The sequence below is a fragment of the Chitinolyticbacter albus genome (genome assembly GCF_024437655.1).
In the GTDB taxonomy this organism is placed as follows: domain Bacteria; phylum Pseudomonadota; class Gammaproteobacteria; order Burkholderiales; family Chitinibacteraceae; genus Chitinolyticbacter; species Chitinolyticbacter albus.
In genome coordinates this window covers 1-111240 of the sequence record NZ_JANBVF010000006.1, presented here as the reverse complement: position 1 = coordinate 111240, position 111240 = coordinate 1, and the positions used below count along the sequence as shown (strand labels likewise).

At 64.3% G+C, this 111240-nt stretch carries 111 protein-coding genes (1 of these 111 only partly in view); 53 read left to right on the top strand and 58 right to left on the bottom strand.

Annotated features, from left to right (window positions below; translation table 11 throughout):
• The 8 genes from NLI84_RS05080 to NLI84_RS05045 all read right to left on the bottom strand — a co-directional run.
• A protein-coding gene (locus NLI84_RS05080) for an Ig-like domain-containing protein (protein ID WP_255988624.1) crosses the window boundary here: on the bottom strand, positions 1 to 7318 show its 5' portion. Its footprint begins 587 nt before the window's first position; 7318 of the gene's 7905 nt are visible here — the first part of the coding sequence; it begins with the start codon at positions 7316 to 7318; its stop codon lies beyond the left edge, outside the window.
• Positions 7319 to 7413: 95 nt separating this feature from the next.
• Complete coding sequence (locus NLI84_RS05075; RefSeq protein ID WP_255988623.1) at positions 7414 to 8028, bottom strand: phage tail protein; 615 nt, start codon at positions 8026 to 8028, stop codon at positions 7414 to 7416.
• A 67-nt stretch (positions 8029 to 8095) separates the two neighbouring features.
• Complete coding sequence (locus NLI84_RS05070) at positions 8096 to 8416, bottom strand: DUF6916 family protein (RefSeq protein ID WP_255988621.1); 321 nt, start codon at positions 8414 to 8416, stop codon at positions 8096 to 8098.
• Entirely contained in the window at positions 8413 to 8922 is a 510-nt protein-coding gene (locus NLI84_RS05065) for a GNAT family N-acetyltransferase (RefSeq protein ID WP_255988620.1), read from the bottom strand. Before NLI84_RS05065 ends, NLI84_RS05070 begins: the two co-directional genes overlap by 4 nt.
• A gap of 182 nt (positions 8923 to 9104) precedes the next feature.
• Complete coding sequence (locus NLI84_RS05060; protein WP_255988618.1) at positions 9105 to 10145, bottom strand: HD-GYP domain-containing protein; 1041 nt, start codon at positions 10143 to 10145, stop codon at positions 9105 to 9107.
• Between the two features lie 354 nt (positions 10146 to 10499).
• The gene (locus NLI84_RS05055; RefSeq protein WP_255988617.1) at positions 10500 to 10823 is read right to left on the bottom strand and encodes a rhodanese-like domain-containing protein; all 324 of its coding nucleotides are present in this window, start codon (positions 10821 to 10823) and stop codon (positions 10500 to 10502) included.
• 189 nt (positions 10824 to 11012) lie between these two features.
• On the bottom strand, positions 11013 to 12581 hold the full coding sequence (locus NLI84_RS05050) for an NAD(P)-binding protein (protein WP_255988616.1): 1569 nt from the start codon (positions 12579 to 12581) through the stop codon (positions 11013 to 11015).
• Positions 12581 to 14089 (bottom strand): polyamine aminopropyltransferase, encoded by a 1509-nt coding sequence (locus tag NLI84_RS05045; protein WP_255988615.1) that lies wholly within the window; start codon positions 14087 to 14089, stop codon positions 12581 to 12583. The genes NLI84_RS05050 and NLI84_RS05045 overlap by 1 nt, the downstream gene beginning before the upstream one ends.
• Positions 14090 to 14166: 77 nt before the next feature.
• Here NLI84_RS05045 and NLI84_RS05040 point away from each other — a divergent pair, with 77 nt between their 5' ends.
• From NLI84_RS05040 to speD, 5 genes are read left to right on the top strand one after another with little or no spacing between them, the layout of a single operon-like run.
• Positions 14167 to 14553: a DUF350 domain-containing protein gene (locus NLI84_RS05040; protein ID WP_255988613.1), complete on the top strand. Its 387-nt coding sequence runs from the start codon at positions 14167 to 14169 to the stop codon at positions 14551 to 14553.
• Positions 14554 to 14589: 36 nt separating this feature from the next.
• Complete coding sequence (locus tag NLI84_RS05035; RefSeq protein WP_255988610.1) at positions 14590 to 15636, top strand: SPFH domain-containing protein; 1047 nt, start codon at positions 14590 to 14592, stop codon at positions 15634 to 15636.
• Complete coding sequence (locus NLI84_RS05030) at positions 15636 to 17099, top strand: DUF4178 domain-containing protein (protein WP_255988609.1); 1464 nt, start codon at positions 15636 to 15638, stop codon at positions 17097 to 17099. Before NLI84_RS05035 ends, NLI84_RS05030 begins: the two co-directional genes overlap by 1 nt.
• On the top strand, positions 17099 to 17257 hold the full coding sequence (locus NLI84_RS05025) for a hypothetical protein (RefSeq protein ID WP_255988608.1): 159 nt from the start codon (positions 17099 to 17101) through the stop codon (positions 17255 to 17257). Before NLI84_RS05030 ends, NLI84_RS05025 begins: the two co-directional genes overlap by 1 nt.
• On the top strand, positions 17257 to 17589 hold the full coding sequence (gene speD / locus NLI84_RS05020) for an adenosylmethionine decarboxylase (RefSeq protein ID WP_284699826.1): 333 nt from the start codon (positions 17257 to 17259) through the stop codon (positions 17587 to 17589). Before NLI84_RS05025 ends, speD begins: the two co-directional genes overlap by 1 nt.
• Here speD and NLI84_RS05015 read toward each other — a convergent pair.
• Both NLI84_RS05015 and metK read right to left on the bottom strand, forming a co-directional pair.
• On the bottom strand, positions 17586 to 18563 hold the full coding sequence (locus NLI84_RS05015; RefSeq protein WP_255988606.1) for a hypothetical protein: 978 nt from the start codon (positions 18561 to 18563) through the stop codon (positions 17586 to 17588). The genes speD and NLI84_RS05015 overlap by 4 nt on opposite strands.
• A 102-nt stretch (positions 18564 to 18665) precedes the next feature.
• Positions 18666 to 19832: a methionine adenosyltransferase gene (gene metK, locus NLI84_RS05010; RefSeq protein WP_255988604.1), complete on the bottom strand. Its 1167-nt coding sequence runs from the start codon at positions 19830 to 19832 to the stop codon at positions 18666 to 18668.
• Between the two features lie 81 nt (positions 19833 to 19913).
• Between metK and NLI84_RS05005 the strand changes: the two genes are divergently transcribed.
• From NLI84_RS05005 to NLI84_RS04995, 3 genes are all read left to right on the top strand, one after another.
• Complete coding sequence (locus NLI84_RS05005; RefSeq protein WP_255988602.1) at positions 19914 to 20780, top strand: lysophospholipid acyltransferase family protein; 867 nt, start codon at positions 19914 to 19916, stop codon at positions 20778 to 20780.
• A complete protein-coding gene (locus NLI84_RS05000) occupies positions 20777 to 21673 on the top strand; it encodes an LpxL/LpxP family acyltransferase (protein ID WP_255988601.1) in 897 nt (298 codons plus the stop codon). The genes NLI84_RS05005 and NLI84_RS05000 overlap by 4 nt, the downstream gene beginning before the upstream one ends.
• A 90-nt stretch (positions 21674 to 21763) precedes the next feature.
• Positions 21764 to 22888, top strand: a complete 1125-nt coding sequence (locus NLI84_RS04995) for a patatin-like phospholipase family protein (protein WP_255988600.1) — start codon at positions 21764 to 21766, stop codon at positions 22886 to 22888.
• On the opposite strand, the gene NLI84_RS04990 is transcribed toward NLI84_RS04995, so the two are convergent.
• The 8 genes from NLI84_RS04990 to gshA form a co-directional block, all read right to left on the bottom strand.
• On the bottom strand, positions 22813 to 23973 hold the full coding sequence (locus NLI84_RS04990; RefSeq protein ID WP_255988598.1) for a tetratricopeptide repeat protein: 1161 nt from the start codon (positions 23971 to 23973) through the stop codon (positions 22813 to 22815). The two genes, NLI84_RS04995 and NLI84_RS04990, sit on opposite strands and share 76 nt — an antisense overlap.
• On the bottom strand, positions 23966 to 25600 hold the full coding sequence (locus tag NLI84_RS04985) for a GGDEF domain-containing protein (RefSeq protein ID WP_255988597.1): 1635 nt from the start codon (positions 25598 to 25600) through the stop codon (positions 23966 to 23968). The genes NLI84_RS04990 and NLI84_RS04985 overlap by 8 nt, the downstream gene beginning before the upstream one ends.
• A 10-nt stretch (positions 25601 to 25610) precedes the next feature.
• Complete coding sequence (ptsP, locus tag NLI84_RS04980; RefSeq protein WP_255988595.1) at positions 25611 to 27335, bottom strand: phosphoenolpyruvate--protein phosphotransferase; 1725 nt, start codon at positions 27333 to 27335, stop codon at positions 25611 to 25613.
• 63 nt (positions 27336 to 27398) lie between these two features.
• Positions 27399 to 27671: an HPr family phosphocarrier protein gene (locus tag NLI84_RS04975; RefSeq protein WP_255988594.1), complete on the bottom strand. Its 273-nt coding sequence runs from the start codon at positions 27669 to 27671 to the stop codon at positions 27399 to 27401.
• 30 nt (positions 27672 to 27701) lie between these two features.
• Positions 27702 to 28097, bottom strand: coding sequence for a PTS sugar transporter subunit IIA (locus tag NLI84_RS04970; RefSeq protein ID WP_255988592.1), 396 nt, complete (start codon positions 28095 to 28097; stop codon positions 27702 to 27704).
• A gap of 88 nt (positions 28098 to 28185) precedes the next feature.
• Positions 28186 to 29283, bottom strand: coding sequence for an FAD:protein FMN transferase (locus tag NLI84_RS04965; RefSeq protein WP_255988590.1), 1098 nt, complete (start codon positions 29281 to 29283; stop codon positions 28186 to 28188).
• 32 nt (positions 29284 to 29315) lie between these two features.
• Positions 29316 to 30281, bottom strand: coding sequence for a glutathione synthase (gshB, locus tag NLI84_RS04960; protein WP_255988589.1), 966 nt, complete (start codon positions 30279 to 30281; stop codon positions 29316 to 29318).
• Positions 30282 to 30328: 47 nt separating this feature from the next.
• Entirely contained in the window at positions 30329 to 31627 is a 1299-nt protein-coding gene (gshA, locus tag NLI84_RS04955) for a glutamate--cysteine ligase (protein ID WP_255988588.1), read from the bottom strand.
• A gap of 156 nt (positions 31628 to 31783) precedes the next feature.
• Between gshA and NLI84_RS04950 the strand changes: the two genes are divergently transcribed.
• Complete coding sequence (locus NLI84_RS04950) at positions 31784 to 32326, top strand: hemerythrin domain-containing protein (RefSeq protein ID WP_255988587.1); 543 nt, start codon at positions 31784 to 31786, stop codon at positions 32324 to 32326.
• Here the strand turns inward: NLI84_RS04950 and NLI84_RS04945 are convergent.
• Together NLI84_RS04945 and asd (NLI84_RS04940) are read right to left on the bottom strand one after the other, a co-directional pair.
• The gene (locus NLI84_RS04945) at positions 32310 to 32702 is read right to left on the bottom strand and encodes a hypothetical protein (protein WP_255988586.1); all 393 of its coding nucleotides are present in this window, start codon (positions 32700 to 32702) and stop codon (positions 32310 to 32312) included. The genes NLI84_RS04950 and NLI84_RS04945 overlap by 17 nt on opposite strands.
• A gap of 58 nt (positions 32703 to 32760) precedes the next feature.
• Positions 32761 to 33867 carry an aspartate-semialdehyde dehydrogenase gene (gene asd / locus NLI84_RS04940; protein WP_255988585.1) on the bottom strand — a complete coding sequence of 369 codons (1107 nt, stop codon included), beginning with the start codon at positions 33865 to 33867 and terminating at the stop codon, positions 32761 to 32763.
• Positions 33868 to 34043: 176 nt separating this feature from the next.
• On the opposite strand from asd (NLI84_RS04940), the gene NLI84_RS04935 reads away from it, so the two are divergent.
• The 4 genes from NLI84_RS04935 (at position 34044) to NLI84_RS04920 (ending at position 36872) form a co-directional block, all read left to right on the top strand.
• Positions 34044 to 34448, top strand: coding sequence for a hypothetical protein (locus NLI84_RS04935; RefSeq protein ID WP_255988583.1), 405 nt, complete (start codon positions 34044 to 34046; stop codon positions 34446 to 34448).
• A 61-nt stretch (positions 34449 to 34509) separates the two neighbouring features.
• Positions 34510 to 34962 (top strand): D-aminoacyl-tRNA deacylase, encoded by a 453-nt coding sequence (gene dtd / locus NLI84_RS04930; RefSeq protein WP_255988581.1) that lies wholly within the window; start codon positions 34510 to 34512, stop codon positions 34960 to 34962.
• Positions 34963 to 35241: 279 nt separating this feature from the next.
• Positions 35242 to 35544, top strand: coding sequence for a hypothetical protein (locus NLI84_RS04925; protein ID WP_255988580.1), 303 nt, complete (start codon positions 35242 to 35244; stop codon positions 35542 to 35544).
• Positions 35511 to 36872: an MATE family efflux transporter gene (locus tag NLI84_RS04920; RefSeq protein WP_255988578.1), complete on the top strand. Its 1362-nt coding sequence runs from the start codon at positions 35511 to 35513 to the stop codon at positions 36870 to 36872. Before NLI84_RS04925 ends, NLI84_RS04920 begins: the two co-directional genes overlap by 34 nt.
• A gap of 10 nt (positions 36873 to 36882) precedes the next feature.
• Here the strand turns inward: NLI84_RS04920 and NLI84_RS04915 are convergent, their stop codons facing one another.
• From NLI84_RS04915 to NLI84_RS04855, 13 genes are all read right to left on the bottom strand, one after another.
• On the bottom strand, positions 36883 to 37485 hold the full coding sequence (locus tag NLI84_RS04915; protein ID WP_255988577.1) for a flavin prenyltransferase UbiX: 603 nt from the start codon (positions 37483 to 37485) through the stop codon (positions 36883 to 36885).
• The gene (locus NLI84_RS04910; protein WP_255988576.1) at positions 37482 to 37949 is read right to left on the bottom strand and encodes a Gx transporter family protein; all 468 of its coding nucleotides are present in this window, start codon (positions 37947 to 37949) and stop codon (positions 37482 to 37484) included. Before NLI84_RS04910 ends, NLI84_RS04915 begins: the two co-directional genes overlap by 4 nt.
• Before the next feature lie 28 nt (positions 37950 to 37977).
• Positions 37978 to 38337 (bottom strand): NusG domain II-containing protein, encoded by a 360-nt coding sequence (locus tag NLI84_RS04905; RefSeq protein ID WP_255988575.1) that lies wholly within the window; start codon positions 38335 to 38337, stop codon positions 37978 to 37980.
• Positions 38334 to 39200 carry an RNase adapter RapZ gene (rapZ, locus tag NLI84_RS04900; RefSeq protein WP_255988573.1) on the bottom strand — a complete coding sequence of 289 codons (867 nt, stop codon included), beginning with the start codon at positions 39198 to 39200 and terminating at the stop codon, positions 38334 to 38336. The genes NLI84_RS04905 and rapZ overlap by 4 nt, the downstream gene beginning before the upstream one ends.
• Positions 39197 to 40141, bottom strand: coding sequence for an HPr(Ser) kinase/phosphatase (gene hprK / locus NLI84_RS04895; protein ID WP_255988572.1), 945 nt, complete (start codon positions 40139 to 40141; stop codon positions 39197 to 39199). Before hprK ends, rapZ begins: the two co-directional genes overlap by 4 nt.
• Positions 40142 to 40147: 6 nt before the next feature.
• On the bottom strand, positions 40148 to 40612 hold the full coding sequence (ptsN, locus tag NLI84_RS04890; RefSeq protein ID WP_255988571.1) for a PTS IIA-like nitrogen regulatory protein PtsN: 465 nt from the start codon (positions 40610 to 40612) through the stop codon (positions 40148 to 40150).
• 158 nt (positions 40613 to 40770) lie between these two features.
• Positions 40771 to 41100, bottom strand: a complete 330-nt coding sequence (gene hpf / locus NLI84_RS04885) for a ribosome hibernation-promoting factor, HPF/YfiA family (RefSeq protein WP_255988570.1) — start codon at positions 41098 to 41100, stop codon at positions 40771 to 40773.
• Between the two features lie 59 nt (positions 41101 to 41159).
• Positions 41160 to 42563 (bottom strand): RNA polymerase factor sigma-54, encoded by a 1404-nt coding sequence (locus NLI84_RS04880; protein ID WP_255988568.1) that lies wholly within the window; start codon positions 42561 to 42563, stop codon positions 41160 to 41162.
• Between the two features lie 9 nt (positions 42564 to 42572).
• The gene (gene lptB, locus NLI84_RS04875; protein WP_255988567.1) at positions 42573 to 43301 is read right to left on the bottom strand and encodes an LPS export ABC transporter ATP-binding protein; all 729 of its coding nucleotides are present in this window, start codon (positions 43299 to 43301) and stop codon (positions 42573 to 42575) included.
• The gene (gene lptA, locus NLI84_RS04870) at positions 43298 to 43810 is read right to left on the bottom strand and encodes a lipopolysaccharide transport periplasmic protein LptA (protein ID WP_255988566.1); all 513 of its coding nucleotides are present in this window, start codon (positions 43808 to 43810) and stop codon (positions 43298 to 43300) included. Before lptA ends, lptB begins: the two co-directional genes overlap by 4 nt.
• On the bottom strand, positions 43791 to 44360 hold the full coding sequence (lptC, locus tag NLI84_RS04865) for an LPS export ABC transporter periplasmic protein LptC (protein WP_255988565.1): 570 nt from the start codon (positions 44358 to 44360) through the stop codon (positions 43791 to 43793). The genes lptA and lptC overlap by 20 nt, the downstream gene beginning before the upstream one ends.
• Positions 44361 to 44366: 6 nt before the next feature.
• Positions 44367 to 44882, bottom strand: coding sequence for a 3-deoxy-manno-octulosonate-8-phosphatase KdsC (gene kdsC / locus NLI84_RS04860; protein WP_255988564.1), 516 nt, complete (start codon positions 44880 to 44882; stop codon positions 44367 to 44369).
• A 16-nt stretch (positions 44883 to 44898) separates the two neighbouring features.
• Positions 44899 to 45888: a KpsF/GutQ family sugar-phosphate isomerase gene (locus NLI84_RS04855; RefSeq protein WP_255988563.1), complete on the bottom strand. Its 990-nt coding sequence runs from the start codon at positions 45886 to 45888 to the stop codon at positions 44899 to 44901.
• 134 nt (positions 45889 to 46022) lie between these two features.
• Here NLI84_RS04855 and NLI84_RS04850 point away from each other — a divergent pair, with 134 nt between their 5' ends.
• A complete protein-coding gene (locus NLI84_RS04850; RefSeq protein ID WP_308445818.1) occupies positions 46023 to 47987 on the top strand; it encodes a monovalent cation:proton antiporter family protein in 1965 nt (654 codons plus the stop codon).
• A gap of 112 nt (positions 47988 to 48099) precedes the next feature.
• Here NLI84_RS04850 and NLI84_RS04845 read toward each other — a convergent pair whose 3' ends face one another.
• Positions 48100 to 49257: a Do family serine endopeptidase gene (locus NLI84_RS04845; RefSeq protein WP_255988562.1), complete on the bottom strand. Its 1158-nt coding sequence runs from the start codon at positions 49255 to 49257 to the stop codon at positions 48100 to 48102.
• Positions 49258 to 49272: 15 nt separating this feature from the next.
• Between NLI84_RS04845 and NLI84_RS04840 the strand changes: the two genes are divergently transcribed.
• From NLI84_RS04840 to NLI84_RS04810, 7 genes are all read left to right on the top strand, one after another.
• Entirely contained in the window at positions 49273 to 50028 is a 756-nt protein-coding gene (locus NLI84_RS04840; protein ID WP_255988561.1) for a Nif3-like dinuclear metal center hexameric protein, read from the top strand.
• Positions 50025 to 50534, top strand: a complete 510-nt coding sequence (locus NLI84_RS04835; RefSeq protein ID WP_255988560.1) for a hypothetical protein — start codon at positions 50025 to 50027, stop codon at positions 50532 to 50534. Before NLI84_RS04840 ends, NLI84_RS04835 begins: the two co-directional genes overlap by 4 nt.
• 96 nt (positions 50535 to 50630) lie before the next feature.
• Entirely contained in the window at positions 50631 to 51221 is a 591-nt protein-coding gene (petA, locus tag NLI84_RS04830) for a ubiquinol-cytochrome c reductase iron-sulfur subunit (protein WP_255988559.1), read from the top strand.
• A 10-nt stretch (positions 51222 to 51231) separates the two neighbouring features.
• Complete coding sequence (locus tag NLI84_RS04825; protein WP_255988557.1) at positions 51232 to 52584, top strand: cytochrome b; 1353 nt, start codon at positions 51232 to 51234, stop codon at positions 52582 to 52584.
• 10 nt (positions 52585 to 52594) lie between these two features.
• Positions 52595 to 53374, top strand: a complete 780-nt coding sequence (locus tag NLI84_RS04820; RefSeq protein ID WP_255988556.1) for a cytochrome c1 — start codon at positions 52595 to 52597, stop codon at positions 53372 to 53374.
• Positions 53375 to 53550: 176 nt separating this feature from the next.
• A complete protein-coding gene (locus NLI84_RS04815) occupies positions 53551 to 54156 on the top strand; it encodes a glutathione S-transferase N-terminal domain-containing protein (protein WP_148717189.1) in 606 nt (201 codons plus the stop codon).
• A 69-nt stretch (positions 54157 to 54225) separates the two neighbouring features.
• Positions 54226 to 54657, top strand: coding sequence for a ClpXP protease specificity-enhancing factor (locus NLI84_RS04810; RefSeq protein ID WP_255988552.1), 432 nt, complete (start codon positions 54226 to 54228; stop codon positions 54655 to 54657).
• A 59-nt stretch (positions 54658 to 54716) separates the two neighbouring features.
• Here the strand turns inward: NLI84_RS04810 and NLI84_RS04805 are convergent, their stop codons facing one another.
• From NLI84_RS04805 to purM, 4 genes are all read right to left on the bottom strand, one after another.
• Positions 54717 to 55979: an RsmB/NOP family class I SAM-dependent RNA methyltransferase gene (locus tag NLI84_RS04805; protein ID WP_255988551.1), complete on the bottom strand. Its 1263-nt coding sequence runs from the start codon at positions 55977 to 55979 to the stop codon at positions 54717 to 54719.
• A 12-nt stretch (positions 55980 to 55991) separates the two neighbouring features.
• Entirely contained in the window at positions 55992 to 57131 is a 1140-nt protein-coding gene (locus NLI84_RS04800; protein ID WP_255988550.1) for a DUF3108 domain-containing protein, read from the bottom strand.
• A 6-nt stretch (positions 57132 to 57137) separates the two neighbouring features.
• Positions 57138 to 57740 (bottom strand): phosphoribosylglycinamide formyltransferase, encoded by a 603-nt coding sequence (gene purN / locus NLI84_RS04795; RefSeq protein ID WP_255988549.1) that lies wholly within the window; start codon positions 57738 to 57740, stop codon positions 57138 to 57140.
• Positions 57741 to 57834: 94 nt separating this feature from the next.
• Positions 57835 to 58872 (bottom strand): phosphoribosylformylglycinamidine cyclo-ligase, encoded by a 1038-nt coding sequence (gene purM / locus NLI84_RS04790; protein ID WP_255988548.1) that lies wholly within the window; start codon positions 58870 to 58872, stop codon positions 57835 to 57837.
• Positions 58873 to 59035: 163 nt separating this feature from the next.
• On the opposite strand from purM, the gene hda reads away from it, so the two are divergent.
• From hda to NLI84_RS04755, 7 genes are all read left to right on the top strand, one after another.
• On the top strand, positions 59036 to 59701 hold the full coding sequence (gene hda, locus NLI84_RS04785; RefSeq protein ID WP_255988547.1) for a DnaA regulatory inactivator Hda: 666 nt from the start codon (positions 59036 to 59038) through the stop codon (positions 59699 to 59701).
• Positions 59702 to 59842: 141 nt separating this feature from the next.
• A complete protein-coding gene (gene argA / locus NLI84_RS04780; protein WP_255988546.1) occupies positions 59843 to 61159 on the top strand; it encodes an amino-acid N-acetyltransferase in 1317 nt (438 codons plus the stop codon).
• A 151-nt stretch (positions 61160 to 61310) separates the two neighbouring features.
• Entirely contained in the window at positions 61311 to 64136 is a 2826-nt protein-coding gene (locus NLI84_RS04775; protein WP_255988545.1) for an EAL domain-containing protein, read from the top strand.
• Positions 64137 to 64148: 12 nt separating this feature from the next.
• A complete protein-coding gene (locus NLI84_RS04770; RefSeq protein WP_255988544.1) occupies positions 64149 to 64565 on the top strand; it encodes a CoA-binding protein in 417 nt (138 codons plus the stop codon).
• A 116-nt stretch (positions 64566 to 64681) separates the two neighbouring features.
• On the top strand, positions 64682 to 65512 hold the full coding sequence (dapF, locus tag NLI84_RS04765) for a diaminopimelate epimerase (RefSeq protein WP_255988543.1): 831 nt from the start codon (positions 64682 to 64684) through the stop codon (positions 65510 to 65512).
• Between the two features lie 20 nt (positions 65513 to 65532).
• Entirely contained in the window at positions 65533 to 66234 is a 702-nt protein-coding gene (locus NLI84_RS04760) for a DUF484 family protein (RefSeq protein ID WP_255988542.1), read from the top strand.
• 1 nt (position 66235) lies between these two features.
• Positions 66236 to 67123, top strand: a complete 888-nt coding sequence (locus NLI84_RS04755; RefSeq protein WP_255988541.1) for a tyrosine recombinase XerC — start codon at positions 66236 to 66238, stop codon at positions 67121 to 67123.
• 6 nt (positions 67124 to 67129) lie between these two features.
• On the opposite strand, the gene NLI84_RS04750 is transcribed toward NLI84_RS04755, so the two are convergent.
• From NLI84_RS04750 to NLI84_RS04740, 3 genes are all read right to left on the bottom strand, one after another.
• Complete coding sequence (locus NLI84_RS04750) at positions 67130 to 68344, bottom strand: MFS transporter (protein WP_255988540.1); 1215 nt, start codon at positions 68342 to 68344, stop codon at positions 67130 to 67132.
• Positions 68345 to 68429: 85 nt separating this feature from the next.
• Positions 68430 to 70013, bottom strand: coding sequence for a cyclic-di-GMP receptor FimW-related protein (locus NLI84_RS04745; protein WP_255988539.1), 1584 nt, complete (start codon positions 70011 to 70013; stop codon positions 68430 to 68432).
• The gene (locus NLI84_RS04740; protein WP_255988538.1) at positions 69952 to 71295 is read right to left on the bottom strand and encodes an adenosylmethionine--8-amino-7-oxononanoate transaminase; all 1344 of its coding nucleotides are present in this window, start codon (positions 71293 to 71295) and stop codon (positions 69952 to 69954) included. The genes NLI84_RS04745 and NLI84_RS04740 overlap by 62 nt, the downstream gene beginning before the upstream one ends.
• Positions 71296 to 71533: 238 nt before the next feature.
• On the opposite strand from NLI84_RS04740, the gene NLI84_RS04735 reads away from it, so the two are divergent.
• From NLI84_RS04735 to NLI84_RS04710, 6 genes are all read left to right on the top strand, one after another.
• Positions 71534 to 72556: a threonine aldolase family protein gene (locus NLI84_RS04735; RefSeq protein WP_255988537.1), complete on the top strand. Its 1023-nt coding sequence runs from the start codon at positions 71534 to 71536 to the stop codon at positions 72554 to 72556.
• A gap of 67 nt (positions 72557 to 72623) precedes the next feature.
• Complete coding sequence (locus NLI84_RS04730) at positions 72624 to 72893, top strand: GlsB/YeaQ/YmgE family stress response membrane protein (protein WP_255988536.1); 270 nt, start codon at positions 72624 to 72626, stop codon at positions 72891 to 72893.
• 75 nt (positions 72894 to 72968) lie between these two features.
• Complete coding sequence (locus tag NLI84_RS04725) at positions 72969 to 73340, top strand: hypothetical protein (RefSeq protein WP_255988534.1); 372 nt, start codon at positions 72969 to 72971, stop codon at positions 73338 to 73340.
• 9 nt (positions 73341 to 73349) lie between these two features.
• Positions 73350 to 74702 carry a tRNA (N6-isopentenyl adenosine(37)-C2)-methylthiotransferase MiaB gene (miaB, locus tag NLI84_RS04720; protein WP_255988532.1) on the top strand — a complete coding sequence of 451 codons (1353 nt, stop codon included), beginning with the start codon at positions 73350 to 73352 and terminating at the stop codon, positions 74700 to 74702.
• An 8-nt stretch (positions 74703 to 74710) separates the two neighbouring features.
• Positions 74711 to 75349 (top strand): UPF0149 family protein, encoded by a 639-nt coding sequence (locus tag NLI84_RS04715; protein WP_255988531.1) that lies wholly within the window; start codon positions 74711 to 74713, stop codon positions 75347 to 75349.
• A gap of 5 nt (positions 75350 to 75354) precedes the next feature.
• Entirely contained in the window at positions 75355 to 76647 is a 1293-nt protein-coding gene (locus NLI84_RS04710) for a glycoside hydrolase family 3 N-terminal domain-containing protein (RefSeq protein WP_255988529.1), read from the top strand.
• Between the two features lie 21 nt (positions 76648 to 76668).
• On the opposite strand, the gene NLI84_RS04705 is transcribed toward NLI84_RS04710, so the two are convergent.
• The gene (locus NLI84_RS04705; protein WP_255988527.1) at positions 76669 to 78318 is read right to left on the bottom strand and encodes a SulP family inorganic anion transporter; all 1650 of its coding nucleotides are present in this window, start codon (positions 78316 to 78318) and stop codon (positions 76669 to 76671) included.
• Between the two features lie 94 nt (positions 78319 to 78412).
• Complete coding sequence (locus tag NLI84_RS04700; RefSeq protein ID WP_255988525.1) at positions 78413 to 79645, bottom strand: phosphoglycerate kinase; 1233 nt, start codon at positions 79643 to 79645, stop codon at positions 78413 to 78415.
• A gap of 157 nt (positions 79646 to 79802) precedes the next feature.
• On the opposite strand from NLI84_RS04700, the gene NLI84_RS04695 reads away from it, so the two are divergent.
• Genes NLI84_RS04695 through lnt form a run of 6 tightly spaced genes read left to right on the top strand, consistent with a single transcriptional unit; the run spans position 79803 to position 85735 of the window.
• Complete coding sequence (locus tag NLI84_RS04695; protein ID WP_255988523.1) at positions 79803 to 80996, top strand: hypothetical protein; 1194 nt, start codon at positions 79803 to 79805, stop codon at positions 80994 to 80996.
• A 26-nt stretch (positions 80997 to 81022) separates the two neighbouring features.
• The gene (locus tag NLI84_RS04690) at positions 81023 to 82039 is read left to right on the top strand and encodes a PhoH family protein (protein ID WP_373316898.1); all 1017 of its coding nucleotides are present in this window, start codon (positions 81023 to 81025) and stop codon (positions 82037 to 82039) included.
• Entirely contained in the window at positions 82036 to 82917 is an 882-nt protein-coding gene (locus tag NLI84_RS04685; protein WP_255988520.1) for a hypothetical protein, read from the top strand. The genes NLI84_RS04690 and NLI84_RS04685 overlap by 4 nt, the downstream gene beginning before the upstream one ends.
• Positions 82914 to 83387 carry an rRNA maturation RNase YbeY gene (gene ybeY, locus NLI84_RS04680; protein WP_255988518.1) on the top strand — a complete coding sequence of 158 codons (474 nt, stop codon included), beginning with the start codon at positions 82914 to 82916 and terminating at the stop codon, positions 83385 to 83387. Before NLI84_RS04685 ends, ybeY begins: the two co-directional genes overlap by 4 nt.
• 9 nt (positions 83388 to 83396) lie before the next feature.
• Positions 83397 to 84242 (top strand): CorC family transporter, encoded by an 846-nt coding sequence (locus tag NLI84_RS04675; protein ID WP_255988517.1) that lies wholly within the window; start codon positions 83397 to 83399, stop codon positions 84240 to 84242.
• Entirely contained in the window at positions 84239 to 85735 is a 1497-nt protein-coding gene (gene lnt / locus NLI84_RS04670; protein WP_255988515.1) for an apolipoprotein N-acyltransferase, read from the top strand. Before NLI84_RS04675 ends, lnt begins: the two co-directional genes overlap by 4 nt.
• On the opposite strand, the gene NLI84_RS04665 is transcribed toward lnt, so the two are convergent.
• From NLI84_RS04665 to NLI84_RS04650, 4 genes are read right to left on the bottom strand one after another with little or no spacing between them, the layout of a single operon-like run.
• On the bottom strand, positions 85640 to 86215 hold the full coding sequence (locus NLI84_RS04665) for an RDD family protein (RefSeq protein ID WP_255988513.1): 576 nt from the start codon (positions 86213 to 86215) through the stop codon (positions 85640 to 85642). The two genes, lnt and NLI84_RS04665, sit on opposite strands and share 96 nt — an antisense overlap.
• Positions 86212 to 86601, bottom strand: coding sequence for a DUF3106 domain-containing protein (locus tag NLI84_RS04660; RefSeq protein WP_255988512.1), 390 nt, complete (start codon positions 86599 to 86601; stop codon positions 86212 to 86214). Before NLI84_RS04660 ends, NLI84_RS04665 begins: the two co-directional genes overlap by 4 nt.
• Entirely contained in the window at positions 86580 to 86936 is a 357-nt protein-coding gene (locus tag NLI84_RS04655; RefSeq protein ID WP_255988511.1) for a DUF3619 family protein, read from the bottom strand. The genes NLI84_RS04660 and NLI84_RS04655 overlap by 22 nt, the downstream gene beginning before the upstream one ends.
• Positions 86929 to 87525 carry an RNA polymerase sigma factor gene (locus NLI84_RS04650; RefSeq protein WP_255988510.1) on the bottom strand — a complete coding sequence of 199 codons (597 nt, stop codon included), beginning with the start codon at positions 87523 to 87525 and terminating at the stop codon, positions 86929 to 86931. The genes NLI84_RS04655 and NLI84_RS04650 overlap by 8 nt, the downstream gene beginning before the upstream one ends.
• Positions 87526 to 88064: 539 nt before the next feature.
• Between NLI84_RS04650 and ilvB the strand changes: the two genes are divergently transcribed.
• The 3 genes from ilvB (at position 88065) to ilvC (ending at position 91453) form a co-directional block, all read left to right on the top strand.
• The gene (ilvB, locus tag NLI84_RS04645) at positions 88065 to 89834 is read left to right on the top strand and encodes a biosynthetic-type acetolactate synthase large subunit (RefSeq protein WP_255988509.1); all 1770 of its coding nucleotides are present in this window, start codon (positions 88065 to 88067) and stop codon (positions 89832 to 89834) included.
• Positions 89835 to 89847: 13 nt separating this feature from the next.
• Positions 89848 to 90339, top strand: coding sequence for an acetolactate synthase small subunit (gene ilvN, locus NLI84_RS04640; protein WP_255988503.1), 492 nt, complete (start codon positions 89848 to 89850; stop codon positions 90337 to 90339).
• A 97-nt stretch (positions 90340 to 90436) separates the two neighbouring features.
• Positions 90437 to 91453 carry a ketol-acid reductoisomerase gene (gene ilvC / locus NLI84_RS04635; RefSeq protein WP_255988865.1) on the top strand — a complete coding sequence of 339 codons (1017 nt, stop codon included), beginning with the start codon at positions 90437 to 90439 and terminating at the stop codon, positions 91451 to 91453.
• A 209-nt stretch (positions 91454 to 91662) separates the two neighbouring features.
• Here the strand turns inward: ilvC and NLI84_RS04630 are convergent, their stop codons facing one another.
• Positions 91663 to 92577: a LysR family transcriptional regulator gene (locus tag NLI84_RS04630; RefSeq protein WP_255988502.1), complete on the bottom strand. Its 915-nt coding sequence runs from the start codon at positions 92575 to 92577 to the stop codon at positions 91663 to 91665.
• Positions 92578 to 92687: 110 nt separating this feature from the next.
• Between NLI84_RS04630 and NLI84_RS04625 the strand changes: the two genes are divergently transcribed.
• From NLI84_RS04625 to NLI84_RS04615, 3 genes are read left to right on the top strand one after another with little or no spacing between them, the layout of a single operon-like run.
• A complete protein-coding gene (locus tag NLI84_RS04625) occupies positions 92688 to 93902 on the top strand; it encodes an argininosuccinate synthase-related protein (RefSeq protein WP_255988501.1) in 1215 nt (404 codons plus the stop codon).
• Positions 93899 to 94639 (top strand): 2OG-Fe dioxygenase family protein, encoded by a 741-nt coding sequence (locus tag NLI84_RS04620; RefSeq protein WP_255988500.1) that lies wholly within the window; start codon positions 93899 to 93901, stop codon positions 94637 to 94639. The genes NLI84_RS04625 and NLI84_RS04620 overlap by 4 nt, the downstream gene beginning before the upstream one ends.
• A 13-nt stretch (positions 94640 to 94652) precedes the next feature.
• Positions 94653 to 95564, top strand: coding sequence for a DMT family transporter (locus tag NLI84_RS04615; protein WP_255988499.1), 912 nt, complete (start codon positions 94653 to 94655; stop codon positions 95562 to 95564).
• A gap of 79 nt (positions 95565 to 95643) precedes the next feature.
• Here the strand turns inward: NLI84_RS04615 and NLI84_RS04610 are convergent, their stop codons facing one another.
• The 3 genes from NLI84_RS04610 to NLI84_RS04600 all read right to left on the bottom strand — a co-directional run bounded on the left by NLI84_RS04610 (position 95644) and on the right by NLI84_RS04600 (position 98806).
• The gene (locus NLI84_RS04610) at positions 95644 to 96978 is read right to left on the bottom strand and encodes a trypsin-like peptidase domain-containing protein (protein WP_255988497.1); all 1335 of its coding nucleotides are present in this window, start codon (positions 96976 to 96978) and stop codon (positions 95644 to 95646) included.
• Positions 96979 to 97156: 178 nt separating this feature from the next.
• Positions 97157 to 98149 carry a hypothetical protein gene (locus NLI84_RS04605; RefSeq protein WP_255988495.1) on the bottom strand — a complete coding sequence of 331 codons (993 nt, stop codon included), beginning with the start codon at positions 98147 to 98149 and terminating at the stop codon, positions 97157 to 97159.
• 216 nt (positions 98150 to 98365) lie between these two features.
• Positions 98366 to 98806: a hypothetical protein gene (locus NLI84_RS04600; RefSeq protein WP_255988494.1), complete on the bottom strand. Its 441-nt coding sequence runs from the start codon at positions 98804 to 98806 to the stop codon at positions 98366 to 98368.
• A gap of 533 nt (positions 98807 to 99339) precedes the next feature.
• On the opposite strand from NLI84_RS04600, the gene NLI84_RS04595 reads away from it, so the two are divergent.
• The 3 genes from NLI84_RS04595 (at position 99340) to NLI84_RS04585 (ending at position 100081) form a co-directional block, all read left to right on the top strand.
• Positions 99340 to 99582 (top strand): BufA1 family periplasmic bufferin-type metallophore, encoded by a 243-nt coding sequence (locus NLI84_RS04595; protein WP_255988493.1) that lies wholly within the window; start codon positions 99340 to 99342, stop codon positions 99580 to 99582.
• A gap of 90 nt (positions 99583 to 99672) precedes the next feature.
• A complete protein-coding gene (locus tag NLI84_RS04590) occupies positions 99673 to 99900 on the top strand; it encodes a hypothetical protein (RefSeq protein WP_255988491.1) in 228 nt (75 codons plus the stop codon).
• On the top strand, positions 99890 to 100081 hold the full coding sequence (locus NLI84_RS04585; RefSeq protein WP_255988490.1) for an anti-sigma factor family protein: 192 nt from the start codon (positions 99890 to 99892) through the stop codon (positions 100079 to 100081). Before NLI84_RS04590 ends, NLI84_RS04585 begins: the two co-directional genes overlap by 11 nt.
• A 7-nt stretch (positions 100082 to 100088) precedes the next feature.
• Here the strand turns inward: NLI84_RS04585 and asd (NLI84_RS04580) are convergent, their stop codons facing one another.
• Positions 100089 to 100934 carry an archaetidylserine decarboxylase gene (asd, locus tag NLI84_RS04580; protein ID WP_373316885.1) on the bottom strand — a complete coding sequence of 282 codons (846 nt, stop codon included), beginning with the start codon at positions 100932 to 100934 and terminating at the stop codon, positions 100089 to 100091.
• 146 nt (positions 100935 to 101080) lie between these two features.
• Here asd (NLI84_RS04580) and pssA point away from each other — a divergent pair, with 146 nt between their 5' ends.
• A complete protein-coding gene (gene pssA, locus NLI84_RS04575) occupies positions 101081 to 101839 on the top strand; it encodes a CDP-diacylglycerol--serine O-phosphatidyltransferase (protein WP_255988487.1) in 759 nt (252 codons plus the stop codon).
• A 133-nt stretch (positions 101840 to 101972) separates the two neighbouring features.
• Positions 101973 to 103769 carry a 2-isopropylmalate synthase gene (locus tag NLI84_RS04570; RefSeq protein WP_255988485.1) on the top strand — a complete coding sequence of 599 codons (1797 nt, stop codon included), beginning with the start codon at positions 101973 to 101975 and terminating at the stop codon, positions 103767 to 103769.
• A gap of 421 nt (positions 103770 to 104190) precedes the next feature.
• On the opposite strand, the gene ppk2 is transcribed toward NLI84_RS04570, so the two are convergent.
• The 3 genes from ppk2 to wrbA form a co-directional block, all read right to left on the bottom strand.
• The gene (gene ppk2 / locus NLI84_RS04565) at positions 104191 to 105009 is read right to left on the bottom strand and encodes a polyphosphate kinase 2 (protein ID WP_255988484.1); all 819 of its coding nucleotides are present in this window, start codon (positions 105007 to 105009) and stop codon (positions 104191 to 104193) included.
• Between the two features lie 370 nt (positions 105010 to 105379).
• Positions 105380 to 105757, bottom strand: a complete 378-nt coding sequence (locus tag NLI84_RS04560; protein WP_255988482.1) for a DUF2069 domain-containing protein — start codon at positions 105755 to 105757, stop codon at positions 105380 to 105382.
• The gene (gene wrbA, locus NLI84_RS04555; RefSeq protein WP_255988480.1) at positions 105754 to 106353 is read right to left on the bottom strand and encodes an NAD(P)H:quinone oxidoreductase; all 600 of its coding nucleotides are present in this window, start codon (positions 106351 to 106353) and stop codon (positions 105754 to 105756) included. Before wrbA ends, NLI84_RS04560 begins: the two co-directional genes overlap by 4 nt.
• A gap of 89 nt (positions 106354 to 106442) precedes the next feature.
• Between wrbA and NLI84_RS04550 the strand changes: the two genes are divergently transcribed.
• Positions 106443 to 107681 carry a YihY family inner membrane protein gene (locus NLI84_RS04550; RefSeq protein WP_255988479.1) on the top strand — a complete coding sequence of 413 codons (1239 nt, stop codon included), beginning with the start codon at positions 106443 to 106445 and terminating at the stop codon, positions 107679 to 107681.
• A gap of 27 nt (positions 107682 to 107708) precedes the next feature.
• Here NLI84_RS04550 and NLI84_RS04545 read toward each other — a convergent pair whose 3' ends face one another.
• The 3 genes from NLI84_RS04545 to NLI84_RS04535 are packed head-to-tail and all read right to left on the bottom strand — an operon-like array spanning position 107709 to position 109606.
• Entirely contained in the window at positions 107709 to 107990 is a 282-nt protein-coding gene (locus NLI84_RS04545) for a hypothetical protein (RefSeq protein ID WP_255988477.1), read from the bottom strand.
• 16 nt (positions 107991 to 108006) lie between these two features.
• A complete protein-coding gene (gene aroB / locus NLI84_RS04540) occupies positions 108007 to 109089 on the bottom strand; it encodes a 3-dehydroquinate synthase (RefSeq protein ID WP_255988475.1) in 1083 nt (360 codons plus the stop codon).
• A complete protein-coding gene (locus tag NLI84_RS04535; RefSeq protein ID WP_255988474.1) occupies positions 109076 to 109606 on the bottom strand; it encodes a shikimate kinase in 531 nt (176 codons plus the stop codon). Before NLI84_RS04535 ends, aroB begins: the two co-directional genes overlap by 14 nt.
• A 689-nt stretch (positions 109607 to 110295) precedes the next feature.
• On the opposite strand from NLI84_RS04535, the gene NLI84_RS04530 reads away from it, so the two are divergent.
• On the top strand, positions 110296 to 111240 hold a 945-nt coding region (locus tag NLI84_RS04530), incomplete at its 3' end, for a carbohydrate-binding protein (RefSeq protein WP_255988470.1).

Here is a 111240-nt window from a genome sequence, read left to right as displayed (position 1 = left end):
GCGGGTCGGTACTGAACGGATTGCCGAGGACGGCGAGGCCACCCATCATGCCGCCGGTCGGGTTGAGCGTGGTGGGTACATCGAATAACACGCCCGCATCCGTCGGTGCCAGGGTGATGGGGGGCGCCGACGGGGAAACGAACACCGGCGGGATCGGCGTCGGCACCGGGGCCGGAACCCGCACCGGTGGCGGCACGAACGGCGCGGCGGTCTCGATGATGACCCCGCTGGTATTCACCCCGGGCAGGTTCGGATCCATCGCGTTGCCCGCGGCATCGCGCAAGGTTGCGCCGTTGGCGTCCAGGCGGGTCACGGCGATGCCATCGCTATCGCGCTGCCCGCTTTGCACCGTGTACTGGAAGACCAGGGTGTCGCTATTGGAGCCGGAGACATAGTTGGCGTAGGCGACGCTGCCGCCGACATCGAGTACCAGCCGCGGCGTGCCGCCCGCGACCGATGTCGTTTCAGAGGTGTGCACCGTGAAGGTGAGCACACCACCGCTGCCGTAGCTGCCGTAGGCGGGGGCCGTCAGGTCGAGAACGACCGGGGCAGTGTTATCGACCGCGTAGCGCTGGCCGGCGAACCCGCCGCCAATCGCATTGCCGGCAAGATCGCCTATGCCAGTCCCGCTGGGGTTGAGGTCGATGCCCAGCGTGCCGTCGCCGACGATGGCACCGACCGTGACCGTGTAGGTTCGCGCCCCGACCTGCACCACCGAAGTGATGCTGCCGCTGGCGCTGCCGGTGATCGCCAGCGCGAAGTCGGCGGCATCCACTCCGCTGACGTCTTCGTTGAAGGTGACGGTGAAGCGCACGCTGTCCGCGCCGGTCGGTGTCGCGTCCACGCGCGTGATGCCGCTGGCGGCAGGCGGCGTATTGTCGATCACGACGCCCTGGGTATCGCCGATTGCGTTCAGCGCGAGGTTCATCGTGTTGCCGACGGTGTCTTGCAAAGTTCCGCCGTTGGCGGACAGTCCGACCACATGGATGCCGTCGGCGTCGTTATCCGCAGGCAGCACCGTGTACTGGAACACCAGCGTGCTGCTGCCGGAGCCGGCCACATAGTTGGCGTATGCCGTGCTTCCACCGATGTCGAGCGCCAATCGCGGCGTACCACCTGCGGTATTGACCAAGACGGCTTCGGAGGCATTGACGACAAAGCTCAGCACATCGCCGGCGTTGTACGGCGCGCCGGCTGGCACCGACACGCTGCTGACGAGGGGGGCGAGGGTATCCACGCGCACATTGCTGGTGTTGCTGACGCCGTTCAGCGTCGTGACAGCATCATTGCCGATGCCATCCTTGAGCATGCCGCCGTTGGGCTCGATGCTGCCGCCCACGCCGATGCCGTTGTTGTCGTCCTGGCCGCTGGTGATGGTGAGGCGGAACACCAGCGCACTGGTGCCGGAGCCCGACAGATAGCTGGCGTAGGCGGTGCCGCCGGTGTCGAGCGTGATGGCAATGCGCGGCGTGCCGCCGCTGGTGTCGACAGTGACGACGTCGTCGAAGTTGACGGTGAAGTCGAGGTTCTGGCCGGCGACATAGCTGCCGTTGGCTGGTACCGACACCGAAGCGATGGTTGGTGGCTGGGTGTCGAGCGCGTAGTTGTTGGAGTCGGTGCTCCCGGTGCCGCTATTGCCGGCCCCATCCTGCACGCCGGTGTTGTCCAGCGTGATCAAATTGCTGGCGTCGGTGACGTTGGCCGTCGGCGTCAGCGTGGCGGTCCAGGTAATTCCGCCATCGGATGAGGACAGGCCGCTGAGCATGCCGTTGGCCACGGTGAAATCGGCGGTGGTCAGTCCGGTGACGGCCTCGCTGAAGGTGACGGAGACGGTGGTGGTTTCGCCGGCGACCAGCGCGGTATCGGTCACCACCACGGTGGCAGTGGGGCGCAGCGTATCGACCGCGTAGTTGTTGGAGTCAGTCGATCCGGTGCCGGCATTGCCGGCCAGATCCTGCAGCCCGGTGTTGTTCAGCGTGATCAGGTTGCTGCTGCCTGCCACGTTGATCGAGGGCGTGAGGGTGGCGGTCCAGGTGATGCCGCCGTCGGACGAGGCCAGAGTGCCGAGCGTGCCATTGGCGACGGTGAAGTCGGCGGCGGTCAGGCCGGTGATGGCCTCGCTGAAGGTGATGGTGACGGTGGTGGTTTCGCCGGCCGCCAGGGCGGTATCGGCTACGCTGATCGTGGCGGTGGGCCGTTGCGTATCGACGGCGTAGTTGTTGGAATCAGTGCTGCCGGCACCCGCATTACCGGCCGCATCCAGCACCCCGGCGTTGTTCAGCGTGATCAGGTTGCTGGCATCGGCGATGCCGACCGTCGGCGTCAAGGTCGTGGTCCAGGTGATGCCGCCGTCGGCGCTCGATAGCCCGCTGAGGGCGCCGCTGGCCACGGTGAAATCGCCCGCGGTGAGGCCAGTGACGGCTTCGTTGAAGGTGATGGTGACGGTGGTGGTTTCGCCCACGCTCAAGGCCGTATCGGTGACCACGATGCTGGCCGTCGGACGCACGCCGTCGATGACCAGCGCCTTGTTGGCGCCCAGCGAACCGGCAGCGCCCGGGGAGGCGAGCGTCAGCACGGCATCGATATTGGTGCCGTCACGGATGGTGCCGCCGTTGAGGGCCAGCGCCAAGGTCGAAACATAATCGAGGTCCGACGAGCTATCGCCCGCCTGGACGGTGTAGCTGAACGTCAGCGTGTTCGTACCCGAGCCGGACACGTAATCGAGCGTACGGTCCGTCGTGCCGGTTTCCAGCTGCAGTGTAGGGGTGCCGGTGACGAACACCGTGGTATCGAACGCGACCGTGATCGTGACGACATCGCCGATCTTGTAGGTGCCATTGGCGGTGCTGGACGATACGCCGGTCACGATCGGCGCCGTGGGCGCGGTCAGGGTGAAATCGTTGCCGTTGCCGCCGATATAGCTGGCGGTCAATTCGGTGGCGTTGCCGCCGGCAGCGAACTCGCTGCCCTCGCTGATGCCGCTGAAAGAGCCGGTCACGCCATCGGCGGCGTCGTTGACGATAATGGCGTAGCTGTCGCCACTGCCCGGCGCGTAGCCATGGGTGACCGACAGCGTCGCGCCCGAAACATCAACGGCACCGTTTACCACGACCTGGTCGTAGCCGGTACCTGCCGTTGCGCCATTGATCTCGATGGCGAGCGTGCTGCCCGATGCCATGGTCAGGTCGCCGTCGATGGTCAGGGTGCCGGCGCTGTTGCCCGGGGCGAGCGTGCCGCCGCTGTTGATGGTGACGTTGCTGGCTATGTTGCCACTCCCGCCCAGCGTGGCGCCGGCTGCTGTGGTGACGCCCGTCGTTGCGGTCAGGGCGCCGTTGACCAGTAGGCTGCCGGCATTGACGTTGGTGGCGCCGGTATAGGCGCTGCTGCCGCTCAGCGTCAGCGCCGAGGCACCTGTCTTGGTCAGGCCACCCGGGCCGCTGATGGCGCTGGAGATCGTGGTGTTGGCGCTGGTCGAGACGGTGGCATTGCCGCTGAGCGCCATTGCGTTGTCGACCGTGGTCGCGCCGGTGATGAGCAGCGTCGCTCCCGTCGCCAGCGTTACAGTTCCGGTACCCAGATTGCTGTCGGCGGCGATGCTGAGCGTGCCGGCGTTGACGGTGGTGCCGGTGTGGCCATTGGTACCGGTGAGCGTCAGCGTCGAGGCGCCGGCCTTGGTCAGGCTATTGGTGCCGCTGATATTGCCGGACAGCACGACGTTGGCCGTGTTGGTGACAGTGGCGTTACCGGACAGCACAATCGCGTTGTCTATGGTCCCGGCACCGGTGATAGCCAGGTTGGTGCCGCTACCCAGCGTCACAGTACCGGCGCCGAGGTTGCTGTCGCCGGCAATGCTCAAGGAGCCGGCGCTGACGGTGGTGCCGCCGCCATAGCTATTGGTGCCGGAGAGCGTGAGCGTGGATGCGCCGGTCTTGGTGAGGTCGCCAGTGCCGTCGATGGCACCCGACAGGGTCGCGGTGGTGCTCGCGCTGACGGTGGAGCTGGCGGCGAGCGTGATGGCGTTGTCGATATTGGTTGCGCCGCTAATGGCCAGCGTGCCGCCGTTGAGGATCAGTGTGCCGCTGCCCAGGTTGGCGTCGTCAGCCACTCTGAGCGTGCCCACCGACACGGTGGTGCTGCCGGTATAGGTGTTGTTGTTCGATAGCGTGAACGTGCCGCTGCCTGCCTTGATGATCCCGCTGCTGTTGGTCGAGGAAATCACCCCGGCAAAATTGGTACTGGTGTTGTTGCTGCCTGTCGTCAGCGTGGCACTCAAGACCACATTCCCGGCGCCGGTCAGCGAGCCTATGGTTTCTGCGCCCGATAGCGTCAGCGTTGCGCCACCGGCGACGGTCACGGCGCTGCTGTTGTCGATCGCCGCGCCACCGGACACGGTGATGCCACCCGCAGAGAGCGTGGTCGCGCCGCTATAGGTGTTGGTGCCGGAGAGCGACAGCGTACCGCTGCCCGTCTTGGTGAGTCCGCCGCTGCCATTGATGCCGCCGCTGAAGGTGGTGCTGGTGTTGTTGCCACCGGCTGTCAGGGTGTTGGTGCCCAATGCAACTACACCCGCGCCCGCCAGCGAACCGATGGTTTCGGATGCGACCACATCCAGCGTGGCGCCGGAGGATACGGTAACTGCACTGCTGTCGTTCAGCGCCGTGCCGCCATTCAAGAGCAGGGTGCCGGCCGAGACCGTGGTGCTGCCGCCATAGGTATTGGTGCCCTCCAGCGTCAGCGTGCCGAGGCCCTGCTTGACGAGGGCGCCGGTACCGGAAATCACGCCGAATACGCTGGTACTGGTGTCGTTGCCACCGGCGGTCAGGGTAAAGCTGCCAAGGTTGATGCTGGCGGTTGCCAGATTGCTGGCCAGGCTGCCTATGGTCTGGTCGGACAGCAGGGTCAGGATGCCGTTGCCGTTGACGATGACCGCGGTATTGTTGGCAATGGCGTTGTCACCGTCGGCGAGCAGCCGACCGAAATTGATCACGCGAACCTGTCCGCTCAAACCGGTGTTGTTGCCGGTGAGGGTGAAGGTGTTGGTGTTGCCGCTTGACTGGTTGATGGTCAGCCCGCCCGCACCGGTGAGGTTGCCAGCAAAGGTACTGGTCGCTGCGTTACCCACCGTCAGCGTCTGGCTGCTATCCACCGTGACGTTGCCCGCGCCGGTCAGGGAGCCGATTTCCTCGCTGCCCGCTACCGTCAGCCCTGCGCCCGACGAAACCGACACGGCGTTGCTGTTGTTCAGCGCGCTGCCACCAGTCAGCGCCAGCGTACCGGCAAAGACCGACGTGGCGCCGGTGTAGCCATTGGCACCGGACAGAGTGAGGCTGCCCGCTCCGCTCTTGGTCAAGCCACCAGCGCCTGCCAGCGTCGTCGCGATCGTGGCGCTGTCGCCGCTGCCGTTGACCACGTCGAGGGTGAAGCCGGATCCTATGGTCAGCGTGCCGCCGGATAGCATCACGCCGCTGGCGGCATCGAGATTCAGAGTCAGGTTCTCGCCCAGCGCGCCGGCCGTCGTCGTCGATACCGTCTGGCCTGCCAGGCTGGAGTCGAGCACGATGGTCTGGCTGCCGGTGGCGTCCGCCGCCGCGATCGCGATGGCTTCACTGAAGCTCACGCCATTGCTGACGTTGATTGTGGTGGTGTCGGTGGTGTTGGTGACGTAAATGGTATCGCTGGTCACCGTCACGTTGGCTGAGGTGGCGGTACCGCCATCGCCATCTGCCAGCGTAAAGCTCACCGTGGCATCACCGCCTGGCGTGTCGCTGCGATAGGTAATCCGCTGGGCGACGTTATCCACCAATGCACTGGTGGCCGTTGTACCGCTGCTGGTAAACGTAATGGTCAAAACACCGTTGGTGTTTGTATAAGTAGCGAAGGTTAGCCCGCCGGATTGCAGATTGCCGCTGGTCGTTCCGGTAACGGTAAACAAAGCGCTTGATGTGTTAAAGCCGAAAACATCGGAAGTCACTGCCGTGCCGGAGCGTTGTATGGTCAGGGTGGCGTCCTGCCAATTGCCATTGCCGCTGTTCAGCGCATCCAGTTCAGCGTCCGCCAGATTGGCATTGCCGCCAGAGTCCAGACTCACGGTGCTGCCAACGCCCGCCCAGGCGACGCTATCGCTGTTGAGGTTGGAGGTAGTGGGGGTGAGATTGGGCGGATTGGTATCGCCAGCAAAACTGTCGATATTGGTGTTGAAGAAATCGTTCGAGGTGATACGCACCTCATCGACGGCAATGCCGCCAAAATTCAATGTGCTACCAGTGCCGGTGATGACGGTTTGCGCGCTGCCTACCTGGACGCCGTTGTTATATCCGGCAACCGTGACGGTTTCGCCAGCGGTGTTGTTGATGAAAATACTGGTGAATGTGAAGTCCGCGCCGTCGGTACGGGCAATGGTGAATCGTTCGGTATTGCCAAGATTAAACGCGGTGGATTGGAGATTGATGGACGCAGAGTTTGCGGCACCGTTCGCGGATTCCCAAACCGTGTCGCCACCATCTCCCTGCGCCGTGAAGGTGTAGGTATAGGACACACCACCGAGGCTGCGGGTGAAGCTGGCGGCTGTTCCGGTGTTGGTAGAAAAATCATCATTGAATGCGGCCAGCAATCCGGAGTAAGAACCGATATTCAGCGTGGCCGTTTCAATACTCCCTTGCGTAGCCTCAAGGGCCCAGTCTCCGCCTAGACGGGCAGCACCGGTAGCGTCATTGGATGCGGCTACATCAGCGCCCGTTGCGCTAGCCAGCGATTGTATGAAATCAACGCCAGCTCCATCCGTGCCCACCTGGCAGCCGTACAACAGGATATCGCCGTCTGCGGAAAGCGCACTGCCTATGTCGGTGAGTAGGCCGCTATTGGCGGTGAGCCCGGTGCCGTCAATCCATTGCCCGCCCAATTGAATCTTCCCGGCGTCGCCATGGCTCAGGATATGAATGGCGTTGATATTGCTACGGCCGGCCAGCGTGTCGGCGATCAGCTGCAAGCCGTTTTGCCCTGGCTGGATCAGCACGACCTCGACGCCCGGGGCGATGCCGTCGATCAGGCTTTGCGCGTCGCGCACCGACGCATCGACAAAGACAATTTCCTGCCGCTGGCTGTGCGGGGCCTCGGCAGGCGCGGCGGGGGGCGACAGCAGTGCGTGCAGGTCCGGGGCATCCGCAGCGCCATCCGTTACCGGCGCGGCGGGCTCGGCGTGATGGGCCGTGTCGACCGCCGTGGCGAGCGCTGCAGCGTCAAACATGATGCGCTGCTCCAGCGCACGCATCATGGGGCGTGCTGCGGCTGGATTCGATTGCTTGGGGGTCGGCTTTTTCATGTGAGGCTCCTGGCACTGCCGGGATGGCGCCGGCCTCGCGAGGGCGAGGCCGATCAGCCATTCCTGTTCAAGCTGAATCTGAATTCATCCAGTACTTAATTTCGTGAAGGAAACACGCCTTCCGTCGCGATCACGAAATTGGTCCCCAGGAAGGGGGTGCGCAGCGGGATGGGCTGGCTGCCACCTGTTGCTGCCAGGGTCGGGGCGCTGGGAGTGATCTGGCCGGTGAGGGTGGCATCGAATGGCGCCAGGGTGGTATCGGCGGGGGTGGTGGCATACAGCGTGCCGGCCCGCCCGCCTGCTGCAATCGGGCCCAGTACCGTGGTGTTGCCCGGTGCCGCCTGGGTGGTGCCAGTGGTGGCAGCTGGCACGCTGATCTGTCCGGTCAGGCTGGCGCTGAACGGCGCGGCTTGGGCTATGTGGGTATGCGCGGGCATTTGCGCCACCGTCAGCGTCGTGCTTTCAACCCCGGCGGCTTCGCCTTGGGTTATCGGTGTCAGGCCGGGACCTTGGCCCATGCCTACCGGGCTGCGTCCGCGATAGTCGGGCAGGCCGAAGGTGGTCTGGCCGTTGCCACCGTACATGGTGCCCAGCAGCGAAAACAGGGCGCTGTTCTGCGCGATGGACATCTGCTGTCCGGCGCACTGGGCGTAACCGCGCGGTGCGAAATTGAAGCCGACCATTTTGATCTCGCCGAGAAAGGGTTCCATCCTGTTGCTCCTTCGTTATGGTGCCGGCGTAGCCGGCGGGTTATGCGGTGGTCCGCAGAGCTGGGTATCAGGGGAGAGCGGGGGCGGGTGTTCTGACGTGAAACACCGCTTGCAGCAAGCGCAAACCGTCGTCATCCGGGCCGATCGGAGTGAGCATCACCCACCACGACGTTGCATTCGGGCTGTGTAGCGTATAGGTGTGCTGCGGCAGGTCGACGCCGGCAGGCTGGCGAAACACCGCGTCGTAGCAGTGAAAGCGCGGGTTCATGGCACGGCCCTGGTTGACTTCGATCAGCGCCACGTCGATGCCAGGGTGGCCTTCCCAGCTGATGTGCCAGGTCTGGCCCAGTGCTTGCGCCAGTTCTTCGTGGCTGGGGATGGCGCTCATGCGATGGATTCCAGGATGGCGGGTCGATGCATTTGCAGGTAGATCGGATGCCGGTCGGTGACGGCGAAGCCGAAGCGTTCGTACAGGCGGCGTGCCGGGTTGTCCTGCTCCACATAGAGGCGGATGGCCTTTCCAGCACAATCGGCTTCCCGGATGAGCCGGGACAACAGCAGACTGCCAATGCCGCGCCCCCGCCAGGCAGGTAGCAGCGACAGATCCATCAGGTTGTAGGTACTCGGGCCACGAAACACGTACTGCCGACCGATAGGCTCGTGATGGTGGCGCAGCACCGCAAACTCGGCCTCCCGGTAGTGTTCCTGGTAGTGCTGATGCTGCGCGTGAAATTGCTGCGCGATGAACTCGGTCTGTTGTTGTGCGCTCCAGCCGGTGACAGCCATCTCGTCGCTGCGGGTCGAGGCATACAGCGTGAACAAAAAGGTTTGATCCGCAGTGGTGGCCGGGGCGAAGTGCAGCGCAGCCGGATCGGTGAACAGGGCGTGAGGCATGATCAGTCAGAGGGTTCAACGCGGAACGCAAGCCTAGATGATAGTTGCATAGAATGCTTACGCAAGGATCACCTAGGTATCGATTGCGCTGATGCCGGGGGCGATGCTTGGCGAAATGCGAGGTGAAGGGGGCGGAGTGCGGTGCGATTCGGGTGCCTCTGTAAGCACTGCGACCTGCCCGGTCACATCGGCCAGAGCCTTCCCAGTTGTGCCAGTTGTTGCGTGGATACCTTGGCCGCGACGTTCTTGAGTACGCGTTGACCCGGCTCGCTGGTGTCAATGCGCTCGCTCTGGTCGAGCGAGGCTACCAGTGGTGCCTGGTTGTCCTCGGTCTGCGCGATGACCACGGCGGTCAGTTCCGATTCGAGCGCGACGAAACTGCCGGCGGGATACAGGCCGAGTATCTTCACCAGGTGCGCAATGGTCGTGGTGTCAAAACTGCTGTTGGCATTGCTGAGCAGCCCGGCCAGCGCGCTGCGTAAAGGCACGCCCTGGCGGTAGCTGCGTGGCAACAGCTTGGCCATGGTGATGTCCAGCAGATGCAGCAATTGAGCCAACGGGTCGATGGCCTCGTACGGCAGGCCAAAGGGGTAGCCACGCCCGTTGCTCTGCTCGTGATGCGTCAATATCACCAGGTGCAGACGCGCATCCTGGATGCCGGATTCGCGCAGTAGGGCGGAGCTGACGATGGGATGGATATGCAGCTCTTGGCGTTGCAGCGTGGAAAGCGGGGCATCTTGCTGTGCGAGCTCGTTCTGCAGGCTGGCCGCGCCCAGGTTCATCGCCAAGGCCGCAAGGCCCAGCAGACGTTGTTCATCGGCGGGCAGCGCAAGGGCGTCGGCAATCAGGCAGGCCAGCAGCGCCGTGCCGACGGCATGATGCGCGGCATGATCTCGTCTGGGGCACAGCAGGATGGCGGCGATGGCGCCATCCGCCGAGCATTGCGCCAGCGCCTGTGTTCGTGCCAGCAGCGTATCGAGGAACACCGCGGCCAGCGTGCCTGGCGAGAGTTCGGCCAGGAGGCTGCATTGCCGCGTCAGCGCCGCCAGTTCGATCAGCGTGTAGGGGGCGGGGTCGGGCAGCTCGGGGATCGTATTGCGCTGCCGGGCGTCTGCCAGTTGCTGGCGGTACCTCGGCTCCAGCCGGAAGTCGGTTGGGCCTTCCTGGCGCAACCGGTTCTGGACGAATAGCTTTTCGGAAAGCTTGAGCTTGTCCACCGCCATCTCTGTCTCGCCTGATCGCCGGATTTTTTAGAGCCTGTTCAACGTCTTTTCACCACAGCGTTCGGGGTAGTGCCGGATAGCGAGCTAGGCGCAAGACGTGCTGCGGTATGAATACCGTAAGCGGCTTGCAACGCGGATCGTTGCCGGCAATGCCCCGAATCCGAAGGGCCGGCCCGGAGTTGGTCATTCACTGCGTTGAACGCTTTGGATATAACGCGTTATGTCCTGCGTCGTCCGCCTTGTGCCTGACCAACTCCGGGTCGGCGCTGCGGCGAAAAGACGTTGAACAGGCTCTTACGCTATATCGCCAACCCGTGCGATACAAGGCGATCAGCGTGACGGGCAGGACAAGCTTCAGTAGCGCGGAAAAGCGGGATCGACCTGGTCGGCCCAGGCGGCGACGCCGCCGGTGAGGTTGATCACCTGCTCGAAGCCATTGCGCTCGAGAAACATCGCCACCTGGTAGCTGCGCATGCCGTGGTGGCAGATCACCACCGTTGGCTGATCCGGGTCCAGCTCCTGCTGGCGTGCCGGGATCTCTTGCATGGGGATATGGACGATGCCGGGCAGCGCGCAGTAGGCGACCTCATTGGCTTCGCGCACATCGAGTAGCAGCGGTTTTGGGCGATCGGCATCGGCCAGCCAGCTGGCCAGTTCTTGCGGTTGCAGGTGTTGCATGTCGGTCCTTTCTCGAAGGCAGGATTGTGCCGCAAGCGGCCGTTTCGCGCTTGGAGCGGCAAATAAACCCTAACGCAGCGGTTCTGGCAAGAAGCGCGAAACGCCCTTAAAAGCGATAAAGCGGACCTCCTGCGGGAGCCGGCTGTCCATGGCGTACGACTAGTGAATGCGACATCGGCAGAGCCGCGGTTAGCCCAGGATCTTGTGCGCGGCCTGCACGCCCCACCAGGCGGCCTCTTCGAAGACCGAGAAGCCGGAGAGATCGCTGTGGGCGAACAGCAGCGGCCCGTCCAGCTGGCGCAGCGCCGCGAGCCCGGCGTTGTCGAGAAAGCCTGGGGTGGGCGAAGTCATGGCGTGGCCACGCAGCGTCAGCTCGACATGGCTGGCATGGCGTGCCCAGCGCCAGTCGTAAACGGTATCGAGGTCTGCAGCGATGTCGGCGAACAGCGTCTCGGCATCCTGCGCCAGCATGTGTTGCCGGCTTGCCGCCGCAGCCATGCCGGGCAAAGTTTGGTAGGCGGTGAAGACGGTGCGTTCGGGCCGTGCCGCACGGATCAGCTGGTGGGAGGAGACGACGTAGCCGAGGCTGCGGCCGCGATAGACCACGTTATCCCACGACAGCGGCGCGCCGGCCGCCTCGGTCGGGAAGCGATCGAGCAGCACATTGGCCACCAGCCAGGGCGCATGGTGTTGCCGGTGCAGCGTCGCGTCGTAACCCAGGGCGGCGAGATCGGTGACGACGTGTGCCGCCACGTGCAGCGGCATGGCGCAGATCACGCGGCGGGCACGGATCTCGACCGTGCGCTTGCCCAGTTGCGCGAGGACGACGGCGCCATGGGCGCCGGTATCGATGCGCAGTGCATGGCCGGCACGCAGGCGGTCCGCGCCGACGCGCTGCGCCATATGGCGGGCCAAGGGGTTGAGCCCGTCGGGCCAAGTCAGCACCGCGTGTTCGTCCGCATTGCTGGCCTGGCCGTTGCGGCTGGCGAAGTAGTGCAGACCGGCCCAGGCGGAGGTGTCGGCCAGGGCTATGCCGTAGTCGTCCTGGCAGCAGTAATCGAGGTACCAGCGCAGGCTGGGCGCGTGATAGCCCTCGCGGTCCAGCCACTGGGCGAAGTTGATGCGATCGAGTGCGCGCCAGGCCGGATCGGATGAGGCGGCGGCAATTGGCAGCGCGAACACGCGCCGGCCATCGTTGCCGCGGGTGTTGGCCAGCTGATGCATATGGGCAAGAAAGCGGGCCTGCTCGGCGCGCTCATGGGGCGCGACGCCGTGTTCGGGCATCAACCCTTCCTGCCAGCGTCCCCCTATCCAGAGGCGTTCCTGCGGTGCGTGGATCAGGGCGGCTTCGTCGTAGCGCATACCGTCGAGCAGCCCTGCGTCGTAGAGCAGCTCGCGGATATGGCCCGATTCGGACGAGGGCAGCGGCAGGTAGTGGGCGCCGCGTGGATAGACGAGCCCACTGGCCTCGCCGGCTGCCGCGTTGCCATAGAGTTCGGGGCCGGACAGCACGAGGAAGTCCTTGAAACCGGCGCGGGCCAGTTGCCAGCCGGCACTGAGCCCGGCAACGCCGCTGCCGACGATGACGGTATCCACCTGCAGGGTTGCGCTCGGGACTGGCAGCGCAGGGTGGCCGCGCAACGCGTGGCCGGCGGCAAGGCCCGGTGCGTAGAGCTCGATGGGCGTGCCGTGGCGCGCCAGCCGCGAGCAGCCGACCAGCATCAGGCCGGAAGCGGCGAGGAAACCGCGCCTATCCATCAGCGGATCACATTGCCCCAGTCCTGCTCGAAATAATGCACGAGCGACTGGGTGTTCAGGCGGTTGGGCTCGACGACCACGCGCTGCATATCCGGCGGAAACTGGAACATCAGCGCGGTGGCGGGGCCGTCGAGGAAGCGCATGGGTACGTCGTAGCGGGTCGGCGGCATAAAGCGCGCTGCCTTGCCGGCGATGATGAAACCCCATTCGCCGAACGACGGCACATAGGCGTGGTACGGCCAGGTGGTGAGGCCTGCCTCGCGCAAGGTGGCATCGATGCACCAGTAGCTCTTGGGTGCGAAGTAGGGCGAGGTGGACTGCACCACCACCAGCCCGTGTTCGGCCAGCTGGTGGGCGATGCGGCGGTAGAACGGCTCGGAGTAGAGCTTGCCGAGGCCAAAGTTCGACGGATCGGGCAGGTCGATGAAGATGGCGTCGAAGCTGCGGCCCGCTGTTTCTATCCAGCGACCGGCATCGTCGTTGATCACCTGGACGCGTTTGTCCTTGAGCGAACCCTGGTTCAGCGCGGTCAGCGCTTCGGCGGTGGAGAACAACCGGGTCATCGCCGGGTCGAGGTCGACCAGCGTGATCGATTGGAGATGGCGGTACTTCAAGAGTTCGCGCACCGCCAGGCCATCGCCGCCGCCGAGCACCAGCACGTGGCGCGCCCAGGGCAGCGTCTGCATCGCGGGGTGGATCAGCGCTTCGTGGTAGCGGTGCTCGTCGCGGCTGGAGAACTGCAGGTTGCCGTTGATGTAGAGCCGGGTGTCGTCGTGCCAGCGCGTGACCACCAGCCGCTGGTAGGGCGTGGTCTGCGCGTGGATGATCTCGTCGCCGAAGATGCCTTGTTCGGCCCAGGTATTGAGCTTGTCGGACAGCCCCATTCCGGCAACGAGCAGCACCAGCACCACGACGGCGCGGCGCACGGATGCCTTAAGGCGCGGCAATTCGGCACGGAACGACCAGGCGGTCCACACGGCCACCGCGGCATTCATCAGCCCGAACAACAGCCCCGTGCGCGCAAGGCCAAGCTTGGGCGCCAGCACCAGCGGAAACAGCAGCGAGACCGCCAGCGCACCCATGTAGTCGAAAGTGAGCACGCGCGAGACCAGCTCGTTGAACTCGGCCTTGCGCGCGTTCATCACCCGCATCACCAGCGGGATCTCCATGCCGACGAGGATGCCGACCACCACCACCAGTGCGTAGAGCACGGTACGGAACGGCGCAGCCAGCCAGCCGTAAACCAGGAACAGCAACGTGGCCGACAGCCCGCCGATCAGCCCGACCAGCAGTTCGATGTCGATAAAGCGCGGCAGCACGTCTTCGTCGCGCACGTATTTCGACAGATGTGAGCCGATGCCCATGGCGAACAAGTAAGCGCCGATGATGCTGGAGAACTGCAGTACGGAATCGCCAAGCAGATAGCTGGCGAGCGCGCCACAGATCAGCTCATAGGCGAGCCCGCACGAGGCAACGACGAAGACTGAAACAATAAGGATACGATCCAACGCTTTATCCAGAACGATAACTTTAATCTGCTGTAAAATTCCGTCGACCTTACAACTGCTTGCGCAAGGAAGGCTGCATGCTACCGGTGTACGGCTATTTCATCTATCTGCTGACCAGCCTGGTGTTGCTCGGCGGCTTTGCCTTTATCTATCTGCGGATAACGCCCTTTGCCGAGCTCGGCCTGATCCGCGACGGTAAGGTCGCCGCGGCGCTGTCGTTCAGTGGCGCCTTGCTCGGCTTCGCGCTGACGCTGGCGGCCAGCATCATCTTCCATGCGACCTACCCGATGTATCTGCTGTGGGCCGTCAGCGCGCTGGTGGTGCAGGTGGCGGCGTACGCGCTGCTGTCCCGGCTGATGCCGCATATGAACGATGCGCTGGCCGACAACAATGTGGCCATGGGCGCGCTGATGGGCACGGTGTCGCTCACCGTCGGCGTCATCAACGCCGCTTGTCTGTCCTGATCCGGCCGGCGACGGCCACCACGAGGAGATGCCCGTATGGGACTCGGTGATTTCATCAAGAAGCAGTTTATCGACATCCTGCAGTGGAACGAGGATGAGGACGGCGTGCTGGCTTGGCGCTACCCGATGGCGGACTTCGAAATCCAGTACGGCGCCAGCCTCACCGTGCGCGAATCGCAGCTGGCGGTGTTCGTCAACGAAGGCAAGATCGCCGACGTGTTCCAGCCAGGCATGCACAAGCTCACCACCCAGACGCTGCCGGTACTCACCTACCTGAAGAACTGGGACAAGCTGTTCGAATCGCCCTTCAAGAGCGACGTCTACTTCTTCAGTACCCGCACCCAGCTTGGCCGCAAATGGGGCACGCCGCAGCCGATCACGCTGCGCGACGCCGATTTCGGCATGGTGCGCATGCGCGCCTTTGGCGTGTATTCGTACAAGCTGACCGATCCGCAACGCTTCTTCACCGAGATCAGCGGCACCCGCGAGCTCTATACCCGTGATGATCTGGAGCTGCAGCTGCGCAACCTGGTGGTCTCGGCGATGACCAGCGCCATTGCCGGCGCCGGCGTGCCCTTTCTCGACATGGCGGCCAATCAGGCGCTGATGGGGCAGAAGATCGCCGAGGTGCTTAAGCCCACCTTCGAGCAATACGGCCTCGCGCTCGACAATTTCGCGGTCGAGAACATCTCCTTGCCCGAGGAGCTGCAAAAAGCCATCGATACCCGGATCAGCATGGGCATGGTCGGCGACATGCAGAAGTACACCCAGTACCAGACCGCGCAAAGCATTCCGCTGGCCGCGCAGAACGAAGGCGGCCTCGCTGGCCTCGGCGCCGGGCTTGCTGCCGGCGTCGGCTTTGGCCAGGTGATGAGCGGCGCCATGCTGGGCGCCATCGCTCCGGCGCAAGCGGGCGCGGCTGCCTCGGTGCCAGCGGCCATCGCACCGGCTGTCGAGCCGGTGGCTGCCGATCCCTTGCAGGCCAAGCTGGCCCAGCTCAAGGGTCTGCTCGATCAGGGGCTGATCACCCAGGTGGACTACGACACGGCCAAGGCCGAAGTGCTGAAGAAGCTGATCGGCTGATGTATCGCACCGCCTGCCCCAGCTGCGGCGCCGAAGTCGCCTTCCGTTCCGCCGCCTCGGTGATGGCGGTCTGCGAGTATTGCCGTGGCACGCTGGTGCGCGATGCCGAGTCGGTGCGCGAACAGGGCAAGATGTCGGCGGTGATCGAGGATTACAGTCGCATCCAGCTCGGTACCTCCGGGCTGTGGCAGGGCAAGGCGTTCACCGTGCTCGGCCGCATCCAGCTGCGCTATGACGCGGGCTTCTGGAACGAGTGGTATGCGCTGTTCGACGATGGCGCTGCGGGCTGGCTGTCCGAATCGAACGGGCTGTATGTGTTCACCGTCGATGCCGGCTTGGCAGAGCAGCCGCCGTTGTTCGACAAGCTGCAGCCAGACATGCCGTGGCGCCATCAAGGCCAAGCGTTCAGGCTGGCCGACAAGCGTGAGGCGCAATGCACCGGGGGCGAGGGTGAGCTGCCCTTTGTGGTCGGCGCGGGCTGGCAGGCCCGGGTGGGCGACTGGCGCGCCGCCGAGCAGTTTCTGACGCTGGATTATTCCGAAACACCGGTGCGCGTCTACCTGGGGCAGGCGGTGCGGCTGGAAGATTTGCGCTGCCAGTTGCTGCGCGAGGACGACGCCATTGTCGCCGCCACCGGCCGCATGCGCGGCAGTGTCGTCCAGCTGGCGTGTCCGGCCTGCGGCAGCGCGCTTTCCTACCCGAGCGGCCTTGCCACGCAGCTGGTGTGTCCGGCCTGCGCAGCGGTCGTCGACTGCAGCGCCGATACCGCCCAGGTGGTGGCTCAGGGCCAGCAGCTGGCTGCGGTAAAGAGCGCGCTGGCGCTGGGCGAGACCGGCACCATAGACGGGCGGCGCTGGACCATCATCGGCCGTTTGCAATGCCAGGATGGCGAGGGCGAGCGCTGGTTCGAATACCTGCTGTTCCATCCTACGGCCGGTTTTTTCTGGCTGGTGGAGTCCGAGCAGGGCTGGAGCCGGGTGCAACTGCTCGATCACTGGCCGGATGTGGATGGCCATGCGGTGAAGCTGAAGAATCAGCGCTATGTGCCACTGTACAGCTATTCCAGCACGGTGGTGCATGCGGCCGGCGCGTTCAACTGGCGTGCCCGGGTCGGTGATCGCGTGGCAGTCAGCGATTACAGCGGCAATGGTACGGTACTGAGCTGCGAGACCAGTGGCAACGAAGTGGTGTGGTCGCGTAGCCAGCGGGTCGATCAGGGGGCGGTATTGCGCTGGTTCAAGCGCATGGCGCCGGCTGCCGCGAGCGCGCGACCACAGGTGCTGAAGAATGAAACCTCGTTGAGAAGCACCAGCGAGGGCGGCTCGTTGCTGACGCCCTTCATCACGCTGTTGCTGGTGCTGAATGTGCCGATCTGGTTTATTTCGGGCCTGGATGGCTCGGTGTTCTTTGTCACGCTGATTGCTGCGCTTGCGTTGTGGTGGCCCAGCCTTCGGGAGCAATGATGTCGCGCTTTGCCTATACGCTGTACGCCATCGTGGTGATTGTCATCTGCACCCTGATCAATCTGAGCCTGAGCGATGACAACAGTAGCAGCGGCCGGGGTTGGGGCTCTGGCCGCAGCAGTGGTAGCGGCTGGTCATCCGGGGGCTGGCACAAGTGATGGGGCGGCACCTGCTGGCCGATTGCCACGGCATCGCGCCGGCGCTGCTGACCGACCCGGCCTGGCTGGACGCGCAGCTGCGCCGTGCTGCCGAGGCGGCCGGCGCGCATTGTTTGTTCGGCCACTTCCACCCCTTCGGCCCCGGGCTCGGCGTGACCGGGGTGCTGCTGCTTGCGGAATCGCATATCTCCATCCACACCTGGCCCGAACACGGCTACGCCGCGATCGACGTGTTCATGTGCGGCGACGCCCGCCCGGAGCTGGCGGTGACGTTACTGCAAGCGGCGCTGGCGCCGGAGCGCTGCGACGTGCGCGAGCTGCCACGCGGTTAGTCGTAGCGCCGGCCTGCTTCACGCGTGTCCGCATCCGCCTGGCACCACGGATGCGTTTTCCACAGCAAGTCCGTCAGCGCCTTCCAGGATTCGTCTTCTCCACACAACCAGCCTTGGTCGGTTTGCAAGGCGACATAGGCGGCACCTACTGGCGGATAAATCAGGCGCAGCTGCTTGATATAAATTGGCGTATCCCTGTCTTGCGTGCAATGCAGCCGACCGGCGTCGTCCAGGTAAAAGGCGCGATAGCGGATGTGAGTCCGCCGCCACTCACCGCGGGCAAAATTGCCGATCATCCAGAAAACCCACCCTATGCCGGCACCCGCCAACGGATTCTCGTCCGGAGCTAGCCAGTAGCTCAAAATGGTGCCGAACAGCACGGCAGCACCCAGCCAGAGCCAGACACTGGGTATGCGGTCAGGGTCGGAATGAGGGAAAGCTCGGTACAAGGCCGCGCCAGTTTCGGGGTCACATAGCATGTACATGAGGAGTTTTTCATGCAGCTTCTTTGACGCAGGGTCCAAAGCAAAGCTGCCCAAGCCGACGATGCTCAGCTCGATTTTTTCCGAGCTTGTGTGCTTGTACCCTGAATAAGCTGGAAGATAGTGACACTGAAGTACGTCAGACCACGGGATGTTCGAGTATTGCCCAATGGTCATGCCGTGAGGCGCTATATCCAAGTGCTCAGGCGTGTTGAAGCGCTTCGGTCTACGCGGAACGATTTTGTGCAGCGCAATGCCAATGGCAATCGGTGCGGTCATCATCCAGCCGATGATGAACAGGAACTGCCACCAGGTTGGGTCGTCGCCAGTAGTAAAGACGAGCCACACCATGCCCGCAAACGTCGCGAACAAGATGCCCGCGCTTATGAGCCAGAATCTGGCGCTTACTGGTTCGACGATGTTGACTTGGACTTGCGCCGGATAAGAACTGGTCGGGGCAGCGGGACTCTGATTGCTCTGGCGTTGGCGCATGATGGTCTTAATGATGGTTGCGCAATGGGGGCCGTGGGTGAGCGGTGAGCACACAGCAAAAACGGGATGAACCAGTCATCCCGTTTTTGTTGTCGGCGCTGTTTACAGCCCGGCGTCGGCGCGCAGCGCCTCGGCCTTGTCGGTGCGCTCCCAGCTGAAATCCGGCTCTTCGCGGCCGAAGTGGCCGTAGGCGGCAGTGCGGGTGTAGACCGGGCGCAGCAGGTCCAGCATCTGCACGATGCCCTTGGGCCGCAGGTCGAAGTGGCGCTCGATCAGCTTGACGATTTCTTCGTTGCTGAGCTTGGAGGTGCCCCAGGTGTCGACCATGATCGAGACCGGCTTGGAGATGCCGATGGCGTAGCTCACCTGCACCAGGCACTGGCGGGCGATGCCGGCAGCGACGATGTTTTTGGCGACGTAGCGGCCGGCGTAGGCGGCCGAGCGATCGACCTTGGACGGATCCTTGCCCGAGAACGCGCCACCGCCGTGCGGTGCGGCGCCGCCGTAGGTATCGACGATGATCTTGCGGCCGGTCAGGCCGCAATCACCCATCGGGCCGCCGATGACGAAGCGGCCGGTCGGGTTGACCAGGTATTTCGGGTCCTTCAGCCACTCCTTGGGCAGCACCGGCTTGATCACTTCCTCGATCACGGCTTCGGAAAGCTGGGCGTGGCTCACATCCGGGTGGTGCTGGGTCGAGAGCACGATGGTGTCGACTTCGTGCACGCGGCCCGATTCGGCGTCGTAGCGCAGCGTGACCTGGCTCTTGGCGTCCGGACGCAGCCACGGTAGGCGGCCATCCTTGCGCAACTCGGACTGGCGCTGCACCAGTCGGTGCGCGTAGTAGATCGCAGCGGGCATCAGTTGCGGCGTTTCGTCGCAGGCATAGCCGAACATCAGACCCTGGTCGCCCGCACCCTGGTCCAGATCAAGGCCCGCGCCTTCGTCGACGCCTTGCGCGATGTCGGGGCTCTGCTTGTCGTAGGCGACCAGCACGGCGCAAGTCCGGTAGTCGAAACCGATGTCGCTGTGGTCGTAGCCGATGCGCTTGATGGTGTCGCGCGCGATCTGGATGTAATCGATGTTGGCGGTGGTGGTGATCTCGCCGGCAAGCACCACGAGGCCGGTATTGACCAGTGTTTCGGCCGCGACGCGCGCGTGCTTGTCCTGGGTGAGGATGGCATCGAGGATGGAGTCGGAAATCTGGTCGGCGACTTTGTCCGGATGACCTTCCGATACCGATTCGGAGGTAAAGAGGAATTCTTTCATCGAGGAATAATCCTGGTTTCGGCCATGTCGGCTCGGGGTGAAAGCCGCTAGAATCGGGGCTTTACCGCTGGTACGTAACTGATGCTCGTTGCGCTGATGAGACCCGTCGCCTGGCTGCCGCTGTGGTTTTTCCACGCGGCCGGTGCTGGCCTGGGCTGGCTGACCTGGGCGTTGTCGCCCACTTATCGCCGCCGCCTGGCCGAGAACCTGCGTGGCTCCGGGCTTGCGCAAAACGACAGCGATTATAGCCGAATGCTGCGCGCGAGTATCGCAGCGCATGGCCGCGGCGGCCTGGAACTCATCCCGGCCTGGTTGCGACCGGCCCAGCATGTGGCCGACTGGGTGAAGCTGCGCGACGGCTGGGAGCTGGTCGAGGCGGCCCTCGCCAAGCCCGAACCCATCATCTTCGTCACGCCGCATCTGGGGGCGATCGAGGTCTGCGGCGCGCATCTGGCGATGAGCGTTTCACGCCAGCTTGCCGCGCTGTATCGCCCGCCCAAAATCGCCTGGCTGGAGCCCTTGATGCTGGTGTCGCGCAATCGTGAAAACGCCCGCGCCGCGCCCGCCAATGCGCAGGGGGTGCGCATCCTCTTGAAGACACTGAAGCAGGGCCAGACCGCCTATATGCTGCCCGATCAGGCGCCGGGTGCGGGGGAGGGCGTCTGGGCGCCGTTCTTCGGCCGGCCGGCGTACACCATGACGCTGCTGGCGCGGCTGGCGATGTCGAGCAAGGCGACGGTGTTGTTCTGCTTCACCGAACGGTTGGGCTGGGGGCGCGGCTATCGCATGCACGTACGGGCCATGCAGGGCGCGTTCAGCGGCGATGCGGCAATGGATGCCGCGCTGCTGAACGCCAATATCGAATCGCTGGTTGCGCTGTGTCCCACCCAGTACCTATGGAGCTACAACCGTTACAAGCGCCCCTCCGGCGCGCCGGAGGCAACATGAACGCCCCCACCCGCTGGGCAGATTTATCCTGGGCTGCCCGCCTGCTGGCCATCCCGTTCTGGTTGCTGCATTGGCTGCCATTGTCCTGGCTGCAGGTGCCGGGAGCCCTCTTCGGCGAACTGTTATTCCTGCTGATGCCGCGCCGTCGCAGGATAGGCCTCATCAATCTCGCGCTCTGTTTTCCCGAGTGGTCAGAGGCCGAGCGCCGTCGCTGCCTGCGCGCGCATTTCAGGACCTACGTCACCTGCGTGCTGGCCTACGGCATCCTGTGGTTTGGCAGTACAGCGCGCGTGGCCAGGCTGGTGGTGCGCGAGGGCTACGAGCACTACCTGGCGATCAAGGACCAGCCCATCATCGTGCTGGCGCCGCACTTTCTGGGGCTCGATTGGGGGGGGATACGGCACTCGATCGATCACTGGGGCGCCATCGTCTACACCTCAACGCATGAAAAGCCCTTCGACCAGTTGCTGAGCCTGGGCCGGGCGCGTTTCGGTCCGCCCTTGATGTTTCGTCGTACCGAGGGCATCCGCCCAGTGGTCCGCGCCGTCCGTGATGGCGCTTCGCTGTACTACCTGCCAGACCAGGACTTCGGCGCGCGTGAATCGATTTTCGTGCCGTTCTTCGGCGTGCAGACCGCCACCGTGCCGGCGCTGTCGCGGCTGGCGGGGTTGGGTAACGCCAAGGTGGTGCCGATGGTGACCACGCTCGAAGGCAATCGCTTCGTCACGCGCTTTTATCCGGCCTGGGACCACTTCCCCAGTGACGACCTGGAAGCGGACACCCGGCGGATGAACGAGTTTATCGAGGCCCGTACCCGCGAGTTTCCCGCGCAGTACTATTGGCTGCACCGCCGTTTCAAGACCCGGCCCGAGGGAGAGCCGCGCATCTATTGATGGATGTCCGGATTGTTGCTTTGCAACAATTATTTTTGCTGTCGTCCATACAGCGTTATGCTGATGAAACTGGACAGCAAGGAGACGGACATGGCCAAGACCGCGTTGGTGATCGGGGGCGGTGCGCCCAATATGCCGCTGATGGCCGGTGCGCTGTCGGCGATGGTCCGCCAGCGGGTGCGGTTTGACCTGATCTCGACTTCTGGCGCCGGAGCCCTGGTGGGCTTGCTCTATGCCGCACCCAAATCCGGCAACGCCATCGCCGCGCTGGCTGGCATGGTGCAGATGGGGATCGCCGATCCGGTGTACAGGGTGCTGCCGGTCAACTACAAGGTGTTCCACAAGCCGGGCGTGCTGGCCGAGCAGTTCCGCAGCGAGCTGGCGCGCTCGCCGATGTCGCGCCTCGTTGATCAGCTGTCTGGCCAGAGCGACGCCTGGCAAGCGTGGGCGGACTGGGTCAGGCTGATGTGGGCGATGGCGACGCCGACGGATCTGTCGAACCGCAGCCTGGGACTGTGCGCGCATGTGCCCTTTATCGAAGACGTGGTCGATTTCAATCGCATTGCCAATGCCAGCGTACCCATCTACCTGAACGCCTATAATCTGGACCGGCGCGTGATGGTGCAATGGGAGGGCGAAGAGATCACTGTCGAGCGCTTTCGCGCCGCGCTGTCGTTTCCTTTCCTCTATCCGCCGACCGTGCTGCCCAACGAGGCTGGCGAACCCGAGCACTACATCGAGGGTGCCGCACTCGATACGCTCAACTTCAAGGCGCTGGTGGGGCCCGGTGGCGTGCATCCGGAGATCGGCACCATCGTGGTGTTCGACGTGCTCGGCGCCGAGCGGCTGCTGCGGCCGCCGCGCGATCTCTATGACGCGTGGGTCATGTCCATCATCACGCCGCTGGTCGAAATCGCCCAGGATGATCTCAAGTTGTTCGATCTCGTCTACAACCGCAACCCGGACGGCAGCGAGAAGCGCAACCTGCTGAAGGTGCCGCTGCTGGCGCCCGAGTTGCCGGCCGAACGCTGGGACGCAATGTTCGACTGGAGCATCTCCAATATGCGTACGCTGTACCGGCTGGGTTTCGAGTCTGGTCTCGTGTTCTGTCGCGACCACGCGGCGACGCTGGGCATTATTTACGACGAGAGCGTCTTGTCGCTCCCTGAGGCCTGGACGGTCGCAGACGCCGTCGGGGAAACCGCAACGGCCTGAGCCGCCAGGCGCAGGCGTAGCAGTTCCAGATCAAACTGCTGTTCCAGGTCGGCGAGCTGTCGCGCGGCCTGGGTCGACAGCCGTACCCCGCCGGCATGGTGCGTGGTTTGCGCCGCAATGAGCGCGTGCATCTGTTGATGGTGGGTCAACGCGTCACGATGACGGCCCAGGTCACGATAGCTCTGTGCCAGCAGCTCTTCGGTGGGAATGCGCAGGCTGGGAATCTGGGTTTGCCTGGCCAGCTGGTTGGCTGTCAGCAGGTATTCCAGGGCTTCGTCGTTACGCCCCAGATTGCGCAGCGTCTTGCCGAGGCTGAGCAGCACCTGCACCTGGCCCCACGCATTCTTGTGCGAGCGATAGAGCTGCTGGGCTTCCTTCAGATAGCGCTGCGCCAGAACGTAATCGCCGCGTTCGAAGTGCACCAGGCCGTAGTAGGACACTACCTCGGCCTGCCATACCGGATTGTCGACACCTTGCGCAAGCAGCGAAGCGGCCGCGTCGAGCGCTGCCAGCGCTGCCGGGTAATTCTGCTGGCTGTAGGCGACGCTGGCGAGGTTGATCTGGATCTGACAGCGCAGTCGTTGGTCATCCTGCATTTCCGCCAGCTGCAGTGCCATCTCGTGGAAGTAGTTGGCGGATTCGTAATCACGCAGCGCGTCGTAGACTTTGCCCACGCCGATATAGGCCTTGGTGCACCAATGCATGTCCTGCAGCTCGCTGGCGAGCTCCAGGCATTTGAGCCAGGCATCGAGTGCGGGCAAGTAGTCCGCCAGGTCGTACAGCACCAGCGCCAGTTCGTCGCAGGCGTGGACCACCAGCGTCTTGAGGGAGGCCTGCGTCGCATGGCGTACTGCCTCGCGCATGGAGTCTGCGCCCGCCTCGCGCTGGCCGGCAAAGAACAGCGCACGCCCGCGCTCGATCAGCGTGCGTGTGATCAGTGCCGCGTCGTTGAGCGCCCGGCAATCGGCCAGCAGGCTGTCGGCCTCCTGGACGATACGTGCGTAGCCGTCGCGTTCCAGCGACTCGTAATCAAGCGTGATAAGGGCATCGAGACGCTGTTGCAGCTGCTGCGCGGTCTCAGGCATGGACGTCTCCGCTAGACACGACACAATTGCGCCCGGCCCGCTTGGCTTGATACAGGGCGAGATCGGCGCGGCGCAGCAGCTCGGTTGAGGAGTCACCGGGCATCAGCGTGGTGGCGCCGATACTGATTGTTGCACGCAATCCGGATGCGACATCGTCCCAGGGCCACGCTTCCAGGCGCTCGCGAATCCGTTCTGCCAACCGCAGGGCTCCTGCCAGCGTCGTGTCGCCTATCACCACCGTGAATTCCTCGCCGCCGTAGCGGAACAGCGAGTCGCCGTCGCGCAGCGTGACCTGCATCTGGCGTGCGCCCTCCTGCAACACCCGGTCGCCAACCTGATGGGTATAGGTGTCGTTGATCGTCTTGAAGTGATCGAAATCGATGACCAGCAGCGACAGCGGGCTGCCTTGCTGCTGGGCTTGGGCGACGAGTAGCGGCAGCCGCTCATCCAGTGCGCGTCGATTGAAAGCGCCGGTCAGTCCATCGCGGTAGGCGGCGTTTTCCAGCTGCTGCAAGCGATTGGCACGCTCACTCGTTTGCTGGCGTAACTGGGAAAGCTCGATTTCGGACGACAACAACTTCAATTTGATCTCGGCCGCCGCGAGTCGGCGTGCCGCCAGCTTGTTGACCCTGCTGGACATCGCCTTCTGGGCGATGGCCTGGTGATATTCGTGAAACGCGATGTGATGCTGCAGCGCCGAGGCGTAGTCGCCACGTTGCTCATAGAGTTGCGACAATTGCTGGTGAATTTGCTGCGACAGATGCGCAGCGCCGAATCTGGCCACCGTTTCCTGCGCGCGTTGCAGATACGCCTCTGCCTGCGCATCGCGCTTGAGTTCGCGCAGCAGCCGGCCCAGCCCGATCAGGTTGACGGTCTGGCCCCACAGGAAGCCTGCTTCCAGGTTGATTGCATACGCGCGTTCGAGGAACGCCTGCGCGGCTTCGGTACGGCCCTGCCGGGCGTGGATGTTGCCGAGGTAGTTGTAGATCTCGGCCTGCCAGTCTTGTCGCAGCGGCAGGACCAGGTCGCGCTCCGCGGCGAGCAGCAGTTGTTCGGCCAGCTCGTAACGCTCGAGGCCGATCAGGTCGGCGGCCAGATGGATGCCGGCCTTGGCGCGCAGGTCCGGATCGGGTTGCGCCGCGGCGAATTCCAGCGCTTGAGCGTGGTAGTGGAAGGCGCTGCCGGTGTCGTTGTGCGCCACGTAGAGGTTGCCCAGGCTCAGATAGGCCTCGGCGTACAGCGCGGGTGCGCGCGCGCGCAAGGCGTGCTCCATGCCGAGCAGCCAGTGCTGCATGGCCTGGCCGTTGCGCCCGCCGTTGGCATGGGCCTGCGCCAATGTCAGTTCCAGTTCTGCCGCGACGTGTGCCGGGGCGTCGGCCGGCAGGATGCGACGCGCGCGGCGCAATACCGGCAGCGCTGCGTCGGCACCGGAGAGGATCAGCAAGGCGCGGCCCCACAGCAGGCGGGCTTCGGCTTCGAGGTCGACATACCCGGCTTGCGTTGCCTGCTGCGCCGCTTCGATCGCCAGCGTCAGGCAGACTTCGCATTTGGGTGCGAACATGGCCTTGGCGTCGCCGAGCGCCTGCATCAGTTGCAGGCGGGGGTCGACGGGCTTGGTGGCGTTCATCTCGGACTCGCTAGCCGGCCAGGCGTGCCAGTTGCGCGCGGATCGACTCGGCATCTTCGGCGGCGAGCAGGTCTTCCACCGCCGCTTCGAGCCGTGCCAGGTTGGTGGCGAGGATGCGCTGTTTCACCTTGAGTAATTGCGCGGGCAACATGGAGAAGCGCTTGAGCCCGAGCCCCAGCAGCAGCAGCGTCAATTGCGGATCGCCCGCCATTTCGCCGCACATTGATACCGGTTTGCCCAGCCGGTTGGCAGTGCTGATCACATGGTGCAGCAATTGGACCACTGCCGGATGCAGCGGGTCGTACAGGTAGGACACGGTATCGTCGTTGCGATCGACCGCCAGCGTGTACTGGATCAGGTCATTGGTGCCGATCGAGATGAAGTCCAGGTGCTTGAGGAAACTGGCGACGGCGACGGCTGCAGCCGGTACCTCGATCATGCCGCCGATCTCGATGTCCTCGTCGAATGGCATGCCCTCGGCGCGCAGCTGGGCCTTGATTTCCTCGACATGGCGCCGCGTCTGTTTCACTTCGCTGACGTGCGAAAGCATGGGCACCAGGAGCTTGATCTTGCCGTAGGCCGATGCGCGCAGCAGCGCGCGCAGCTGGGTGCGAAACAGCTGGGTCTCGGCCATGCACAGCCGGATGCCGGTCAGCCCGAGCGCAGGATTGGGTGCGTCGCTCTCTTCCTGCCACTTGGGGATCTTGTCCTTGCCCAGGTCCATGGTGCGGATGATGACGGGCTTGCCCTGCATCGCCTCGGCCACCTGGCGATAGGCTTCGAACTGCTCGGCCTCGGTCGGCAGGTCATCCTCGTCGCGCAGGAACAGGAACTCGGAGCGGAACAGGCCGATGCCGCTGGCGCCGTTGGTGAGCGCGAGCTCGGTGTCGTCGGGCACTTCGATATTGGCGAAGAGTTCGATCTCGCCGCCATCGCGCGTGACGGGCCTGGCACCACGGATATCCTGCAGCGCGCGCTGGCCGACGAGCCAGGCATCCTGGCGGGCGCGATATTCGGCGAGCACCGTTTCGTCCGGATCGACGATGACGACGCCGGCTTCGCCATCGACGATGACCAGCTCGTCCTCGCGGATCAGCGATTGCGCGTGACGCAGCGCCAGCACCGCGGGCAGATCCAGGCTGCGCGCCAGGATGGCGGTGTGCGACGTGGGTCCGCCGACGTCAGTGATAAAGGCGCCGTACTCGGTATCCTTGAACAGCACCATGTCGGCGGGCGACAGATCGTGCGCAACCAGGATGCAGCCCGGGCGGGCCGGCGCCGGTACCTTGGCTTCGTGCCCGGCCAATGCCTTGAAAATGCGCTCGGTGACCTGGATGACGTCGGCACGGCGCTCGCGCAGGTATTCCTCTTCGATCTCGTCAAATTGCGCCAGCAGTGTGTCGAGGTGCTGCTTCAGCGCCCATTCGGCATTGCAGCACTGCGATTCGATGATGAGCTGCGGCTCGGCGGTGAGCGCATGGTCATTCAGCAACATGATGTGCAGGCTGAGGAAGGCGCCAAGCTCGGCCGGGGCGTTTTCCGGAATGCTGCCCCACAGTGTTTCCAGTACCTGGCACGCGTTGCGTGTCGCCGCTTCGAAGCGGGCAATTTCGCGCGGTACATCGGCCTCACTGATCGTGTAGTGCGCGATTTCGATCTCGTCGTGCGATAGCACATGGGCGTGCCCGATCGCGACGCCCCCGCCGATGCCGATACCGTGCAACGTGATCGCCATAGATTCTTCCTCTCTCCAGGCTCTTAGGAGCCCCGCTGTGCGTGCGCCTCTGTATGGCGGCGCTTATTCGCCTTCGCCGAAACGGTCTGCCACCAACGTCACCAGCGCATTCAGCGCCGCGTCCGCGTCGGGTCCGTTGCTGGTTTCGATCACGATGGTGCAGCCCTTGCCGGCGGCCAGCATCATCACGCCCATGATAGATTTAGCGTTCACCCGCTTCTGGTTACGGCTGATCCAGACTTCGCTCTGGAACTGGCTGGCCAATTGGGTGAACTTGCTCGACGCACGGGCGTGTAGGCCGAGCTTGTTGACGATTTCTACTTCCTGTTGCGGCATGTTGGTCCTGTGTAGTACGGCTGTTTTCGGTTATTCGATCGGGGGCAGGATATACAGCACGCCCTCCAGCCCGCCGGTGATGGCCTTGCTGACCACCACCTCCAGCGATTGATGGCTATAGGTCAGCGCGCGGACCAGCATGGGCAGGTTGACACCGGCCACGGCTTCGACGAGACCAGGTTCGATCAGACGGTTGGCCACGTTCGAGGGCGTGCCGCCATAAATGTCGGTGAGCAGCAGCACGCCGCTGCCATCATCCAGGCTGGTAATGAGTTCGCGCGCGCGACGCAGCACCTCGTCCGGATCGTCAGCCTTGCTGACGGCCAGTTGCGCGAGGTTGTCGAGCGGCCTGCCCATGATGTGATGCGCACACGAAATCAGCGCTTCGCCCAGCGTGATATGTGTGACGAGGATAATGCCTACCATGGCCTTCCTGGGGAACGGGGTTTTCTGACGTTATAACCGAAAACCTTGCGGCTCCGATAGCGCTGAAATTCCCTGAATTTGCGCCCGGTCAGCGCAGTCGATAGATGTGGGGCGGTGGCACCAGCCAGTTGATCCGTGCCTGCATCGGCGCGCTCAGGTAGGCACTGCCATCCGCCGCGATAATGAGCACGTCATTTATGCCAGAGCGGTGTGCGTAATCGTTCGCGCTGTCGATGCCACCGATGAAGATGGGCTTGGTCGCGACATCGGAAACCATCCCGGCCTCGCGCGATGGCGGTGCGATCACGGTGGCGGCTTGCATCCAGCGTGCGGGTTCGCCGCTGCGCGGGTCTATCAGGTGGCTGTAGCGCCTGCCGTCCAGTTCGAAATAGCGCTGGTAATCGCCGGAGGTGCCAATGGCTTCGCCGTCGCGCAAGGCCAGGGTAGCCATCGCGCGCGGCTGGCGCGGGTGCTGCAGGCCGACCACCCAGGGCTCCTGTCCCTTGCGGCCCAGCGCGATCACGTTGCCGCCGATGTTGATGAGCGCGTTGGTCACGTGGTTGCGGCGCAGGTAGGCCGCGGCGCGATCCAGTGCCCAGCCCTTGGCCATGCCGCCAAAATCGAGTGCGACCGCCTCGTTACGGCTGCTGACGCTGCCCTCCGTGACCGCAAGATCGTCGAGGCTGGGCGCTGCCGCGGTCAGCTCGGCGATCCGCCGCGGATCAGGCAAGCGCGCGGCAAAGGTGTCGTCGTGAAAGCCCCACAACGCCACCAGCTGGCCGATGGCGGGATTGAACAGCCCGTCCGAACGCGCCGCGTAAGCCTGGCCACGCAGGATCAGGCCAGCCAGTTCCGCGTCGATGGGGGCCGCTTTGCCTGCCGCGAATGCGGCGTTCAGGCGTGTGACCGGTGACGGCTGCCAGGCGTGGAACCGGCCGTGCAGCCGGTCGAGTTCGGCGAGCAGTGCGCTGGTATGCCCTGCGGCCCGCGCTTCGGGCAGGCCCCAGATCGTAATGTCGATCTTGGTGCCGAAGGCATAGCCGCTACGCTGATAGAGCGGCGGCTGTCCGCAGCCGGTGAGTTGGGCGGCGAGTAGAAGCGGCGGCAACAGCAGGCGTGCGAGCGCGCCGATACGCCACAGCGCGCGGCGCAACTCACGCCAAGCTGGCGCGGCCAGGAGTGGCAAGCACAGCATTCGTGTCGGGCCTTGGCGCTTGTTTACGATACTTTCGCGGCAGGGCCGGCCTGGGCTTCCAGCGCGTCGATGAATAGCGCGGCGACATCGATGCCGGACTGGTTGGTGATTTCCTGAAAGCAGGTGGGACTCGTCACGTTGATTTCGGTGACCTGCTCGCCGATCACGTCAAGGCCGACCAGCAGCAGGCCGTCGGCCATGAGCTTGGGGCCTAACGCCTCGGCGATCTCGCGGTCGCGTGCCGTCAGCGGCCGGGCGACGCCGGTGCCGCCGGCGGCGAGGTTGCCGCGGGTCTCGCCGGCCTTGGGAATGCGCGCGAGGCACCAGTCGACCGGTTTGCCATTGATCAGCAGCACGCGCTTGTCGCCATCCTTGATCGCAGGCAGGTAACGCTGCGCCATGATGGTCTGCGTCTCGTTGGCAGTCAGTGTCTCGATGATGGCGCCGATATTGGGATCATCGTCGCGCACGCGGAAGATGCCCGTGCCGCCCATGCCGTCGAGCGGCTTGAGGATGATGTCGCCGTGCTCGGCGAGGAAGGCGCGGATGTCGTCGGCGCGCTGGGTGACCATGGTCGGCGCGATGAATTCGGGAAAGCGCAGGATGGCGAGCTTCTCGTTGTAGTCGCGCAGCGCCTGACCGGGATTGAATACCCGCGCGCCCTGGCGCTCGGCCAGCGTGAACAGATGGGTGGCGTACAGGTATTGCTGATCGAAGGGCGGATCGGTGCGCATCAGCACTGCATCGACAGCATGCAACGCCAGCGGCTGGGCAGCGCCCAGCGTGAACCAGCTGCCGTAGGCCTGCGTGTCGCTGAAGGTAAACGGCGTGGCATGCGCGCTGACGATACCGTGCTGCACCGACAGGTCGGCCGCCTCGCAGGTCCAGATGGTCCAGCCGCGCCGCGCCGCCTCCCGCAGCATCACGTAGGTGCTGTCCTTGTGGATCTTGAACTTGGCGAGCGGGTCGGCAACGACGAGCAGTTGCATGGTGGGTCCAGGCAGGGAAGGGCCGGTACTCACCGGCCGCATGGGGATCAGACGGCGAGGGCGACGGCTTCGGGAGCCTGCGCGTTTTCCAGTTCCAGCGAGGCGGCGAGCAGTGCCATGCGGGCGACCACGCCGTAGCTGTAGAAGCGGTTCGGCTCGCTGTCGGGCGCGCCATCGCAATCGGGCGTCGAGCAGGGCGAAGCAAACGCCAGCGGCGCGAAATGCATGCCCGGCGCGTTCAGGTTCTCGTCGATGCCGCGGCCGGTATGCACGCGGTAGAAGCCGCCGACGACGAAGCGGTCCAGCATGTAGATCACCGGCTCGGCCACGGCGCCATCGACGCTCTCGAACGTGGGTACGCCTTCCTGCACGATCACGTCGTGCACTTCCAGGCCTTCCTTCACCACCGACATCTTGTTGCGCTGCTTGCGATTGAGGCCGATCACCTCGTCCGCCGATTTCACACTCATCACACCCATGCCATAGGTGCCGGCGTTGGCTTTGACGATGACGTAGGGCGCCTCGTCGATGCCGTGCTCGGCGTATTTGCGCCGGGTGCGTTCCAGCATGGTGGTGACCGCAGCGGCCAGGCGGTCCTCGCCTTCGCGGCTGTGAAAATCGAGCGCATCGACGTGATCGAAATAGGGGTTGATCACCCAGGGGTCGATGCCGATCAGCCGGGCAAAATCGTTGGCAACCTGGTCATAGGCGGCAAAGTGCTCGGTCTTGCGGCGGCTGTGCCAGCCGGCGCGCAGCGGTGGCAGGATCTGCTGGTCGACATGCTGCAACAGCGGTGGCACGCCGGCGGAAAGATCGTTGTTCAGCAGCACGGCACAGGGATCGAACCCATCGAGCCCGACACGGCTGCCGTGGCGCTTCACGGGCTCGAGCGTCAGCGCCTGGCTGTCGGGCAGCTCCAGCGTGGTCGGGCCGGTGATTTCCGGGTTGAGACTGCCGATGCGCACATTGAGCCCGGCCTGGCGCAGGATCTTGGCGAGCGCGGCGACGTTCTGCAGGTAGAACTGATTGCGCGTATGGTTTTCCGGGATCAACAGCACGCGGCGTGCGCTGGGACAAAGATCCTCCAGCGCACTCATCGCCGCCTGCACGGCCAGCGGATGGAAGTCGGGGTTCAGGTTGTTGAAGCCGCCGGGAAACAGATTCATGTCGACGGGGGCAAGCTTGTAGCCGGCATTGCGCAGATCGACCGAGCCGTAGAACGGCGGTGCGTGCTCCTGCCACTGGTTGCGGAACCAGTGCTCGATCTCCGGTTGCGCAGCGAGGATCTTGCGCTCGAGATCGAGCAGGGGCCCGGTCAGGGCCGTGACGAGATGCGGTACGCTCATGATGATCCTCGGCCTACGTCGCCGTTCGTATATGTCGATAGCCTTTACAGATTGGGCCGGCCATCCGGGAATCAAGGCTGGGCGTCGCAGTATGCGCGCCTAGTGTGACTATACAGTGGGCCGGGGGAGTCATTCCCTTTCGGCGGGAGTATGGCGATGCGTGATCCGTTTTCTCATGAAGTGGCGAGCTTCGAGCAGCCGTTGACCTTGCTGCAGGCGTGCCATGAACGCGTGCGCCACTACTCGGGGCTGTTGGTGCGCATGGCCGAACACCAGGCGGTACACGGCAGTGACGAGCAGTTGCTGGTGGCCGCGCAGTCCGTGCTGCGCTATTTCGACGTCGCCGCGCCCTTGCACCATGCGGATGAGGACGATGACCTGTTCGCCGCGCTGTGGCCCCGGGTCGATGCCAGCGTCCAGTCCAGCCTGTCCGCGCTCTCGGCGGAACACGGTGTGCTCGAAGCCGAATGGGCGGTGTGGCGTGTGCGCTTGCAGGCGCTGGTCGCCGGCGAGGCGGTGGTGCTCGATCCGGACGCCGCGCGGGATTTCTCGCACCGTTACGTAGTGCACGCGGCTCGCGAGGAAAAGGAGGTGTACCCCTGGGCGGAGCAAGTGTTGTCGACGGCCGAGCTGTCTGCCCTGGGGCAGCGCATGGCGGCGCGCCGACAGTCGTCGCGGGATGCTAGCCCGAGGCCTTAACGCCGCGCATGGGCTGGTCGCGCCGCTCGCCGATACCGTGGCGTATGTTGAGCGCGTGGTAGCGCGCCAGTGTCTGGCGGGCTTCCTTGGGCAGGGTTTCGTCGTGAAAGGCGGCCTGGATCAGCTCCTTCTGCACGAAGGCCAGCTGGCGCGACAACAGCGCGCAATCGGTCATTGCCACGCCACGATTCATGTCGGCAACGATGGCGAGCGCATCGCGCTTGATGCGGTAGATCAGCGAGAGTGACAGCGGGTTGCTGCGCGCCTCGATGCGCTCGCGCGTGGCAGGCAGCATGCGGGTGGGCTCGTTCAGTGCGGAGTCGTTGGCGGCGGTGACCGGACGGCCGGTCAGGTGTTTGAACAGCTTGAACAGCATGCATCCCTCCAAAAACAACGGGACGCCTTGCGTCCCGTTGTCGTCGACCACGATGGGCTTATTTGTCGAGCAGGATCCGCAGCATGCGACGCAGCGGCTCGGCAGCGCCCCACAGCAGCTGGTCGCCGATCACAAAGGCCGAGATGTACTCCGGACCCATGTTGAGCTTGCGCACACGGCCGACACCGATCTTAAGCCCGCCGGTGATGGAAGCCGGTGTGAGCTCCTTCACAGTGACTTCGCGATCGTTCGGCACCCATTTCACCCAGTCGTTGCCGGACTGGATGATGGCTTCGATTTCGGACAGCGGCAGATCCTTCTTCAGCTTGAGCGTCAGCGCCAGGCTGTGGCAGCGCATCGCGCCGATGCGCACGCACAGGCCGTCGACCGGAATGGTCTGCGCGGTGCCGAGGATCTTGTTCACTTCGGCCTGGCCCTTCCATTCTTCCTTGGACTGGCCGTTTTCAAGCTGCTTGTCGATCCAAGGGATCAGGCCGCCGGCGAGCGGCGCGCCGAAGTATTCGGTCGGCACATCGCTGCGGATGGTCTGCGCGACCTTGCGATCGATGTCGAGGATGGCGGAGGCCGGGGTGGCGAGCTCATCGGCTACCGAGCCGTAGACCACGCCCATGCCCTTCAACAGTTCGCGCATGTGGTTGGCGCCGCCGCCGGAAGCCGCCTGATAGGTCATCGACGACACCCAGTCGACGAGGCCTTCGCGGAACAGCCCGGCCACGCCCATCAGCAGGATGGAGTTGGTGCAGTTGCCGCCGATGTAGTTCTTCACGCCGCGTGCGAGCGCGCTATCGATCACCTGGCGATTGACCGGGTCGAGAATGATGACCGCGTCGTCTTCCATACGCAGCGTGGAGGCCGCATCGATCCAGTAACCATTCCAGCCGGCTGCACGCAGCTGCGGGAAGATTTCTGTGGTGTAGTCGCCGCCCTGGCAGGAAATGATGACATCCATGGCCGAGAGCTCGGCAATGGATTTGGCGTCCTTCAGCGTGCCGGCGGCCTTGCCGAAATTCGGCGCTGCGCTGCCAGCCTGCGAGGTCGTGAAGAACACGGGCTCGATCAGGTCGAAGTCTTTTTCTTCTTGCATGCGCTGCATCAGCACCGAGCCGACCATGCCGCGCCAGCCGACGAGGCCTACTTTCTTCATCATCGTTTCCTTGTCATCAGGGATTACACGTAAGCCCCTGATAGTAGCCGAAAAAGGCGTGTTTCTGCCAGTGAGGCCGGCTGCGGCTGCTATGCAACGACGCCAAATCACGATGTTGCCAAATTCTTAATTGTTTATTAAGGTTTGAAGTACAAAATTACAAAAGAGTCGTGCGCATGTTTGCGAGAATCATCGAGGTGGCCAGTGTGCTGACCCGGTTTCGCACCAGGGCGGACAATGAAAGCTACGCGCCGACCCAGGGCCTGCCCAGCATGGGTGTGAGACGAGTCAGTAGAAGGGTTTACATGGATGTCGCGTTCCGCGTGGAAATGGTTGTGATGAGTGGAATGGTGACGCGCATGATGCGCGGCGACGAGGGGGGCGTGGCACCGCCGCTGCTTGCCGGGGTGCTGCAGGACATTGAGCGGATGCAAAAGATTTCTGCGAAAGCATCCAGGACTTTGCGGGATCGTTTATATAATTCTTACGAAATTGACGGGGCTGCAACCTATCTGCGGCTGGCCGAAGCGGCGCGGCAGGCCAAGGTCCGTTTATCGCCTGATGGCGTGTCGCTGCGTTGAGAAACGCATCGCCGGCCGGTGCAAACGTGCTTAGCATGACTGGTTTATCGGAGACTAATGCATGCGGGGACTGGTGCAGCGGGTGGCTGGGGCGGCCGTGACCGTCGAGGGGCAGGAGGTCGGACGCATCGGCGCCGGATTGCTGGTGCTGGTGGGCATCGAAATCCGGGATGCCGAGGCCGATCTGGCATGGATGGCGGCCAAGCTGGCCAAGCTCAGGGTGTTTGCCGACGACGCTGGCGTGATGAACCGCTCGGTATGCGATGTCGGTGGCGAGGTTCTCGCCGTTTCGCAGTTCACGCTGTTCGCCAGCTACAGCAAGGGCAATCGCCCTTCCTGGGGGCGTGCGGCGCCCGGGCCGGTATCGCAACCGATGTTCGAGCGCTTCGTATCCTTGTTGTCGGCTGAGCTTGGCAAGCCCGTGCCTATGGGCGTGTTCGGCGCCGACATGCAGGTCAGTCTCGTCAACGACGGGCCGGTCACGTTGCTGCTCGATAGCAAGAATCCCGAATAGCCTGGCTTGCCCAGCTGCGTCATCATGGCTTGACGTGTCGGGTGGCCCGTCGTAAAAAGACATCAAGCGCCGATTTGATTCCCAGCTTGCGGGCGCTCTACAAATTCGGCTAAAGCGTGCCCGAAACCCGCGGCCACGCGGGTTTTTGCATTTTAATGTCTCGTTTTACGCGCCTGTTTAATCGACAACTTGCGGGGCGCGCCACGGCCTGGTCGTGGAAGTACCGCTAAAGCGTCGGCCGCATAGGCGGCCGTCCTGTCGTTGACCGAGGAGGCTGCCATGTACGATTGTCTTTCCCCCGAATTCAAGACCGCTGCCCGCTTGCGCACGCTGGCGGCGCGCCCTGGCCAACGTCGCTCGTTGCGGCTGGCCGCTGCCGATCTCGCAGGCTATCTCACGCTGGCCGAAGCGGAGGCTGCGCTTGCCGCGCTGGGCTTTGCCCGGGAACGCCTGGCCGATGGCAGTCTGCTGGTGTTCGACCTTTCGGTCCTGACCGCGCTCGATCTGCAACAACGCTGGCCTACGCTGATCGGCCATTACGAGGTGCCATGTCGCAAGACCATCCTGTTCGCGCCGAACTGAAATCGATTTGGCAATTGAGCTGGCCGGTGATGGTGGGCCAGTTGGCCAGCACCGGCACGTCCTTTGTCGACTACGTGATGTCGGGCCACGTATCGGCGGCCGACCTCGCCGCGGTCGCGGCCGGGGCCTCGGTCTGGGTGATGCTGCTGGTCACGCTGATCGGCCTCAACCTCGCCGCCAGTCCGCTGGTGGCACACGCGGTCGGTGCGAACCAGCGCAGTGGCATTTCGGCCATTGTCCAGCAGGCGCTGTATCAGGGGCTGTTCTGGGGGGCTGCGGCCTGGTGCGTGGCGCGGCTGGCGTTGCCGCTGCTCGACCTGGTGGGGCTCGCACCGCTGGTCGCGGCCAAGGCCAAGGGCTTTCTCGCCGCAGTGAGCTGGGCGCTACCGGCCTTCGCGCTCTATCGCGTGCTCTATGCCTATAGCGCCAGCTTGAATTCGACCAAGCCGATGATGGTGTTCGCGCTGATCGGGCTTGCGCTCAACGTGCCGGCCAACTGGGTGCTGATCTACGGCAAGTTCGGTTTTCCGGCACTGGGTGCGGTCGGGTGTGGCTGGGCCACGGCGTTCTCGATCTGGGTGACCTTGCTGCTGATGCTGGGCTGGGTGCGTTACTCGTCGCTCTACCGTGACACCTACCCGCTGCGGGCCTGGCGCAGCATCGACTGGGCGCTGCAGCGCCAGCTGTTCCGGCTGGGGCTACCCATGGGGGCGATGTTCTTCGTCGAGGTGAGCTCCTTTTCCGGCATCGCGCTGCTGTTGGCGCGGCTCGGCACGGTGACGGTGGGCGCGCATCAGATCGCGCTCAATATGGCTTCGCTCACCTTTATGATTCCGTCGGCACTGGGTACGGCAATGACCGTGCGGGTGGGGCAGGCGCTGGGTGCGGGTGACATGGCAAGGGCGCTTTTCCTCGGTCGTCTGGGGCTGCAGTCCGGGCTCGTGATCGCCGCGGTGTTGGCGCTCTTTATGTTGCTGGGCAATCACTGGATCGCCAGCTGGTACACCTTCGAGCCGGCGGTGCGCGCGCTGGCGGCCACGCTGCTGATCTACGCAGGGGTGTTCCAGCTGGCCGATGCCACCCAGGTCGTCGCTGCCGGCGTGCTGCGCGGCTACAAGGTGACGCGCCAGCCGATGTGGATCCATCTGTCGGCGTTCTGGCTGCTGGGCCTGCCGGCCGGCTACCTCTTGACCTTCGGTGTCGGCGGCTGGCCGGGCATGGGCGCGGCTGGCTACTGGCTGGCCCTGGTGATCGCGCTGACCTTCGCCGCGCTGGCGCTGCTGTGGCTGTTCAGACGCGTGGCACGCCGTGCGGCGCACGCGGCATGATCCGAACGCCTCACCCCTCACCCCAGCGTTGCATCAGCTGGTGGGGTACGCCGAGCTGATCGAGTATGCGGGCGACGACGAAGTCGACCAGGTCGGAAATCGATTGCGGGTGATGATAAAAGCCCGGATTGGGCGGCAGGATCACGACGCCAAGGCGCGCGAGCTTGAGCATGTTTTCCAGATGTAGCGCGGAGAACGGCGCCTCGCGCGGCACCAGGATCAACGTCTTGCGCTCCTTGATCATCACGTCGGCGGCGCGTTCGAGCAGGTTGTCGCTGTTGCCGCCGGCGATCGCCGCCAGTGCGCCCATGGTGCACGGCACGACGACCATGCCGTCGCCCGGATTGGAGCCGGATGCCATCGGCGCGAACCATTCCTGCTGTCCCCAGACCTTGAGCTGAGCCTCGTCCACGCCGTAGCGTTCCCGGAAGAGCCGGGCCAGTTCCTCGGCGCGGCCGGGCCAGGTTTCACCCAGTTCCTGCTTGGCGACGATCTGCGCCGCCTGCGTATACAGCACGTGCACGTTGCAGCCAGCGGCGAGCAGGCATTCCAGCGTACGCAGGCCATAGGGCAGGCCGGAGGCGCCGGTGAAACCTAAGGTGATGGTTTTCATTCGGGGTTTCCAAGGATGCGGGCGGCGATCACGCCATTGACGATACCGAAGATCAGCGCTGCCAGCATGAACACCGGTACCAGCTTGATCAATCCGTCGTGTGGAATCAGCCAGATCCGCGCCAGCGCGAGCTGGCCGCCGATATGGGCGTATGCTGCCAGGAGCGACAGGCTGATGGGGCCGAAATGGCGTCGAGGCAGGTGGCATGCCCATGCCAGCACGGCCAGGCTGGCGATGCTGCCGGCGCAGCTGAGCGTAAAGCCCGGTGAAAACAGGCCCCCCAGCGCGAGCGACGCGCCGAACACGCGCAGCCCGCTGACCCAGGCAGCCTCTTTCCAGCCATGGTGCCAGAGCACCAGCAGGGTGACGATGTTGGCAAGGCCAGGCTTGACCCCGGGGATGGGCGAGGGCACGGCCGCTTCCAATACCGACAGCGCAATCGCCAGCGCGGCGTAGCGCGCCACGCGCACGTCGGCCGATGTCGCAGTGTATTCAGTAGCCGAGGCTGTCATAGCGCGGGGTGTCGCCCTCCAGCGTGACGGCGATCCGGTTGGGCAGGCACACGGCGCTGTCGCCAGCATGCTGCAGCCAACCGGCGCGGACGCAGTACTGGCGCGGACTGGGGTCGGCAATGACGCGGGCCCGGCCACGCGCGATTTCGACCCGGGTGGCGCCCAGCGGCCCGGCGATGGCTAGGATCTGATTGGCGTTGGCATCCAGCTCGGCATAGAGCTGGCCTTCCTGATAGATGCGCACCCGCTGCGCAGCTTGGCCTGGCCAGACGTGGTATCCGGCGAGTGCGGTGGCGAGCACGCCGAGCAGCACCATGGCCAGATCACCGGCTCGCATCATCGCGAGGGGACGAGTTCCGGCCGTTCGCGGTGGCGGACCAGGGTCTGGCGCGTCTTGCCAAAATGCTTGCCCAGTTGCTCGGCGAGGTAGACCGAGCGGTGCTGGCCGCCGGTGCAGCCGATGGCGACGGTGACGTAGCTGCGGTTGTCGCGCTCGAATTCCGGCAGCCAGCGCTCCATGAAACCGAGCACATGGGTCAGGTATTTGCCGACCATGGGCTCGCGCTCGAGGAAATCGATCACCGGCTGGTCGCGCCCGGTCAACGGGCGCAACGCCGGGTCATAGTGCGGATTGGGCAGGCAGCGCGCGTCGAACACGAAATCGGCGTCGAGCGGAATACCCTGCTTGAAGCCGAATGATTCGAAGATCAGCGTCAGGCGAGAGCGATCGAGCGCGACGAATTCGCGGATCCAGCTGCGCAGCTGCGACGCCGAAAGCTCGCTGGTATCAATGCGGTGCGCTTGTTCCGAAAAATACGCCAGCATCTCGCGCTCGAGCGCGATCGCTTCAAACACGGTGAGCTCGCCGCTGGCCAGCGGATGGCTGCGCCGCGTTTCCGAGAAGCGCTTGACCAGCATTTCGGTCTTCGCTTCGAGAAACAGCAGGCGAATGTCGAGGTTGAGCTCGAACAGCGCATCGAGGTGTTCGGGCAAGGACGAGATGCTGTGCGCGCTGCGTACGTCGATGGCGATCGCCACCTTGGGGTAGCCATCCTCGTCGAGCAGGGCCACCGATTGCGGCAGCAGCGGCGCTGGAAGATTGTCGATGCAAAAGTAGCCGAGGTCTTCCAGTGCGCGTAGCGCGACGCTCTTGCCCGCGCCGGACACGCCGGACAGCAGGATGACCTGTTGCCGACGGCTCACTCGCCCATCTCCATGAAGCGTTGGTGACGCTCGATGAATTCGCGCGTGGAGTCGATGCCGCGCAGTTGCAGGATGTAGTTGCGCACCGCAGCCTCCACCAGCACGGCGAGGTTGCGACCGGCGGCAACCGGGATCACCAGCTTGCGGATGGGCACGCCGAGGATTTCCTGCGTCGCCGCCTGCATCTGCAGCCGGTCGATCGGCGCCAGCGTCTCGCCATTGGCCTTGGCCAGATGAATGATGAGCTTGAGCGTCTTCTTCGGCCGCACCGCAGTTTCGCCGAAGATGGTGCGGATATTGAGCACACCGATGCCGCGCACTTCGAGGAAGTCACGCAGCATGGGCGGGCAGCGCCCTTCCAGCGTTTCCGGGTTGGTGCGGTAGACCTCGACCACATCGTCAGCGACGAGGCCGTGACCGCGCGAGATCAGCTCCAGCGCGAGCTCGGACTTACCCATCGACGATTCGCCCGTCAGCAGCACGCCGACTTCGAGCACATCGAGGAACACACCGTGCAGATGGGTGGAAACCGCCAGCGCCTTGGCGAGGTAGTAGCGCAGCACGTCCATCAGATAGGGCGACTGCTCCGGGCTCGTGAGCAGCGGCACATGGTAGCGCTCGGCCGCTTCCTTTAGCGCGTCGGGTACAGGCTGGCTGTTGGCGACGATCATCGCCGCCATTTCGTTGGCAAACAGCCGCTCGACCGCCTCCTTCTGCGCGTCCGGCGACAGACCCTGGAAGTAGCTGACCTCGGCAATGCCGAGTACCTGCACCCGGTTCGGGTGGATGAAATTCAGGTGGCCGACGAGCGCCAGCTTGGGTTTTTGCTCACTGGCATCGTTGGTGAGCAGGCTGTTGGCGCCCGATTGCCCGGCCACCCAGGTGAGCCGCAGCTTCTCTGCGTTGTCGATGAACAGCTGGCGGACGGTGATTTGCGGCATGCAACCTTACCCGGCGTAGGGTTCCCAGTGGGCGATCAGCTTGAACGCCGCATCCGCATCCGGCACCAGGGCGAGTTCATCGCGCACGGCCTTGTCGGAAAACAGCTGGGCGAGTTCGGACAGGATCTGCAGATGCAGATCGGTGGCGTTTGCGGGAACCAGCAGCACGAAAATCAGCGACACCGGCTTGCCATCGGGTGCGTCGAACTGGATGGGGGCCTTCAAGCGGACAAAAGCGCCCGTCGCTTCCTTCAGGCCCTTGATCCGGCCATGCGGAATGGCCACTCCTTGCCCGAGCCCGGTCGAACCCAGCTTCTCGCGGGCGAACAGGCTGTCGAAAATCACGCTGCGGGCAATGCCATGGCTGTTTTCGAACAGGATGCCGACCTGTTCGAACACACGCTTCTTGCTGCCGACGTCCATGTCGAGGAACACATTGCCGGCCGGCAAAATCTTTGAGATCAGGCTCATGCGGAAAGAGAGGCCCAGAAAATAACCTGAGTATTGTAGCGCTGTGGGCCGGCAAACCAAAAATGCCGTGGTTTGCGAGGGTGTAGAACCGACAGCGGCGACGCCATGAAACGAAAAACGGGAACCATGTGGTTCCCGTTCGTGGGGCAGGGGGGAGCTTATTCGGCGGCGGCGGCAGGCTGGTACTTGATGCTTTCGCCGCGATGATCCATCAGCTTTTCCTTGTGCTTGATGATCTGCCGATCGAGCTTGTCGGAAAGCAGGTCGATCGCAGCGTACATGTCCTCATCGGTGGCTTCGACATGGATATCGCGACCGCGCACGTGCACGGTGGCCTCAATGTGATGTTGCAGCTTCTGCACGGAGAGGATCACGCCGACGTCGATCACGGAGTCGAAGTGGCGGGTGATCCGATCCAGCTTGGTCGTGACGTATTCGCGAATCGACGGGGTCACTTCCAGATGATGGCCGCTGATATTGAGGTTCATATGTCTGCTCCTTCTGCGTTTGAACTGTGGGCGCCACGCAACGGAAGCGTAACGTGGACCTACAGGCTTTTGCGCTGATTGACGGGGGCGATCTGCATCGCTTCCCGGTACTTCGCAACGGTTCGCCGCGCAACCACGATCCCTTGCTGCGACAGCGCCTCGGCAAGCGCACTGTCTGAGAGTGGTTTGGTCTTGTCCTCGTTCTGGATCAGCTGTTTGAGCAGGGCCTTGATCGCCGTTGCCGAGCATTCGCCGCCGGCCTCGGTTTCGACATGGCTGCCGAAGAAGTATTTGAACTCGAAGAGCCCCCTTGGACTGTGCAGGTATTTCTGGCTCGTGACGCGCGAAATCGTGGATTCGTGCAGATCGAGCTCTTCGGCGATATCGCGCAGCACCATGGGCCGCATTGCCACTTCGCCGTGTTCGAAGAAGGCGTGCTGCCGGGCGACGATGGCCTCGGCCACGCGCAGGATGGTGTCAAACCGCTGTTGCACACTCTTCACCAACCAACGGGCCTCCTGCAACTCCCTCGCCATCACCCCGCCCTCACTGCGCTGCAGGATGTTGGCGTACATCTGGTTGACCCTGAAGCGCGGCCTTGCCGCTTCGTTGAGCCTGACCCGCCAGCGCCCGCGCGCCTTGTAGACGATGGCATCCGGAATCACGTAACGCGGTGTCAGTTGCGCCCACTTGGCCGCCGGTCGCGGATTCAAGCCCACGATCAGCTCGTTGGCCGCCCTGAGCAACGCATCGTCGCACTTCAGCGCCTTCTTGATCCTAGTGTAGTCACGCGTCGCTAATAAATCGAGATGCCGCTCGACCAATGCCAGCGCGAGTTGATTTGCCTCAGATTTTGGCAATAAACGCAGCTGGATGGCCAATGCTTCGCTCATGTCCCGAGCACCCACTCCGATCGGATCGAGGTGTTTGAGCCGGGCCAGTGCCACGGACAGATCCTCTATTTCGAGGCCGGTTTCGGTGATGAGTTCCTCCGGCAGCTGGGAAAAGATCTCGTCCAGTGTCTGCGTCAGGAAGCCATCGTCATCGAGTGCATCGATCAGTAGGGCGAGGACCGCACGATCGAGCGCGGTGAGTGGCAGCAAGCCTGCCTGCTCCAGCAGATGCTCGCGCAGCGTGAGCTCACGCGCGGTATTGCTGGCGGGGTCGAAGTCCTCGTCGTCGTCGCCATGGCCGCCACTGCCGCCGCTGCCCCAGCTCCATTCGTCATCGCCGAAATCGTTGTTGCTCTCGAGCGGGCTGTCGTTGGTCTCGCCATCGGCATCACCGCCTTCGCTGCCTTCGCCGCGGTCTTCGCCAGGCTCAAGCAAGGGGTTCTCGACCATATAGCGCTCGATCTCCTGGCGGAAGTCGAGCGTGGACAACTGCAGCAACTTGATCGACTGCTGCAGCTGGGGGGTGAGGTTGAGCTGCTGCGACAGCTTCAGTTGGAGCGATTGCTTCATGGTTGGCGGCTACATCCGGAAGTGCGCACCGAGATAGACCTTGCGTACGTCTTCGTTCTCGATGATGTCGGATGGATGCCCCGAGGCCATTACCTTGCCCTCGGAAATGATGTAGGCGCGATCGCAGATGCCCAGCGTCTCGCGCACATTGTGGTCGGTGATCAGCACGCCGATGCCGCGCGCCTTGAGAAAGGCGATGATGCGCTGGATATCCATCACCGCGATCGGGTCGACGCCGGCAAATGGCTCATCGAGCAGGATGAAGCGCGGATTGGCAGCCAGCGCCCGGGCGATTTCGGCGCGACGGCGCTCGCCGCCGGATAGCGCCATGGCATTGCTGTTGCGCAAATGGGAGATATGCAGCTCGTGCATCAATTCGTCGAGCCGGGCCAGACGCATGCCCTCGTCGCGCTCCTGCAGTTCCAGCACGGCAAGAATGTTCTGCGCCACGGTCATCTTGCGGAAGATCGACGCTTCCTGTGGCAGGTAGCCCAGGCCGCGCTTGGCGCGCTCGTGCATGGGCAAGTGGCCGATGTCCTCGTCGTCGAGCCGGATGTCGCCGCCATCCTTGGCAACGAGGCCGACTATCATATAGAAGCTGGTGGTCTTGCCGGCGCCGTTCGGCCCAAGCAGGCCCACCACTTCACCGGCGGCAACATCGAGCGACACGTCGCGCACCACGGTGCGTTTCTTGTAACGCTTCATCAGGCCGGTGGCGCAGAGGCGGCTCTCGCTCATGGGGCGGCCTTTTTCTTGGGCTGGATGGTGATATTGACCCGGCCGCTGCTGGTACCGCCCGTGCCGCCTTGCGCCTCGTAGAGCTCGGTGTTCATGTTGTAGGTGATGATCCGGCCGATCACCTCGTCGCCGGTGTCGCGACGCACCCAGGCCTGGTCGATCAGCTTGAGCAGCCCGGTCTTGCCGTCGTAATCGAAGCTCAGCGATTGCGCATCGACCCATTCGCCGCTATCGAGGCGCTGGCGGAAGGTGACGGGCTTACCGTTGCCGGTGATGTACTGGTTGCCCGCCTCATCCTGGCGTACGTTGAGCACGGCCGATTTCAGGGTCATGGTGCCTTGCGTTACGACCACGTTGCCGGTGTAGACCCCCGCCATCTGCTTTTGGTCGAGGCTGGCGCGATCGGCTTCGATCTTCATTGGCTTTTCGCGGTCTGCGGTTTCTGCGTGGACAGTCGGTGTGGCGATGCAGGCGCAAGCCAGCAGCCAGTTAGCGGCGCGGCGGATCATAGGTGGTGCTCACTTTGGATTTCAGGATCAAGGTGCCGGCGATCAGGTCCGCTTCGAAGCCGACCGCGGTGCCGCGATAGGGGCCGCTTACGGCGGTGACTGGTGCGGCGGAACTGGCACGACGGGTATCGGTGGTCATCCACACTTCGCGTCCGGTAACGACGAGCCGCGGGTGTTCGGCATCGGCTTCGCGGACTACGGTGACGGGTTCGGGAAACCAGAAGCGCTTGCTGTCCTGCAAGCCCTGGGCCGTGGTGGTGACGGCATGGATGGCAGGGGCGTTGGGCGCCATATAGTCGAGCGTGGCCTGGTCGAACCAGGTGCTGTTGTCTTCCGGATAATGCCGGGTACGCTCGGCGATGACGTGGACCAGGCGCTGGCCGTCAGGGCCAAAGCGCACGGCGTCGATCTTCTCGATCACGAGGTCAGGCTCGCCTTTGCGTAGCGGCTTGGGCTGCTCGGGCATGCGTGCGGCTTTATCCAGTGCCCAGACCAGAAGCCCGAGCACGATCAGCAGGATGAGCGGAAGAAGCTTGCCGGAGTGTCGCATCGTGGGTCAGCGCAGGTACTGGGCGAGCACGCCGTCGAGCGTACCCTGTTCACGCATCACCAGTTCGCACGTTTCGCGCACCGCGCCGCGACCGCCACCCTGGCGGGTGATGTAATGCGCGTTCTCGCGCACCAGCTCGGGCGCATCGGGAACCGCGACGGCAAATGCAACCCGGCGCATCACTGGCAGATCGATCACGTCGTCGCCGACATATCCGCATTGCTCGGCGCTGAGCCCGGCCTCGGTGAGCAGTTCGTGAAAGGTGGCCAACTTGTCGTGCGCGCCCTGATACAGGTAGTCGATTTGCAGGTTGCGCGCGCGGTGTTCCACCAGTCGGGATTGGCGCCCGGTGATGATGGCCAGCTTGACGCCGGTGCTTGCCAGCATCCTGAGGCCATGGCCGTCGAGCGAATTGAAAGCCTTCAATTCCTCGCCGGCATCGGTGTAATAGAGGCTGCCATCGGTCATCACGCCGTCGATATCGAAGATCATCATGCGCACGGCGCGGGCTTGTTCGGTCACTGTCGTTCTCCTTCTTCTAAACCACACGCGCGCGCAAGAGATCGTGCATATTGATGGCGCCGATGACCCGGCCGGCCTCGGTGACCAGCAGGCCGTTGCAGCGTTTGCGTTCCATGATGGCGACGGCTTCGCTGGCCAGTTGCTCGGCCTCTATGGTGACCGGGTTGCGCGTCATCACGTCGGCAACGGCCGTGTTGTGCACATCTATGCCGCGATCGAGCGCCCGGCGCAGATCGCCGTCGGTGAAGATGCCGATCAGCTGTTCGGCGTTGTCGATCACGGCCGTCATGCCGAGTCCCTTGCGGCTGATTTCCAGCAGGGCATCGCGCAGCGAGACGGTGCAGGGTACTGCGGGCACGGCATCACCGCTGTGCATCAGGTCACGTACGCGGATCAGCAGGCGGCGGCCCAGCTTGCCGCCCGGATGCGATAGCGCGAAATCCTCCGGCTTGAAGCCGCGCTCTTCGAGCACGGCCACGGCCAGCGCGTCGCCCAGTGCCAGCGCAGCCGTGGTACTGGCGGTCGGTGCCAGATTGTGCGGGCAGGCTTCCTGCTCGACGCTGCCGTCGAGCACCACGTCCGCTACACGTGCCAGCGTCGAATCGGCGATCCCGGTCAGCGCAATGATGGGCGTGCCCAGCCGCTTGAGGCTGGGCAGCAAGGCAAGCAGCTCGTCGCTTTCGCCGGAATAGGACAAGGCCAGCACCACGTCGTTGCTGGTGATCATGCCCAGATCGCCATGTGCGGCCTCGCCCGGATGGACGAACAGCGCCGGCGTTCCGGTGGATGCCAGCGTGGCGGCGATCTTGCGCGCGATATGGCCGGATTTGCCCATGCCGGTGACGGCGACGCGGCCGTGCGCGGCCAGGATCAGCTTTACGGCGACGTCGAAACCGGCGTCGACCCGCTGGGCCAGACGCGCGAGAGCACTCGCCTCGATGTTGAGGACGCGTTGTGCGCGCTCCTGCGCGGTGCTGCCTGTCGGCGGGGTGGGAGTGGTCGCCATAAGCCGCCAGTATAAAAGAGCGCGCGCTGCTGCCGCTAGCAAGAATCGGTCCTGATTGCAGAAATACCGCTAGGGCGTATTTGTCAGAGTCCTCTTATAATCGGGGCGACCTTGTCCTGACCGCCTCTATACTCGTGCACCTCTCCTCCCTGCTCCTGTTGCTCGCCGCCGCCGTGGTCACCGTTGTGCTTTGTCGCACGGTGAAGCTGCCCGCCATGCTCGGATATCTGTTGGTCGGCATGCTGATCGGGCCACATGCGCTGGGCCTGATCGCTTCCGGCGACGAGGTGACGCACCTGGCCGAGTTCGGCGTGGTGTTCCTGATGTTCACGCTGGGGCTGGAGTTCAGTCTGGCCAAGCTCAATGCGATGCGCCGTGTGGTATTCGGCCTGGGCGCAGCCCAGGTGGTGACCACGGCTGCGCTGGCGGGCGGCGCGGCCATGCTGGCTGGCTACAGCTGGCAGGTGGGGCTGGCGCTGGGCGGCGCCATGGCGATGTCGTCGACAGCGATGGTGTCCAAGCTGTTGTCCGAGCGCAACGAGCTCAATGCCCCGCATGGGCAGAATGCGATCGGCATCCTGCTGTTCCAGGATCTGGCAGTCGTGCCCATGCTGATCATGCTGCCGGTGTTGGGCCGGCCCGGCGAGGAAATGCTGTGGGCGCTGGGGCTGGCGGCGCTCAAGATCGTGTTCGTGCTGGTGCTGCTGCTCAATGTCGGCCAGAAGCTGATGCGGCCGTGGTTCAACCTGGTTGCCAAGCAGCACTCGAGCGAGCTTTTCATGCTCAACCTGCTGATGGTGACGCTGGGCATCGCCTGGCTGACCGAAATGGCGGGGTTGTCGCTGGCGCTGGGTGCCTTTCTCGCCGGCATGTTGATTGCTGAAACCGAATACCGATATCAGGTGGAAGACGATATCCGGCCATTTCGCGATCTACTGCTGGGCCTGTTTTTCGTGACGGTGGGCATGAATCTGAATTTCGGCACGCTGGCCCAGCAATGGTGGCTGGTCCTGTTGCTGCTCGTCTTCTTGCTGCCGGGCAAGATATTGCTGATTGCTGCGCTGGCGCGCGCGCTGGGGCATACGCCGGGCAACAGCCTGCGCACCGGTTTCGCGCTGGGGCAGGGCGGGGAGTTCGCCTTCGTGTTGCTGGCGCTGGCGGCTCTCTACGGGCTGATGCCGGCCGAGCTGCATCAGGTGCTCATCGCCAGCGTGGTGTTGTCGATGCTGGCGACCCCCTTCGTGCTGCAGCACTCGGACAAGCTGGTGCTGCGGCTGGCGGCGTCCGAATGGATGAGCATGGCGGCCAACCTGCACCAGATTGCGGTGCGCACCATGCAAAGCCAGGGCCACGTGGTGGTCTGTGGTTATGGTCGCAGCGGGCAGAGCCTGGCGCGCCTGCTCAATCAGGAGGAGATCCCCTTCTTCGCGCTTGACCTGGATCCGGAAAAAGTGCGCGAGGCGGCGGCCGCGGGCGAATCGGTGGTGTTTGGCGACGCCGCCAAGCGCGAGGTGCTGATGGCGGCCGGCCTGATGCGCGCGCGCGCGTTGATCGTCACCTATGCCGATACGCACTCGGCGCTGCGCATTCTCGAGCTGGTGCACCAGATCCGCCCCGAGCTGCCGGTGATCGTGCGCACCTACGACGATAGTGATATTGACAAGCTGAAGGCCGCTGGCGCCGCCGAAGTGGTCGCGGAGATCATGGAAGGCAGCCTGATGCTGGCGTCGCACACGCTGATGATGCTGGGCGTGCCGCTCAATCGCGTGCTCAAGCGTATCCGCGCGGTGCGCGAGGATCGCTACCAGATGTTCCGCGGCTTCTTCCGCGGCACGGTGGAAGATCTGGAAGACGGCGAGCGGCCACTGCCGCGGCTGCATACGCTGTTGCTGGTAGGTGGCGCCAACGCCGTCGGCAAGACGCTGGGCGAGTTCGATCTTGCCGCCCTACACGTCGAAGTGAAGAGTCTGCGCCGCAAGAACATGCCCCCGGCTCAACCCAGCCCGGATTTCGAGCTGGCCGAGGGCGATGTGCTGGTATTGCTGGGCGACCCCGAGAGTTTGGCTGCGGCTGAGATGCTGTTGCAGCAGGGGCACTGATGTCTGGGCGGTGGCCGCATGGGTTAGACGGTGCGCGGCGCCACTGGCAGGGCGCGTCGCGACTAGGCTTGTGCGCCAGCCGAGCCGTCTCAGTCGGCTGGGCGCCTTGCAGCTATTGGCGCTGCTGGAACGCCGGCCGTTTGCCTATCGTCACCGGCACCGTCAGCGGCTTGCCATCGCGATAGAGCTGCAGCGCCACCTGCTGATTGGGCTTGAGCCCGGCGATCAGGTTCAGCAACGCCTCGGTGTTGCTGACCGGCTGGTTGTTGATTGTGAGCACGATGTCGCCAGGCCGCACTCCGGCGAGGTCGGCCGGGCTATTGCGGACCACGCCGGCCACCAGCGCGCCGCTGGCTTCCTTCAGCTTGAAGGAGGTGGCGAGCTCCGCGGTGACGTCCTGCGGCTCCACGCCCAGCCAGCCGCGCACCACACTGCCGTCCTTGATGATCGCTTCCATCACCTGCTTCACGGAGCTGGCCGGAATGGCGAAACCAATGCCCAGCGAGCCGCCGGTACGCGAATAGATCGCCGTGTTGATGCCGAGCAGATTGCCTTGCGTGTCGATCAGCGCGCCGCCGGAGTTACCCGGATTGATGGCGGCGTCGGTCTGGATGAAGTTCTCGAAGGTGTTGATGCCCAGCTGGGTGCGCTTGGTGGCCGAGACGATGCCCATGGTTACGGTCTGCCCGACCCCGAACGGATTGCCAATGGCGAGCACCACGTCGCCGATCTGGGTCTGGCTGTCATCGGCGAAGGCGATGGCGGGCAGCTGGTCGAGCTCGATCCGGATCACTGCCAGATCGGTTTCCGGGTCGGTGCCGATGAGACGCGCCTGCGCGGTGCGCCCGTCGGCCAACGCCACCTGGATCTCGTCGGCCGATTCGACCACATGGTTGTTGGTGACGATGTAGCCATCCTTGGACACCAGGACGCCGGAGCCGAGGCTGGAGGCGCGCTGCGTGTCGTCGCCCTCCAGGCCATCGCCGAAGAAGCGGCGGAACACCGGATCGTCGAGCAGCGGATGGCGCTGACGCACTTCCTTGGCGGTATAGATGTTGACTACCGCCGGCATGGCACGCTGCGCCGCATTGCGGTACGACGCTGCCGCACTGGATGGCGCGCTGGCGGTCTTGCCAGCCTCTTCAACGGTGACGAGCTGTTGCGTGGAAGCAGTTCGCGGCAGCCATTGCGGCTGAAGCAGCGTGATCAGGAACCAAGCGGCGAGGCCGATGGTCGTGGTTTGTGCGAAAATCAGCCAGAGTTTTTTCATAGACCGTGGGATGAAATGGCCGTACCAAGAGCGCAACTCATCGATTATATCGGACAACTGCTAGAGCCTGAGCGCTGGCGCGATTATTGCCCGAACGGTCTGCAGGTCGAGGGGCGTGCCGAGGTGAGCAAGCTGGCCACCGCGGTCACCGCCAGTCTGGATGCGATTGATGCCGCGATCGCGGCTGGCGCCGACACGCTGCTGGTCCATCACGGATATTTCTGGAAGGGCGAGGCCGCGCCCGTGGTGGGCACCAAGCGGCAGCGCATCGCGCGGCTATTGGCGCACGATATCAACCTGCTGGCCTACCACTTGCCGCTCGATGCCCACCCCACGCTTGGCAACAACGCGGAACTCGCGCGCGTGCTGGGCCTCGTTGCCACCGCGCGCTGCGGCGAGCAGGACATGGTCTGGCTGGGCGAGGCGCCCGGCGCGCCCTTGCTGGCCGCGCTGGGCGCGCGTATCTCCGAGGCGCTGGGGCGCGAGCCGCTGGTCATCGGGGATGCGGGTAAGCCCGTGCGGCGCGTGGCCTGGTGTACCGGCGGCGCGCAGAGTTATTTCCATGAACTGGCCGCGCGCGGCGGTATCGACTGCTTCATCACCGGCGAAGCGTCGGAGTTCGTCACCCATCTTGCCCGCGAGTCGGGCATCGCCTTTATCGCCGCGGGCCACCACGCGACCGAGCGCTACGGCGTGCGTGCGCTCGGCGAGCACCTTGCCAGCCAGCTGGCACTGGAAGTCGTTCACCTGGAGTGTGAAAACCCCGTATGACCCCGAGCAACAAGCTACTGCTGGCCCTATTCGTGGCCTGCACCGTGTCTGCGTGCAGCTTGCTGCAGCCTCAGCAGGACCCCATCCCTGATCCGTCGATCAATTTGCCGACGCCGACGCCCGTGCCGACTCAGGACGAGGTACTGCCGGAGATTGAGCTCAAGCGCATGAAGAATGCGCCGTCCGCGGTATTGCAAGGCCGCACCGTGCAGGACGTGATGATCGATATCGAGAAATATCGCTTGTCGCGCGGCATGAAGGTGGTGACCAAGACCCGCAATCGCATCGAGTTCACCGCGCCGGTCGCACGGGCCAAGCGGCCCACCCAGGCCAGGGTGCGCTATACCCTGCAATCGGTGAAGGGTGGGGTGAAGGTGGCGGCGCGCGCCTACCAGATCAGCTATCCAGGCACGGCCAAGGAAAAGGTGGCCGACATCACTTCCGCCGTTTCCGAGCGCCTGCTGCAGGAATTTGCGCGCTACAAGGTGGCGGGAACCTGGAACTGAAAAACATCGAGAGAGGGCGCTGCTTTCAGTTCCCGCTACGCTCGGTTAGAATTCGGCGGTTTATAAGCCAGAACTTCCACAATCAGGGACTGGATAATGAGTGAGCAGCAGGTTGATAACAACAAGCGGCGCTTCCTGCTCGTCGCGGCCAGCGGCGCAGGCGCCGTGGCCGTGGCTGGCATTGCGACCCCTTTCATTGCAAGTTTCCTCCCATCCGAGCGGGCCAAGGCCGCCGGTGCGCCGGTCGAGGTCGACATCAGCAAGCTTGAGCCGGGCGAGAAGATCAACGTCGAATGGCGCGGCAAGCCGGTCTGGGTGGTGAAGCGTACCCCGGACATGGTCGCCAGCCTTGCCAAGAACACGCCCAAGCTGGTCGATCCCGCGTCCGACGGCAGCGTGCAGCCCGAGTATTGCAAGAACGAAGGCCGTTCGCGCAAGCCGGATATCTGGGTGGCCGAGGGCGTCTGTACCCACTTGGGCTGTTCGCCGACGTTCCGGCCCGATCTTGCGCCTGCGGATCTGGGGCCCGAATGGCTGGGCGGCTTCTATTGCCCCTGTCATGGCTCGAAGTTCGATCTGGCCGGCCGCGTCTTCTCGGGAGTGCCGGCGCCGACCAATCTGGTGATCCCGCCGTACAAATTCTTCGGCAACGGCGATTCCATGCTGCTCGTCGGCGCAGACCAGTAAGGGGTAGAGCATGAGCAAACTAGAACAAACCGCTCAAAAGGCGCTGGGTTGGGTCGATGACCGCTTCCCGCTGACGTCGACCTGGAAGGCGCACGTTTCCGAGTACTACGCGCCGAAAAACTTCAATTTCTGGTACTTCTTCGGCTCGCTGGCCATGCTGGTGCTGGTGATCCAGATCGTCACCGGCATCTTCCTGACGATGAACTACAAGCCGGATGGCAACCTGATCCCCGGCACCAATGTCTCGACGGCCTTCATGTCGGTCGAGTACATCATGCGTGACGTGGCGGGCGGCTGGATCATCCGCTACATGCACTCCACCGGCGCGTCGATGTTCTTCGTCGTGGTCTACCTGCACATGTTCCGCGGCCTGATCTACGGCTCGTACCAGAAGCCGCGCGAGCTGATCTGGGTCTTCGGCACGCTGATCTTCCTGTGCCTGATGGCCGAAGCGTTCCTCGGTTACCTGCTGCCTTGGGGCCAGATGTCGTTCTGGGGCGCGGCGGTGATCGTGAACCTGTTCAGCTCGATCCCGGTGATCGGTCCGGACCTGTCCGAACTGATCCGCGGCGATTTCGTCGTGTCCGATGTCACGTTGAACCGCTTCTTTGCGCTGCACGTGATCGCCGTGCCGCTGGTGCTGCTGGCGCTGGTCGTCGCTCACCTGGTGGCGCTGCACGAAGTCGGGTCCAACAACCCGGATGGCGTCGAGATCAAGAAGCTCAAGGATCCGAAGACCGGTATTCCGCTCGACGGCATCCCCTTCCACCCGTACTACACGGTCAAGGACATCTTCGGCGTTGCCGTGTTCCTGGTGGTGTTCTCGCTGATCGTGTTCTTCCTGCCGGAAATGGGTGGCTACTTCCTTGAGCACCCCAACTTCGACCCTGCCGATCCGTTGAAGACACCAGCCCACATTGCGCCGGTGTGGTACTTCACGCCGTTCTACGCCATCCTGCGCGCGGTTCCGTCGTTCCTCGGCACCCAGGTCTGGGGCGTATTGGCGATGGGCGCCGCCGTGGTGCTGATTGCCTTCCTGCCGTGGCTGGATCGCAGCCCGGTGAAGTCGATCCGCTATCGAAGCCCGATCTTCAAGTGGGTGCTGGTCGCCTTTGTCACTGCCTTCATCGGTCTGGGCATCCTCGGTGCGCTGCCGTCGACCAATACCCGGACCATCGTGGCGCAGATCCTGTCGGTGGTCTATTTCGCCTTCTTCCTGGGCATGCCGTGGTACAGCAAGCTGGGTACGCCCAAGGCGGTACCCGAGCGTGTGACCGACACCAACCTGGGCCGTCAGGTGCGCTTTGTGGCGCTGTTTGCCCTGACCATCGTGCTGGCGACGACGTTCGCCATGGTGATTTAAGGGAGCCGCCATGAAACAAAACATGAAGAAATGGCTGTCCGTACTGCTGCTGGCCGCAGCGCCGCTGGTGGCGCATGCGTCCGAAGCCGGCGTGCATCTGGATCGTGCTCCGGTCAATCTGCGCGATGCCGAATCGCTGCAGCGCGGCGCTCAGACCTTCGCCAACTACTGCCTGTCCTGTCATGGTGCGGCGGCGATGCGCTACAACCGGCTGCAGGATCTGGGCCTGACGGAAGCGCAGATCCAGGCGAACCTGATGTTCGCCAGCGAAAAGGTCGGCGAACCAATGCGGGTGGCGATGCAGGCGGCCGACGGCAAGGCCTGGTTCGGTGCCACCCCGCCCGATCTGTCGCTGATCGCCCGTTCGCGCGGCGCGGATTGGCTCTACACCTATCTGCGCACCTTTTATCGCGACGAGTCGCGCCCGACCGGCTGGAACAACCTGGTGTTCCCGAGCGTCGGCATGCCGCACGTGCTGTGGGAGCTGCAGGGCCAGCAGGTGCCGGTGATCAAGACGGTGAAGAACCACGAGACCGGCAAGGAAGAGCACCATATATCGCTCAAGCTCGAAAAGCCGGGCCTTCTGACCCGCGTGGCCGAGAATGGCAGCTTTGACCAGGCCGACTACGACAAGCGCGTGGGCGATCTCGTCAACTATCTGGTCTACTTGGGCGAGCCGGCCAAGGTGAAGCGCGAGCAGATCGGCTATGCCGTGCTGTTGTTCCTGTTGTTCATCCTGGTGCCGATCAGCTACTTCCTGAAGAAGGAATACTGGCGCGACATCCACTGAGTTGCACCAGCATGAAAAAGGCGCCGCAAGGCGCCTTTTTCATTGGATTTCTACGCTCGATTGAATGGCGAAATTCCATTTAATAACAGTCGCTTATGCACGTTTTCTGGATTCGGCATGGCCCCGACTGGTAAAATCGCCGTTTCACCGAAATCGTCCTCCGGAGAATCCGCCCCATGATGAAGCTTTATTCCGGCACCTCCTGCCCGTTCAGCCACCGTTGCCGCATCGTGTTGTTCGAGAAGGGCATGGACTTCGAAATCATCGACGTCGACGTGCATAGCAAGCCGGAAGACCTCGCCGTGATGAACCCGTACAACGAAGTGCCGGTACTGGTCGAGCGCGAGCTCACGCTGTATGAGTCGAACATCATCAACGAATACATCGACGAGCGCTTCCCGCACCCGCAGCTGATGCCGGCCGACCCGGTGATGCGTGCCCGTACCCGGTTGATGCTGTTCAATTTCGAGCGCGAGCTGTTCGTCCATGTGAAGACGCTGGAAGACGGCGCCGCCACCAAGAAGGCACTGGAAGGCGCCCGTGTCGCCATCCGTGACAGCCTGACCCAGATCGCGCCGATCTTCGCCAAGCAGAAGTACATGCTGGGCGAGGAGTTCTCGATGCTCGACGTGGCCATCGCACCACTGCTGTGGCGTTTTGACCACTATGGAATCGAAGTCACCAAGGCGCTGGCGCCGGTGATGAAGTATGGTGAGCGCCTGTTCAGCCGCCAGGCCTTCATCGATTCGCTCACCCCGAACGAAAAGGCAATGCGCAAGTAATCGCGGGCGAGGGTCAGGGCGCGATGCCTTGGCCCCTCGATCTTGCCCACCCTGCAGGAGAAGCCACCCATGCAATCCGCTTCGACCAAGCCCTATCTGATCCGCGCCATCCATGAATGGTGCTCGGACCACGGCTTCACGCCCTATCTGGTCGTTGCCGTGCGCGGCAAGCTCCAGGTGCCGATGGAGTACGTGAAGAACGGCGAAATCGTGCTCAACATCAGCTACAACGCCACGCGCAACCTCACGCTGGGCAACGATTACGTCAGCTTCTCCGCCCGCTTCAACGGCGTGTCGCGCGAGATCGTGATTCCGGTGGGTGCGGTAGTATCGATTTTTTCGCGCGAGAACGGCGAGGGCATGGGCTTCGAGTACGAGGGTGTGCCCGAGGATGCGGCCGAAACGCCGACCGATTCGCCGCGTGCCGAGGACGGCGACGGCCCGGACGACGAACCGCCGCGCCCCTCCGGCGGCCGTCCGCAACTGCGTGTGGTGAAGTAAGCCTCACTGCCTACAAAAATCCCGCTCTTGAGCGGGATTTTTGTAGGGCATCGCTAGGATCAGCCCTTTTTCTGCATCACGGCGGCGAAGAAGCCGTCGGTGCCGTGCTGGCGTGGATCGAGTTGCAGCAGAGGGCCATCGAGCGGGATGTCGATCTTGTCGCGCGCCAGCAATTCACGCGCATCCAACAGCTCGAACTCGGGATGCGCGGCGAGGAAGGCGTCGACGATAGCCTGATTTTCGATCTGCAACACGCTGCAGGTGGCGTAGACGAGGCGCCCGCCGGTTTTGACGAGGCGAGCGGCGGAAGCGAGGATGCTGCCCTGCTTGGCGTTCAACTCGGCCACGCTCTGCGCGGACTGGCGATACTTCAGATCCGGATTGCGGCGCAGCGTGCCCAGACCCGAGCACGGCGCGTCGACCAGCACCGCGTCCATCTTGCCGGCCAGCCGCTTCACCTTCTGGTCGTGCTCGCTTGCCAGAAGTTGCGGCTGCACGTTGGACAGCCCCGAGCGCGCCAGGCGTGGCTTGAGGTTGGCCAGGCGTTTTTCGGAGATATCGAAGGCGTAGAGCCGGCCGGTGTTCTGCATCATTGCGCCGATGGCCAGCGTCTTGCCGCCGGCGCCGGCGCAGAAGTCCGCAACCATCTGGCCGCGCTTGGCGCCGGTGAGCAGCGCCAACAGCTGGCTGCCTTCGTCCTGCACCTCGATGCTGCCGTCAAGGAACAGCGGGTGCTTGTTGAGCGCCGGCTTGCCGGCAAGGCGCAGCCCCCAGGGGGAATACGGTGTTGCCTCGGTCTTGAAGTCGCCCTCGCTCAGCGCACCCAATACCGCATCGCGCTTGGCCTTGAGCAGGTTGACGCGCAGATCGAGCGGTGCAGCGCTCAGCATGGCCGTGCCCAGCGCGATGACATCGTCCTCGCTACGCCCTTCGGCCTGCAGCGCTTCGACTACCCACAGCGGTAGGCCCGCGCGCACGTTCAATGGCGCGGTGCTCCAGTCGGTGGCTTTCCATTGCTTGGCGCGTTCGAGCTGCTCTTCGTTGAAGATGGTCGCGAGTTCTTTCAGATTGCGCTTCTCGACGGCCGAGAGGTAGCACAGCAGCCACATGCGCGGGCCGGCATAGGCTCCGGCCACCCATTCGAGCTTGGGCAGCGCGCGCAGCAGGCCGAACACCGTTTCGGCGATGGCGGCGCGATCGCGCGCACCGAGCTTCTTCTGTTCGCGAAACAAGCGCGACAGGCAGACATCGGCCGGCTGGGTGAAGGGCAGCACCTGTTCGAGCGCGTCGAGGATGGCGTGGTATTGGGTCGTGGTGATCATGTGTTGCTCTGGTTAGGGCCGGCGTTCCTGCGCGCCAAGGGCCGGTTGTAGCACGGTCTCGCCGTCGATGGTGATCCGGCCGGCAACGATATCGTAGCTGCTGCCGTCCTTACCCATCTTGGCTTGCAGGCGTATCGGCAGGTTGTGCCACTTGGGCGCCAGCCAGAAATCGAATTCTCTATCCTCGTAGCGTCCTTGCAGCAGCAATACGTCGACCTGTTGGTCGCCCACCTGCAGCGTACTTTCGCCTGCGAGGGTGAAATGGACATCGGGATAACGCTTGCGGCCATTGAACAGCGAGAAGGTGCTGTCTGCGAGGCCGCGCATCGCCAGGTGGAAGGCCGCGGAAAAGAGATCCTGATCGCCCGGCGATAGCGGCTCGATCTTGAGTTTGCCCTTGTCGTTCAGCGTAGCGCTGCCGCTGGCCCAGTTAAATTGCGCCTGGCTGCGCAATTCGCCGTTGCGCAGGTCGGTGAATTCCAGCGGGCGCACGCCGTCCGCGGTGATTTCGCCACGGCTGGAGAGTTCGCGCTTGTTGCCTGGAAGCGAGCCGCGCAGCTTCACCTCGTACTGACCGTGCTCGACGTGCCAGGTCAGCCGTGCCGGGATCGGCCCCCAGAAATAGACGATTTCGGCGTTGCGTGGAAAGCCTGGCTTGCCGCCCTGAGGCGCGGACGAAGCCGGAGCGGGGGTCGGGCTGGGGGCTGGCGTTGGCTGCAGGGTCGGCGTGGCCACGGCCGAGGCCGTCGCGGCCGGTGGATTGGGTGGCGGCGTTGCAGCGGCTTGCGGCGTTGGCGTCATCACGGTCGCGGCTACGGGCTGTGTGGGGTGCGGCACGGCCTGGGCGGCTTGCGGCGTGGCTGGCGCGTTTGCCGGGGCCACGGCGGGCGCAGCAGGCGGCAGGCCCAGCGCGACCTGCAGCGTATCGACGGGGGTAACACCCTGCAGTTCGGGTGGAAGCAGCAGGCTGGAGATATCCGTCTGCGCCAGTTTCTGTTTGGGTGGGCGCAGTGGTGTACTCGAGTGCAGCTGCGTGGTTTCGGCGAGCAGGTACAGCGTGTCGCCGCTCAGGCCGAACAGATGCAGTAGCAGCGAGAGCCCGAATGCACCGAACAGGATGCGCCGCCGTTTCAGCCAGACTGGCCAGCGCATTGGCGTTTATTGCGGCGGCAGCACGCGCACGCGCCCGCCATCGATACGCAAGCGGCCTTGCGCGAACAGGCGCACTGCCATCGGGTAGAGCCGGTGCTCTTCCTTCAGCACCCGGGCGGCGAGGTCGTCCGCCGTATCGTCTTCCAGTACCGGCACGGTGGCCTGGGCGATGATGGGGCCATGGTCGAGCTCGGCGGTGACGAAATGCACGGTGCAGCCGGCGAATTTCACGCCCTCGGCAATGGCGCGCTCGTGCGTGTGCAGGCCGGTGAACGCCGGCAGCAGCGAGGGGTGGATGTTGATCAGCCGGTTCTCGTAATGCGTGACGAAACCGGCGGTGAGGATGCGCATGAAACCGGCGAGCACCACCAGATCGGGCGCGTAGCCGTCGATCAAGGCGGCCAGCGCGGTATCGAAGGCCTCGCGACCATCGAACTGCTTGTGATCGAGCACGGCGGTGGCGATGCCACGCTCGGCAGCCCAGGCGAGCCCCGCCGCGTCGGCGCGGTTACTGACCACCGCGGCGATGCGTGCTTCGGGGACGGCAGCGTCGACGATGGCCTGCATATTGCTGCCGCGGCCGGAAATCAGGATGACGATGTTTTTCATGGGAAACCGGGAAGGGAGAAGAGGGAAGGGAGCAGGGTGAAAACCGGGTCCGGTTTTGCGCTTCCCCCTTCTTCCTTCCCTCTTGCCTTGGGAGTTAGACGATCTGCGTCTGGTGTTCGTCGCCGTTACGGGGGCGGATGGCCCCCAGGCGGTAGACGGTTTCTCCTTCGGCGGCTAGCAGCGCGCTGGCGCGTTCGGCATCGTCGGCGGCGATGATCACCACCATGCCGACGCCGCAATTGAAGGTGCGGTGCATTTCATCGGTGGCGACATTGCCTTCCTGCTGCAGCCACTGGAACAGCTTGGGGAAGGTCCAGCTCTTGCCGTCGATCTGGGCGACCACGTTGTCGGGCAGCACGCGCGGCACGTTCTCGGTGATGCCGCCACCGGTGATATGGGCCATGCCTTTCACCGTCAGCGTTTCGATCAGCTTCAACAGCGGCTTCACGTAGATGCGGGTCGGCGCCATCACCACGTCGGCGAGCGAACGATCGCCGTCGAACTTGGCCGCGTAGTCGGCATCGGTGAGATGCAGGATTTTGCGCACCAGCGAGTAGCCGTTCGAATGCGCGCCATTGGACGCGAGGCCCAGTACCACGTCGCCCGGCTTGATGTCGGCGCCGGTGATGACCTTGGATTTTTCCACCACGCCGACGGCAAAGCCGGCGAGATCGTATTCACCGGGCGGGTACATGCCGGGCATCTCGGCGGTTTCGCCACCGATCAGTGCAGCACCCGACAATTCACAGCCGTGAGCGATGCCGCGGATCACTTCGGTGGCGGTGTCCACGTCGAGCTTGCCGCAAGCGAAGTAGTCGAGGAAGAACAGCGGCTCCGCACCCTGCACCAGGATGTCGTTTACGCTCATCGCGACCAGATCCTGCCCCACCGTATCATGGCGGTTCAACTCGAACGCGAGCTTGAGCTTGGTGCCAACGCCATCGGTACCCGAGACCAGCACCGGCTCTTTGAACTTCTTGGAGATTTCGATCAAGCCGCCGAAGCCGCCGATGCCCGAGAGGACTTCCGGGCGCATGGTGCGCTTGGCAAAGGGCTTGATGTTCTCGACAAGCTGGTCACCCGCGTCGATGTCGACGCCGGCATCGCGGTAGCTCAGGCTGGGGGTGGTCATGAAGGCCTCGTGAAGATGCGGGGGCCCGGCGTTGCCGTGCGTGACGCAGGCTTTGCCGCTAGAATGGGCCCGGTTTTGCTAGAAAGCGCAACAGTTTACCGTATCCCGCCATGAAACGCCTGATCGCCCGTCGCATGTCGCGCCACCAACTGGTGGGTCGAGCATGAGCCAGCAAATGGTGCTGGACCTGCAGTTGCCGGCGGTGCCGAGCTTCGAGGGCTATGTCGCCGGCGATAATGCCGAGCCCTTGTTCATGCTCGGCGAATGGGTGGCCGGTGCCGACGATATCCGCTTTCTCTATCTATGGGGAGAGGCAGGGGTCGGCAAGTCCTATCTGCTCGACGCCACCGCCGCGCGGCTGGAGGTCGCGGTCATCGCTCCGCCCGCGCCCTTGCCAACGTCGCTGCCACACGACGCCGTGCTCATTGTCGATGGGGTCGACGCGCTCGACCCCGACGAGCAGATCCGCCTGTTCGATCACTACAACACGCTGCGCGAAGGCACGGGGCGATTGCTGGCCACCGGCAGCAAGCCGCCGATGCTGCTCGGCCTGCGCGATGACCTGACCACGCGGCTGGGCTGGGGCCTCGTCTACCAGTTGCGCGCGCTGTCGGATGGCGACAAGGCGGCCGCCTTGCGTCGCCGTGCATTCGGCCTGGGTTTCGAGCTCTCCGACGAAGTCGCCGATTACCTGCTGCGCCACGCCGTGCGCGATCTGCCCAGCCTCAATGCCTTGCTCGAGCGCGTGAACATCGAAGCGCTGTCGCAGCGCCGCGCGGTAACGGTGCCGCTGGTGCGCGAGGTGTTGCTGTCGGAACGGTCGCTTTAGCAACAGAGCACCCGCTTCACGGCGCCTTCGCCTTGTCCACCCGTCGCGCTTGCAGCGGGCCGCCGGCTGCGCAGATACAAAGCGGGCTGGGCAGCAGGTATGCTTACACAGCGCCGGACGGCGCGTTCATGGATAGTCCCGATGCAAACAGACGAAATCGTCCAGTGGTTCCGCCAGGCCGCTCCCTATATCCACGCATTCCGTGGGCGCACCTTCGTGATCGCGCTCGGCGGCGAAGTGGTGCGCGACGGGCGTTTTGTCACGCTGACGCACGACATCAACCTGTTGACCAGCCTGGGGGTACGCCTCGTCATCGTCCATGGTGCGCGGCCCCAGATCGAGGTGCGCATGGCCGAGCGCGGACTGGACGTGCGCTACCACAAAGGTTTGCGCGTCACTGACGCTGAAACGCTGGAGTGCGTGATTCAGGCCGTGGGCCAGGTCAGGGTCGAGATCGAATCGCTGCTGTCGATGGGCCTGGCCAACTCGCCGATGGCCAACGCCGATATCCGCGTCTCCGCCGGCAACTTCATCACCGCGCAGCCCATGGGCGTGCGCGACGGCATCGACCTGATGTACACCGGCGAAGTACGCAAGGTCGATACCACGGCCATCAACTACCGGCTCGACGACGGCGAGATGGTGCTGCTGTCCACGCTTGGTTACTCGCCGACCGGTGAGGTGTTCAACCTGCCACTGGAAGACGTGGCGACCAGTGCGGCGATCGCGCTCAAGGCGGACAAGCTGTTATTCCTCTCGGAGCACGACGGCGTGTTCGATGCCGATGGCGAGCTGATGACCGAGATGACGGCGCTCGAGGCCGAGCAGTTGTTGGCTGCATGCAACAACCAGCCCGAGGATATGCGGCTCTATCTGCCGTGCGCGATTCGGGCGGTTCGGCAGGGCGTATTGCGGGCGCATCTCGTCAGCCACCATGTCGACGGCGGCCTGTTGATGGAGCTCTTTACCCGCGACGGGATCGGCACCATGATCTCGCGCGAATCACTGGAAACGCTGCGCCAGGCCACGATCGACGACGTCGGCGGCCTGCTGGCGCTGATCGAGCCGCTGGAAGAGCAGGGGGTGCTGGTCAAGCGCGGGCGCGAGCTGATCGAGCGCGAAATCCACCGTTATTCCATCCTGGAACACGATGGCAAGATCATCGGCTGCGTCGCCATCCACCCCTTCCCCGACAGCAAGATGGCCGAGCTCGCCTGTCTCGTGATCGATCCTGATTACCGCGATGCCGATCGTGGCGCTACGCTGTTGCGTCATGTGGAACAGCAGGCGCGTACACTGGGCATGGCCCAGTTGTTCGCCTTGACGACGCGCACCAGCCACTGGTTTGTCGAGCGCGGTTTTGCGCAAGGGTCGGTCGACGAGCTGCCGATGGAGAAAAAGCAGCTATACAACTATCAACGGCGTTCCAAGGTGTTCATCAAGACGTTACGGCGCTGAGTGCGGTAGTCTCGATGTAGCCGGCCACGGGCGCGTGCAACGATAGATGGCGGGATCGCCGCGCGTTGCCGACCCGGGGCGATTGATCGGCAGCACCAACTACGAATACAAGAGGAGGCCGAGCCGCTGTCCAGGCGGCGAGCCAGACCCGATGCGTCTCATTCCCGTGCCCGCTTCCCTGCGTACCCGCCTCATCGTGGCCAGTGTGCTCGTGCAATGCACGATCCTGGCCTTCTTGCTGTTCAATACCTCGCGCATCTGGTCCGAAACGACGGCGGCGTCCACCACGATGCGCGTCGAGGAGCTGGGACGCTTGCTCAATGCGGCGCTGGCGGGCCCGCTCGTCAATCACGATCCGGCAAAAGCATCTGAGCTGATCGACAGCCTGCGCGCACCCGAGGGCATAGACTATCTGGTGCTGTTCGACGCGCAGCGCCATATCGTCGCCAGCCGTGGCTGGGATATCGCGCAGGCACTGCCTCCGGCGACCCCGCTGACGGGGCTTTCCGAGATTCCGCCTATCATCCACGCCCATACCCCCATCCAGTATGGCGGCGAGACGCTGGGCGAACTGCACTTCGGCATCACCACCGGCATCATGCGCGAGGCGATCGACCGGCTCACTTTCCAGAACGCGGTGACTGTCATTGCCGGCATCATCGTGTCGGTGGTGTTGATGGCTGTCCTGGGGCTATGGCTGACCCGGCGCCTGCATCGCCTGATCGGCGCGGCCGAGGCGGCGGCGACGGGCGACTACGCCGCGTTGCCAGAACCTGTCGGCGGCGACGGAGTGGCCCAGCTGACCCACCGTTTCAACGAAATGGCGAATTCGATCCGTGAGCGGGTCGATGCGATGCGGCAGAACGAAGAGAAGTTCCACGCCATAGCCGACTACACCTATTCCACCGAGCTGTGGCTCGATCCTGTGGGCAAGCTGGTGTGGCTCAATGCGTCGGTCACCCGGCTCTCGGGCTACGCCATGGCCGAGTGTATGCGCCTGGGCGATTTCCCTTTGTCGCTGGCGAGCCCCGAGGAGCGGATGCGGCTGACCGAGACGCTCGATCGCGCGTTGGACGAGCGCTCGTCGGTGCAGGATTTCGAGTTCCGCGCGGTCAGGCGCGATGGCAGCCTGTTCTGGGCCTCGGCATCGTGGCAGCCGATCTATGGCAGCGACGGTGTCTACCTCGGTTTGCGCGCGTCGATCCGCGACAACTCCGAACTCAAGGACGATCGTCTCGCGCTACGGAAGGCCGTGATCGAGCTGCGACAGATCCAGGCGCTGGGCCAGAGCTATCTGCAACGCGCCGAAGGCGAGCGCGCCCGCTTGAATGCATTGTTGTCCGCGATGCGCTTTGGCGTGCTGTTCGTCGATCACGACAACCGGGTGATTTTCCACAACCCGGCATTCTGCATGCTGTGGGGTATTGCGCCGGCGGTGTCCATCATCGACAAGCCCATCGGCCAGGTGCTGCAGCATGCGGAGAATCGTCCGGCCATCGGCGACATCGTCGCGCATTATCTGCAGGAATCGGCGCTGGCCGACGAGCGCGTCGATTATGGCGAGCTGATGATGAACGACGGCCGGGTGCTGACGCAGCAGTGCTACCGCGTTGGCGGCGGCAGCGATCGCGGTCGGATGTGGGTGTACGAGGATGTGACGCAGGAGCGCATCCTGGCCGAACGCATGGTCAACCTGGCCGAGCGCGATGCGCTCACCGGCCTGTACAACCGCCACCGTTTCCAGCAGGAACTGGAGCGCATGGTGTCCGAGTCGGATCGGCGGCAGGCGACGATGGCGCTGCTGTTCTTCGATCTGGACGAATTCAAGCATGTGAACGACACCTTCGGCCACGGCATCGGCGACGAGTTGCTCAAGGCCATCGCCCGCGAGATCGGCGGACAGGTGCGTCGCCACGAGGTGCTGTCGCGCCTGGGCGGCGACGAGTTCGCCGTGCTGGTGCCCGACTGCAACGAGTTCGAGGTCGGCAAGCTCGCCGAGCGCATCGTCGCCGGTATTTCGCAGATTCAGTTCAACATCGATGGCCATGTGCTGCGGCCGTCGTCGTCGGTCGGCGTCGCGATGTTCCCACAGCACGCCAATAACGCGGCCGAGCTCGTCGCGCACGCCGATTCGGCGATGTACCAGGCCAAGTCGGCCGGCAAGTCGACCTGGCGGCTGTACCGGCCCGATGCAGATATGTCGCGCAGCGCGCTCACCAGGCTGTCGTGGAAGGACCGTATCGTCGAGGCGCTGGAAAACGATGGCTTCGAGCTGCACTTCCAGGGCATCTACGACGCGAAAACGCGCAAGCTGGCGCACCTGGAGGCGCTGCTGCGGATGAAGGATGTGCAGAATCCGGGCAGCCTCGTGATGCCGGGTCATTTCATTCCGCATGCCGAAAAGACCGGCAAGATCATCGACATTGACCGCTGGGTGATCAAGCGCACGATCGAGCTCCTGGCGCAGCGCCCGGAGGTGTCGATCGCGATCAACGTCTCGGGTCGCTCGTTCGACGAGCCCGAACTGCCGGATTTCATCAGCCGCCTGCTGATGCTGCACCGCGTCGACCCGAGGCGCTTGCTGGTCGAATTGACCGAAACCGCCGCGGTATCCGATCTGTCGGATGCCCAGCGCTTCATCGACGCCTTGCGCGCCACCGGCTGTACCGTCTGTCTCGACGACTTCGGCAGCGGCTTCGCTTCGTTTGCGTATCTGAAGCAGCTCAAGGCCGACATCCTGAAGATCGACGGCTTCTTCGTGCGTGACCTGCCCAATGACCGGGACAGCCAGGTGTTCGTGCGCGGCATGGTCGACATGGCACATGCGATGGACAAGACCACCATTGCCGAATTCGTCGAGAACGAAACCATCTTCAACATGCTGGTCGAATTCGGCATCGACCTGGTACAGGGCTATTACCTCGACAAGCCGCACCGCGATCATCCCGGGCTACTCTCCGCTGACACCCAAGCCTGACAGGGGAACGACATGGCCTTCCAGAATCCCAGTGACGACGAGATCCGCAAGCTGCTGCAGCGCGTGCATCGCATCGCCGTGGTGGGTCTGTCGCCGAATGCGGCGCGGCCGAGCTTTGGCGTATCGCAGTTCATGCAGCGAGCTGGTTATGCCATCGTGCCGGTGCGGCCACGGGTGGCAGAGGTGCTGGGCGAGCCCGCCTATAGCACGCTGGCGGACGTGCCGGGCAAGATCGACCTCGTCAACGTGTTCCGCCGGGCCGAGGAAATCGATGCCGTGGTCGACGAAGCAATCCGCCTGCAATTGCCGGCGATCTGGATCCAGCTTGGTATCGTCAACGAGGCGGCAGCGGCGCGTGCGGCGGCGGCGGGCATCACCGTCGTGATGGATCGCTGTATCAAGATCGAGTATCTGCGCCTGGCAGCATAGGGCGCCTGGGTGCCTTGCCGGCCCATGCCTCGAGCCACGCTGTTCGGCACGCGCCGCTTGTCCCGGCGGCCTGCGGCGTTTAGCCTTGCGGATGACCCCGCTACTCTGAGCAAGCCATGAATTTACGTTTCACCAAGATGCAGGGCCTCGGCAACGATTTCATCGTGCTCGATGGCGTGCGCGCAGCCATCACGCTCGATGCCAAAACCGTGCAAAGGCTCGGCGATCGCCACTTCGGCATCGGCTTCGACCAATTGTTGCTGGTCGAGCCGGCCAGCGATCCGGCGCATGATTTTCGCTACCGCATCTTCAATTCCAGCGGCGAGGAGGTCGAGCATTGTGGCAACGGCGCGCGCTGCTTCCTCAAGTTCGTGCGCGATGCTGGCCTGACGACCAAGAGCGAGCTCGCCGTCGAGACGGCGCGCGGCGTGATCTATCCCAGGCTGGAAGCCAATGGCGAAGTGACCGTCGACATGGGCCCGCCCGAGCTGCTGCCGGCCGAGGTGCCGTTCGTGGCCGATGCCGATGCCGTTGTCCATCCGCTGGACGTGGGCGGCCGCGTGGTCGACATCACCGTGGTGTCGATGGGCAATCCGCATGCGGTGCAGGTGGTCGACGATGTCGATACTGAGCTGGTCCAGACGCTGGGCCCGCTGATCGAGCGCCATGCGCGCTTTCCGCGCAAGGTGAACGCCGGCTTCATGCAGATCGTCGGCCGCGACGAGATCCGGTTGCGTGTTTACGAGCGCGGCGCCGGCGAAACGCTGGCCTGCGGCACGGGCGCGTGCGCGGCGGTGGTCGCCGGCATCCGTCGCGGCCTCTTGGGTGACACCGTGCGCGTGCATACCCGCGGTGGCGATCTCACCATACGCTGGCAGGGCGGCGACGCCCCAGTGCTGATGACGGGGCCGGCGGTCTCCGTTTTCGAAGGCCAGATCCAGATTTGAACCAAGACAAGGAGAACACGATGCAGGCAGACGACATCCTGGGCTGGTTGAAGCAGAACCCGGCGTTCTTCGACGAATACGCCGAAGAGGTGGCCGATATCTACGTGCCGCACTCGCATCGCGGCCAGGCCGTGTCGCTGGCAGAGCGCCAGCTGTTGACGCTGCGCGACAAGAATCGCGCGCTGGAAGGGCGCCTGACCGAGTTGTTGCAGTTCGGCGAGGATAACGACGTGATCTCCGAGCGGCTGCATTGGCTCACCGTCGACCTGATCCAGGCCGAGGATCTGTCCGGCGTGATCGGCACGCTGGAATACCATCTGCGTGAGCGCTTCCATGTGCCGCACGTGGCGATCCGGCTATGGCTGCCGTCCGATTCGAGCCTGCGCGAGTTCGAGCAGGTGGGTGAGAGCGTGGTCAAGCTGGCGCAGAATCTGGTCTCGCCCTATTGCGGCCCCTACGTCACCGACGAGGTGCTGGCCTGGTTCGACGATGCCGGCCCGGCGCTCAAATCGTTCGCCCAGTTCGCGCTGCGCACCGGCGAGGAGCCCTTCGGAGTGCTGGTGCTGGCGAGCGAGGACGAGAACCGCTTCTACCCGGACATGGGCACACTGTATCTGCAGCGGCTCTCGGACATCGTCTCGGCCACCGTGCTGCGGCTTGCCCCGACCACGGCCCGCGTCGAAGTCGAGGAACTGCCGGTCGAGGCGCACGACGAAGCCTGACATGAGCGCGCCGCTCGATCATTTCGCCCGTTACCTCGCCGGCGAGCACACCGCCTCCGCCCACACCCGCAAGGCGTATGGCGATGATCTGGCGCGGCTCGCGCGCTACGCCGGCGACAAGGCGCTCGATGTGCTGACGCCGACCGACGTGCGTGGCTACGTGCGGCAAATGCGCTCAGGGGGCTTGTCGCCCGCCAGCATCGCCCGCGTGCTTTCCGCCTGGCGCACCTTCTACAAGGTGATGCAGCGCGATCTGGGCTGGAGCGCGAGCCCGCTGGCCGGTATCCGGCCACCGAAGCGCGCGCAGCGCCTGCCTGCGGCGATGACGGTCGACGCCACGGCCGCCCTCTTGGACGCCTTGCCCGACGACGACATCCTCGCGTGCCGCGACAAGGCGATCTTCGAGCTGGCGTACTCCTCGGGGCTGCGTGTCTCGGAGCTGGCGAGCGTGACACTGACCGAGCTCGATCTCGATCATGGCCTGGCGCGGGTGACCGGCAAGGGCAACAAGACGCGTATCGTTCCCGTTGGCCGCGTGGCGATCGACGCGCTGCGGCGCTGGCTGCTGCAGCGCCCGCAACTGGCGCGCGATGGCGTGGGGACGGTGTTCGTCGGCAAGACCGGCAACAGCCTGAGCGTCGGCGCGATCGAGGCCCGGTTGCGCACCTGGCGGCAGCGCCTGGGCATCGCCGAGCGGCTGTATCCGCACAAGTTGCGCCATAGCTGCGCCACCCACCTGCTGCAGAGCAGCCACGATCTGCGCGCGGTGCAGGAGCTGCTGGGCCACGCCAATCTCTCGACGACGCAGGTCTATACCCATCTGGACTATATGGCGCTGGCCCAGGCCTACGACCAGTTCCATCCGCGCGCCAAGCGCAAGCCCGACTAGACGCCTTCAGCCGGCGCTGCCAGGCAAGGCCTTGAGCCGTGCCACGGGCGACGCGGCAAGGTAGATGGCCTGCGCGATCAGCAGGGCGCCGGCCACGATGAGGCAGGCGATTTCCCCGCCGACGGCACCCACGACGGTTGCCAGTGCGGCACCCAGCGGCCGGGCGCCGTAGGTGGCCATCGTGTTGATCGCCGAAACCCGCCCCAGCATGGCCAGCGGCGTCACCGCCTGGCGCAGCGTGGTGCCGGCGATGGTCCACAGCACCGAGCCGATGCCGACGAAGAAGAAACTCACGCCAGCCAGCCAGGGGGTCGGCCAGGCCAGCGTCGCCAGGATGGCGAGCGCGGCGCCGACGCCACCCGTCGGGCCGACCAGCAGCTGCACGCGCGGCGACAACCTGCGCCCGAATACCGGCAGCAGCAGTGCCGACAGCAGCATGCCGGCGCCGTAGGCGGCGAGCGTCGTGCCTATGCCACTGGCCGACAGGCCGAGCACGCGTGCGGCGTAGGGCACGTAGACGGTCTGCAATGCGAAATAGCCGATGTTGAAGATCACCGAGGTGATCAAGAGCGGGCGCAGCAACGGCTGGGTGAAGGCGAAGATCGCGCCTTCGCGCAGCTCCAGGCTGAAGTTGCGATGCGTGCTGGCCAGCGGTGCTTCCGGCAGCCGCCACAACGCTCCGGCTGCGCAGACCGACAGCGTTGCGGCCAGCGCGTAGGCCGGCGCCGCGCTCGTCGCGCCGACCAAGAGGCCCGCGAGTGCGGGGCCGCCGGTGAGCGCCAGGCTGCGCACCAGCTCGATGCGGCCGTTGGCGCGTGCCAGGTCCTCGCGCGCGACCAGGGCGGGAATCAGGGCGGGTGTGGCCACGCTATAGGCGACGGCGCCGGCAGTGCCGACGAAAGCCAGCACGGCGAGGGTCCACAGCGTCAACCCGCCATTGAGCACCAGCAGCACGATGACGACGTTGCACGCCGCGCGCGCGAGCTCGCCCGCCGCCATCAGCCGGCGGCGCGAAGTGCGGTCCGCAAGGACGCCCAGTGGAATCGAGAGCAGCAGAAAAGGCAGCGTCTGGGCCAGCTGCAACAGGCCGGTGCCGGTGACATCGCTGCCGAGCGCCAGCACCGCGATCAGTGGCGCGGCAGCAAGGCCGATCTGCTGCGCGCATTGCGCGGCAAGGTTGGAGGCGGCAAGACGGTTGAAGGCGGAAGGCAGGCGTGACATGGATCAGCGTAGCGCGGCGGGAAGCCACAGTGTAACGGCGCCGTCATGGCGCCGCTTCCCACATCTTGCGCAATCGTCGCCGTAATCAGTCCGCGACGTATTCGAACAGGTCGAAGCTCATTTGCTGCTCGACCAGGCGCGTGGCCCGCACTACGCGTTCTCCCTCGGGGGTGAGCAGGATGAGTTCGCGCAGCGGCGCATAGTGCCCCTTGCTCGCCGCGAGCAGGGCGGGCTGGTTCAGCGCGACGATGGCCGGCAGCACCAAGGCAGTATCGAACTGGGCGTCGCTGGCGACATGGGGGCGGACTAGGGCGGCTTCGGCGCACACCGCCAAGACCTGCAACCCCATTTCCAGGGCGCCATCCTCGCACTGTTGCAACCAGCGGATGGCGCCGACCAACCAGCCTGCGCTGCCTTGCTGGCGCAGCGCGACGATGTCGCCCGCGTGCAGCCGGCCGGTGGGCGCGTCGCGCGTGGAGACGGCATAGCCGCCGGGGCTCTCGTTCAGGATGCGCCAGGTAGTGATCTGCGGCAGCGCATCCAGCCCCGCGTGAAGCGCTTGATGGTCGAGGTCGACGCCATTGCTGGTGAGCAGGCTTTGCGCGGCGGCCTTGAGGCCGTGGGCCAACTCGATCTGCGCGTCGGTGTGCATCCGCTGGAACACGCGCTTGGGCGCGATGCTCCATTGTTTGATCAGGCGGCGCATCGTTTCCATCCACAGCATCAGCTTGACGCGGTCTCCCGCCATCGGCGCCTTGGCCTCCAGCCCAGCCAGCGCGCGGTGCAGCTTCTTGCCGAGCTCAACGGTGTCGAGCAGCATGGCCATGCCCTGGTAGTTCTCGACGGCGCGGCTGCCGATGTAATGCGGCGGCTCGTCCACGTCGAGCCGCACCAGGAAGAAACCGGCGGCGCTGGGTTGTTGCGCGGCCACGGGCTGGAAATGGGCGTGTCGGCTGTAGTTGTCGACGGCATCGATCACGCGCGTCAGTTCGGCCGGCGCGAAGCGCATCGGGTCCGCCAGTGACAGCAGCAGCAGCCGCTTGTAGAGCACGCTGATGGTCGGGCCATCGTCGATCCCGCGCGTTTCGTCGAGATGGCGATTTTCCGCAGCGTAGCGGAATAACTGGTGGCTTTCGAACCAGATGCCGTCGGGCAGGGCCATCGAGACCTGGCTGCTGACCTGGTACAGCCGGTAGTACAGGCTGAGGATCTGGTGGATCAGCTGCGGCGCCAGCTTGTTGCCGCCGAACAGGAAGCGCTTTTCCAGGCGCTCGATCAGCGCAATCTTGTAACCGGTGGCGAGCTCCTGCCACAGTCCGCGCACCAGGATGGCTGCCTGGCGTGCCTTGTCCTTCAGCGGAAAGCCGGTGGCGTGGTAGAGCGTCTCGAAACCGGCGGCCAAGAGTTCGAGCGCAGTCTGGTATTCGTCCAGCAGCTTGACCCGTTCCTCGGCATCGACCTCGACCCGGTTACAGCTGGTCATCGCATCGAGGATCTGCCGGCCGGCTTCGAGTGGCGAATTGTTGGGCAGCGCGGCGAGCCAGGTGCGCAGCTCGCGCGGCCGTATCTCGACAAAGCCGGCGAGCTTGGGATCCTTGGGTGGCAATTCAAGCGACAGCAACATCGTTTCCTCTCGCGCCGGCGACGAGCGCGGCGTCCAGTGCGACACGGGCGGCGCCGGCCAACTGGCGCGCCTCGTCGTCGTTCATCGTATAGGGCGGCATCAGATAGACGGTATGGCCGATGGGGCGCAGCAACACGCCCTGTGCCAGTGCCGCGGCGAAGTAGGCTTGAGCGAAACCGGTGGGCGCGTCGGCGACATCGAAGGCCCAGATCATGCCGCGATGGCGGTAGTGACGTACTTGCGGATGGTCGGCCAGCGGCCGGAATAGCGCGTCCCAGCGCTCGGCGCGCGCGCGGTTGGCCTTGATCACGTCGTCGCTATCGAAGATATCGAGCACGGCGAGCGCCGCGGCGCAGGCCAGCGGGTTGCCGGTGTAGGAATGCGAGTGCAGGAAGCCGCGCGTCACATCGTCGTCGTAGAAGGCGGCGTAGACCTCGTCGGTGCTCAGGACGGCCGCCAGCGGCAGGAAGCCGCCGGTGATGCCCTTGGACAGACAGACGAAATCGGGGCGGATGCCGGCCTGCTCAGAGGCGAGGAAGGTGCCGGTACGACCAAAACCGACAGCAATCTCGTCGGCGATCAGGTGCACGCGATGGCGATCGCACAGCGCGCGGGCGCGGGTGAGATAGGCCGGGTCGTACATCACCATGCCGCAGGCACCTTGCACCAGTGGCTCGACGATCAGCGCGGCGATCTCATCGCCGTGCGCGGTGAACAGTGCTTCGAGCCCCGCCGCAGCGCGCTCGGCGACATCGGCAGCGCTCTCGCCAGGCCGCGCGTTGCGAGCATCCGGGCTGGGTGCGGTCAGGCCGGGCTGCAGCAGTGGTGCGTAGGCTTGGCGGAACACCGGCACGTCGGTGACGGCAAGTGCGCCGGCGGTCTCACCGTGATAGCTGCCCGCAAGGTGGACGAAGCGGTGCTTGCCGGGCTCGCCGCGGTTGCGCCAGTAGTGCGCGCTCATCTTCAGCGCGATTTCGGTCGCCGAGGCGCCGTCAGACGCATAGAACGCATGGCCGAGGCCCGTGAGCGCGGCGAGCCGTTCGGACAATTCCACCACCGGGCGGTGGGTGAAGCCGGCGAGCATCGCGTGTTCCAGCGTGTCGAGCTGGGCACGGATCGCGGCCTTGATGCGTGGCTCGCCGTGGCCAAACAGATTGACCCACCAGCTGGAAATGCCGTCCAGATAGCGCTGGCCATCCATATCGACCAGCCAGGCGCCCTCGCCGCTTGCAAGCGGAATCAGCGGCAGACTTTCGTGCCGCTTCATCTGGGTACATGGGTGCCACACGGCAGCGAGGCTGCGGGTGAGCAAGTTGGCGTTGGACATGCGCTAGTCTGACGACATGAGAAGTGGCAACGATTTTGCCAAGTTAAGTCATGTTGCGCTATTGCGACGCATCTTGCCATGGCCGACTAGGCGACACTGGTCGGCTCCGAACGGCGATTTTGGCGGTTCTTTGTCAGCCGTTTGCTGATGAAAAGAAAGCTTGGGCTTGCAGGGTTATCCTGAATGGTCGCCGCCGCAGCACAGGCGCAGCATGGACAGCCTTTATCGGAGAAGCACCATGATCGATCTGCGCAGCGATACCGTGACCCAGCCGACGCCGGCGATGCGCCAGGCGATGCGGGATGCCGCCGTGGGGGATGACTGCTATGGCGATGATCCGACGGTGACCCGGCTGGAGCAGCAGGCTGCGGGCCTGCTGGGCAAGGCGGCGGCGCTGTTCGTGCCCTCCGGCACCTTCGGCAATCAACTGGCGCTGGCAACGCATTGTCAGCCTGGTGACGAGGTCATCCTGGGGGACGATTGCCACATCGTCCAGCACGAGGTCGGCGCAGCCGGGCTGATCAGCGGGGTGCAGTTGCGCACGCTGGAGGGCCGGCTGGGTGTGCTCGATGCCGAAGCCATCCGCCGGCGTATCCGCGTTGGCGACGATATTCATATCCCGCGCACCGGGCTGATCTGCCTGGAAAACGCGCATTCCAACGGCCGGGTGATCCCGCTTGCGGCAATGCGCGATGCCGCTGCCGTGGCACGCGAACACGGCGTGCCACTGCACCTGGATGGTGCGCGGATCTTCAATGCGGCGACGACGCTCGGCGTTGATGCCGCCGAGATTGCGGCCGAGACCGACACGGTGATGTTCTGCCTGTCCAAGGGGCTGGCGGCGCCGGTGGGCTCGTTGCTGGCCGGGCCGGCCGACTTCATCGCGCGCTCGCGCAAACGGCGCAAGCTGCTGGGCGGCGGCCTGCGCCAGGTGGGGGTGCTGGCCGCGCCGGGGCTGATCGCGCTTAACGAGATGCGGCTGCGCCTCGGCGAGGACCACGCCCGTGCCCGCGCGCTGGCGGCGCGCCTGGCCGCGTTGCCCGGCATCGCGCTCGACCCGGAGAGCGTCCAAATCAATATGGTGTGGTTTCGATTCACCGAGGTCATCGACGAAGCGGCGTTGATGGCGGCCCTGGCCGCGGCCGGCATCAAGGCCAATCCGCCCGAGCACGGCTGGATGCGGCTGGTGACGCACTGGCAGATCGATGATGCGGCCATCGAGCGGGTGGTCGCTGTGCTCTCTGGAGCGCTGCATCGCTGAAATTGGCCTTGGGGTCTGGCGCGCAGGCGTCTAGCTTGAATATGCCAATTCCATGGAGGGCAACGAAATGATAGATATTCTCGTAGCGATCGTCGTCGGCGCGCTGATCGGCTGGATCGCCAGCAAGGTCATGGGGACCGACAGCCAGCAGGGAGCGATCGCCAATATCATTGTCGGCATCGTCGGCTCGGCGCTGGGTTCCTGGTTGTTCGGTTCGGTGCTCGGCTTTGGCGGCGCCAGCGCGGCCGGCGGATTTTCGATCGCCGGTCTCGTCTTCGGTGTGCTCGGTGCCGTGGTGCTGATCTTCATCCTCAAGCTGCTCAAGGTGTTCAAATAGCCGGCACTCGGTTCGGCTTTCAAATCGGCGGCCGGGTTGCTACCATTGCGCGTTTGAATCTGGGGTGCCCGGCCAATGTATAAGTGCTTGTTTTCCCTGATGCTTGTTGCCAGCGTTGCCCAGGCAGGGCGCATCCTGCCGCCACAGGGCACGTATGGCGAGCTGTCCGTCTATAGCCCGGCTACCCGCGAAGCCAAGATCGACGACAAGAAATACACGCTGGCGCCGGGTCTGCGCGTGCTTAGCACGCAAAATACCCTGCTGATGCCGGCTGCCATTCCGCAAAAGGCGTATGTCTGGTACCAGATCGAGACCAGCACCGGTTTCCTGTGGCGGATGTGGATCCTCACCGAGGCCGAATACCAGCAGTACAAGCACATGGCCAAGCCGACGCCCACGCCGACCCCCACGCCCGCGCCGACCCCGACGCCCACTCCCAGCAATTGATCGTTAGCCATGAGCAAGAAAGTATTTATCAAGACCTTCGGCTGCCAGATGAACGAGTACGACTCGGACAAGATGGTGGATCTGTTGAACGCGACCGAAGGACTGATCAAGACCGATGATCCGGCCGAGGCCGACGTCATCCTGTTCAACACCTGCAGCGTGCGTGAAAAGGCGCAGGAAAAGGTGTTCTCCGACCTGGGCCGGGTGCGCGAGCTCAAGCTGGCCAACCCCAACCTGGTGATCGGTGTCGGTGGTTGCGTCGCCTCGCAGGAGGGTGATGCCATCGTCAAGCGCGCGCCCTACGTGGACGTGGTATTCGGTCCGCAAACGTTGCACCGATTACCCGAGCTGATCGCCAGGAAGCGTGCGACCGGTTCCGCCCAGGTCGATATCTCCTTCCCGGAGATCGAGAAGTTCGACCACCTGCCGCCCGCGCGCGTCGAAGGCGCCACTGCCTTCGTCTCGATCATGGAAGGCTGCTCCAAGTTCTGCAGCTTCTGCATCGTGCCCTACACCCGCGGCCAGGAAGTGAGCCGCCCGTTCGAGGATGTGCTGGCCGAAGTCGCGGGCCTGGCGCAGCAGGGCGTGAAGGAAGTGACGCTCCTGGGTCAGAATGTGAACGCCTATCGCGGCCGCATCCTTGATGGCGAGGACGACGACATCGCCGATTTCGCGATGCTGCTCGAATACGTGCACGAAATGCCCGGAATCGAGCGTATCCGCTACACCACCAGCCATCCGCGTGAGATGACGCAGCGCATCGTCGATTGCTACCGTACGCTGCCCAAGCTGGTGTCGCACCTGCACCTGCCGGTGCAAAGCGGCTCGGATCGCACCCTCGTCAACATGAAGCGTGGCTACACCTCGCTCGAGTACAAGAGCCTGGTGCGCAAGCTGCGTGATGCGCGGCCGGACATCTGCCTCTCAAGTGATTTCATCGTCGGTTTCCCCGGCGAGAGCGACGACGATTTCGAGCGCACGATGAAGTTGATCGAGGATGTGCGGTTCGACGCCAGCTTCAGCTTCATCTACAGCGAGCGCCCCGGCACGCCGGCGGCCGACCTGAAAGACGACGTGTCGGCCGCGGTGAAATCGGCCCGGCTGATGCGTTTGCAAAAGCGCATCGACGAGCTCGCGAGCGAGGTGAATCGTTCGATGGTCGGCACCGTGCAGCGCGTGCTGATCGAAGGCCATGCGCGCAAGAACGCCGAGGAGCTGGCCGGGCGTACCGACAACAACCGCATTGTCAATTTCGCCGGCCCCGCCCGGCTGATCGGCCAGTTTGCCGAAGTGATCGTCACCGAAGCCTTGCCGCACAGCCTGCGCGGCGAGATCCTGACCCGCGAAACCGTCACCCACTGAGGAACCCCATGGCCAGCAAGGGCTTTGCCAAGACCACCGTCGCACCGCTCTCCGAGGCTGAACTCGACGAGCTGGCCGAATTCCTGACCTCGGATGCGGTGTCGGACGAGTGCATGGATCTGTCGATGCTGCACGGCTTTCTCACCGCCATCCTGGTCGGGCCCCAAGAGCCGCTGCCCGATGCCTGGCTGCCGCAGGTATGGGGTGAAGCCGGGCAGAAGCCCAAGTTCGAATCGACCACGCAGCAGACGCGCATCGAAGACCTGGTGCTGCGGCTCTACAACCAGCTGGCCGATGAGCTGACTAGCGAGCCGCCCGAGTTCGCGCCCATGGTCTACGTCGACGAGGAAACCGGCCGCGACATCGTGCAGCAGTGGTGTTACGGCTTCACGCTCGGGACGTCGCTGGTCCAGGAAGCATGGCAGTCCATGTTCGACGACGAGGATGGCGCGCAACTGCTCGCGCCGATCTTCGATTGTGCCGACGAAGAAGCGCGTGAGGAAATCGCCGCCGAAGGCGAGGATCTAGCCGAGTTCGAGCATGAGCTCGCCAGCATCCTGCCCGAAGCCATTCCCGAGATTCGCAGTTGGTGGCATACCAGCCAGCCGGTGGCGCCGGCGCCGCGGCAGGGACGTCAGAAGCACTGAGCGCCGTGCCCGGATTCACCCGCCTCGCCGCCGCCGCATTGTGTGCGACCGGGGCGCTCGCGCTGGCCTGGTGCTGGAACGAACCGTTCTTCGTTGCATGGCGTGGCCCGTGGATCTGGCCGGCCCTGGCGGCTCTGGCCGCCGGCGGCTGGTGGTCCAGCATCGGCTGGCGGCATTTGCGCTGGCTGACGATGTCCGTGCTGACCGTCGCGGGGCTGCTGCTCGTGGGCTGGCACGGCATGCAGCGCTACTGGCAATGGCAAATCGATGAGGCCGATCCGGCGCTCGTACGACAGCTGGGCGCGCACCTGATGGTCGGTTACACCGACGAGGCCGCGCTGCTGCCTTTGCTGGAGCGCGGTGCAATCGGTGGCGTCTTTGTCACGCGCCGCAATATCGAACGCATGAACGCGGCGCAGATCACTGCCATGATCTCGCGCTGGCAGGCCTTGCGCCGGGCGCGGCAGCTGCCGCTCTTGGTCGTCGCTACCGACCAGGAAGGCGGCATCGTGTCCCGCATGGCGCCGCCACTGCCGCAGCAACCGCCGTTGCGACAGCTGTTTGCAGGCCGCACCGATGACGAGGCAGTGGCCGAAGCCTATGGCGCGGTGCAGGGGCAGGGCCTTGCCGCACTCGGCATCCAGCTCAATTTCTCTCCGGTGATCGACCTCGACTGGGGCATCAGCAATCCCAACGATCGCTACTCGCGTATCGGATTGCGGGCGCTCGGCGAGCGCCCGGACGAGGTGGCAAGGCGCGCCCGTGGCTATTGCGCCGGCTTGCGGCGCTTTGGCGTGGATTGCACGCTCAAGCATCTGCCGGGACTGGGGCGGGTATTCGAGGATACGCACGCGCAATCGGCGCGTATCACCGCGCCACTGGCCGCGTTGCAGCAAACGGATCTCAAGCCGTTCCGGCAGTTGATGAGCGAGGGGGCCGGCGTGGTGATGCTCTCCCACGCCACGGCAACGGCCATCGATCCCGACCATCCCGCTTCCAGCTCGCCCGGCTTGATCCGCGATCTGGTGCGCGGTGAGTGGCGCTATCGGGGCCTCTTGATCACCGACGATCTCTCGATGTCTGCCGCGCGCGAGCAAGCCGGTGGGCTAGCGGAGGCGGCGGTGCGATCGCTGAATGCCGGGACTGACTGGCTGCTGATCGCCTGGGATCCCGCCTTGTACTACCCGGTGATGGATCGCCTGCTGCAAGCGGCAGAGCGGGGCGAGTTGCCGCCGGGTCGCCTTGCCGCGAGCCAGCGGCGCATCGCGCACTGGCAATCGCGGTTTGCAGTGCACTGAGGCGCGCTTGGCGTCCCAGGACTAGGATTGCGCCGGCTGGCCGGCGTACTGGGCGACGGCGGCCTGCGCGTTGAACAACAGGCGATCGCGACCGAGGCGCTCTGCCAGCTCGGTGTGGCGTACCGCGTCGAGCACGCCGGGATTGAGCCCCGCGAGGCAATAGACAATGCCTTGCGCCGCGAGTTTGCCCTCGGCCTCGACCAGCATCTGCAAGGCCGAGTACTCGACGTCCTGCACTGCGCTGAGATCGAGGATGAGTACGCGCGGCTGATGTTCCTGCACCTGCGCGCGCAACTGCTCGGCCAGATTCTGCGCATTCAGGAAGAAGATGCGCCCTTCGGGCCGCAGTACCAGCACGTCGCCGAAAGATTCGTCCTCGGGATGCTCGTCCGAGCGGGGGCGCAAAATATCGGTTCCCGGCTTGCGCCCCAACACCGATACGCGCGGATTGGCGGTCTGGCTCGCAAGCGCCAGCAAGGACACGATGATGGCGATGACGATGCCCTGCAGCGTGCCGAACAGCAGCACACCCAGGCAGGCGACCAGAGCCCAGCGAAATTCCATGCGGCGAATGCGGCGGATCGCCATGAATTCGCCAGGCTGGATCAATCCCACCGAATAGACGATGACGACGGCAGCGAGCGTGGCGTTGGGCAGCTTGGCCAGGAGCGGCGCGAGCAGCAGCATCACCGCCAGCGCAACCGCCGCGGTGACGAGGCTGGCGCGCTGCGACACCGCGCCGGCGGCGCGGACCACCGCGGTTTGCGAGGTGCCGCCACCGGCCGGCATGGCGCCGAGTAGCGCGCCCGCCGCGTTGGCCGCGCCCGTGGCGACCAGCTCGCGGTTGGGGTTGACGTAGGGGTCGCCGTCGCGAGCGAAGGCGCGGGCGGCGGCGATCGACTCGGTGAAGCTCATCAGCGCGATCCCGACCGCGCCCGGGATCAGCTGCCGCACGAGATCGAGGTCGGGTAGCGTCAGCGCGGGCAGGCCTTGCGGGATGGCACCGACGACTGAGACGCCGAGCGCGGGCAGGTCGAGCAGGGCGGTCGCGGCGATGCCGCCGGCCACGGCAACCAGCGGCGCCGGCGAGTGTGGCCACAGTTTTTCCATCAACAGCAACAATGCTAGCGTGGCGAGTGCGACGGCCAGCGTCAGCAGCGAGGTCTGCGGCACGCTCTGCAGCAGTGCCTGCACATCGTGGAAGAAATCCTGCTTGTGGATATGCACACCCAAGAGCTTGGGCAGCTGGTCGAGCACGATCACGAGGCCGATGCCGGTCTTGAAGCCGGTGAGCACGGGTGTCGAAATGAAGTTGGCGATAAAGCCCAGCCGCAGCACGGCGGCGAGCACCAGCATGATCCCCACCAGCAACGTCAGCGTTGCCGCAGCGGCCAGCATGCGCTCGGGATTGCCGTCGGGCACGAGCAGCGCCAGCTCGCTGCCGACCAGGATGGCGAGCGTGGTGGTCGAGGTGACGCTCAAAACGCGCGACGAACCCAGCAAGGCGTAGATCACCAAGGGGACCAGCGCCGTATAGAGACCGGCGGCCACCGGCAGGCCAGCGACCGTGGCATAGGCCATGGCCTTGGGCAGCACCACGGTCGCCGCGATCAGGCCGGCAACCAGATCCAGTCGTATCGCGGGGGCGGTCGTGCGGGGCGTGGTGCTCATCGGCGGGGCTCCTGTCGGGACACGATATCAATCCGGCCGCAAGAAAAAACCCCGCCGCGTATGCGACGGGGTCGGCACGTCAGACCAGTATGGCTTAGCGCTCGGACAAAGCCACCACACCCGGCAGGGCCTTGCCTTCGAGGAACTCCAGCGAGGCGCCGCCGCCGGTGGAGACATGGCTGACCTTTTCTTCCAGCCCGGCCTTCTCGATGGCGGCAACCGAATCGCCGCCGCCCACGACGGTGATCGCACCATTGGCGGTGACTTCGGCCAGCGCGTGAGCGACGGCGTAAGTGCCCTTGGCGGACTCGTCAATTTCGAACACGCCCATCGGGCCGTTCCAGAGCACGGTCTTGGCGTTCTTGATGATCTCGGCGTAGCGCGCGCGGCTGGCGCTACCGATGTCTACGCCTTCCTGGTCGGCCGGAATGGCGCTGGATGGCACTTCGACGAGACCGTCGAGCGTGCGGGCGTCGAAATCGAGGTGCTTGGTGACCATGGTGTCGATCGGCAATTCCAGCTTGTCGCCGGCCTTGGCCATCAGCTCGCTGGCGAGCGCCACCTTGTCGTTCTCGCACAGCGACTTGCCGATCTCGAAACCCTTGGCCTTGAGGAAGGTGAATGCCATGCCGCCGCCGATGAGCAGCTTGTCGACCTTGGGCAGCAACGCCTCGATCACGTCGATCTTGCCGGAGATCTTGGAGCCCCCAATGATGGCCACCAGCGGCCGTACCGGGTTGTTCACTGCTTCGCCGAGGAAATCGAGCTCCTTCTTCAAGAGATAACCCGACGCGCGCGGCAGGTTGACGCCGACCATGGACGAATGCGCGCGGTGCGCGGTGCCAAAGGCATCGTTGACGAACACGTCACCCAGCTTTGAGAGGCTGGCGCGGAACGCCTCGACCTTGGCCGGATCGGCCTTCACGCTGTTGCCATCGGCATCCTTGACCTTGCCTTCTTCCTCGATATGGAAGCGTACGTTCTCCAGCAGCACCACCTGGCCAGAGGCGAGCTTCGCACAGGCCGCTTCGACTTCGGCGCCGACACAGTCACCCAGGAAGGTGACCGGCTTGCCCAGCAGTGCTTCCAGGCGCTTGGCCACCGGCGCCAGGCTGTACTTCTCGACACGCGCGCCGTTGGGACGGCCCAGGTGGCTCATCAGCACCACCGAGGCGCCCTGGCCCAGCGCGTACTGGATGGTGGGCAGCGCGGCACGGATGCGCTTGTCGCTCTCGACCACGCCATTCTTCACCGGCACGTTGAAATCGACGCGGATCAACACGCGCTTGCCTGCAAGTTGCAGGTCTTCGATGAACAGCTTGGTCATGGAGGCTCCAGATTCGATTGGATGGGGAATGCCGCAATTGTACTGCCTGAGCATGGAGCGGCAGTAGCGCGAAATCAAACTCGGGCGGCAGAATGGCGCGCCGCGAGGGTGGGTGGGCCTGCTTGCGGCGTTGTCCTGTTGATCTTGGGGTGCTTGAGTGATGTTGCGGCTGCTGCGTTGGCTGGTGCTGGGTCTGATCGGAGTGGTGGTGCTCGCCTTGGCGGGCTTGTGGCTGTGGTGGCAGCTCGATGAGCCGTTGAGCGCCGAGGCACAGGCGTGGCTCGTGCCGGATCGCCGCGTGGTCGCCGATGCCGACAACGCTTATCTGGCGATGCTGGCTTTCGATTCGAGCGCGCCGCAGCCGCTGCCGCACGCCGCGCTGGTACAGGCACGGCTGGACGCACTGAACCGCGAGCCGCGACCAGTGGCGGACCATGAATACGCTGCCGTGCTGGCTGATCTCAAGCGGGGCAAGCCCGGCGGCACCTTTCCCGACGTGTGTAAGCGCGATTCGCCGTCGTGCTTGGCTGATTTGCAGCAACCCGAGCTGATCGCTTTGCGCGCGCAACGCTCGCAAAGCCTGGCGCGCTATCAGGCGATGCTGGCCATGCCGCAGTTCCTGAACCGCAGCCCGCGCGTCATACTGAACTATGCACCTCCGTTTCAGGCGCATGCGCTGTACGACACCCTGATCGTTGCCGACGTAGTGGCGGGCAACTGGCGCAGCGCCTGGTCCAGATGGTCAGAGCAGCAGCTGTTCTGGTTGCGTGTAGCCGAACACCCAGGCGACCTGATCACCTTGATGGTTGCGAATGGTCATCTGGAGCGGGGCGTGCGGCTGCTCGACGAGATGCTGTCGTGGCGGCCGGCACTGGCGGCATCCATCGATCAGCGCGGGCGCGATGCGCTGGCCGGCAGCGCCGAAGTGAGTGCTTGGCTGGTGCAGGCCGCACCCGGCGAGCTGCGTTTTGCGGCGCACATTCTCAAGCGGGTCACGCCGATCAACGCCCTGCGTGAACACGGGTGGCGTTCGCTGCCGGAGTCGGTGGTCATCGCGATCTGGCTGCGCCCCAACCAGACCATCAACCGGCATCAGAGGCAGCTGGCGGCAGAGCTGACGCGGCTGGGCTTGATGCGCGCGCCGAACGACGCTGCCGATCACCTCGCTTGCGATGGCCCGGTGCAATGGTGGACGGCAGATTGGGCGAATGAGCTGATGGTGTGTGCCGGCGCGGGGGATTGGGCCGGATATCAGCAGAAGCTGGAGCGGCTGCAACGCCGCAGCCAGGCAGTGCTGGAGCGCTTGGATCGCGCAAACGGCGCCGGAATTGACCGCCGTGCCGTGCAATAATCGAGGCTCCACCGTTTGCAGGCCTCATTTTGCATACCGACACCATCTCCTTCCTGCCTGCCGACAATACGCGGCTGGCCAATCTGTGTGGCGCGCTCGACGAGAATCTCAAGCAGATCGAGAACGCGCTCGATGTGAACATCGCCCGGCGCGACGCGCACTTTCGTGTGTCCGGCAAGGCGCGCCAGGTGCGCCATGCGCTCGATGTGCTGGAGTACTTCTACAACGAATCGAGCGAGCCCCTGGAGCTTGACGACATTCAGCTGGGCATCATCGAGATCACGCGCGGCCCGGTAGATGAAGAGATCGATCCCGATGCGCCGCAGTTGCGCACCCGGCGCAGCGATCTACGTGGCCGCACCCCGCGCCAGACGCAGTACATCAAGGCGATCCAGGAGCACGACATCACTTTCGGCATCGGCCCGGCCGGCACTGGCAAGACCTATCTGGCGGTAGCGTGCGCGGTCGATGCGCTCGAACGTGATCTGGTGAAGCGGCTGGTGCTGGTGCGCCCGGCGGTCGAGGCGGGCGAGAAACTGGGTTTCTTGCCGGGCGATTTGGTGCAGAAGGTCGATCCCTATCTGCGACCGTTGTACGACGCGCTCTACGATCTGATGGGTTTTGACAAGGTCACCCGATTGTTCGAGAAGGGCATCATCGAGATCGCGCCGCTGGCGTTCATGCGGGGCCGCACGCTGAACCACAGCTTCGTCATCCTCGACGAATCGCAGAACTCGACGCCTGAACAGATGAAGATGTTCCTCACCCGCATTGGCTTCGGTTCCAAGGCGGTGATCACGGGCGACCCGACGCAGGTCGATCTGCCCAAGAACCAGAAATCGGGCCTGACCGACGCGCAGGATGTGCTGGCCGGCGTGCGCGGCATCGCGCTGCACCACTTCACCAGCGAGGACGTGGTTCGCCACCCGCTGGTGCAGAAGATCGTCGACGCCTACGAGAAGAAGGGCAGGGAACGCGAGGCCGAGGCGGCCCAACGCAAGGCCGAGCGCGACGCAGCCCGTCAGGACGGGCCCAAGGAATGAGGGCAGGCCAGGCCGGCTGCCATCGAGCCGGCCTGCTGATCGCTACACTGCTCGCGGCGCAGCTCTCACTGGCTGCGCTCGAGCAGCCGTACCCCGGCGAAGCCCGGGTGGTGCCGCAAACGCTGATGCTCAGGGCGGATCTCGACGATTACGACGATCACGACGATGCGCTATCGCGCCCGCTGGCTGCCAAGGAGTGCCAACGGCTGCGCCTGGACGGCTACGCAACCGAACCCTGCCTGTCCGCCTACCACGGCGTACAGGCGCTCCACTTGTGGTTCAACCCCGGTAAGCCGTATGAGCGCAAGCTGTCGATCAGCTCCTGGTATCAAAGCAATCGGCTCGGGCCGCTTTCCCTGTTTCGCGACCGCGCGCCGCTGCTGAGCCTGACTACCACCGGCGTGCGCGGCACGGGCGTACATCAGCGCCTGTGGCTGCTGCTGGGTGCTCAGCAGGATCAGTGCCGACCGCTGTTGCTGGAAACGTTATCCGCCCATCAATGGGTGCTGGGCGACGCCGACTACCAACTGAATGTGACGCCGCACCTGTATCCGGCGCGCGCGCCGCACATTGTCATCGACTATCAACTGCGCCGCGTGCCCAACGAAGAGGGCCCCAGCCACATCACGCATCGCTGGCGCGATACGCTGCGCTGGCAAGCAAGGGCACAGCGGTTCGTGTTGTCGGCACGCAGTGGTCGGCCTTTTGCGAGCGCTGTTACAGAAATCGACGCGACCCGGTCACGACTGGGCGAGCTCGGCTGCGACGATTTCGATATCAACGGCAAGGCCTGGGAGGTCGCGTCTATCATGTCCGTGCTCGACGGCGTATTTGATGATCGTTCCACTTCACCGGTATCCACAGAATCCACACCATGAGCCGACGCCTGAAACTGAGCCCGCAAATCGCCAGCACCGCCGCCATCCTGCCCGGCAGGGCTGAGCTGAAGGCCTGGGCCGAGGCCGCCTTGCAGCCGGGAGTGAAGACCGCCGAGATCACCGTGCGTTTTGTCGACGCCGAGGAAGGCCAGCAGCTCAATCGCGACTATCGTGGTAAGGATTACGCGACCAATGTGCTGACCTTCACCTTCGACGAGGACATGCCGGACATCCCCGACTTGCCGCTCTTGGGCGATCTGGTGCTGTGCGCACCGGTAGTCGAGCGCGAGGCGGCGGAGCAGGGCAAGTCGCTGCTCGCCCACTACTGCCATATGGTGGTGCATGGCGTGCTGCACTTGCAGGGTTACGACCACCTCGAAGACGCCGAGGCCGAGGAGATGGAGGCGCTGGAAACGCAAATCGTCACCACCCTCGGTTATGATGATCCGTACCGTGATGACAAGGTTTGACCCGAATCGATGATGGACGACAGCCCATCCCAGAAAAACTGGCTTGAACGCCTGACCCAATTCCTGCTGCGCGAGCCAGAGAGCCGTGGCGAGCTGGTGGGTATCCTGCACTCGGCCTTCGAGCGCCATCTGCTCGATGCCGATGCGCTGGCGATGATCGAAGGCGTGCTCAACGTCGGCGACATGCAGGTGCGCGACGTGATGGTGCCGCGCTCGCGCATGGACGTGATCGATCTGGCCACCTCGCACGCCAAGCTGATCGCGCATGCGGTTGCCACGTCGCATTCGCGCTTCCCGGTCGTCGACGGTAGCGTCGACGACGTGATCGGCATCCTGCTGGCCAAGGATCTGCTGCGCTACGCGGTGCAGCGCCAGGCCATGGACCTGCGTTCCATGCTGCGCCCCGTGGTGTTCGTTCCCGAGTCGCAGCGGCTTAACGTATTGCTCAAGGCGTTTCGCGACCAGCGCAACCATATGGCCATCGTCGTGGATGAGCATGGCAGTGTGGCGGGGCTGGTCACCATCGAGGACGTGATCGAGCAGATCGTCGGCGATATCGCTGATGAGCACGATGTGACCGAACAGCTGATCGTGCAAAGTGGCCACGATCGCTGGCGGGTGCAGGGTGGTGTCGAGCTCGACGAGCTCAACGGCGTGCTGGGCACCAGCTTCGAGCGGGGCGATTTCCGTACCCTGGCCGGGCTGGTGATCGACCGTTTCGGCTACGTGCCGCGCCGCGGCGAGAGCGTGGTGGTAGAGGGTTGGCGGCTGCGGGTGATCCGCGTTGACCGGCAGCGCGTTCAGACAGTGCTGCTCGAGCGCCTGCCGCAAGCCGTGCTGATGGAGAGCGAATGAAGCTGCTGCAACACCCCGTGATTCGCCATGCCATGCTGGCCGCCTGTGGGGCGGCCAGCGTGCTTTCGTTTGCACCCCTCTACTGGGCGCCGCTGATGTGGCTGTCGCTGGCGGTACTGTTCATCGCACTGGCGAGCGCGCCCACGCCCGGCGCGGCGGCATGGCGCGGCTTGTCGTGGGGGCTGGGTTATTTCATTGCCAATATGCATTGGATTTACATCAGTCTGCATACCTTCGGTGGCATGCCGGCATGGATGGCGGCCGGCTGCACCGTGCTGTTCGCGCTCTATCTGGCGCTGTTTCCGGCATTGGCCGGCTGGCTGGCGCAGCGCCTGCCGTCGCCCGCGCGCTTGCGCCTGCCGCTTTTGGTGCCGACGCTGTTCGTCGCCACCGAGTATCTGCGCGGCTGGCTGTTCACCGGTTTCCCCTGGGCCAACGTGGGCATCTCGCAGCTGCCGTACACCCCGCTGGCGGGCTATGCGCCGGTGGTCGGCGCCTACGGCGTCGGGCTGGTGCTGGCGCTGTGCGTGGCCTGGCTGGCTGACGGCTGGCGGATTCCACGGCGCTGGGCCGCCGTGGCCACGGTCTGGCTGCTCGGCATGGGGCTGCAGCAGGTGGCGTGGACCACGCCGCAGGGCAAGCCGGTCACGGTCTCGCTGGGCCAGGGCAATATCCGGCAGGACCTGAAGTGGGATCAGGCACATTTTGTCGACAATCTGCGCACCTATCTGTGGCTGACGCGCGAAGCGCGCGGCGAGATCGTCATCCTGCCGGAAACCGCCATTCCCGCCTTCCTCTCCGACGTGCCCGACTGGTATCTGGCCGAGCTGCGCCGCGCCGTGGGGCGACGTCATCTGGTGCTGGGGGTGCCGCTCTTGGGCCGTCGGCCCAACGAGTACTACAACAGCGTGTTGGCGCTGACCGACATGAAGCAACCGGCCTACAGCAAGCATCACCTGGTGCCATTTGGCGAATTCGTTCCGGTGCCGGCGTTGTTCGGCTGGATGTACGACTTCCTCAACATGCCGCTGTCGGGTTTCACCCCCGGCGCCGCCAAACAGCGACCATTCACGCTGGGCCAGACGCGGCTTGCGGCCAACATCTGCTACGAGGACGTCTACGGCCGCGAGATCATCCGCGCGTTGCCCGATGCCACGCTGCTCGCCAATTTCAGCAATCTTGCGTGGTTCGACGGCTCGTGGGCGGCGGACCAGCAGGCCCAGATGAGCCAGGCGCGCGCGCTGGAAACCGGGCGCTACATGTTGCGCGCGACCAATACCGCGCTCACCGCCATCATCGATGAGAAGGGGCACATCGCCGCGCGGCTCGGCCCCATGAAAAAGGGCCTGCTCGAAGGACAGGCCCGTAACTTCACCGGCATGACGCCGTATGCCCACCTAGGCGACGGGGCTTTCCTGCTGGCCTGCGGCGGCTTGCTGCTGGGCCTTGGCTGGCGCCAGCACCAAACGCGTTCCCGCGAAACGGTCGTGTAGCAGCTGCTTGTCGCGATCGACGATGGCCCAGAAAAACGGCGCGATGAACCAGGCCAGCGCGAGCCAGGCATACGGAATCCACTGCGGATCGCGCCGCGCGACGATCCATAACGGAATCAGCGGTAGATAACACGCGGTGGCCAGGGCGAAACGGCCCATCATCTGCGGTGCACCGGGTGTACGGCCGCGCGCGTCGACCAGACGCAGTCGCCAGGTCTTCATCGCCAGCGTCTGGCCGCCATGGTGCCAGCACCACGTGAAGTAGCCGAACGCAGCAAGGAGAAACCAGGCGAAGTTGAGTGCATGCGCCAGCGGCGTATCGATCATACCGTCGACCTTGCCACCCCAGATGGCCTGGAGCGCGGCCTGTACCGCCACCGGCGGGATGGCGGCCAGCAGCAACACCGGAATCAGCAGCAACAGCTCATACCACCACGCGAAAAACCGTCGCCACCAGCCGGCGGCCTTGCCTTCGGTCATTCCCTGTCCTTGTGTTTCTTGTGCGGCTTGCGCTCGTCGTCATGCTCGCGGCGATAGCGCTCGATTGCATCGCGGCGCTGCTCCGGCGGCATTTCCTTGAAACGCTGGTAGTTTTCGCGCGCCCGGGCACGCTCGGACGGCGATAGCTCGGCCCAGCGGCCTATGCGCTCGCGCACGCGCGCCTGCTTCTCGGGCGGCAATTGCGGGTAGCGCTCGGCCATGTGCGTAAGGTGCTGCTGCTCGTCCGGGCTCAGCGTGTCCCATTGTCGCGATAGCGGTGCCAATACCGTGCGCGCGCCGGGACTGAGGTTGTTCCAGTCCTGGGCGCAGGCGAGCGCTGACGCGGTGGCCAGCAGCAGGGTGATCAGTTGGTGACGGAAGTCCATTTATCGAAATCGTTGCTCACGTACATGTCGAGCGGAACCTCGTCGGCCAGCAGTTGCAGGTCGACATTGGGATCCACGGCGCGGACCTGCTGCCATTGCCAGACGCCGCCCAGCGCGATGGCCAGACTGAACGCCAAGCCGGCGCTCCAGGCGGCCGGGTGTGAACCGAACTGGCGCGACAGCCAGTGACTGAGCGAGAGCGGTTCCGCACCCCCGGCCAGCGCGCGCTGGCGCGCCTGTGCCAGTCTCTGGGCCACGGCGGGGCTGACCGGCGCGCGATCGAGCGCGGCGCGTACGTGCGCAACCACCGCATCGTCGTGCATCTGCTTAGTCATGTTCGCCTCCCATTGAAACCCTGCCGGATTCCCAGTGTATACCGTGCTGGCGCATCCAGTCCGCCATTGCCGCTGTTGCGCGCGAGCAATGTGTTTTCACGCTGCCCTCCGAGCAAGCCATGATACGGGCCGTCTCGGCCGTATCGAATTCCTCCCAGTAACGCAGCAGGAAGGCTTCGCGTTGACGCGCCGGCAAACGGGCGATACCGGCTTCGATCAGCGCCATGGTCTGCGCCTGGATGCGTTCGTCCTCCGGGTTGGCCGCCTGCGGCTGTTCCGGCAGCCAATCGAGCGGATCGCCGCCATCCTCGTCGTCGTCCTTACGGAACGACGAAAACAACGTCACCCACCAGTTGCGTACCTTCTGCCGCCGCATATGATCGCGGATCGCGTTCTGCAGGATGCGATGGAACAGCATCGGCCATTCGGCCTCGGGCTTGTCAGCGTAGCGCTCGGCCAGCCGCATCATCGCGTCCTGCACGATGTCGAGCGCCGCCTCGTCATCGCGCACGGCATAGGCGGCGTGCTTGTAGGCACGGCGCTCGACCGAGGCGAGAAACTGGGAAAGCGCGGATTGCGGAGCTGGCATTGCGGCGTAAGCGATCGGGTCGGTTTGGGTGTGGCCCAGATGCTAGCACGCCGGCTTACGCCGTCGAGTGTGCTTGCTACCGCACGGCGAGTGAGCGGCATCACGGCCCGACCGGGTGCGCGTGCGCGGCTACCGCATCGCAGCAATGCTTGCCAAGTCCTTGTCTATCCGTTACCTTTTGCGGTTCGCGCCCTATCCAGATGCGTGAATCGCGCCCCCGTTCCTATCGCCGGGGTCGCACACCGAATTGGCACCGCCCGCGCAACACCGCAGTCGTCCCACTCGGGCCACAAGCCCGATTCAAGGCGGCCAGCCCGGTACTAGGAAGGCCGATCGGCACTGCCGATGCCCAGCAGCAAGTGGATCGTTGTGTTACCGCACCTCGATCCGGATCAGGAGCTCGCCCGCTCCCGGACCACCCGCTGTGTAGGGCTCAAGCAGGTCGTTAGGTCGCATTGCCCTGCCCAACACGGGGCAATGTTCTCTGAAAACGTTGAACGCCCGATGCTCGGCCACGCCGAATCGGGGAAGGGTGACACATGGAACACCTCTCTGGTGCCGAGATCGTCACGCGTTGCCTGCGGGAAGAAGACGTCGAATTCGTCTTCGGCTATCCCGGCGGCGCCGTGCTCGAGATCTACGACGCGATTTTCCGTCAGACCAATTTCAAACACGTGCTGGTGCGCCACGAACAGGCTGCCGTCCACGCTGCGGACGCGTATTCGCGCTCCAGCAACAAGGTGGGCGTCGCGCTGGTGACGTCTGGCCCCGGTGCGACCAATGCCATTACCGGCATTGCCACCGCCTACATGGATTCGATTCCGCTGGTGGTGATCTCCGGCCAGGTGCCTTCCGGCGCCATCGGCCTCGATGCCTTCCAGGAAGTCGACATGGTCGGCTGCTCGCGCCCGATCGTGAAGCACAATTTCCTGGTGAAGGATGTGCGTGATCTTGCCGCCACCTTCAAGAAGGCGTTCTACATCGCTGCCTCGGGCCGTCCCGGCCCGGTGGTGATCGACATCCCCAAGGATGTGACGATCGCTAAGTGCGCGTACGAGTACCCCGAAACCATCAATATCCGCAGCTACAATCCGCCGACCAAGGGCCATCCGGGCCAGATCAAGAAGGCGGCGCAACTGCTGGCCGAAGCCAAGCGCCCGTTCATCTACGTCGGCGGCGGCGCGGTGCAGGGCGGCGCGTCGGCGCAGGTGACCGAGCTCGTTCGCATGCTGAACGTGCCATGCACCAATACGCTGATGGGCCTGGGTGCGCTCGACGGTACCGACCCGAATTTCGTCGGCATGCTCGGCATGCACGGCACTTACGAAGCCAACCTGGCGATGCAGTACTGTGACGTGCTGATCGCCATCGGTGCGCGCTTCGATGATCGCGTGATCTCGGTGCCGAACCAGTTTCTGTCGAACCCGAAGAAGATCGTCCATATCGACGTCGATCCGAGCTCGATCGCCAAGCGCGTCAAGGTCGACGTGCCCATCGTCGGCGACGTCAAGCACGTGCTGACCGACCTCGTTGCGGTGCTGAAGGAAACCGGCGCCAAGCCGAACGCCGATGCGCTCGCCAACTGGTGGAAGCAGATCGACGAGTGGCGCAAGCCCAATTCGCTGCTGTACACGCCGTCGACCGAAGTGATCAAGCCGCAGCACGTGATCGAAACGCTGTGGAAGGTGACCAATGGCGAAGCCATCGTCACCTCTGACGTCGGCCAGCACCAGATGTGGGCGGCGCAGTACTACAAGTTCCGCCGGCCCAAGCAGTGGATCAACTCTGGGGGCCTGGGCACCATGGGCTTCGGCCTGCCGGCCGCCATGGGCGCGCAGCTTGCCAACCCGGATGCACAGGTCGCCTGCGTGACCGGTGAAGGCTCGATCCAGATGAACATCCAGGAGCTCTCCACCTGCAAGCAGTACCACACGCCGGTAAAGGTGCTCTCGCTGAACAACCGCTACCTGGGCATGGTGCGGCAGTGGCAGGAGTTCTTCTACGGCACCCGTTATTCCGAGTCGTACATGGATGCGCTGCCGGACTTTGTGAAGATCGCCGAGGCCTATGGTCACGTCGGCTTCAAGGTGGAGAATCCAGCCGATGTCGAACCGGTGCTGCGTGAAGCGTTTGGCCCTGGACTGAAGGAACGACTGGTGTTCATCGACTTCCGCACCGATCCGTCGGAGAACGTGTTCCCGATGATCCAGAACGGCCGGGGCCTCAATCAGATGGATCTGCCGGAACATATGCGCGGCCTGCAGCAGACGCCGTTCGAAAACAACCGTGATTACGGCAACCTGTGCTGAGGAGGGATTGAGCATGCGACATATTCTTTCCGTCCTGATCGAGAACGAAGCCGGCGCGCTGAGCCGTGTTACCGGCCTCTTCTCCGCACGCGGCTACAACATCGATTCGCTGACGGTGCAGACCACCGAAGACCCGACCCTGTCGCGGATGACCATCGTCACCCACGGCTCGGACGACGTGATCGAGCAGATCACCAAGCAGCTGAACAAGCTGATCGAAGTGGTGAAGGTGATCGACCTGAACGAGGCCGATCACATCGAGCGCGAGCTGATGCTGATCAAGGTGCGCGCCGCCGGCCGCGATCGCGACGAAATGAAGCGGATGGCGGACATCTTCCGCGGCCGCATCATCGATGTGACCGAGAAGACCTACACCATCGAGCTGACCGGCACCGGTGAAAAGCTGGATGCCTTTATCAAGGGGCTCGATCCGACGGCCATACTCGAAACCGTGCGCACCGGTGCCTCGGGCATCGCGCGCGGTGAGCGCATTCTGAAAATCTGAAAACCGAGCGAGGAATGAGGCGTGAGCCGCTGGGGGAAACCCCGCATCACCCCTCAGGCCTCACCCCTCACACAGCAAGGAGTTTTATCCCATGGCACTGAACGTTTACTACGACAAAGATTGTGATATCTCGATCATCCGCGGCAAGAAGGTCGCCATCATCGGCTACGGCTCGCAAGGCCATGCCCACGCCTGCAACCTGAAGGATTCGGGGGTCGACGTTACCGTCGGCCTACGCCTGGGTTCGGCCACCGTGAAGAAGGCAGAAGCCCACGGCCTGAAGGTCACCGACGTGAAGACCGCCGTTGCCGGTGCCGACGTGGTCATGATCCTGACCCCGGACGAGTTCCAGTCCAAGCTGTACAAGGACGAGATCGAGCCGAACATCAAGCAAGGCGCTACCCTGGCCTTCGCACACGGCTTCGCCATCCACTACAACCAGGTCGTGCCGCGCAAGGACCTGGACGTGATCATGGTTGCACCGAAGGCCCCGGGCCATACCGTGCGCTCCGAGTTCGTCCGTGGCGGCGGCGTGCCTGACCTGATCGCCATCTTCCAAGATGCATCGGGCAAGGCCAAGCAGACCGCCCTGTCCTACGCTTCCGGCGTGGGCGGCGGCCGTACCGGCATCATCGAAACCACCTTCAAGGACGAGACCGAAACCGATCTGTTCGGTGAACAGGCCGTGCTGTGCGGTGGCGCCGTCGAGCTGGTGAAGATGGGTTACGAGACCCTGGTCGAAGCCGGTTACGAGCCGGAAATGGCCTACTTCGAGTGCCTGCACGAACTGAAGCTGATCGTCGATCTGATGTTCGAAGGCGGCATCGCCAACATGAACTACTCGATCTCGAACAACGCCGAATACGGTGAGTACGTGACCGGCCCGCGCGTGATCAACGAAGAATCGCGCAAGGCCATGCGCCAGGCTCTGAAGAACATCCAGACCGGCGAATACGCCAAGCAGTTCATCCTGGAAGGCCAGACCAACTACGCGTCGATGACCGCTGCACGTCGCAACAACGCGGCTCACGGCATCGAAGTGGTCGGTGCCAAGCTGCGCGCAATGATGCCGTGGATCCAGGCGAACAAGATCGTCGACCAGTCGAAGAACTGATCACGACGCCGTTCCGGCAAGTAGGGCGAGAAGGCCAGCAGCGATGCTGGCCTTTTTCATTGCGCGACGGCTTCGCGCGACGCTGGCAGTTTGGAGTGGCCGCCCTGGGTCTGGATTGCGCCACGCGGGCCGTGCCACCGATCGGCGCGCTGGCCGCGGCCTTCCCGGCGTTGGCGGTGGCAGGCCGCGCCGGGGTGCCAGCGTGTGCTTCAGCGCTCCTGCAGCCCCTCGACCAGATGGTCGATCAGCACGCGAAGCTTGGGGGCGATATAGCGCTTGGGCGGATAGAGCAGCCACGCGGTGCCGGTATAGGCGCCGACGAAGACCCAGTCCGGGAGCACCTGGATGATGTCGCCGCTGGCGAGCGCGGTCTGGGCGGTGAAATGCGGCAGGCAACCGATGCCGAGGTCAGCCATCACCCCTTCCAGCCGGATCTCGCTGTGGTTGGCGACATAGCGGCCGTCGACGGCCACGGAAACCCGCTCCTTGCCGCGCCTGAAGCGCCAGCGCCTGTCGTCTGGATGTTCGCCCAGATAGAGGCAGCTGTGGTTCGCCAACTCGCGCGGATGCTGCGGCGTGCCATGTTGCGCGAGATACGCTGGCGTTGCGCACAGCATATGGGTGACTGCCATCAGTGGCCGGCCGGCAAGGCCGGGCGGCGGCGCATCGGTGATGCGGATGGCCAGGTCCATATCGAAGGCGATCGGATCGAGTACCTGATCGGTCACCACCAGTTGCACGTTGACTTCCGGATAGCGGCGCAGGAAGGCGGGCAGTAGCGGGTGGATCACTTGGCGGGCGAAGGCCTTGGGGGCAGATAGCCGCACCCGGCCACGCGGTTCGCCGCTGAACTTGCCGGCCGCTTCCATCGCGGCGCGCGCAGCCGCCACCATTTCCCGCCCGTACTGATAGACCTCGCTGCCTGACTCGGACATGCGCAAGCGGCGCGTGGTGCGTTCCAGCAATCGGGTCGAGAGCGTGCGTTCCAGCCGCGCAATCTGCCGGCTGACCGCCGAGGGGGTCGTTCCGAGCTGGCGTGCGGCGGCGGAAAAGCTGCCGCAATCGACCACCGCGGCAAAAGTCGCCAGGTCCGACAACAGCGTGGATGGATTATTTATTCCCATGGCGCAAAAGAATTGTTCCTGATCACTGGATTATCGCACCAAGCCGCAGATTGCATAATCTACGACTAGCATTTTGCTTTCATCGAAATTCCATACCCCGGATAGTAACCATGCAAACCCACGGCAATATACGCAGCAGGGCGGACCTCGACTGGGTTGCCGCGCATTGTGAACATGTACTCACCCTGTTCAGCGGCGGCCTGGATAGCAGCTATGTGCTGCACGCGCTGGCCGGCAAGCGCTGCAAGGTGACTGCCTTGACGGTCGACCTGGGCGATGGCGTCAACATACCCGATCTGCAACAGATCACGGCGCACTTTGGCGCGAATCTCAGGGTGATCGACGGTTGTCAGCGTTTTGCCGAAGAGGCCGTGCTGCCTGCGGTGCGTGCCCAGGCCCGCTACATGGGCATGTACCCGATCAGCTCGTCGCTGTCGCGGCCGGTGATTGCGCAGTACGCGGTGCAGCTGGCGCTGGAGCTCGGTTGCGACGCCATCGTGCATACCGCCAACCAGTCGCAGAACAGCCTGCGCCGGCTCAACGGCGCGCTGGCGCAACTGGGCTACACCGGCCACTACGGCACGCCCTACGAATACACCGCGATCTCGCGCGAGGAAAAGATAGAGGCCTTGCGCGCCGAAGGGCTGACGCGATTCCAGGCGCGCGGCATCAGCGGCGACGCCAACTTGTGGTGCCGTGAATTCGAATCGGGCTCGCTCGACAATCCGGAAGCGTTCTGGGTGCCGGAAACGCTGTTCGAGTGGACACGCCCGCGCACCGATCTGCCCGATATCGAAATCATGCTGCATTTCGCCGCCGGCCGGCCGGTGGCGGTCGACGATTTCGCGTTGCCGCTCACCGACCTGATCTCCGCCGTGAACGAGCGTGCCGGGGCTTTTGGCATAGGCCGCTACAGCGGGCTCGAGCATCTGCCTAGCGGCGAGAAGGTGCTGGAAGTGCGCGAGGCCCCGGCGGCGACCTTGCTGATGGACGCCTATCGCCATCTGGAAATGGCGACGCTGGATGCCGAGACATTGCGCGAAAAGCAGGCGATGGAGCAGCTGTGGGTGCGTGAGGCGCTGGAAGGGCGCTGGTTCGGCGGGCTGCGCGCGGCGGCCGATGCGTTTATCCATGCGACGACGCGAACAGTGAGCGGCACCGTCGGCTACCGGCTGCGCGCGGGTGCCGCCGACGTATGCGCGATCCGCGCCAGCTCGCCGCGCTATCTGGTCGACCGGGATGGCTGGGAAAAACGGGCCGCGCGCTTGGGCGCCAGCCGCGGCCTGGCCGATTTGATGCATGCCGATCTGGAGAAAGTGCGATGAATGCCGCATTGCCCACTGCGCTGGTCGATTCCATGAGCGCCGGCCTCGTCGCCGCGCTACGCAACAAGCAATATGACTTCGTCTCCGGCTTGTCGATGCAGGCGGCGTGCAACCTCGAGCCCGCGGTCTGGCGGGAGTTCATCGAATGCTGGGAGCGGCTTACGCTCGATCGCTATATGGGCGACGGCGGCCGCTACCGCTATCGCCGCTACGGCGCTTTTCTGTTGGGTGCCCATGGCGAGCTGGTGCTGCAGCCGCACGGTCCCTACGAGCAGCCACGCTATATCAACACGCTCAATGGTGGCGTCGCCCGGCATTTCGATCCATTGGAGCCCAGCTTCGTCCACAACCGGTTTCTGCGCGGCCTGCTGCGCTCGCTGGGCCGGGTATTCGATGCCGTCGAGGCGAACAACGGGCCATGGCTGATCCGCCTGCACCCGTATCGCATCCGCGCCGACGGCTCCGCCGTGGGCCAGCCCACGCCGGAGGGGCTGCATCGTGACGGCGTCGACTTCATCGTCACGCTGATGATTGAACGCCGCAACGTCGAGGGCGGCGAGACCCGGATCACCGATGCCGGCGGCAACCTGCTGCACGCGCTCACGCTTTCCGAACCGCTCGACATGGTCGTTGCCAACGACGTGACCACCATGCATTCGGTCAGTCCCATCACCGCCGCCGCGCCCGATTGCGCGGCTTATCGCGACGTACTGGTCATTGCCTACAGTCGTCCCTGAACCTGGAGTTTCCATGTCCCGCCACCCTACACCAGCGCTCTGGATTGCTGATCTCATGCTATTACTGGTCGCCGTCGTCTGGGGTACCAGCTACGGCGTCGCCAAATCCGCGCTGGCCTATTACCCGGTGCTCGGCTTTCTGGCCGTGCGCTTTTGCCTGACCTTCGTGCTGCTGCTGCCCACGCTGCGCGAACTCGCTACCCAGCGCGGGCAGCAGGCCTTGAAGGCCGGCCTGCCCTTGGGCTTGATCCTGCTGTGCATCTTCCTGTGCGAGACTTTCGGCGTTGCGCTGACCACGGCCAGCAATGCCGCCTTTCTGATCAGCCTGACCGTGGTGATGACGCCCTTCGTCGAATGGCTGCTGCTGCAGCGCCGGCCCGATGGTCAGGCCTTCGTCGCCGCCGGGATCTCGCTGCTCGGTGCCTGGCTGCTCACTTCGTCGGTCGGATTGTCGAGCTTCTCGATGGGCGACGCGCTGATGCTGGCGGCGGCGCTGTTACGCGCGCTGATGGTCAGCGCCACGCAGCGGCTGACGGCAGGCAAGAGCATGTCCACGTTGACGCTGACCGCCATCCAGTCGGGCGTGGTCGGCAGCGGCTCGCTGATCGTCGCGACCTTCATGCTGCCGCACGGGCTGCCGGCGCTGCCGCATGCACCTGCGTTCTGGGGCGCCACCATCTATCTCGTGCTGTTCTGCACCATCTTTGCCTTCTTCGCGCAGAACTACGGCATACGCCATACCGGCAGCCCCAGCCGGGTATCGCTGCTGATGGGTAGCGAGCCGGTGTTCGGCGCGATATTCGCGGCGTACTGGCTGGGCGAGCGGCTGGCCAGCAGCGCTTGGCTGGGTGGCATGTTCATCGTCGGTGCCGCGCTGTGGGCGAGCCGCCCGCGCAGCGTGCTGCGCCCGGCTACCGTCGCTTGACGCAGACCTCCCCCTATTGCTGAAGCAGATGCAGGACGCCGCTCGGTGCAGGCTATCGTCCGTGCGGCTGGCTGCGCACCTAGCGGTTGCAGGAGTGCGTGTGGCGCTCGGCACCCGGTAGTTGCAGTACCAGTTGCTCGCTGTTGAGCGCCTTGATCTGCAGCGTCAGCTCGGGGGGATCGAACTGCGGCACCGACAGCAACAGCGTATCGCTGCTCACCCAGCGATAGCTGCCGTTGAATCGGCTGCGCTGGCCCGAACCCTCGCCCAAGGAAAACTCCAACATGCCGCCCGGGCTGAATTCGTAGCCATAGCGGCGGCCGTTGCCGACCGTGGTGGTGCAGTCCCAATAGCCATACAGATCCGGGTTCGCCTCGATCTGGCGCGGGGCGGGCGCCTCACTGCCGGGTGGCTGCGCATCGCGGCTGGGCAAGAGGCTGTCGCGGTTGCCATTGCGCTCGGGCAGCAGCGCGATCCACTGTGCAGGCACGGCAAAGTTGAGGTTCTGTCCGGTCCGCGATTGGAAAGTGGTGATGCCAACCAGGTTGCCACGCTCGTCGAACAGGCCGCCGCCACTGGAGCCGGGAGAAATCGCCGCGGTGGTCTGGATCAGCTTCGCGCCATCGAAGTCGCGTAGCGAAGACACCAGCCCCTCGCTCAAGGACAATTCCAGCCCCTGTGGCGAACCCAGGGCAAAGACCTTGCTGCCTACCCGCAAGGAACCGCCTAGGGACACCGCGGGCGCGTCGAGCCCCGTTACCGACAACTGGCATAGATCGTGGCCCTGGTCCTGATAGCGGACACGCGCCGCATATTCCTTGCCCTGGTAAATGACTTTCACATCCGGCGTCAGCATCACCACGTGGCAATTGGTGACGACTTCGCCAGGCTGGATGACGACCCCGCTTCCCAGGCTGCCGCGCTGTTCATCGCCATCACGACCGATCACGACGACGATGCTGGGGCTGGCGGCATCGAACAGTGCGCTGCTCGACAATACCGGCTTCGCCGCTGCCGACGCCACGGTCTTGGCTGATGGCGCCGCCGGCACGGCTGGCTCGGGTTCCGCCTTGGCCGAGCCACGATTCCAGCCCCACCAGGCCAGCAACACCAGCACGCAGCCCGTGAGCAGCCAAAGGCCGCGCCGATCGGGCGCTTCATCGGGCATATCGGCATGCGCCGCGCTGGCAACGCTCGCAGGCGCGGGGGCCGCCAGGCGTTGATCGTAGCGGGCACGCAGCTCGGGATTGCCTAGCGTATCGAACGCATGACGGATGAACTTGCGCTGGTTTTCCGCATCGGGATGAGCCGGCTGCTGCGCCAATTCGTCCAGCCGGCGGCGATATTGCGCCTCGATGTCAGCCTGCGTCGCGCTCGCCGGTACTCCCAGCAGATCATATAGGGTCTTTTTCATGCGCCGTGCCTCCTAGCCGGACAAGCTGGGCAGATGATGACGGCATCGCACCGGCCAAGGGAACCATCGCCCGCCGAATTGGGTGCCAGCGTCGTGGCGGCGCCACACTCGGCTCAGCGCCAAACGCGCCAGCTGGTCGGGAAAGCGGTTTGCATCGACCAGGATCGCACCGGCACGGCTACTCGTTCAGCGGTTCTTCGAACAGGAATTGCACCTTGGGCGACAGCTTGAGCTTGAGCGTGCGCGGATCGAACACCACGGCGCCGACGATCACCTCCTCGTGCTCGCCGTTCCGGCTGGTCGCCGTGACGCGCCAGGGAGAGATCACCGCGCCGCGATCGGCGGTTGGTTCGTAGCGGGCAGTCCGGTTCCAGCACGGAACCTCATAGGGCTCGCTTTCATTCTCAGCGCTCGCGTCGGACACGACGGACGAGGCGCTCGACGCCGAGGTCGCGCTGGCCGCCTCGCTCGACGCATCGTCCGCGACCGGCGTGGGGGGCTGGCCGCAGATGCTGGTGGTGTCGTAACGCACTGGCAGCGTGCCGGAGGCCACCACTTCGGATTTGGCGAAGTCGATCAGATAGATTTCGCGGTCCACGCTGATCTCGCCCTCGGCATCGACCTGGTATTGCAGTTGCCAGCCGTGGATGTCCTTGCCCGGTTCGATCTCGGTCAGCTCAACTTCGATGGGGAAACCGCGGTCGAGATGGCTGGTCATGCCAAAGTATTGCGGCGCAACTTGCTGCTTGCCTTCGAGATCGACCACCAGGAAGCGGTACTGCAGCCGGCCTTCCTGACCGGTGTCACCGCGCGCGTAGCCGAGGATGCCCAGCATCAGCTTGCGCTTGCCGTTGATGGTTACCTGCTGCTGAGTCTGCACGTTCATGACGTAGCTGCGCGCCTGGTCGTCGACCTGCGTCCAGCCTTCGAGCTCCTCGGAATACGGGCCGAATTCGGCGGTCATCACCTGGCTGATGGTGTCGCGCGTATTGCGATCTGGCGTGCGCCAGTACATTACCAGCACCAAAATCAGCAGCAGCACGAACAGGATGCCGGCACCGAGCAGAAACCACTTGAGCAGGCGTTTCCAGCATGCTGGCTGTGCGGGAGGCAGGGCCGTCGCGGGGGCGGAGCTCGGCGTCGGTTCGAGCGGTGGCGTGGCGCGTGTCATTGGAGCGGTGAGCAAAAAAACGGGATTGTATTACAGGCCCCGTATGAATTTGCAGGCGCGGGGGCTGCGCCTGGCATGCGGGTTAGTCGCCAGGCATCGTGCCTGGAGCGGCTGGCAAGACCCGACGCAGCGGTGCCCGCCCCTCAAGGCGTTCAAGCTAGTGCCCTTCGGTCGCAAAAGGCGGCAAGCGGGCGTGATGCCGCCAGAACGGTGGGCTTAGTCCAGGCTTTCCAGGATGGGCGCCAGGGGAGCGGATTTACATTCGGTGCCCAGGTCTTTGTCGAATCTCCTGACATAATCCAGGTATGACTTGAACAGCGCCTCTGCCGTCTCTTTGCTCTCCTTGGCTTCGTCGTCGTCGGAGTCATCGCACAAGATATAACCGGAACGCCATGTATCTATATTCTTGTGAACCTGGATTGCGGTGATCACAAAATTCATACGGGTTTCGACGCCCTTTTGGCAGAGCGTCTTGATGTCTGCGTTGTGACCGATCAGCGCCTTGCCTTCATCGAGCGACTGGTTGGACTTGGCGATGTGCCGATTGATTTTCGTTGTTTCCTCAACGCCTTTCTTGATAAAACGCTCGCACGCATAGGATTGCGCAAAGGCCATGTCGGAGAGCGACAGCAGCAGCATGACGGCGATTTTCTTCATGATTTGACCTCCCAAGGTTGCGGTCCAGCGCTCGATAGCCCTGGCATCAAGCCGGCGCCGATGACATCGGCGCGCATCGATGGCTGCATTGTTTGTCGCTCATCTTCGCATTTTCACATTGAGTGTTGCGCATGGCATTGCATCAGCTCATAGGCTGGCTGGCGCAATTATGCTTGCCCGCAGCGTTGGCCAGCCCACCAAGCCGGTGGCCACGCATACCGGCGTGCTAGGCACCGGTTTGGCGCCGCGATTTGCCTGGCCAGGGGCCGCAGATGGATGGTGCAGTAGTAATGCAGGCACTATGCCAGGACGATGGCCGACAGCAGTGCTGCTCGCTGCTCCAGCCTGCCGGCCAGCTCGACAAGCCAGCCTCCGCCGCGGCGTCGCGCTCCAGCCATCGGCCATGTTGTCGGTGGCGGCTGCTAGGCTGTGGGCGGACGCAAAAAAACCGCCACAGGCTGTCAATGATGCGCCGGCCGTGGGGACTGAAACTGCGTGAGGCGAGCTGCTTCATCCCCAACTGGAGAATAGTTATGAACAAACCACTGCTTGCTGCTTCCGCCCTCGTTGCCGTGCTTGGCTCGACCACTGCCGTGCCGACGCTCGCAGCCGAGCGTGAAAAGTGTTTCGGCGTGGCCAAGGCCGGCCAGAACGATTGCAAGGCCAACGGTCACTCATGCGCCGGGCAGGCCGCCGCCGACAACGACAAGATGGAGTGGAAATTCGTCGCCGCGGGCACCTGCGAGAAGCTGGGCGGCTCGAAGCAGGCCATGTAAGGCCGGGTTGGGGCGGCCACCGCCGCCCCGCACCACACGATCATGAACCAGTACACGAGCTTGCCCGGCTTGGGCTTGCGTTCCCCCCACATGGCCGACGAGCTGGCCACGACCGGAAACGGCACTGCACCAGCGGCAATTCTGGCAGCTGTCCATGCCTGCCTCGATCTGCTCGATCTGAAGCTCGATGAAATCTGCGGCGAACTCGCGATCAGCGGCAACCACTGCAGCGTGCTGCTATACCGGGCAAGGCTGCGCTTGCGCACCTGCCTGTCCGAGAAGGGCTACGGCGCGGGGGAGTTGAGCGATGAAGTGTAGAGAGGCGACCCGGCTGATGTCCGACGCGCAGGACCGGCCGCTCTCGATGCCGGAGCAGCTTGCCTTGGCCACCCACCTGCCGCTGCGCAGCGGTTGCCGTAACTACCGCAAGCAACTGGCCATCCTGCGCGAAGCCAGCCGCGCCTTGCGCGAGGGCTGGGTGGAATCCGGCGACAAATGATGGGCGCTCAGCCAGCCATGGCTTCGCCCAGTCGCACGCCGCGAGCCGGCGCCCAGTCCGGGTTGAAGTCGAGTTGCTGCGGATAGAGCAGCACCACGGTGGAGCCGAGCAGGAAGCGGCCCATTTCCTCGCCCTGCTTCAAGGTGATCTGCTGGTCGTCGTAGCGCCATACACGCACCGTCTTGCTGCGCGGCGGGTTGACCACGCCATGCCAGACGGTGGCCATGCTGCCGACGATGGTCGCCCCGACCAGCACCAGCACGAAGGGCCCGGCTTCCCCTTCGAACATGCAGACCACGCGCTCGTTGCGCGCAAAGAGGCCCGGAACGCCGCGCGCGGTGGCCGGGTTCACCGAATAGAGCTCGCCCGGCACGTAGATCATGCGGGTCAGCCGTCCGGCGCACGGCATATGGATGCGGTGGTAATCCTTGGGGCTGAGATAGATGGTGGCAAAGCTGCCATGCTCGAACTGGCTGGCCAGCTCGGCATCGCCGCCGACCAGTGCACGGGTGCTGTAGCTGTGGCCCTTGGCTTGGAAGATCTGGTCGCCTTCGATGCGGCCGAACTGGCTGATCGCGCCATCGACCGGGCACACCAGGCGGCTCTCGGCCAGCGGCCGGGCACCCGGCTTGAGCGCGCGGGTGAAGAAATCGTTGAAGCTCTTGTAGCTGGCGACATCCGGATTGGCGGCTTCCGCCATGTTCACGCCGTACTTCCTGACGAAGCGGCGGATGATGCGGGTGGTGACCCAGCCGCGCTGCGGCGTGGCGACCCAGCCGGCGAACAGGGTCAGCGCCAGTTTGGGTGCAAGATGCTGCAGCAGGACGAAAAGGCGATCGGGCACGGCCGGCATTCCACGTTGGATAAACCGGCAATTGTAACGCATGTGCCGGTTGCTACCGCGTTCGCAGCCTATGGCACAGACAGCGCGCGCGGGCTCAAGCTACAATTTCCACTTTCGCTGGCGCTTCGCCGCCGGCCCGTGCCTGAGGTCTTCTTATGCATCATCCCGTCAAGCGGCCGCTGAACTTCAAGCGCCAGAGCATCTACCTCTTGCCCAACCTGTTTACGCTAAGCGCGCTGTTCGCCGGTTTCTACGCCATCGTCCAGGCCATGAACGGACACTTCGAGCAATCGGCGGTTGCCATCTTCATCGCGATGATCCTCGACGGGCTCGACGGCCGGGTGGCGCGGCTGACGCATACGCAATCGGAATTCGGCGCCGAGTTCGACAGCCTGTCGGACATGGTGTCGTTCGGCGTGGCGCCGGCCCTGGTCGCCTATGAGTGGATGCTCAAGGATTTCGGCAAGCTCGGTTGGGCGGTGGCCTTTATCTACTGCGCTGGCGCGGCGCTGCGGTTGGCGCGCTTCAATACCAATATCGAGGTGGTGGACAAGCGCTGGTTCCAGGGGCTGCCCTCGCCGTCGGCGGCAGCCCTCGTGGCGGGCCTCGTCTGGATCGGCATCGAATACGCCAGCGATCTGGCGGTGTTGCGCCCCGCGCTGCCCTATATCGCGCTGTTCTTCACGCTGTTCGCCGGCTTGACCATGGTGTCCAACGTGCGCTTCTGGAGCTTCAAGGAGTTCCACGCGCGCAAGACGGTGCCCTTCGTTGCCATGCTGGTGGCGGTGCTGGTGCTGTTGATCGGCGCCTCGCGCCCGGCGTTGGTGCTGTTCTGCTTCTTTATCGGCTACGCCGCTTCGGGCTATGTCTACTGGCTGTGGTGCAAGGTGAAGCATCGGCCAACTTCGGGTTGATTTGGACTTTTTGTCCGATATTTTGGTTGTTTGTCTGATGGTGTTGCGCATTTTTTGCGCAAAACCGAAATAGTGTTTGACGTTGTGTAGAAGTTGCCCCTATCCTGAGCCCATCGTTAGCCAGGAGTAGCGCGTGCAATTCGACATCGACCGCCTGATCGCCGACTTCGGCGGGCCCGCTGCCCTGGCGGACGCCCTGAATCAGCTCTTCCCCGACGATCTTGTCAGCCGCGCCGCGATCTACAAGTGGCGCGAGCGCGGCAGCTTGCCGCTATCGCAGATCGACAAACTGGCCCGGCTCGCCGCGCGCCAGAACCGTGATTTCAACATCCATAGTTATCGCGTCGGCGAAGTGCCGACGAGCCACTCCGGAGCCAGTGCCATGGGCGATCGTTTGTACATTTTCGACACCACCTTGCGTGACGGCGAGCAATCGCCTGGCGCGTCGATGACCCGCGAAGAAAAGATCCGCATCGCCCGCCAACTGGAAAAGCTGGGCGTGGACATCATCGAAGCGGGCTTCGCTGCAGCCAGCCCAGGGGATGCCGACGCGATCCGCGCGATTGCCGAAGTGATCGAAAACAGCACCGTCTGTAGCTTGGCGCGCGCCACCGAGCGTGACATCCGCGCCGCCGGCGAGGCGATCGCACCAGCCAAGCGCCGCCGCATCCATACCTTCATCGCCACCAGCCCCATCCACATGGAAAAGAAGCTGCGCATGAGCCCGGACGAGGTGGTTGAGGCGGCCGTCAAGGCGGTGAAGCTGGCGCGCGAATACACGGACGACGTCGAGTTCTCGGCCGAGGATGCCTTGCGCAGCGATATCGATTTCCTCGCCCGCGTGTTCAGCGCGGTGATCGAGGCGGGGGCCACCACACTCAACGTGCCCGATACCGTCGGCTACGCCGTGCCGCAAAAGACCGAGGCGTTCTTTCGCGAGTTGATCGCCAAGACCCGTGGCGGCGACAAGGTGATCTGGTCGGCGCATTGCCACAACGATCTGGGCATGGCCGTCGCCAACTCGCTCGCCGCCGTGCTTGGCGGCGCGCGCCAGGTGGAATGCACGATCAATGGCCTGGGCGAGCGTGCCGGCAACGCGGCGATGGAAGAAATCGTGATGGCGGTGAAGACGCGCCACGATGTATTCGGCGTGGAAACGCGCATCGACGCCACGCAGATCGTGCCGAGCAGCAAGCTGGTTTCGACCATCACCGGTTACCCGGTGCAGCCGAACAAGGCCATTGTCGGTGCCAATGCCTTCGCCCACGAATCGGGCATCCACCAGGATGGCGTGCTCAAGCATCGCGAAACCTACGAGATCATGAGTGCCGAATCGGTGGGCTGGTCGGCCAACCGCCTCACCTTGGGCAAGCTCTCGGGCCGAAATGCGTTCAAGACCAAGTTGCTGGATCTCGGCATCGTGCTCGATACCGACGAGGCGCTGAATGCCGCCTTTGCCCGCTTCAAGGATCTGGCCGATCGCAAGCGCGAGATCTTCGACGAGGACTTGCATGCGCTGGTATCGGACGAGATGGTGTCGATCGAGCAGGAAACCTACCGCTTGAGTTCGCTCAAGGTGGTGTCCGAAACCGGCGAGGTGCCGAGTGCCGCGCTGGTAATGGTCGACGACGGCGCGGAGCGCCAGGCCCATGCCGAAGGCGATGGTCCGGTCGACGCCACTTTCAAGGCGATCGAGTCGGTGGTGAATAGCGGCGCCGAGCTGCTGCTCTATTCGGTGAATGCGATCACCCAAGGCACCGACAGCCAGGGCGAAGTAACGGTGCGCCTGTCCAAGGCGGGCAGGGTGGTGAACGGCCAGGGTGCCGACACCGACATCCTGGTCGCCAGTGCCAAGGCGTATATCTCGGCGCTGAACAAGCTCTCGCACAAGAACACCCGCGTCAATCCGCAGATCGGCGAGGCGGTATAAACGAGCTCGCGGCGCTCCGGACAGCGTGCGCCGCGACGCTCAACCATCGAATCTCAGCAGTAAACCACCGAGGCGGGCGCCCCACGAGGGCTGTACCGCGCGGCGCAACCCAGGCGTCGCAAGCCAGCGCGCCCCTTCGCGATCCGCGAGCGAGTCAGGCAATGGACCGGCGGCAGCAGTAAAAACCCGATCGACGTAGGCCACGTCGACCGGGTTTTATTTTTGCTCGCTGGGCTTGATAAGAAGTGCGCTCGTGCCACCAACGAGCAAAGCGAGGCCCACTCGCGGCGGCGAGGGCGGGGGGAGGGGAATCGAGCCGGGGGAGCCGTTATTGTGCACCCAGGAGCAGCTTTGAGCCCGGCTTGGCCGGGCTCTTGACGTCGATTGTGCACAGGGGACTGCAGGCTGTGTAACCCGGCTCTCAATAGCGCTCGGCAATGAAACGGAACGGATAGCTGCTGGCCTCGCGGCGCTTGATCTTGCGGTTGGGCAGCTTCACTTCCTCGGGCGGCAATTCCTCGTAGGGCACGTGATCGAGCAGGTGGCGGATCACGTTGAGCCGCACCTTCTTCTTGTCCTCCGAGCGGGCGACGAACCACGGAGCCCACGAGGTATCGGTGGCGGTGAACATATTGTCGCGCGCCTGGGTGTAATCGTCCCAGCGGTCGTACGATTTGATATCCATCGGTGAGAGCTTCCAGATCTTGCGCGGATCGTCGATACGGTCGCGCAGTCGCCGCTCCTGCTCCTCCGGGCTGACTTCCAGCCAGTATTTCAGCAGGATGATGCCCGACTCGACCATGGCGCGTTCGGCCAGCGGCGTGGTCTCGAGGAATTTCGCGGTCTGCTCCGGCGTGCAAAACCCCATCACCCGCTCGACGCCGGCGCGGTTGTACCAGCTGCGATCGAAGATCACGATCTCGCCGGCGGCCGGCAGGTGCTGCATATAGCGCTGGAAGTACATCTGGCTTTTTTCGCGCTCGGTGGGCGCGGGCAGCGCCACCACGCGGAACACACGCGGGCTGACCCGTTCGGTGAGTGCCTTGATCGTGCCGCCCTTGCCGGCGCCGTCGCGCCCTTCGAACACGATGCAGATCTTGAGTCCCTTGGCGACCACCCATTGCTGCAGCTTGACGAGCTCACCATGCAGCTCTTTCAGCTCCTTCACATATTGCTTGTTGCTCAGCGGCGCAGCTGGAACGACCGGTTCCGCGACGACCGCTTTTTTCTTCTTCCCCATCTTGCAGCTCCTTGAGCGTGGTGCGAACTCATCCTGTATCGCACACGGCAAGCCACGGCGCTGACGAATTTGATCGCACGCGCGATAGAGGCGCGCAAGCGCAAGCCATCGGGGCAGGGGGATGGCGCTACGGCAGAGCGCAGCGCGCACGAGCAGTAACGTTGGACCGGGTTCGCTGAACGCGCACCGGGTTGGCTGGGGGTGCGGCCAGCAAAACCCGGCGTAACGGTTCCGGCAAGCCGCGCGAAACTGCCGGAGCGACGCCGGACTCCGTTCAGTCGTCCTGAAAGGCGGTAACCCGGACTCCCTTCGGTCGCGGGGCAGTACTAGGCGTGCAGTGGGGGTGATGTGGCTGAAGGGGAGGTGGTCGTCAGCCAGCGGCCTGGGCGAGCGAAGGGCGGGTCCAGTAGGCATAGCAGACCACGGCCACGAATATCCACACCGACAACGCCACCTCAAACAGCGCCAAGAGTTGTGACAATCCCGTGTCGGACCAGCCGCGCATCACCCCTTCGATGAACCAGCCGAGGATATACATGCTGCACCACTGGTAGGTGTAGCGCCGGCCCTTGAGCAGACCGGGCAAGGGCGCCAGCAGCAGCGCTGCCTTGAACACCAGCAGCGAGCCGCCGGGGCGCAGCGGCGCCAGCTTGAGCTCCCATGCCAGACACAGCGCGATCAGTGCGGTCAGGCCGAGGATGGCGGCCCATTGCGCGCGGGGCCGCCAGATTTCCAGATTGATGTTCATGGTGCCACCGCCAGTTTTTGCGCCACTTCGGCCAGACGCTTGCCCTGGGCGATGGCAAGCTGCTTTTCCGCGTCGCTGATCGGCAACTTGGATTCGGGTCCGGCCACATGCGATGGGCCGTACGGCGTGCCGCCCGAGGTGGTGGCGGTGAGCTGGGCCTCGGTGAACGGTGTGCCGACGATGAGCATGCCGTGATGCAGCAGCGGCAGCATCATGGTGATCAGCGTGCTTTCGTTGCCGCCGTGCATAGCTGCGGTGCTGGTGAATACGCAGGCAGGTTTGCCGGCGAGCGTGCCGCGCAGCCAGTCCGCTGCGGTGCCGTCCCAGAAGTACTTCATCGATGCGGCCATGTTGCCAAAACGCGTCGGGCTGCCCAGCGCCAGGCCGGCACATTCCTTGAGATCGACCAGTTCCACGTAGGGCGCGCCCGCTTCGGGGACGGCGCTTTCCGTCGCTTCACAGACCGTGGACACGCGCGGCACCGTGCGTAGCCGGGCGCTGCAGCCGGGTACGGCTTCGATGCCGCGGGCGATCAGTTGCGCGAGCTGCCGGGTGGCGCCGTGGCTGCTGTAATAGAGGACGAGGATCTCGGTCACGGGGCGGTCCAGTTCGGTTTGTAGGCAATGCCCGCTCTTGGGCGGCGGCCCGCTATTATACGGGTTCATCACATCCTGACGGCGTCGCCATGGTCAGCTCCCGCACCTATACCCAATTGCTTACCGTCGAATACTGGCGCCGCGTAGCCGGCTTCTCGCGCTTTGTCGGCCATAGGCTGATTGTCGATCGTTGCCTGCAGACCGCCGGCAGCCTCACCTACACCACGCTGCTCGCCATCGTGCCGCTGTTCACCATCGCGCTGACCATGTTCGCGGCGTTTCCGGTGTTCTCGCGCTATGCTTGGCGTTTCCGCTCCTTTTTGCTCTCCAACCTGGTGCCCGAGACCGGTGGCAAGCTCGTCGGCACCTATATGCGGCAGTTCGCCGACAATGCCGAACGGCTGACGGCGCTGGGCATGGTCGGCCTGGTGCTGACCGCGCTGCTCCTGGTGTTCACCATCGAGAAGGCCTTCAACGAGATCTGGAGCGTGAACCGGCCGCGCAAGCTGATGTCGCGCACGCTGATCTACTGGGCGACGCTGACGCTCGGCCCGGTGCTGATCGGGGTGTCGCTGTCGCTCACTTCCTGGTTGTTCAAGCAGACCACCTTGCTCGACAACCTGCCGGTCGCCGAAGCCTTGCTGGTGCGGGTGGGCCCGTTGTCGCTGATGTTCGCCATGCTCACGCTGCTCTACGTGGCCGTGCCCAACTGCTATGTGCCGCGCAGCCATGGTCTGGCGGCTGCCGCCGTGGTCGCCGTGTTGCTGGAACTGATGAAGATATTGTTCGGCTACTACATCAAGCAGTTCGGCACCTACCAGCTGGTCTACGGCGCGTTCGCCGCCTTCCCCATCTTCCTGGTGTGGCTATATGTGTGCTGGGTGATCGTGCTCGGCGGCGCGGTGCTGTCAGCGTCGCTCTCCTACTGGCACGGCGACGGCTGGCGCTGGGAGCGGCACCACGGCACCCGCTTCGAGCAGGCGGTACGCATCCTGATGACGCTGGCGCAAGCGCATACCCATGGCGAAGTACTGCATATCGACACCTTGCGCCGCCGCGTCGGCCTTGGTATTGATGCCACGCACGGCCTCTTGGAGGTGATGAGCGAGCGCGGCTGGGTGGAAGCGTCACGCGAAGGTGCCTGGCTGCTCGCCACCTCGATCGAGCGCATTCGCCTCGTCGACATCTTCGAAACCGTGGTCACGCCGTTGTCGGCCAGTGTCGAATCCGGAATCCGCCTTAACATCAACGGCATGGTGACGGCACTGGACGAGACGCTGGCGGATTATGCGGAGCGGTTGGGGCGGGAGGATGAAGGCGCCGATTAAAAAAGCCGCGCATAAAGCGCGGCTTTTTTAATCGATGGCGTCAGTACCCGATGGGGGAGGTTGTTGGTCTGTCGTTTTGCCGTCGCGTGTTTTGCTTGCGATTCGGGTGGCAACTTCTTTGAAGCAAACGTAGCTCAACGCAAGGCCAAACAAACTCCAGATTAAACCTTTCGCGGTCAAGTCCGCGCCATTGATCGCGGCGGGGAGTAATCCACCTGCCGCAACCAGTATTCCGATTCCTCCCGCTATCGTCAGAATCAGTGAAGAGTTTTTCTGAACTTCGGATTTTTGGAGTACGGGGTGCGTCATTGTGCTCAACCGTCAGTTATTTAGCGCAGCCCGCTTCCAGTGCAGCCACTACCTGCTCCCGCGTCAGCTCGCCGATATAGGACTGGCCGAGCTTTTCCATCAGGATGAACTTGATCTTGCCGGCATCCACCTTCTTGTCCTGCGCCATCAGGTCCAGATAGCGCTCGCGGCCTAGCTGGGGCGAGACGACGGGCAGGCCGGCCTTCACCAGCAGCGCCTTGATCCGCGCGATATCGGCGTCGCTCACCTTGCCCAGTTCGCGCGAGGCGTAGGCGGCCAGCACCATGCCGGCAGCGACGGCCTCGCCGTGCAGCCATGCGCCGTAACCGAGGCCGGCCTCGATGGCGTGGCCGAAGGTGTGGCCGAGGTTCAACAGCGCGCGCTGGCCGTTTTCCTTTTCATCGGCGGCGACGATGCGTGCCTTGTTCTGGCAGCTGTGCTCCACCGCATACGTCAACGCCACGGTATCGCGCGCCATCAGCGCATCGATATGGGCTTCCAGCCACTCGAAGAAGGCCAGGTCGTCGATCAGGCCGTACTTGATGACCTCGGCCATGCCGGCGGAAAACTCGCGGGCGGGCAGCGTATCGAGCGTGGCAAGGTCGGCCAGCACCAGCCGCGGCTGGTAGAACGAGCCGATCATGTTCTTGCCGAGCGGATGGTTGATGGCGGTCTTGCCGCCAACGGACGAATCGACCTGCGCCAACAGCGTGGTCGGAATCTGGATGAAGGGCACGCCGCGCTGGTAGACGGCAGCGGCGAAGCCCGTCATGTCGCCGATCACGCCGCCGCCCAGCGCGATCAGCGTGGTCTTGCGCTCGGCACGCGCCTGCAGCAGGCCGTCGAAGATCAGGTTCAGCGTTTCCCAGTTCTTGTAGACCTCGCCGTCGGGCAGCACGATGGCCTCGACGTTGACGCCGCGCGCTTCCAGCGCCGATTGCAGCGGCGCGAGATACAGTGGGGCGACGGTGGTGTTGGTGACGATGGCCACGCGCGGCTGCGGCAGCAGCGGCACGATGTGCTCGACCTGGGTCAAGAGGCCACGGGCGATGTGGATGTCGTAGGGGGCGTGATCGAGGTCGAGCTTAACGGTGCGCATGGTGGTGTTCGAGTTTGGCGAGGAGGGCGTGGGTGAGTTGCTGCACCGATTGGCGGCTGGTGTCGATGGTCAGATCGGCCACTTCGCGATAGAGCGGATCGCGCGCTTCAAACAGCTCGCGGATGCGCTCCTTCGGGTTGGCCGTCTGCAGCAAGGGGCGGTTCTTGTCGTGGGCGGTGCGCAGGTAGATGTCGTCGACGCTGGCGCGCAGGTAGATCACGAAGCCGCCGCGGGCCAGCGCCGCGCGGCTATCCGGATTGAGCACGGCGCCGCCGCCGGTGGCGAGCACGATGTCCTTCTGCTGCGACAGTTCGGCGATCATCGCCGCTTCGCGCGCGCGAAAACCCGCTTCGCCTTCGACCTCGAAAATGATCGGAATGCGCACGCCGGTGCGCGACTCGATCTCGTGGTCGGAATCATAGAAATGCTTGCCCGTGGCCTTGGCCAGCGCGCGCCCCACAGTGGTCTTGCCGGCGCCCATCATGCCGACCAGGAAGTAGTTGCCGTGCAGATTCATGGGGGCAATTCTACCTCGGATAGCGATGGCGGTCGCCAGCGGCGTGGCGGCGGCCCTGGCCACATTGCGGCGATGCCCCCGAGCATTTCATGGCGGCCCGCCGCTTTTGGGCGGCATGAAATGGGCGCTTGGCGCTGCGGGCCGGCCGGACCGATCCCGGTTCGGCTGGCGTCGCTGCCGGCGCTGGGTCCGCATTTCTTACACAGTATTGACGTTCTGGCACGACGCCAAGCCGTGCGATCGCCCTGGTTTGGTGCATTGCTCCGAGCGCTGCTTGTCACCGACCGGCGGGCTCGGTTGGTAGTCCTCATACGCTTGCCTACAGCTACTGCTTGTTCGCGAGCGGAGCGATACGCGTTGATGCCCGTGGTCTCAACCAGGAAAGTCGGCGGATTTCCGATATTCAGCCCGATTCTGGCGCGGGCCGGTACCAGCGTGGTCCATCTTTGATTGCGGTGCCAGTAGTGCTTGGTTGCGACCAACAGCAGCAAATTCTGATGCGCGATTTGGCGGTTTGACAGCCCGAAACGGGCAAGCACTAATACGCGGCGCCGCAAAAACAACACCAGATCACGGCGTAAGCAAGCGACAGGTTTGCGCGGAGAGCTGATCTTGCCTGTCTCGTTGACATCACAAACAGAGTACCGGTCTGGGGAGAACCTCAGGCAGGGAATGGAAAGGGAATTGGTATGAAACCTCAGAAGTTGATCCGGCTCGCGGCCTTGCCGGTGGTGCTGGCCGCTGCGCTGGCCCAGGCCGCGACATGGCAGGAAGGGGAGACTTACGCGGCGGGTTCCGTCGTCAGCTATGCCGGCGTCCAGTACAAGGCCTTGGTCACGCATACGGCTTACGCCGGCGCCAACTGGAACCCGGCGGACACGCAGGCGCTCTGGCAGCGTGTGACTGGCGCCAGCCCCAGCCCGGTGGCTACTCCGGCGCCGCAACCCACGCCCACGCCGATTGTGGCGTCCGGTGTCTGGTCGGCCGGTGCGGTGTATACCGCCGGTGATCGCACCAGCCACGACGGGGGGATCTACGAGGCCAAGTGGTGGACACGGGGTGACAATCCGGCGCAAAGCGGCCAGTGGGGCGCCTGGAAGCGCGTTGGCGAGGTGGGTACCACGCCGACACCGAAGCCGAGCGTGACGCCGACCCCGGTTGCAGCCACACCGACGCCCAAGCCCACCGTGACGCCGACCCCGGTTGTGGCCACGCCGACGCCCAAGCCGACCGTGTCTCCGACTCCGGTTGCAGCCACACCGACGCCCAAGCCGAGCGTGACGCCGACTCCGGTTGCAGCCACGCCGACCCCCAAACCCACCGTCACCCCGACCCCGGTTGGCCCGACCCCGACGCCGGTCTCGCCGTCCACTGGCAAGATCGTTGGCGCTTACTTTGCGCAATGGGGTGTCTACGGTCGCGGCTACGAAGTTGCCGACATCGCGTCCAGCGGCTCGGCCAGCCACCTCACCTTCATCAACTACGCGTTCGGCAACCTGTATGTGAAGAACGGCGGCTACGAGTGCGACATCCTCACCCGCACCGAATCCGGTAACGGCGATGGTGGCGATGCCTGGGCCGACTTTGGTCGTACCCCGAGCCGTCGCGTCGATCCGGCCGACACCATCAAGTGG

Bases quoted from the DNA above. Each gene is read 5' to 3' on its own strand.
- NLI84_RS05075 (WP_255988623.1), bottom strand. From the start codon at position 8,028: ATGGAACCCTTTCTCGGCGAGATCAAAATGGTCGGCTTCAATTTCGCA.
- NLI84_RS05070 (WP_255988621.1), bottom strand. From the start codon at position 8,416: ATGAGCGCCATCCCCAGCCACGAAGAACTGGCGCAAGCACTGGGCCAG.
- NLI84_RS05065 (WP_255988620.1), bottom strand. From the start codon at position 8,922: ATGCCTCACGCCCTGTTCACCGATCCGGCTGCGCTGCACTTCGCCCCG.
- NLI84_RS05060 (WP_255988618.1), bottom strand. From the start codon at position 10,145: ATGGCGGTGGACAAGCTCAAGCTTTCCGAAAAGCTATTCGTCCAGAAC.
- NLI84_RS05055 (WP_255988617.1), bottom strand. From the start codon at position 10,823: ATGCAACACCTGCAACCGCAAGAACTGGCCAGCTGGCTGGCCGATGCC.
- NLI84_RS05050 (WP_255988616.1), bottom strand. From the start codon at position 12,581: ATGGATAGGCGCGGTTTCCTCGCCGCTTCCGGCCTGATGCTGGTCGGC.
- NLI84_RS05040 (WP_255988613.1), top strand. From the start codon at position 14,167: ATGCTACCGGTGTACGGCTATTTCATCTATCTGCTGACCAGCCTGGTG.
- NLI84_RS05035 (WP_255988610.1), top strand. From the start codon at position 14,590: ATGGGACTCGGTGATTTCATCAAGAAGCAGTTTATCGACATCCTGCAG.
- NLI84_RS05030 (WP_255988609.1), top strand. From the start codon at position 15,636: ATGTATCGCACCGCCTGCCCCAGCTGCGGCGCCGAAGTCGCCTTCCGT.
- NLI84_RS05025 (WP_255988608.1), top strand. From the start codon at position 17,099: ATGTCGCGCTTTGCCTATACGCTGTACGCCATCGTGGTGATTGTCATC.
- speD (WP_284699826.1), top strand. From the start codon at position 17,257: ATGGGGCGGCACCTGCTGGCCGATTGCCACGGCATCGCGCCGGCGCTG.
- NLI84_RS05015 (WP_255988606.1), bottom strand. From the start codon at position 18,563: ATGCGCCAACGCCAGAGCAATCAGAGTCCCGCTGCCCCGACCAGTTCT.
- metK (WP_255988604.1), bottom strand. From the start codon at position 19,832: ATGAAAGAATTCCTCTTTACCTCCGAATCGGTATCGGAAGGTCATCCG.
- NLI84_RS05005 (WP_255988602.1), top strand. From the start codon at position 19,914: ATGCTCGTTGCGCTGATGAGACCCGTCGCCTGGCTGCCGCTGTGGTTT.
- NLI84_RS05000 (WP_255988601.1), top strand. From the start codon at position 20,777: ATGAACGCCCCCACCCGCTGGGCAGATTTATCCTGGGCTGCCCGCCTG.
- NLI84_RS04995 (WP_255988600.1), top strand. From the start codon at position 21,764: ATGGCCAAGACCGCGTTGGTGATCGGGGGCGGTGCGCCCAATATGCCG.
- NLI84_RS04990 (WP_255988598.1), bottom strand. From the start codon at position 23,973: ATGCCTGAGACCGCGCAGCAGCTGCAACAGCGTCTCGATGCCCTTATC.
- NLI84_RS04985 (WP_255988597.1), bottom strand. From the start codon at position 25,600: ATGAACGCCACCAAGCCCGTCGACCCCCGCCTGCAACTGATGCAGGCG.
- ptsP (WP_255988595.1), bottom strand. From the start codon at position 27,335: ATGGCGATCACGTTGCACGGTATCGGCATCGGCGGGGGCGTCGCGATC.
- NLI84_RS04975 (WP_255988594.1), bottom strand. From the start codon at position 27,671: ATGCCGCAACAGGAAGTAGAAATCGTCAACAAGCTCGGCCTACACGCC.
- NLI84_RS04970 (WP_255988592.1), bottom strand. From the start codon at position 28,097: ATGGTAGGCATTATCCTCGTCACACATATCACGCTGGGCGAAGCGCTG.
- gshB (WP_255988589.1), bottom strand. From the start codon at position 30,281: ATGCAACTGCTCGTCGTTGCCGACCCGCTCGCCAAGTTCAAGATCCAC.
- gshA (WP_255988588.1), bottom strand. From the start codon at position 31,627: ATGAGCGTACCGCATCTCGTCACGGCCCTGACCGGGCCCCTGCTCGAT.
- NLI84_RS04950 (WP_255988587.1), top strand. From the start codon at position 31,784: ATGCGTGATCCGTTTTCTCATGAAGTGGCGAGCTTCGAGCAGCCGTTG.
- NLI84_RS04945 (WP_255988586.1), bottom strand. From the start codon at position 32,702: ATGCTGTTCAAGCTGTTCAAACACCTGACCGGCCGTCCGGTCACCGCC.
- asd (WP_255988585.1), bottom strand. From the start codon at position 33,867: ATGAAGAAAGTAGGCCTCGTCGGCTGGCGCGGCATGGTCGGCTCGGTG.
- NLI84_RS04935 (WP_255988583.1), top strand. From the start codon at position 34,044: ATGTTTGCGAGAATCATCGAGGTGGCCAGTGTGCTGACCCGGTTTCGC.
- dtd (WP_255988581.1), top strand. From the start codon at position 34,510: ATGCGGGGACTGGTGCAGCGGGTGGCTGGGGCGGCCGTGACCGTCGAG.
- NLI84_RS04925 (WP_255988580.1), top strand. From the start codon at position 35,242: ATGTACGATTGTCTTTCCCCCGAATTCAAGACCGCTGCCCGCTTGCGC.
- NLI84_RS04920 (WP_255988578.1), top strand. From the start codon at position 35,511: ATGTCGCAAGACCATCCTGTTCGCGCCGAACTGAAATCGATTTGGCAA.
- NLI84_RS04915 (WP_255988577.1), bottom strand. From the start codon at position 37,485: ATGAAAACCATCACCTTAGGTTTCACCGGCGCCTCCGGCCTGCCCTAT.
- NLI84_RS04905 (WP_255988575.1), bottom strand. From the start codon at position 38,337: ATGATGCGAGCCGGTGATCTGGCCATGGTGCTGCTCGGCGTGCTCGCC.
- hprK (WP_255988572.1), bottom strand. From the start codon at position 40,141: ATGCCGCAAATCACCGTCCGCCAGCTGTTCATCGACAACGCAGAGAAG.
- ptsN (WP_255988571.1), bottom strand. From the start codon at position 40,612: ATGAGCCTGATCTCAAAGATTTTGCCGGCCGGCAATGTGTTCCTCGAC.
- hpf (WP_255988570.1), bottom strand. From the start codon at position 41,100: ATGAACCTCAATATCAGCGGCCATCATCTGGAAGTGACCCCGTCGATT.
- NLI84_RS04880 (WP_255988568.1), bottom strand. From the start codon at position 42,563: ATGAAGCAATCGCTCCAACTGAAGCTGTCGCAGCAGCTCAACCTCACC.
- lptB (WP_255988567.1), bottom strand. From the start codon at position 43,301: ATGAGCGAGAGCCGCCTCTGCGCCACCGGCCTGATGAAGCGTTACAAG.
- lptA (WP_255988566.1), bottom strand. From the start codon at position 43,810: ATGATCCGCCGCGCCGCTAACTGGCTGCTGGCTTGCGCCTGCATCGCC.
- lptC (WP_255988565.1), bottom strand. From the start codon at position 44,360: ATGCGACACTCCGGCAAGCTTCTTCCGCTCATCCTGCTGATCGTGCTC.
- NLI84_RS04855 (WP_255988563.1), bottom strand. From the start codon at position 45,888: ATGGCGACCACTCCCACCCCGCCGACAGGCAGCACCGCGCAGGAGCGC.
- NLI84_RS04845 (WP_255988562.1), bottom strand. From the start codon at position 49,257: ATGAAAAAACTCTGGCTGATTTTCGCACAAACCACGACCATCGGCCTC.
- NLI84_RS04840 (WP_255988561.1), top strand. From the start codon at position 49,273: ATGGCCGTACCAAGAGCGCAACTCATCGATTATATCGGACAACTGCTA.
- NLI84_RS04835 (WP_255988560.1), top strand. From the start codon at position 50,025: ATGACCCCGAGCAACAAGCTACTGCTGGCCCTATTCGTGGCCTGCACC.
- petA (WP_255988559.1), top strand. From the start codon at position 50,631: ATGAGTGAGCAGCAGGTTGATAACAACAAGCGGCGCTTCCTGCTCGTC.
- NLI84_RS04825 (WP_255988557.1), top strand. From the start codon at position 51,232: ATGAGCAAACTAGAACAAACCGCTCAAAAGGCGCTGGGTTGGGTCGAT.
- NLI84_RS04820 (WP_255988556.1), top strand. From the start codon at position 52,595: ATGAAACAAAACATGAAGAAATGGCTGTCCGTACTGCTGCTGGCCGCA.
- NLI84_RS04815 (WP_148717189.1), top strand. From the start codon at position 53,551: ATGATGAAGCTTTATTCCGGCACCTCCTGCCCGTTCAGCCACCGTTGC.
- NLI84_RS04810 (WP_255988552.1), top strand. From the start codon at position 54,226: ATGCAATCCGCTTCGACCAAGCCCTATCTGATCCGCGCCATCCATGAA.
- NLI84_RS04805 (WP_255988551.1), bottom strand. From the start codon at position 55,979: ATGATCACCACGACCCAATACCACGCCATCCTCGACGCGCTCGAACAG.
- NLI84_RS04800 (WP_255988550.1), bottom strand. From the start codon at position 57,131: ATGCGCTGGCCAGTCTGGCTGAAACGGCGGCGCATCCTGTTCGGTGCA.
- purN (WP_255988549.1), bottom strand. From the start codon at position 57,740: ATGAAAAACATCGTCATCCTGATTTCCGGCCGCGGCAGCAATATGCAG.
- purM (WP_255988548.1), bottom strand. From the start codon at position 58,872: ATGACCACCCCCAGCCTGAGCTACCGCGATGCCGGCGTCGACATCGAC.
- hda (WP_255988547.1), top strand. From the start codon at position 59,036: ATGAGCCAGCAAATGGTGCTGGACCTGCAGTTGCCGGCGGTGCCGAGC.
- argA (WP_255988546.1), top strand. From the start codon at position 59,843: ATGCAAACAGACGAAATCGTCCAGTGGTTCCGCCAGGCCGCTCCCTAT.
- NLI84_RS04775 (WP_255988545.1), top strand. From the start codon at position 61,311: ATGCGTCTCATTCCCGTGCCCGCTTCCCTGCGTACCCGCCTCATCGTG.
- NLI84_RS04770 (WP_255988544.1), top strand. From the start codon at position 64,149: ATGGCCTTCCAGAATCCCAGTGACGACGAGATCCGCAAGCTGCTGCAG.
- dapF (WP_255988543.1), top strand. From the start codon at position 64,682: ATGAATTTACGTTTCACCAAGATGCAGGGCCTCGGCAACGATTTCATC.
- NLI84_RS04760 (WP_255988542.1), top strand. From the start codon at position 65,533: ATGCAGGCAGACGACATCCTGGGCTGGTTGAAGCAGAACCCGGCGTTC.
- NLI84_RS04755 (WP_255988541.1), top strand. From the start codon at position 66,236: ATGAGCGCGCCGCTCGATCATTTCGCCCGTTACCTCGCCGGCGAGCAC.
- NLI84_RS04750 (WP_255988540.1), bottom strand. From the start codon at position 68,344: ATGTCACGCCTGCCTTCCGCCTTCAACCGTCTTGCCGCCTCCAACCTT.
- NLI84_RS04740 (WP_255988538.1), bottom strand. From the start codon at position 71,295: ATGTCCAACGCCAACTTGCTCACCCGCAGCCTCGCTGCCGTGTGGCAC.
- NLI84_RS04735 (WP_255988537.1), top strand. From the start codon at position 71,534: ATGATCGATCTGCGCAGCGATACCGTGACCCAGCCGACGCCGGCGATG.
- NLI84_RS04730 (WP_255988536.1), top strand. From the start codon at position 72,624: ATGATAGATATTCTCGTAGCGATCGTCGTCGGCGCGCTGATCGGCTGG.
- NLI84_RS04725 (WP_255988534.1), top strand. From the start codon at position 72,969: ATGTATAAGTGCTTGTTTTCCCTGATGCTTGTTGCCAGCGTTGCCCAG.
- miaB (WP_255988532.1), top strand. From the start codon at position 73,350: ATGAGCAAGAAAGTATTTATCAAGACCTTCGGCTGCCAGATGAACGAG.
- NLI84_RS04715 (WP_255988531.1), top strand. From the start codon at position 74,711: ATGGCCAGCAAGGGCTTTGCCAAGACCACCGTCGCACCGCTCTCCGAG.
- NLI84_RS04705 (WP_255988527.1), bottom strand. From the start codon at position 78,318: ATGAGCACCACGCCCCGCACGACCGCCCCCGCGATACGACTGGATCTG.
- NLI84_RS04700 (WP_255988525.1), bottom strand. From the start codon at position 79,645: ATGACCAAGCTGTTCATCGAAGACCTGCAACTTGCAGGCAAGCGCGTG.
- NLI84_RS04685 (WP_255988520.1), top strand. From the start codon at position 82,036: ATGAGGGCAGGCCAGGCCGGCTGCCATCGAGCCGGCCTGCTGATCGCT.
- ybeY (WP_255988518.1), top strand. From the start codon at position 82,914: ATGAGCCGACGCCTGAAACTGAGCCCGCAAATCGCCAGCACCGCCGCC.
- NLI84_RS04675 (WP_255988517.1), top strand. From the start codon at position 83,397: ATGATGGACGACAGCCCATCCCAGAAAAACTGGCTTGAACGCCTGACC.
- lnt (WP_255988515.1), top strand. From the start codon at position 84,239: ATGAAGCTGCTGCAACACCCCGTGATTCGCCATGCCATGCTGGCCGCC.
- NLI84_RS04665 (WP_255988513.1), bottom strand. From the start codon at position 86,215: ATGACCGAAGGCAAGGCCGCCGGCTGGTGGCGACGGTTTTTCGCGTGG.
- NLI84_RS04660 (WP_255988512.1), bottom strand. From the start codon at position 86,601: ATGGACTTCCGTCACCAACTGATCACCCTGCTGCTGGCCACCGCGTCA.
- NLI84_RS04655 (WP_255988511.1), bottom strand. From the start codon at position 86,936: ATGACTAAGCAGATGCACGACGATGCGGTGGTTGCGCACGTACGCGCC.
- NLI84_RS04650 (WP_255988510.1), bottom strand. From the start codon at position 87,525: ATGCCAGCTCCGCAATCCGCGCTTTCCCAGTTTCTCGCCTCGGTCGAG.
- ilvB (WP_255988509.1), top strand. From the start codon at position 88,065: ATGGAACACCTCTCTGGTGCCGAGATCGTCACGCGTTGCCTGCGGGAA.
- ilvN (WP_255988503.1), top strand. From the start codon at position 89,848: ATGCGACATATTCTTTCCGTCCTGATCGAGAACGAAGCCGGCGCGCTG.
- NLI84_RS04630 (WP_255988502.1), bottom strand. From the start codon at position 92,577: ATGGGAATAAATAATCCATCCACGCTGTTGTCGGACCTGGCGACTTTT.
- NLI84_RS04625 (WP_255988501.1), top strand. From the start codon at position 92,688: ATGCAAACCCACGGCAATATACGCAGCAGGGCGGACCTCGACTGGGTT.
- NLI84_RS04620 (WP_255988500.1), top strand. From the start codon at position 93,899: ATGAATGCCGCATTGCCCACTGCGCTGGTCGATTCCATGAGCGCCGGC.
- NLI84_RS04615 (WP_255988499.1), top strand. From the start codon at position 94,653: ATGTCCCGCCACCCTACACCAGCGCTCTGGATTGCTGATCTCATGCTA.
- NLI84_RS04610 (WP_255988497.1), bottom strand. From the start codon at position 96,978: ATGAAAAAGACCCTATATGATCTGCTGGGAGTACCGGCGAGCGCGACG.
- NLI84_RS04605 (WP_255988495.1), bottom strand. From the start codon at position 98,149: ATGACACGCGCCACGCCACCGCTCGAACCGACGCCGAGCTCCGCCCCC.
- NLI84_RS04600 (WP_255988494.1), bottom strand. From the start codon at position 98,806: ATGAAGAAAATCGCCGTCATGCTGCTGCTGTCGCTCTCCGACATGGCC.
- NLI84_RS04595 (WP_255988493.1), top strand. From the start codon at position 99,340: ATGAACAAACCACTGCTTGCTGCTTCCGCCCTCGTTGCCGTGCTTGGC.
- NLI84_RS04590 (WP_255988491.1), top strand. From the start codon at position 99,673: ATGGCCGACGAGCTGGCCACGACCGGAAACGGCACTGCACCAGCGGCA.
- NLI84_RS04585 (WP_255988490.1), top strand. From the start codon at position 99,890: ATGAAGTGTAGAGAGGCGACCCGGCTGATGTCCGACGCGCAGGACCGG.
- asd (WP_373316885.1), bottom strand. From the start codon at position 100,934: ATGCCGGCCGTGCCCGATCGCCTTTTCGTCCTGCTGCAGCATCTTGCA.
- pssA (WP_255988487.1), top strand. From the start codon at position 101,081: ATGCATCATCCCGTCAAGCGGCCGCTGAACTTCAAGCGCCAGAGCATC.
- ppk2 (WP_255988484.1), bottom strand. From the start codon at position 105,009: ATGGGGAAGAAGAAAAAAGCGGTCGTCGCGGAACCGGTCGTTCCAGCT.
- NLI84_RS04560 (WP_255988482.1), bottom strand. From the start codon at position 105,757: ATGAACATCAATCTGGAAATCTGGCGGCCCCGCGCGCAATGGGCCGCC.
- NLI84_RS04550 (WP_255988479.1), top strand. From the start codon at position 106,443: ATGGTCAGCTCCCGCACCTATACCCAATTGCTTACCGTCGAATACTGG.
- NLI84_RS04545 (WP_255988477.1), bottom strand. From the start codon at position 107,990: ATGACGCACCCCGTACTCCAAAAATCCGAAGTTCAGAAAAACTCTTCA.
- aroB (WP_255988475.1), bottom strand. From the start codon at position 109,089: ATGCGCACCGTTAAGCTCGACCTCGATCACGCCCCCTACGACATCCAC.
- NLI84_RS04535 (WP_255988474.1), bottom strand. From the start codon at position 109,606: ATGAATCTGCACGGCAACTACTTCCTGGTCGGCATGATGGGCGCCGGC.